Source organism: Methylophaga thalassica MP, from assembly GCF_000214595.1.
Lineage (GTDB): Bacteria > Pseudomonadota > Gammaproteobacteria > Nitrosococcales > Methylophagaceae > Methylophaga > Methylophaga thalassica.
This window is the reverse complement of the sequence record NZ_AFIG01000001.1, coordinates 1,060,687-1,176,029: the sequence shown is the minus strand read 5'-3', so window position 1 is coordinate 1,176,029 and position 115,343 is coordinate 1,060,687. Positions and strand designations below refer to the sequence as shown.

At 43.5% G+C, this 115,343-nt stretch carries 119 protein-coding genes (2 of these 119 only partly in view); 40 read left to right on the top strand and 79 right to left on the bottom strand.

The window, feature by feature from the left end:
* From MAMP_RS05630 to rapA, 16 genes are all read right to left on the bottom strand, one after another.
* A protein-coding gene (locus MAMP_RS05630) for an efflux RND transporter permease subunit (RefSeq protein ID WP_007145034.1) crosses the window boundary here: on the bottom strand, window positions 1-249 show its 5' end (the start). The gene continues 2,814 nt to the left of window position 1, outside the view; only the first 249 of its 3,063 coding nucleotides appear in the window; its start codon is at window positions 247-249; its stop codon lies beyond the left edge, outside the window.
* 2 nt (window positions 250-251) lie between these two features.
* Entirely contained in the window at window positions 252-1,346 is a 1,095-nt protein-coding gene (locus tag MAMP_RS05625; RefSeq protein WP_007145033.1) for an efflux RND transporter periplasmic adaptor subunit, read from the bottom strand.
* Window positions 1,347-1,683: 337 nt separating this feature from the next.
* Window positions 1,684-2,370 carry a hypothetical protein gene (locus tag MAMP_RS05615; RefSeq protein ID WP_007145031.1) on the bottom strand — a complete coding sequence of 229 codons (687 nt, stop codon included), beginning with the start codon at window positions 2,368-2,370 and terminating at the stop codon, window positions 1,684-1,686.
* The gene (locus MAMP_RS05610) at window positions 2,370-3,146 is read right to left on the bottom strand and encodes an FTR1 family protein (RefSeq protein ID WP_007145030.1); all 777 of its coding nucleotides are present in this window, start codon (window positions 3,144-3,146) and stop codon (window positions 2,370-2,372) included. Before MAMP_RS05610 ends, MAMP_RS05615 begins: the two co-directional genes overlap by 1 nt.
* 5 nt (window positions 3,147-3,151) lie before the next feature.
* The gene (locus MAMP_RS05605) at window positions 3,152-3,475 is read right to left on the bottom strand and encodes a cupredoxin domain-containing protein (RefSeq protein WP_007145029.1); all 324 of its coding nucleotides are present in this window, start codon (window positions 3,473-3,475) and stop codon (window positions 3,152-3,154) included.
* Entirely contained in the window at window positions 3,468-4,799 is a 1,332-nt protein-coding gene (locus tag MAMP_RS05600) for a sensor histidine kinase (protein WP_007145028.1), read from the bottom strand. Before MAMP_RS05600 ends, MAMP_RS05605 begins: the two co-directional genes overlap by 8 nt.
* Window positions 4,796-5,455, bottom strand: a complete 660-nt coding sequence (locus MAMP_RS05595) for a response regulator (RefSeq protein ID WP_007145027.1) — start codon at window positions 5,453-5,455, stop codon at window positions 4,796-4,798. Before MAMP_RS05595 ends, MAMP_RS05600 begins: the two co-directional genes overlap by 4 nt.
* Window positions 5,436-6,098 carry a tetratricopeptide repeat protein gene (locus tag MAMP_RS05590; RefSeq protein ID WP_007145026.1) on the bottom strand — a complete coding sequence of 221 codons (663 nt, stop codon included), beginning with the start codon at window positions 6,096-6,098 and terminating at the stop codon, window positions 5,436-5,438. The genes MAMP_RS05595 and MAMP_RS05590 overlap by 20 nt, the downstream gene beginning before the upstream one ends.
* 11 nt (window positions 6,099-6,109) lie before the next feature.
* Window positions 6,110-6,895 (bottom strand): SDR family oxidoreductase, encoded by a 786-nt coding sequence (locus MAMP_RS05585; RefSeq protein ID WP_007145025.1) that lies wholly within the window; start codon window positions 6,893-6,895, stop codon window positions 6,110-6,112.
* Window positions 6,883-7,551, bottom strand: a complete 669-nt coding sequence (locus tag MAMP_RS05580) for a TenA family transcriptional regulator (protein ID WP_007145024.1) — start codon at window positions 7,549-7,551, stop codon at window positions 6,883-6,885. The genes MAMP_RS05585 and MAMP_RS05580 overlap by 13 nt, the downstream gene beginning before the upstream one ends.
* Window positions 7,552-9,033 (bottom strand): AMP-binding protein, encoded by a 1,482-nt coding sequence (locus MAMP_RS05575; protein WP_007145023.1) that lies wholly within the window; start codon window positions 9,031-9,033, stop codon window positions 7,552-7,554. It abuts the gene before it with no gap.
* Entirely contained in the window at window positions 9,026-9,736 is a 711-nt protein-coding gene (locus MAMP_RS05570) for a thermostable hemolysin (protein ID WP_007145022.1), read from the bottom strand. Before MAMP_RS05570 ends, MAMP_RS05575 begins: the two co-directional genes overlap by 8 nt.
* Window positions 9,737-9,814: 78 nt before the next feature.
* Window positions 9,815-11,074 (bottom strand): TolC family protein, encoded by a 1,260-nt coding sequence (locus MAMP_RS05565; RefSeq protein WP_007145021.1) that lies wholly within the window; start codon window positions 11,072-11,074, stop codon window positions 9,815-9,817.
* Between the two features lie 80 nt (window positions 11,075-11,154).
* On the bottom strand, window positions 11,155-14,289 hold the full coding sequence (locus tag MAMP_RS05560) for an efflux RND transporter permease subunit (protein WP_007145020.1): 3,135 nt from the start codon (window positions 14,287-14,289) through the stop codon (window positions 11,155-11,157).
* The gene (locus MAMP_RS05555; RefSeq protein ID WP_007145019.1) at window positions 14,286-15,524 is read right to left on the bottom strand and encodes an efflux RND transporter periplasmic adaptor subunit; all 1,239 of its coding nucleotides are present in this window, start codon (window positions 15,522-15,524) and stop codon (window positions 14,286-14,288) included. Before MAMP_RS05555 ends, MAMP_RS05560 begins: the two co-directional genes overlap by 4 nt.
* Window positions 15,525-15,540: 16 nt before the next feature.
* Complete coding sequence (gene rapA / locus MAMP_RS05550; RefSeq protein WP_007145018.1) at window positions 15,541-18,390, bottom strand: RNA polymerase-associated protein RapA; 2,850 nt, start codon at window positions 18,388-18,390, stop codon at window positions 15,541-15,543.
* 207 nt (window positions 18,391-18,597) lie between these two features.
* Between rapA and MAMP_RS05545 the strand changes: the two genes are divergently transcribed.
* Entirely contained in the window at window positions 18,598-19,182 is a 585-nt protein-coding gene (locus tag MAMP_RS05545; RefSeq protein WP_007145017.1) for a YigZ family protein, read from the top strand.
* Here the strand turns inward: MAMP_RS05545 and MAMP_RS05540 are convergent.
* The 7 genes from MAMP_RS05540 to MAMP_RS05510 form a co-directional block, all read right to left on the bottom strand.
* Window positions 19,166-19,810, bottom strand: a complete 645-nt coding sequence (locus tag MAMP_RS05540; RefSeq protein ID WP_007145016.1) for a class I SAM-dependent methyltransferase — start codon at window positions 19,808-19,810, stop codon at window positions 19,166-19,168. The two genes, MAMP_RS05545 and MAMP_RS05540, sit on opposite strands and share 17 nt — an antisense overlap.
* On the bottom strand, window positions 19,811-20,533 hold the full coding sequence (locus MAMP_RS05535; RefSeq protein ID WP_007145015.1) for a DUF445 family protein: 723 nt from the start codon (window positions 20,531-20,533) through the stop codon (window positions 19,811-19,813). It lies immediately after the preceding gene.
* Window positions 20,526-20,810, bottom strand: coding sequence for a hypothetical protein (locus MAMP_RS05530; RefSeq protein WP_007145014.1), 285 nt, complete (start codon window positions 20,808-20,810; stop codon window positions 20,526-20,528). The genes MAMP_RS05535 and MAMP_RS05530 overlap by 8 nt, the downstream gene beginning before the upstream one ends.
* A gap of 18 nt (window positions 20,811-20,828) precedes the next feature.
* Window positions 20,829-22,121, bottom strand: a complete 1,293-nt coding sequence (locus MAMP_RS05525; RefSeq protein ID WP_040576209.1) for a M18 family aminopeptidase — start codon at window positions 22,119-22,121, stop codon at window positions 20,829-20,831.
* 75 nt (window positions 22,122-22,196) lie between these two features.
* Window positions 22,197-22,652, bottom strand: coding sequence for a hypothetical protein (locus MAMP_RS05520; protein WP_007145012.1), 456 nt, complete (start codon window positions 22,650-22,652; stop codon window positions 22,197-22,199).
* Between the two features lie 43 nt (window positions 22,653-22,695).
* On the bottom strand, window positions 22,696-23,124 hold the full coding sequence (locus tag MAMP_RS05515; protein WP_007145011.1) for a hypothetical protein: 429 nt from the start codon (window positions 23,122-23,124) through the stop codon (window positions 22,696-22,698).
* Between the two features lie 4 nt (window positions 23,125-23,128).
* A complete protein-coding gene (locus MAMP_RS05510) occupies window positions 23,129-23,590 on the bottom strand; it encodes a YcgN family cysteine cluster protein (protein ID WP_040576208.1) in 462 nt (153 codons plus the stop codon).
* Between MAMP_RS05510 and MAMP_RS05505 the strand changes: the two genes are divergently transcribed.
* The 3 genes from MAMP_RS05505 to MAMP_RS05495 all read left to right on the top strand — a co-directional run bounded on the left by MAMP_RS05505 (window position 23,589) and on the right by MAMP_RS05495 (window position 26,985).
* Window positions 23,589-24,068 carry a DUF6231 family protein gene (locus tag MAMP_RS05505; protein WP_040576207.1) on the top strand — a complete coding sequence of 160 codons (480 nt, stop codon included), beginning with the start codon at window positions 23,589-23,591 and terminating at the stop codon, window positions 24,066-24,068. The genes MAMP_RS05510 and MAMP_RS05505 overlap by 2 nt on opposite strands.
* A gap of 66 nt (window positions 24,069-24,134) precedes the next feature.
* Window positions 24,135-26,222, top strand: coding sequence for a polyphosphate kinase 1 (ppk1, locus tag MAMP_RS05500; RefSeq protein ID WP_007145008.1), 2,088 nt, complete (start codon window positions 24,135-24,137; stop codon window positions 26,220-26,222).
* A 7-nt stretch (window positions 26,223-26,229) separates the two neighbouring features.
* Window positions 26,230-26,985 (top strand): ParA family protein, encoded by a 756-nt coding sequence (locus MAMP_RS05495; RefSeq protein ID WP_007145007.1) that lies wholly within the window; start codon window positions 26,230-26,232, stop codon window positions 26,983-26,985.
* 2 nt (window positions 26,986-26,987) lie between these two features.
* Here the strand turns inward: MAMP_RS05495 and rlmKL are convergent, their stop codons facing one another.
* Window positions 26,988-29,192: a bifunctional 23S rRNA (guanine(2069)-N(7))-methyltransferase RlmK/23S rRNA (guanine(2445)-N(2))-methyltransferase RlmL gene (gene rlmKL / locus MAMP_RS05490; protein WP_007145006.1), complete on the bottom strand. Its 2,205-nt coding sequence runs from the start codon at window positions 29,190-29,192 to the stop codon at window positions 26,988-26,990.
* A 49-nt stretch (window positions 29,193-29,241) separates the two neighbouring features.
* Between rlmKL and yhbY the strand changes: the two genes are divergently transcribed.
* The 5 genes from yhbY (at window position 29,242) to hrpA (ending at window position 35,568) form a co-directional block, all read left to right on the top strand.
* A complete protein-coding gene (gene yhbY, locus MAMP_RS05485; RefSeq protein ID WP_007145005.1) occupies window positions 29,242-29,535 on the top strand; it encodes a ribosome assembly RNA-binding protein YhbY in 294 nt (97 codons plus the stop codon).
* A 4-nt stretch (window positions 29,536-29,539) separates the two neighbouring features.
* Window positions 29,540-30,130 carry a nitroreductase family protein gene (locus MAMP_RS05480; protein ID WP_007145004.1) on the top strand — a complete coding sequence of 197 codons (591 nt, stop codon included), beginning with the start codon at window positions 29,540-29,542 and terminating at the stop codon, window positions 30,128-30,130.
* A gap of 25 nt (window positions 30,131-30,155) precedes the next feature.
* The gene (locus MAMP_RS05475) at window positions 30,156-30,626 is read left to right on the top strand and encodes a pentapeptide repeat-containing protein (protein WP_007145003.1); all 471 of its coding nucleotides are present in this window, start codon (window positions 30,156-30,158) and stop codon (window positions 30,624-30,626) included.
* Between the two features lie 77 nt (window positions 30,627-30,703).
* Entirely contained in the window at window positions 30,704-31,651 is a 948-nt protein-coding gene (locus MAMP_RS05470) for a DUF481 domain-containing protein (protein ID WP_007145002.1), read from the top strand.
* A gap of 74 nt (window positions 31,652-31,725) precedes the next feature.
* On the top strand, window positions 31,726-35,568 hold the full coding sequence (hrpA, locus tag MAMP_RS05465) for an ATP-dependent RNA helicase HrpA (protein WP_007145001.1): 3,843 nt from the start codon (window positions 31,726-31,728) through the stop codon (window positions 35,566-35,568).
* A gap of 7 nt (window positions 35,569-35,575) precedes the next feature.
* Here the strand turns inward: hrpA and MAMP_RS15655 are convergent, their stop codons facing one another.
* On the bottom strand, window positions 35,576-37,915 hold the full coding sequence (locus tag MAMP_RS15655) for a putative bifunctional diguanylate cyclase/phosphodiesterase (RefSeq protein ID WP_007145000.1): 2,340 nt from the start codon (window positions 37,913-37,915) through the stop codon (window positions 35,576-35,578).
* A gap of 494 nt (window positions 37,916-38,409) precedes the next feature.
* On the opposite strand from MAMP_RS15655, the gene MAMP_RS05455 reads away from it, so the two are divergent.
* The 4 genes from MAMP_RS05455 (at window position 38,410) to MAMP_RS05440 (ending at window position 41,200) form a co-directional block, all read left to right on the top strand.
* Window positions 38,410-38,802, top strand: coding sequence for a c-type cytochrome (locus MAMP_RS05455; RefSeq protein ID WP_007144999.1), 393 nt, complete (start codon window positions 38,410-38,412; stop codon window positions 38,800-38,802).
* Window positions 38,803-38,880: 78 nt separating this feature from the next.
* Window positions 38,881-39,171 carry a PepSY domain-containing protein gene (locus tag MAMP_RS05450; protein WP_007144998.1) on the top strand — a complete coding sequence of 97 codons (291 nt, stop codon included), beginning with the start codon at window positions 38,881-38,883 and terminating at the stop codon, window positions 39,169-39,171.
* A gap of 6 nt (window positions 39,172-39,177) precedes the next feature.
* A complete protein-coding gene (locus MAMP_RS05445; protein WP_007144997.1) occupies window positions 39,178-39,861 on the top strand; it encodes a response regulator transcription factor in 684 nt (227 codons plus the stop codon).
* Complete coding sequence (locus MAMP_RS05440; RefSeq protein ID WP_237701192.1) at window positions 39,818-41,200, top strand: ATP-binding protein; 1,383 nt, start codon at window positions 39,818-39,820, stop codon at window positions 41,198-41,200. Before MAMP_RS05445 ends, MAMP_RS05440 begins: the two co-directional genes overlap by 44 nt.
* On the opposite strand, the gene yjgA is transcribed toward MAMP_RS05440, so the two are convergent.
* The 5 genes from yjgA to MAMP_RS05415 are packed head-to-tail and all read right to left on the bottom strand — an operon-like array spanning window position 41,197 to window position 46,009.
* Window positions 41,197-41,721, bottom strand: coding sequence for a ribosome biogenesis factor YjgA (gene yjgA / locus MAMP_RS05435; protein ID WP_007144995.1), 525 nt, complete (start codon window positions 41,719-41,721; stop codon window positions 41,197-41,199). The genes MAMP_RS05440 and yjgA overlap by 4 nt on opposite strands.
* A gap of 5 nt (window positions 41,722-41,726) precedes the next feature.
* Window positions 41,727-42,143 carry a secondary thiamine-phosphate synthase enzyme YjbQ gene (locus MAMP_RS05430; protein ID WP_007144994.1) on the bottom strand — a complete coding sequence of 139 codons (417 nt, stop codon included), beginning with the start codon at window positions 42,141-42,143 and terminating at the stop codon, window positions 41,727-41,729.
* The gene (locus tag MAMP_RS05425) at window positions 42,143-43,186 is read right to left on the bottom strand and encodes an anthranilate phosphoribosyltransferase (protein WP_007144993.1); all 1,044 of its coding nucleotides are present in this window, start codon (window positions 43,184-43,186) and stop codon (window positions 42,143-42,145) included. Before MAMP_RS05425 ends, MAMP_RS05430 begins: the two co-directional genes overlap by 1 nt.
* A gap of 2 nt (window positions 43,187-43,188) precedes the next feature.
* Window positions 43,189-45,207, bottom strand: a complete 2,019-nt coding sequence (ligA, locus tag MAMP_RS05420; protein WP_007144992.1) for an NAD-dependent DNA ligase LigA — start codon at window positions 45,205-45,207, stop codon at window positions 43,189-43,191.
* Window positions 45,191-46,009: a cell division protein ZipA gene (locus MAMP_RS05415; protein WP_007144991.1), complete on the bottom strand. Its 819-nt coding sequence runs from the start codon at window positions 46,007-46,009 to the stop codon at window positions 45,191-45,193. Before MAMP_RS05415 ends, ligA begins: the two co-directional genes overlap by 17 nt.
* A gap of 62 nt (window positions 46,010-46,071) precedes the next feature.
* Here MAMP_RS05415 and queF point away from each other — a divergent pair, with 62 nt between their 5' ends.
* Together queF and cysZ are read left to right on the top strand one after the other, a co-directional pair.
* On the top strand, window positions 46,072-46,461 hold the full coding sequence (gene queF / locus MAMP_RS05410; RefSeq protein ID WP_007144990.1) for a preQ(1) synthase: 390 nt from the start codon (window positions 46,072-46,074) through the stop codon (window positions 46,459-46,461).
* Between the two features lie 97 nt (window positions 46,462-46,558).
* Complete coding sequence (gene cysZ / locus MAMP_RS05405; protein ID WP_007144989.1) at window positions 46,559-47,290, top strand: sulfate transporter CysZ; 732 nt, start codon at window positions 46,559-46,561, stop codon at window positions 47,288-47,290.
* Between the two features lie 8 nt (window positions 47,291-47,298).
* Here the strand turns inward: cysZ and MAMP_RS05400 are convergent, their stop codons facing one another.
* The 5 genes from MAMP_RS05400 to MAMP_RS05385 all read right to left on the bottom strand — a co-directional run bounded on the left by MAMP_RS05400 (window position 47,299) and on the right by MAMP_RS05385 (window position 52,499).
* Entirely contained in the window at window positions 47,299-47,502 is a 204-nt protein-coding gene (locus tag MAMP_RS05400) for a (2Fe-2S)-binding protein (protein WP_007144988.1), read from the bottom strand.
* Window positions 47,503-47,517: 15 nt separating this feature from the next.
* A complete protein-coding gene (locus MAMP_RS05395) occupies window positions 47,518-48,138 on the bottom strand; it encodes a LysE family translocator (RefSeq protein ID WP_007144987.1) in 621 nt (206 codons plus the stop codon).
* A 78-nt stretch (window positions 48,139-48,216) separates the two neighbouring features.
* Window positions 48,217-48,366: a DUF3096 domain-containing protein gene (locus MAMP_RS15865; protein ID WP_007144986.1), complete on the bottom strand. Its 150-nt coding sequence runs from the start codon at window positions 48,364-48,366 to the stop codon at window positions 48,217-48,219.
* Between the two features lie 44 nt (window positions 48,367-48,410).
* The gene (locus MAMP_RS05390; protein ID WP_007144985.1) at window positions 48,411-49,016 is read right to left on the bottom strand and encodes an HD domain-containing protein; all 606 of its coding nucleotides are present in this window, start codon (window positions 49,014-49,016) and stop codon (window positions 48,411-48,413) included.
* Between the two features lie 39 nt (window positions 49,017-49,055).
* Window positions 49,056-52,499, bottom strand: a complete 3,444-nt coding sequence (locus MAMP_RS05385) for an acyl-[ACP]--phospholipid O-acyltransferase (RefSeq protein ID WP_007144984.1) — start codon at window positions 52,497-52,499, stop codon at window positions 49,056-49,058.
* 175 nt (window positions 52,500-52,674) lie between these two features.
* On the opposite strand from MAMP_RS05385, the gene MAMP_RS16515 reads away from it, so the two are divergent.
* Both MAMP_RS16515 and MAMP_RS05380 read left to right on the top strand, forming a co-directional pair.
* Window positions 52,675-52,800 (top strand): hypothetical protein, encoded by a 126-nt coding sequence (locus MAMP_RS16515; protein ID WP_007144983.1) that lies wholly within the window; start codon window positions 52,675-52,677, stop codon window positions 52,798-52,800.
* Between the two features lie 509 nt (window positions 52,801-53,309).
* Window positions 53,310-54,581 carry a cation:proton antiporter gene (locus MAMP_RS05380; RefSeq protein WP_007144980.1) on the top strand — a complete coding sequence of 424 codons (1,272 nt, stop codon included), beginning with the start codon at window positions 53,310-53,312 and terminating at the stop codon, window positions 54,579-54,581.
* Window positions 54,582-54,635: 54 nt separating this feature from the next.
* On the opposite strand, the gene MAMP_RS05375 is transcribed toward MAMP_RS05380, so the two are convergent.
* Window positions 54,636-55,523, bottom strand: a complete 888-nt coding sequence (locus MAMP_RS05375) for a LysR family transcriptional regulator (protein ID WP_007144979.1) — start codon at window positions 55,521-55,523, stop codon at window positions 54,636-54,638.
* A 102-nt stretch (window positions 55,524-55,625) separates the two neighbouring features.
* On the opposite strand from MAMP_RS05375, the gene MAMP_RS05370 reads away from it, so the two are divergent.
* On the top strand, window positions 55,626-56,555 hold the full coding sequence (locus tag MAMP_RS05370) for a DMT family transporter (protein ID WP_007144978.1): 930 nt from the start codon (window positions 55,626-55,628) through the stop codon (window positions 56,553-56,555).
* A 10-nt stretch (window positions 56,556-56,565) separates the two neighbouring features.
* Here the strand turns inward: MAMP_RS05370 and MAMP_RS05365 are convergent, their stop codons facing one another.
* From MAMP_RS05365 to MAMP_RS05345, 5 genes are all read right to left on the bottom strand, one after another.
* Window positions 56,566-56,862, bottom strand: a complete 297-nt coding sequence (locus MAMP_RS05365) for a DUF3861 family protein (protein ID WP_007144977.1) — start codon at window positions 56,860-56,862, stop codon at window positions 56,566-56,568.
* A gap of 195 nt (window positions 56,863-57,057) precedes the next feature.
* Window positions 57,058-57,522 (bottom strand): DUF2059 domain-containing protein, encoded by a 465-nt coding sequence (locus MAMP_RS05360; RefSeq protein WP_007144976.1) that lies wholly within the window; start codon window positions 57,520-57,522, stop codon window positions 57,058-57,060.
* 35 nt (window positions 57,523-57,557) lie between these two features.
* Window positions 57,558-58,187: an NUDIX hydrolase gene (locus MAMP_RS05355; protein ID WP_007144975.1), complete on the bottom strand. Its 630-nt coding sequence runs from the start codon at window positions 58,185-58,187 to the stop codon at window positions 57,558-57,560.
* A 51-nt stretch (window positions 58,188-58,238) separates the two neighbouring features.
* Complete coding sequence (locus MAMP_RS05350; protein ID WP_007144974.1) at window positions 58,239-59,450, bottom strand: hypothetical protein; 1,212 nt, start codon at window positions 59,448-59,450, stop codon at window positions 58,239-58,241.
* On the bottom strand, window positions 59,451-59,846 hold the full coding sequence (locus tag MAMP_RS05345) for a GFA family protein (RefSeq protein ID WP_007144973.1): 396 nt from the start codon (window positions 59,844-59,846) through the stop codon (window positions 59,451-59,453).
* 208 nt (window positions 59,847-60,054) lie between these two features.
* Between MAMP_RS05345 and MAMP_RS16295 the strand changes: the two genes are divergently transcribed.
* Window positions 60,055-61,743, top strand: a complete 1,689-nt coding sequence (locus MAMP_RS16295; protein WP_007144972.1) for a glycoside hydrolase family 76 protein — start codon at window positions 60,055-60,057, stop codon at window positions 61,741-61,743.
* Window positions 61,744-61,849: 106 nt separating this feature from the next.
* Here the strand turns inward: MAMP_RS16295 and MAMP_RS05335 are convergent, their stop codons facing one another.
* From MAMP_RS05335 to MAMP_RS05315, 5 genes are all read right to left on the bottom strand, one after another.
* Complete coding sequence (locus tag MAMP_RS05335; protein ID WP_040576409.1) at window positions 61,850-63,499, bottom strand: OpgD/OpgG family glucan biosynthesis protein; 1,650 nt, start codon at window positions 63,497-63,499, stop codon at window positions 61,850-61,852.
* Window positions 63,500-63,560: 61 nt separating this feature from the next.
* On the bottom strand, window positions 63,561-63,956 hold the full coding sequence (locus MAMP_RS05330) for a VOC family protein (protein ID WP_007144970.1): 396 nt from the start codon (window positions 63,954-63,956) through the stop codon (window positions 63,561-63,563).
* A gap of 77 nt (window positions 63,957-64,033) precedes the next feature.
* Window positions 64,034-64,468, bottom strand: coding sequence for an OsmC family peroxiredoxin (locus MAMP_RS05325; protein ID WP_007144969.1), 435 nt, complete (start codon window positions 64,466-64,468; stop codon window positions 64,034-64,036).
* Window positions 64,469-64,591: 123 nt separating this feature from the next.
* Window positions 64,592-66,238: a GGDEF domain-containing protein gene (locus tag MAMP_RS05320; protein WP_007144968.1), complete on the bottom strand. Its 1,647-nt coding sequence runs from the start codon at window positions 66,236-66,238 to the stop codon at window positions 64,592-64,594.
* A gap of 82 nt (window positions 66,239-66,320) precedes the next feature.
* Window positions 66,321-66,773 (bottom strand): DUF2127 domain-containing protein, encoded by a 453-nt coding sequence (locus MAMP_RS05315; protein ID WP_007144967.1) that lies wholly within the window; start codon window positions 66,771-66,773, stop codon window positions 66,321-66,323.
* Window positions 66,774-66,892: 119 nt separating this feature from the next.
* Between MAMP_RS05315 and MAMP_RS05310 the strand changes: the two genes are divergently transcribed.
* The gene (locus MAMP_RS05310; RefSeq protein ID WP_158005155.1) at window positions 66,893-67,912 is read left to right on the top strand and encodes a TIGR03790 family protein; all 1,020 of its coding nucleotides are present in this window, start codon (window positions 66,893-66,895) and stop codon (window positions 67,910-67,912) included.
* A gap of 350 nt (window positions 67,913-68,262) precedes the next feature.
* The gene (locus MAMP_RS05305) at window positions 68,263-69,321 is read left to right on the top strand and encodes a 3-deoxy-7-phosphoheptulonate synthase (RefSeq protein ID WP_007144963.1); all 1,059 of its coding nucleotides are present in this window, start codon (window positions 68,263-68,265) and stop codon (window positions 69,319-69,321) included.
* Between the two features lie 19 nt (window positions 69,322-69,340).
* On the opposite strand, the gene MAMP_RS05300 is transcribed toward MAMP_RS05305, so the two are convergent.
* Genes MAMP_RS05300 through MAMP_RS05290 form a run of 3 tightly spaced genes read right to left on the bottom strand, consistent with a single transcriptional unit; the run spans window position 69,341 to window position 71,851 of the window.
* Window positions 69,341-69,838: a GDYXXLXY domain-containing protein gene (locus tag MAMP_RS05300; RefSeq protein ID WP_007144962.1), complete on the bottom strand. Its 498-nt coding sequence runs from the start codon at window positions 69,836-69,838 to the stop codon at window positions 69,341-69,343.
* A complete protein-coding gene (locus MAMP_RS05295) occupies window positions 69,825-70,880 on the bottom strand; it encodes a DUF4401 domain-containing protein (protein ID WP_007144961.1) in 1,056 nt (351 codons plus the stop codon). The genes MAMP_RS05300 and MAMP_RS05295 overlap by 14 nt, the downstream gene beginning before the upstream one ends.
* Complete coding sequence (locus MAMP_RS05290) at window positions 70,877-71,851, bottom strand: DUF2157 domain-containing protein (RefSeq protein WP_007144960.1); 975 nt, start codon at window positions 71,849-71,851, stop codon at window positions 70,877-70,879. Before MAMP_RS05290 ends, MAMP_RS05295 begins: the two co-directional genes overlap by 4 nt.
* Window positions 71,852-72,484: 633 nt before the next feature.
* Between MAMP_RS05290 and rnk the strand changes: the two genes are divergently transcribed.
* Window positions 72,485-72,901, top strand: coding sequence for a nucleoside diphosphate kinase regulator (gene rnk, locus MAMP_RS05285; RefSeq protein ID WP_007144959.1), 417 nt, complete (start codon window positions 72,485-72,487; stop codon window positions 72,899-72,901).
* Between the two features lie 41 nt (window positions 72,902-72,942).
* Here the strand turns inward: rnk and MAMP_RS05280 are convergent, their stop codons facing one another.
* Together MAMP_RS05280 and MAMP_RS16510 are read right to left on the bottom strand one after the other, a co-directional pair.
* Window positions 72,943-73,566, bottom strand: a complete 624-nt coding sequence (locus MAMP_RS05280; RefSeq protein ID WP_007144958.1) for an esterase/lipase family protein — start codon at window positions 73,564-73,566, stop codon at window positions 72,943-72,945.
* A gap of 82 nt (window positions 73,567-73,648) precedes the next feature.
* Window positions 73,649-73,780 carry a hypothetical protein gene (locus tag MAMP_RS16510; RefSeq protein ID WP_007144957.1) on the bottom strand — a complete coding sequence of 44 codons (132 nt, stop codon included), beginning with the start codon at window positions 73,778-73,780 and terminating at the stop codon, window positions 73,649-73,651.
* 125 nt (window positions 73,781-73,905) lie between these two features.
* Between MAMP_RS16510 and MAMP_RS05275 the strand changes: the two genes are divergently transcribed.
* Window positions 73,906-75,276 (top strand): GGDEF domain-containing protein, encoded by a 1,371-nt coding sequence (locus MAMP_RS05275; protein WP_007144956.1) that lies wholly within the window; start codon window positions 73,906-73,908, stop codon window positions 75,274-75,276.
* Window positions 75,277-75,316: 40 nt separating this feature from the next.
* Here the strand turns inward: MAMP_RS05275 and MAMP_RS05270 are convergent, their stop codons facing one another.
* From MAMP_RS05270 to MAMP_RS05215, 12 genes are all read right to left on the bottom strand, one after another.
* Window positions 75,317-76,120, bottom strand: coding sequence for a potassium channel family protein (locus tag MAMP_RS05270; RefSeq protein ID WP_007144955.1), 804 nt, complete (start codon window positions 76,118-76,120; stop codon window positions 75,317-75,319).
* Window positions 76,121-76,188: 68 nt separating this feature from the next.
* A complete protein-coding gene (locus MAMP_RS05265; RefSeq protein ID WP_007144954.1) occupies window positions 76,189-77,223 on the bottom strand; it encodes a mechanosensitive ion channel family protein in 1,035 nt (344 codons plus the stop codon).
* Between the two features lie 109 nt (window positions 77,224-77,332).
* Window positions 77,333-77,800 (bottom strand): DUF2721 domain-containing protein, encoded by a 468-nt coding sequence (locus MAMP_RS05260; protein ID WP_007144953.1) that lies wholly within the window; start codon window positions 77,798-77,800, stop codon window positions 77,333-77,335.
* A 164-nt stretch (window positions 77,801-77,964) separates the two neighbouring features.
* Window positions 77,965-78,729 (bottom strand): EAL domain-containing protein, encoded by a 765-nt coding sequence (locus MAMP_RS05255; protein WP_007144952.1) that lies wholly within the window; start codon window positions 78,727-78,729, stop codon window positions 77,965-77,967.
* Between the two features lie 203 nt (window positions 78,730-78,932).
* Window positions 78,933-80,054: an ABC transporter permease gene (locus MAMP_RS05250; protein WP_007144951.1), complete on the bottom strand. Its 1,122-nt coding sequence runs from the start codon at window positions 80,052-80,054 to the stop codon at window positions 78,933-78,935.
* A gap of 1 nt (window position 80,055) precedes the next feature.
* A complete protein-coding gene (gene rbbA / locus MAMP_RS05245) occupies window positions 80,056-82,779 on the bottom strand; it encodes a ribosome-associated ATPase/putative transporter RbbA (protein WP_007144950.1) in 2,724 nt (907 codons plus the stop codon).
* A gap of 7 nt (window positions 82,780-82,786) precedes the next feature.
* Entirely contained in the window at window positions 82,787-83,767 is a 981-nt protein-coding gene (locus tag MAMP_RS05240; RefSeq protein WP_007144949.1) for an HlyD family secretion protein, read from the bottom strand.
* 88 nt (window positions 83,768-83,855) lie between these two features.
* On the bottom strand, window positions 83,856-84,542 hold the full coding sequence (locus tag MAMP_RS05235) for a phosphatase PAP2 family protein (RefSeq protein WP_007144948.1): 687 nt from the start codon (window positions 84,540-84,542) through the stop codon (window positions 83,856-83,858).
* 7 nt (window positions 84,543-84,549) lie between these two features.
* A complete protein-coding gene (locus MAMP_RS05230; RefSeq protein WP_007144947.1) occupies window positions 84,550-86,172 on the bottom strand; it encodes a phosphoethanolamine transferase in 1,623 nt (540 codons plus the stop codon).
* 115 nt (window positions 86,173-86,287) lie between these two features.
* Entirely contained in the window at window positions 86,288-87,130 is an 843-nt protein-coding gene (locus MAMP_RS05225; RefSeq protein ID WP_007144946.1) for a pirin family protein, read from the bottom strand.
* A 19-nt stretch (window positions 87,131-87,149) separates the two neighbouring features.
* On the bottom strand, window positions 87,150-87,728 hold the full coding sequence (locus tag MAMP_RS05220; protein WP_007144945.1) for an FMN-dependent NADH-azoreductase: 579 nt from the start codon (window positions 87,726-87,728) through the stop codon (window positions 87,150-87,152).
* Between the two features lie 25 nt (window positions 87,729-87,753).
* On the bottom strand, window positions 87,754-88,137 hold the full coding sequence (locus tag MAMP_RS05215; protein ID WP_007144944.1) for a DoxX family protein: 384 nt from the start codon (window positions 88,135-88,137) through the stop codon (window positions 87,754-87,756).
* A 110-nt stretch (window positions 88,138-88,247) separates the two neighbouring features.
* Here MAMP_RS05215 and MAMP_RS05210 point away from each other — a divergent pair, with 110 nt between their 5' ends.
* Window positions 88,248-89,162 carry a LysR family transcriptional regulator gene (locus MAMP_RS05210; RefSeq protein WP_007144943.1) on the top strand — a complete coding sequence of 305 codons (915 nt, stop codon included), beginning with the start codon at window positions 88,248-88,250 and terminating at the stop codon, window positions 89,160-89,162.
* Here MAMP_RS05210 and MAMP_RS05205 read toward each other — a convergent pair whose 3' ends face one another.
* A complete protein-coding gene (locus MAMP_RS05205) occupies window positions 89,163-90,095 on the bottom strand; it encodes a patatin-like phospholipase family protein (protein ID WP_007144942.1) in 933 nt (310 codons plus the stop codon).
* A gap of 56 nt (window positions 90,096-90,151) precedes the next feature.
* On the opposite strand from MAMP_RS05205, the gene MAMP_RS05200 reads away from it, so the two are divergent.
* Window positions 90,152-90,577: a gamma-glutamylcyclotransferase family protein gene (locus MAMP_RS05200; protein ID WP_007144941.1), complete on the top strand. Its 426-nt coding sequence runs from the start codon at window positions 90,152-90,154 to the stop codon at window positions 90,575-90,577.
* Between the two features lie 61 nt (window positions 90,578-90,638).
* Window positions 90,639-90,854 carry a hypothetical protein gene (locus MAMP_RS05195; RefSeq protein ID WP_237701191.1) on the top strand — a complete coding sequence of 72 codons (216 nt, stop codon included), beginning with the start codon at window positions 90,639-90,641 and terminating at the stop codon, window positions 90,852-90,854.
* A 6-nt stretch (window positions 90,855-90,860) separates the two neighbouring features.
* Here the strand turns inward: MAMP_RS05195 and MAMP_RS05190 are convergent, their stop codons facing one another.
* Window positions 90,861-91,283 carry a PilZ domain-containing protein gene (locus MAMP_RS05190; RefSeq protein ID WP_007144939.1) on the bottom strand — a complete coding sequence of 141 codons (423 nt, stop codon included), beginning with the start codon at window positions 91,281-91,283 and terminating at the stop codon, window positions 90,861-90,863.
* A gap of 34 nt (window positions 91,284-91,317) precedes the next feature.
* Window positions 91,318-92,694, bottom strand: a complete 1,377-nt coding sequence (locus MAMP_RS05185; RefSeq protein WP_007144938.1) for a ribonuclease J — start codon at window positions 92,692-92,694, stop codon at window positions 91,318-91,320.
* Between the two features lie 253 nt (window positions 92,695-92,947).
* Here MAMP_RS05185 and MAMP_RS05180 point away from each other — a divergent pair, with 253 nt between their 5' ends.
* Genes MAMP_RS05180 through MAMP_RS05170 form a run of 3 tightly spaced genes read left to right on the top strand, consistent with a single transcriptional unit; the run spans window position 92,948 to window position 96,199 of the window.
* A complete protein-coding gene (locus tag MAMP_RS05180; protein ID WP_040576204.1) occupies window positions 92,948-93,229 on the top strand; it encodes an OadG family protein in 282 nt (93 codons plus the stop codon).
* Window positions 93,230-93,277: 48 nt separating this feature from the next.
* The gene (gene oadA, locus MAMP_RS05175; protein ID WP_007144936.1) at window positions 93,278-95,053 is read left to right on the top strand and encodes a sodium-extruding oxaloacetate decarboxylase subunit alpha; all 1,776 of its coding nucleotides are present in this window, start codon (window positions 93,278-93,280) and stop codon (window positions 95,051-95,053) included.
* A gap of 12 nt (window positions 95,054-95,065) precedes the next feature.
* Window positions 95,066-96,199 (top strand): sodium ion-translocating decarboxylase subunit beta, encoded by a 1,134-nt coding sequence (locus MAMP_RS05170; RefSeq protein ID WP_007144935.1) that lies wholly within the window; start codon window positions 95,066-95,068, stop codon window positions 96,197-96,199.
* Window positions 96,200-96,236: 37 nt separating this feature from the next.
* Here the strand turns inward: MAMP_RS05170 and MAMP_RS05165 are convergent, their stop codons facing one another.
* Window positions 96,237-96,545: a hypothetical protein gene (locus MAMP_RS05165; protein WP_007144934.1), complete on the bottom strand. Its 309-nt coding sequence runs from the start codon at window positions 96,543-96,545 to the stop codon at window positions 96,237-96,239.
* A 161-nt stretch (window positions 96,546-96,706) separates the two neighbouring features.
* On the opposite strand from MAMP_RS05165, the gene MAMP_RS05160 reads away from it, so the two are divergent.
* From MAMP_RS05160 to MAMP_RS05145, 4 genes are all read left to right on the top strand, one after another.
* Window positions 96,707-96,925 carry an RNA-binding S4 domain-containing protein gene (locus tag MAMP_RS05160; protein ID WP_007144933.1) on the top strand — a complete coding sequence of 73 codons (219 nt, stop codon included), beginning with the start codon at window positions 96,707-96,709 and terminating at the stop codon, window positions 96,923-96,925.
* A 113-nt stretch (window positions 96,926-97,038) separates the two neighbouring features.
* A complete protein-coding gene (locus tag MAMP_RS05155) occupies window positions 97,039-97,785 on the top strand; it encodes a methyltransferase domain-containing protein (protein ID WP_192807082.1) in 747 nt (248 codons plus the stop codon).
* Window positions 97,751-98,437 carry a type 1 glutamine amidotransferase domain-containing protein gene (locus MAMP_RS05150; protein WP_007144931.1) on the top strand — a complete coding sequence of 229 codons (687 nt, stop codon included), beginning with the start codon at window positions 97,751-97,753 and terminating at the stop codon, window positions 98,435-98,437. Before MAMP_RS05155 ends, MAMP_RS05150 begins: the two co-directional genes overlap by 35 nt.
* Window positions 98,438-98,479: 42 nt before the next feature.
* A complete protein-coding gene (locus tag MAMP_RS05145; RefSeq protein ID WP_007144930.1) occupies window positions 98,480-98,761 on the top strand; it encodes a peptidylprolyl isomerase in 282 nt (93 codons plus the stop codon).
* Between the two features lie 56 nt (window positions 98,762-98,817).
* Here MAMP_RS05145 and MAMP_RS05140 read toward each other — a convergent pair whose 3' ends face one another.
* The 9 genes from MAMP_RS05140 to MAMP_RS15650 form a co-directional block, all read right to left on the bottom strand.
* Complete coding sequence (locus tag MAMP_RS05140) at window positions 98,818-99,108, bottom strand: hypothetical protein (protein ID WP_007144929.1); 291 nt, start codon at window positions 99,106-99,108, stop codon at window positions 98,818-98,820.
* Between the two features lie 188 nt (window positions 99,109-99,296).
* Window positions 99,297-101,384 carry an ATP-dependent DNA helicase DinG gene (gene dinG / locus MAMP_RS05135; RefSeq protein ID WP_007144928.1) on the bottom strand — a complete coding sequence of 696 codons (2,088 nt, stop codon included), beginning with the start codon at window positions 101,382-101,384 and terminating at the stop codon, window positions 99,297-99,299.
* On the bottom strand, window positions 101,381-102,379 hold the full coding sequence (locus MAMP_RS05130; RefSeq protein ID WP_007144927.1) for a 2-hydroxyacid dehydrogenase: 999 nt from the start codon (window positions 102,377-102,379) through the stop codon (window positions 101,381-101,383). The genes dinG and MAMP_RS05130 overlap by 4 nt, the downstream gene beginning before the upstream one ends.
* A 30-nt stretch (window positions 102,380-102,409) precedes the next feature.
* On the bottom strand, window positions 102,410-104,164 hold the full coding sequence (recJ, locus tag MAMP_RS05125) for a single-stranded-DNA-specific exonuclease RecJ (protein WP_007144926.1): 1,755 nt from the start codon (window positions 104,162-104,164) through the stop codon (window positions 102,410-102,412).
* Window positions 104,161-105,093, bottom strand: a complete 933-nt coding sequence (locus MAMP_RS05120; RefSeq protein WP_007144925.1) for a hypothetical protein — start codon at window positions 105,091-105,093, stop codon at window positions 104,161-104,163. The genes recJ and MAMP_RS05120 overlap by 4 nt, the downstream gene beginning before the upstream one ends.
* On the bottom strand, window positions 105,086-105,790 hold the full coding sequence (gene hda, locus MAMP_RS05115) for a DnaA regulatory inactivator Hda (protein ID WP_007144924.1): 705 nt from the start codon (window positions 105,788-105,790) through the stop codon (window positions 105,086-105,088). The genes MAMP_RS05120 and hda overlap by 8 nt, the downstream gene beginning before the upstream one ends.
* Window positions 105,791-105,805: 15 nt before the next feature.
* Window positions 105,806-106,876, bottom strand: coding sequence for an AI-2E family transporter (locus MAMP_RS05110; RefSeq protein ID WP_007144923.1), 1,071 nt, complete (start codon window positions 106,874-106,876; stop codon window positions 105,806-105,808).
* A complete protein-coding gene (locus MAMP_RS05105) occupies window positions 106,852-107,406 on the bottom strand; it encodes a CDP-alcohol phosphatidyltransferase family protein (RefSeq protein WP_007144922.1) in 555 nt (184 codons plus the stop codon). Before MAMP_RS05105 ends, MAMP_RS05110 begins: the two co-directional genes overlap by 25 nt.
* Entirely contained in the window at window positions 107,403-108,464 is a 1,062-nt protein-coding gene (locus MAMP_RS15650) for a DUF2066 domain-containing protein (RefSeq protein ID WP_007144921.1), read from the bottom strand. The genes MAMP_RS05105 and MAMP_RS15650 overlap by 4 nt, the downstream gene beginning before the upstream one ends.
* Before the next feature lie 59 nt (window positions 108,465-108,523).
* Between MAMP_RS15650 and purM the strand changes: the two genes are divergently transcribed.
* From purM to MAMP_RS05080, 4 genes are read left to right on the top strand one after another with little or no spacing between them, the layout of a single operon-like run.
* Window positions 108,524-109,579, top strand: a complete 1,056-nt coding sequence (gene purM, locus MAMP_RS05095; protein WP_007144920.1) for a phosphoribosylformylglycinamidine cyclo-ligase — start codon at window positions 108,524-108,526, stop codon at window positions 109,577-109,579.
* Window positions 109,580-109,581: 2 nt separating this feature from the next.
* Entirely contained in the window at window positions 109,582-110,175 is a 594-nt protein-coding gene (purN, locus tag MAMP_RS05090) for a phosphoribosylglycinamide formyltransferase (protein WP_007144919.1), read from the top strand.
* Window positions 110,176-110,177: 2 nt separating this feature from the next.
* On the top strand, window positions 110,178-110,942 hold the full coding sequence (locus MAMP_RS05085) for a DUF3108 domain-containing protein (protein ID WP_007144918.1): 765 nt from the start codon (window positions 110,178-110,180) through the stop codon (window positions 110,940-110,942).
* Window positions 110,935-111,540, top strand: coding sequence for an NUDIX domain-containing protein (locus tag MAMP_RS05080; RefSeq protein WP_007144917.1), 606 nt, complete (start codon window positions 110,935-110,937; stop codon window positions 111,538-111,540). Before MAMP_RS05085 ends, MAMP_RS05080 begins: the two co-directional genes overlap by 8 nt.
* 2 nt (window positions 111,541-111,542) lie before the next feature.
* On the opposite strand, the gene MAMP_RS05075 is transcribed toward MAMP_RS05080, so the two are convergent.
* The 3 genes from MAMP_RS05075 to slyD all read right to left on the bottom strand — a co-directional run bounded on the left by MAMP_RS05075 (window position 111,543) and on the right by slyD (window position 113,450).
* Entirely contained in the window at window positions 111,543-111,962 is a 420-nt protein-coding gene (locus tag MAMP_RS05075) for a PGPGW domain-containing protein (RefSeq protein WP_007144916.1), read from the bottom strand.
* A 16-nt stretch (window positions 111,963-111,978) separates the two neighbouring features.
* Entirely contained in the window at window positions 111,979-112,884 is a 906-nt protein-coding gene (locus tag MAMP_RS05070; RefSeq protein WP_007144915.1) for a D-hexose-6-phosphate mutarotase, read from the bottom strand.
* 83 nt (window positions 112,885-112,967) lie between these two features.
* Complete coding sequence (gene slyD, locus MAMP_RS05065; protein WP_007144914.1) at window positions 112,968-113,450, bottom strand: peptidylprolyl isomerase; 483 nt, start codon at window positions 113,448-113,450, stop codon at window positions 112,968-112,970.
* A 414-nt stretch (window positions 113,451-113,864) separates the two neighbouring features.
* On the opposite strand from slyD, the gene MAMP_RS05060 reads away from it, so the two are divergent.
* The 3 genes in view from MAMP_RS05060 to mnmA are tightly spaced (at most 2 nt apart) and all read left to right on the top strand, a layout consistent with a single transcriptional unit that may run on beyond the window.
* Window positions 113,865-114,578 carry a pseudouridine synthase gene (locus MAMP_RS05060; protein WP_007144913.1) on the top strand — a complete coding sequence of 238 codons (714 nt, stop codon included), beginning with the start codon at window positions 113,865-113,867 and terminating at the stop codon, window positions 114,576-114,578.
* Window positions 114,484-114,864 (top strand): NUDIX hydrolase, encoded by a 381-nt coding sequence (locus MAMP_RS05055; RefSeq protein WP_237701222.1) that lies wholly within the window; start codon window positions 114,484-114,486, stop codon window positions 114,862-114,864. Before MAMP_RS05060 ends, MAMP_RS05055 begins: the two co-directional genes overlap by 95 nt.
* 2 nt (window positions 114,865-114,866) lie before the next feature.
* Window positions 114,867-115,343 carry the 5' portion of a tRNA 2-thiouridine(34) synthase MnmA gene (gene mnmA, locus MAMP_RS05050; protein ID WP_007144911.1) on the top strand. Its footprint extends 627 nt past the window's final position, so only the first 477 of its 1,104 coding nucleotides appear in the window; its start codon is at window positions 114,867-114,869; the stop codon falls past the right edge of the window.

Here is a 115,343-nt window from a genome sequence, read left to right as displayed (position 1 = left end):
AGACCGTAACATGCGTTGTTTGGGTATCCCCAGCATCTCAACCTCGACCAGGGCGGTAATGCGGCTTTCGACTTCTTCCGGTGTCATACCCGGTGCTTTGAGGATAATTTTTACTTGTGTTGTCGAGACATCAGGAAAAGCATCGATCGGCGTATCGTTAAAGGCCTTCCAGCCAAAACCAATCAGAACAACCACCAGAATCAGCATCATCAGACGCTGCGTCAATGAAAAACGAATCAGACCATCCATGTCTATTTCCCCTCAGCTTGCCAGGCAGACTTCAGCGATGACACGCCTTCATCAATCACATATCCGTTACTTAAAAAAGCATCTGATACCGTGACACTATTCTCTGATTGAGAAACGATATGTACTGGTCGCAGGCTGATAGATTGACCATCAAAATAAAAGATATGGGTTATGCCTTCGACACGTAATATGGCTTTGTAAGGAATCTCATAAAGCATCGACTGCGTATTTTGCACAAAACAAACCTGTACAAATTCGCCGGGCGTCAATAACCCCGTATTCTCAGAAGTTTCAGCACGTACCAGCACACCCTGATCAATATTATGAACTTGCCTGCCAACCGTCATTACTGACGCTGAGACATCCCTGTCGCACACCATCACTTTTGAGCCAATATTGATGTTACTTGCGACCAGCAGTGGCACATGGATTTCAAGCCATAATGTTGATAAATCAGCCACCTCATACAACACATCAGATGCCATCACGCGTTGGCCAATCACGGCATTTTGTGCCATGACCACACCCTCACTGACCGCACGAACATGTAAATGGCTGCCCATGGTTTGTTGTTGCTTTAATGTTTTAATGGCATCTAAGGGCATTCCTGCTAACTGCAAGGTTTTTATTTGGCTATCAACCAAGGTTTTTTGCTGTTGATAACGCGTTTTAGCATCAAGATAACGGCGCTCGGCAATAATGCCCTCATTAAATAATTGCTTATCCCGTTGCATTTCAGTGAGTAATTGATTGAGCAGCCCCTCAGCCTGTAAATACTGGGTCTGCAACGATAACAAGGCCGGACTATTAACGGTGGCCAACACTTGACCTGCCTTAACAATATCGCCTTCAGCCACTAACATTTGCGTGACTACGCCTTCCTGACTGGTATGAACAATATGCCGATTCGCATTAGGAACAGACACTTTGGCGGGATAATGATGACTTTTTGTTTCGGAAACAGATACCGCCGCTTGATAGCTCACTCCAAGGTTGTCCATTTGGGTTTTATCCAATTGCAAACTTTGCGAATAAGTGGGGATGGATAAGCCGAGTGTAATAGTGATCAATAAGGGGCGTAACAGATTAGTCAACATCATGTTTTCCTAAACAAAAGAGTGGAGAAAAAAGCATAAAGACCAAAGAAAATACATCGAGAGCCAGTACTTGTAAGACGAGTATCAGATGGCAAATCAGCTTGCCAGTTTTAGGAAAAAACGCAGGTGATGTCGACAGATACGAAGTTTGCTCTGTCTTTTTCAGATGTCGCTGTTGAGGCGAATAAATTGGCTTTGCCAGCTCATTGTCTATCGTGACTGGCTTTTTTATTATCGTCCCTGTTTGCATCACTTGGTTCTACCGTCATAAAGATAGCACCATATTAGTGATGGCTTATTAACAGAGTCTTAAAGTGTTAACAAAACTTTACACAGACTAAAACTCAAACTCGGTCAGAAAACGTAAGGTGGCGTCAGGAGATTGTTTACCAACACCAAATAATATTCCGGTTTCCCAATGGAGTTTTTTACCAGCAGAAAAGCGCACATCTCCCAATGCAACCGGGCCAATGGCGCGGGTTTCATCACCGGCATAATATTCAATGGCTGGCTCAAACATAGGTGACAGTCGATAACGCGCCTGCATGCTTAGTGCTGTTTCGAGCTCTTCCTCAATATCATTACCCCATTCGTATTCAAGCCAAAGATTGGCTGCTCCGACCCAATCACCCCACTCCTTTTCCATAAGTAATGCTGTTGCTGCTTCCCACTGATCACGGATATTGGATTTTTCCAGTTCGGTGACCAGTCCCCAGTCAATGGCATACTCTCCCTGCTCAGTCAGTTGCCACTTGGCTTCGAGTTCATAACTATACAAACGAAAATTATCATTTTCTTCACTGGCGGTAAGATAACCTTCAACATAAAGGCGATCAGATAAAGACTGGCCATAACTCAGTTTTTGCAGACTATCGCCTTCAGCAGTAATCATCCGCCACTCTACTTCCTTTTCCAGCGGCTGCACATACGGATGGTAGACTTTATCGACTGCTGATCCATCCGCTTGGGCCAGGATAGGCGCAATTAATAAAGCGCCAGTAACGGTCATTACACGGTATTTCATTAATTTCGGTCTCGTTTTATAAAGCTGAACATCGCCACACAAAGCAAAGCGGCCATGCTACAAATATAGGCGATGACCTGACTTGTTTGGGGTGTTGCTTCATAACCTAATAAAGCAAACAGAAGTTGCCCGGCAACAGAGTGTTCATCAATGATATTAGAGCTATTCCAAATAGGTTCTGATGAGGTTAACAGATCCGCCTGAATCAGAAACTCAACCGCCTGCGACATTAAACTTCCTGCCACCAGTAACAATAATAAATAGCCAACCCATACACCGTGCCGGGGGATAAGGTTTACGATGAAATAATAAATAAACACACCAACACTTACACCGAGTCCAGCCCCCACAGCTCCTCCCATTAATACGGGCCCCAATAAATCCGGCACGCCAATAAAGCCAGTGATAAATAACAGGACTTCTGAACCTTCGCGCATAATCGCTAAAATAACAGTGCTCATAATAGCTATCACGGTTAGGCGACGACAGCGCTGCACATTCTGATGCGGTACAGCAGTGACAAAAATAACTAAAGCCATGAAGATAAGGATATTAATCGTTGCATTGACGATTTCCTGTCCAATCCCACCAAAGGCCATTGAGACAGTACTGATAGTGCCAGCGTAGATAAAACCACTGATTAGCCCTGAAACTAATGCGAGCAACATCCACTTTAAACTTCGGTTCAAAATCTGACTAAGTGCCAAAAACACGCTGATAATCAACGAGGCTTCCAGCACCTCACGTAAAACAATCACTACCGCATTAAGTAACACTATTTCTACTCCGCTATGACTTTGCCTTGTGCCGTTTTAGGGAAAAACTCACCAAAAAACGGATACACCCCGGCTGGCAGTGGACCAATAAAGATAAACGCCTGACTGTTTCCGGCTATTACCTTTTCACGGTTTAGTTCATAACTTTCAAATTCTTCCGCTGTCGGATCCATATTTTTCACCAACAGTTTGACTTTGGTATTGGCAGGGATTTTAACTTCATCGGGAAAGAAAAGATGATCACGAATTTCGATTTCAATCACCGGAGGGCCAGCGAACACCGGCATCACCAAAAACGATAAGAATAAAAATAACCCAACTCTACGCATAATTGACTGCTCTCAGAGGAAATATGACATCGACCTTTAATCCATGGCCCCAAGCGGATGTCCCCAATTGAATGTGGGCACGATGCAAATCAGCGATATGCTTAACAATAGTCAGTCCTAATCCACAGCCAATGACACCACTATTATGCTGATCACCATGCAGGCGATAAAAACGTTCAAACACACGCTGATATTGTTCTTCAGGTATGCCTGGGCCAGAATCTTCGACTCTCAGTAACACCCCTTCTTCATGACGCCTTACCACAACATGAATACGACCTTTCTCCGGTGTGTATTTATTCGCATTATTTAATAAATTGCTTATCAGGGTTTCCAGTGCAAACACATTACCTTCGATGATGTGTGACTCACCATCCATTTCTATTTCTTGCTGTTTAGACTCAAAAGCATGATAACTTCGTGCAATAAGTGATTGAACTAATTTAAATAAATCTACACTTTCAAACTTGACTGCCGCCTGATCAGGCGAGGTACGGTACAGCGCCAGAATCTGTTCGATAAGGTGCCCCATACGTTCGACACCATCGCGTAATAAGATAATGTCTTCATCGTCATTACCCAGTCTTGCACGTAAATTATGTAAATGTACTTTGAGCACGCTGACAGGGGTACGTAACTCATGCGCCGCATCAGCTGAGAAACGTTGCTCACGATCAAAGGCTTCAGCCAAACGTAATAACAGACTATTCGTATTATTGACTACTGTTGTGAGTTCTTTCGGCACACGGTCAAGCTCAATCGGACGGAGATCATCCGCTTTTCTCTCGCTCAACTGGCTGGCAAACGCGTTAAGTGGTTTGAGACCAATCCCGACGGCAAACCAGATAATTAACGCGGCTACAGGTATTGCCATCACAATCGGCAGTAACGATTCCATCACCACATCTTCGGCAAGCATATAGCGAATATCGATACGCTCGGCCACTACGACCCATCGCTGCAAAACCGTGTCGCGGTAAACATAATTTCGCCAGCGATAACTGCCAAAGTTAATGATATGAAAGCCCTCATCCAGTACACCCAGCACTTTATCTGGGGCATTCTCAGAACGCGTTAATAACTGACCGTTATCATCAATAATCTGAAAAAAGGTATAGGGTGTTTGCTGATTGGTTACCGTTTCCTGGCCGACCTGACGAGAGTTAGCTGAGGCGATCAATATCGCGGTGCTTTCTAAACGAGAATCAAATAAATTTTGTGCCTTTTGCATACTCGACTGATAACCATGCAATAACGACACAAAGTTCACCAGCGTTATTGTGGCTAATAACGCCAGTAATAAATAAAGGCGAATAGACTTCATTGCGCTTTAATTGTGTAACCCACACCACGCACCGTTGTGATGAAGTTCTCCGGTAGTTTCTTTCTTAAATGATGAATGTGGACTTCAATCGCATTACTGGCAATTTCTTCTCCCCAGCTGTAAAGCTTACTTTCCAGACTATCGCGGGTCTGCACGCGGCCAACATTCTCCATCAACATTTTTAATAGCATGTATTCACGACGGAAGAAATCGACATTCTCACCATTAACTTTCACCTGTTGAGCGCGCGTATCGATGGACACGTTGCCTACGGTCAGATCAGCATGTTTCAGGCTACTGAGCCGGCGTTCCAACACGCGCAGGCGCGCGAGTAACTCATCCATTTCAAACGGTTTTGCCAGATAATCATCCGCGCCACTATCAAGCCCGGCGACTTTATCCTGAATAGAGTTACGAGCTGTAAGAATCAGCACAGGCAACTCGGCATTACGCCGTCGAATTTGTTTCAGGACTTCATTACCGTCCATATCTGGCAGGCCCAGATCCAACACCACAATATCCGGCTCAGAAGAAGCAATGCTGTTAATGGCCTGCTTGCCTTCACTCAAATGATTAACGATAAAACCTTCCCTTTTCAGGCTGGTTTGTAAGCCTTTTGCGAGTGAAACATCATCTTCAATGAGTAATACCTGCATGTTGTTCATTCCCTAGTTTGTATCTGACCTGCTGTAAGGCTTTTTCGATTTCTTGCTGTCTTCCTTTATCTGCAAGGGGTCTACTTGGTCTGGCAGGTGCTTGTTGTGCTTTTAACAGATAAGTTTCTGCTTCTTTATACTGGTTATTATCTATTAAATACTGTGCATAGAAGTAATTACTATCTATGCCAGTTGGATTGATGGTCAAGGCTTTTTTCAACATCATTTCGGCTTTGTCATCATCACCAAACCCAATAGGCCAGCCGGGTACTTTGGCATATAAGGTACCTAAGCTGGTATAAGCCGAACCGTCCAGCGCGGTATCATTTATTTTCATCGCTTCTTCCAAATCGGCTTTTGCGGCTTTCGCCAGAGATAAAGCGCCAAGTCCGCCCTTGGCACCGGCATAACTTGATTCAATAATGCCACGCCAGATATGTGATTCCGCCGCCTCTGGATATTGCTTCACCACACTATTCGCTTTTTCAATCAGGCTTTCAAAGGCTTTTTCCTGTGCATCACCTGTTAGAGTGTAATTCACTTTAGCCCAGTCATGCTGCAAATCAGCGACGCTTTGCATCACATCGGCACTGACAGGTAGACTCACCAGCCCCAGAATCATCGAGAATATATACGCTTTCATCATTTTCTCCATTAAAAATAACGTTTTATGATAGGTAGTTGTTTAATAATTGATTTATCAACTATGCTTGGCAGAATACTGTTGATTCTGACAAACAGTTTTTCAGGCCAGCCAAAATAATGTCTTCGTTTATCCGTCAGCAAAAAGTCGACAATGGCATTGGCTACTTGCTCAGGGCTGTCCATCGCACTGCCTAATGCTTTATTCATATCATTGACATTGTCATTGTTGAGAGGCGTTTTGGTGGCGCGAGGTGCAAAGTAACGCACATCCACCCCACTGCCAGCCAGTTCACGATGCAGGGCTTCACTAAAACCCCGTAAGCCAAACTTGGTAGCACAATAAACGCTATAACCGGGCATGCCGATACTTCCCAGAATAGAGCCAACATTGACGATGGTTGATGGCGCATTTTTTTCCAGTAAAGGAATAAAATCGCGTGTCAGTGCAATCTGTGAACTCAGATTAATCGTTAACATCCGCTCAATATCATTATCTGAATGATCGGTGATGGCAGCAAAACGGTTAATACCCGCCAAATTAATGATCATTTGCACCGGATAAGGCAGATTTTCACAATAATCCAGCAGTGACTGGCGCTGCGTTGTCTTGCTAACGTCAGCTACAAAGTCGTAATGCTTTTCGCCTAAGCTGACGTTCAGTTCAGTTAACTTGTCTGCATTGACATCGGTCAATATCAACTTAGCGCCCTGATCGTGTAATGCCTTAGCTAACTTTTGCCCGATACCACCGGCGGCACCGGTAATCAGAATGGTGACATCTCTCAGACTTTGCATGGCATCTTCTCTTCAGTCAGGCTACGGAAGATGTTGCCGTAGAGATAATAAAAGCGTTTGGCACTATGAATAATGAGATCTTGTTCGGCGGGATCGTTGATTTGATTCATCAGACCTTCGAAGAATTTGACATGATCCTGATCCAGCGCTCCATGTGATCGCAGATAACTAAAGGCTTTAGTCGGTAAACCTAGTGCATTTTGAATACTTTCTGCGGCTTTGTCTGCAGTGGTGATACTGGTACCTTCCAGCACATGTACCATGCCAAAAAAACCTAAGGGATTGATGCGATGTACCATGTCATAAGCATAGGCGACCATCATTTCTGTCTGCAGATTTGGCTGACTGTGTCTTACCGCTTCTTTATCAGTACCACAGGCTGCGATATCGTTCAGTATCCACTCCTGATGGCCTAATTCTTCTTCGATATATTCTGCCACGGCATTACGTAGCCATTCTTTCTGTTCCGGCAAAGCGCCACCGACACTCATCAGCAATGGTACGGTATGTTTAACGTGATGATAGGCCTGCGTCAGAAAGTTAATATAAAGCTCGGTAGTGATATCGCCTGTCATCGCTTTAGCAATAATCGGTGCACTAAATAACTGCTCGCGAGCAGCGGCTGTTTCTGTTTGTAATCTGTCAAAAAAAAGCATTTATGCTTGTTCCTTGTATAAATCGTTAATCTGATGATCGTATATTTCCAGGATACGTTGTCTGACCGGACGGCCATTTGCTGTTAAGGTGCCTGCTTCAACGTTTAACGGCCATTCAAAGCGCTGCCAGTCAGCAAGCTGCGCGTAATCTGGCAGGCGTTTGTTGACCAGGGCTATCCATTGGCCGATCATCTCGTCGCTGATGTTGTCAAAACGAGGCTGAACCAAGACACTGCAATGTGATTTTGCATCTCCAATCACCGTGCAATAGGCCAGAATAGGATTAGCCAATAACTCGCTTTCCACCCACTCCGGATTGATATTTCTGCCAAAGCTGCTGATTAACAGGTTTTTACGGCGGCCGTTGATATGCAAATAATGGTTATCATCAATAAAACCTAAATCGCCGGTAGGTATCTGCGTTGGATACCAGCTATCAGGGTGGTTGATATAACCTAAAAAGCAGTTACCCCGGACGATGATTTCGCCGGACTCAATACTGACTTCCAGATGTTCAAGCGTCTGACCGACACTGCCTATTTGACGGTGTTTTGGACTATTCAGGCTGACAACCGAGCTACATTCCGATAAGCCATAACCTTCGTAAACCGGTAAGCCTAACTCATCAGCTTTACGTAATAAGTCTGCTGATACGCGACTGCCACCCACCGCAATAAACTTCAAACTGCCAGGTACTGGCCAGCCTGTTTCAGCAGCTGACACCAGGGTTAATAATAATTCGGGTAATAACACCACACTTTCTGGCTGTTGTTTGCTCAGCGTTTGTAGAAATTGCTGAACATCAAAACCTCGTCCACCATTAAAGCCGAGCTCGGCTGCTGGTAATAAGGTGACCGATCCTCTGCTAAGCAATGGTGCGTAAATGCCGGCTAGATTTTCCAGTAAGGTGGTCAGCGGTAATACACAAAGGTGTTTGATAGCTTGTAATTCTGTACGTTGAATAATGGCATCAGCCACAGCTAATTGATTATCTGTGCTCAAACACACCCCTTTAGGCTGACCAGTAGATCCCGATGTAAAGGTAATTTTTTGGGTTTTCTCTGGAATTTGACTCTGACCATTCTTGTCTAATGGAAACAAAATAAGATTGTCCGTTAACGACAGATGCAGCTGGTCAAACAGCTTGAGTGATTGAAATAATGTCGTGCCTTTCGATTCGATTAACGCTAATGCGCCACTTTCACTGATGGCATGATGTTGTTGTTCTGCCGAAAAAAAGGCAGGAATAGGCAAACTGATGACTCCGGCTTGATAACAGGCCAGATCAATACACGCCCAGTCGACACTGTTGTCGGCATATAAGGCAACGACATTCTGTGCATAAGGTAAAAGCAGTTCAGTTAGTCTATCCACTTCGTCTATCATCTGACGCCAGGTCAGCTGACGATATGGGTCCTGCAAGGCCAGTGCGTTTGGCTGTTGTGCCGCAATCCGACGTAAACGTTCGACTAACTCAGCCATGACGGAAACTCGCGACAAATTCATCTAATTGATGCTGATAGCTTTGACGCAAATACAGCATAAGCGGATTGTCAGTCAGTTTTGCCATGGTTTGTCGGATATTTCCGGCCACTACCACTGGCTTATCATCGTAATAACTACCCCAGCTTTCCCCTTTATCTGGCAACCTGGTCGGGTCTGCAACACGAATGGCAATAGTCTCAATATCTAATTTCGCCAACCACTGTGAAACGGCTGAATTAGCCGTAAACACAACCCATTCATAACCGGCTTGATAGAACAACTCAGCAAGAAGTAAAAATAGTGTTTGAGTCGCACGTTGTCGGCCGGAGGCCAGATTGCCTATTTCCACAATCGCATCACGTTGAACGACTGTTTGGGTAAGAATACTGAGCGTCGTTTGAATATCATTCTCAAGATAATACTCAAGAAAAAGGTGTGATGAATAACTGGCTGGCTGAAAACCAAGTGCTGCTGAAACTAAACCGCCTGTCCTGGCAGACAAGATAAACGGCAGAAAATGGCTGATCTCTGCACCATGTTGTTTTTCAAAGCGCTGATAAATAAATTGTTCAGCGTCCATTCGTCCTGGCTCATTCGCTTTTGCCAGCGTGAGTGGAAAAACAGGCTGAATAATTTGTCGCTCAACGACGCGTTGAGAGCGACTTTTAGTGACAGACTGTGCAAACGATCTAGCTTCCATAAAATTCCCCTTGGGAGGTGGTATGGAAGCTAGATTAAAAAAGAAAGCTTAACGAAAAATTAAGCTTAGAGGGCTTTATTAACTATTAGACAAAATCATCCCATATGATTGATTTAATTCAGAAATCTGTTGCTTTATTTGAACTTCCAACAGACGCTTTCTGCTCTCATTATCATTCGCCAGCGCCTGACTGCGCAATAAATCAATCAAATTAATTTCACCTAAATCAAAGGCACGTTTTTGTAATTGGTAATACTGCTGGGTGGTTTTATTTTGTTCCGTGATCAAGTCCAGCTGCTGTCGACTACTGTTTAATTCTTCCTGAAGGGCAACTTGTCGTGTTTTTAGCTGACGCCATAATGATTGACGTGCAACCTGAGCATCAGCTAATTCGGCTGAGGCCTGAGCGATGGCAGGTTGTCTGTATGCCTTATCATCCAGCGCCATGCTGAATCCGATGCCCATACTGTTGGTATAGTCTTCCGCCCTATCTCCCCGTTCTCGTCTTACGCCTACAGACAGGCTGGGATTTACTGCGCCGTCATATTGTGCCAGCCCCATTTGTGCCTGTAGTCTGGCTATCAACTGATCCTGTAACTGCAACTGCGGATGTTGCTGTAAGTCCTGAGTGGTGTTGCTAACGGCTTCTTCCACCTGCTGCGGCAAGGCGTTCTCACCGGTAATCAGTTGATATATTTTCAGCCGCTGTTGAAGCTGCGACTCTGCATTCACCATTTTGCTGTGCGCTTCAAGCGTGTTACTGCTCGCCAGTAAACGTTCAGTTGAGGCTAAATCCCCGGCTTTTACCCGCGACTCAACATCATTTTGTAATTTTTTTGCGTTTTCCCAGGTCAGTTTGGCTTGTTCAAGTTGGGCTTCGGCCAGTTTCACCTGCCAGATTTGTTGTCTCACTTCACCTGAAGCTTCCAGTTTCAATGCTTGCTGATAAGCAGGCAGTTCGGCTGCTATTTTGTCTGACAAGGCCTGTTGCTGTTGTTTTTGTCCTGGCAACCATAACGGTAAATCAACACCGCCTTCCCATTCTTGAAAACCGTGTCCGGTCCCCACTTCATCACTGAACAGGCTCAGATTCCCGGTCACCGGCTCGGCAAACAAGGCCTGACTGTATGTATCATTCGCCTGCAGCAATTGGCGGTATTTATCTTCAGCTAATAACCCCGGTAATCGCTGATATACCTTATCCGTTAGTGAAGCTAAATCCAGGTTAGCTGCATAAGGGACGCTGCTACTGACCGTCTCACTATCTTCTGCAAAACTCACCACAGGACTCAATGTGCCTATCAAGGCAGCTATAACATATGAGGTATAACGTCGCATGAAAAATCCTTAAATAAATGCTGATCTATCCAAACTACAACAGCATGCACAGTGATTGTTAAATCAGACTTAACACAGTATCAAATTGTCACTGACTCTGTTCGTTTCGGCAGAAATTTATCAGCAACTCGTTCGTAAACGGCCAGCATGGCGGGTATCACCAATAAGACTAAAACCGTTGAAAACATCAGTCCAAATGACATGGAAACCGCCATGGGGATTAAAAACTGTGCCTGTAATGATGTTTCAAATAATAAAGGCGTGAGTCCGGCGATAGTCGTGAGTGAGGTCAACAACACCGCGCGAAGACGTTGTGTTGAGGCTTCAATAATGGCTTGCTGTGTCGGCATTCCGGACTCGGTGAGTTGTTTGAAAAACGTCACCAGAATGATGGAATCATTCACAACAATACCTGATAAACCAAAAATACCAAACAAAGACAAAATGGTCAGATCAATACCGAGTAACCAATGTCCAATTAAGGCACCAATCAAGCCAAATGGAATCGCTGCCATGACCACCAGTGGCCAGCCATAGGATGAAAACACCCAGGCCAGCACCAAATAAATCATAATAAAGGCCAGCAATGTACCTTGTGCCATATCTGACATGGTATCAGCCTGCTCTTCTGCTCGGCCTTCATAACCAACTTTCACGCCGTATTTAGATGATATTTCAGGTAAAAAAGCCTTTTTCATATCATCTAAAATGACATTATTATTATTCACCACCGAATCAACCGTCGCGGTAATATGTATCGCTAACTGACTGTCGGTATGCCTGAGCACATCAAAACCCCGACGCGACTCAAACTCGACCACGCTGGATAAGGGCGCACTGCCTCCATTGGGCAGACGCAACATAAAGTTCTCTAATGTTGCCAAGGTGTTGCGCTCGGCGTCAGGTAACATGACACGTACTTCAACCTCATCATCGCCATCCTGAAAAATCTGAACTAATTGCCCATCAAACGCGGCCCGTAACTGACGCCCTACGTTTTCAACGGTTAACCCCAGTACTTCACCCTGGCCTTTGATCCGATAAATCAGCTGTTCCTGACCATAAGGCATATCATCTTCAATGGCACTAACACCGGTGTAATTTTTTAATTGTTCAGCCACCTCATGTGCGGCTTTTTTTAATTGCTGCGCTGAAGCGCCGCTGAGACGAATATCAATATCACTGCCAGGCGGCCCACCCCGTGCTTCACTGATGGTAAATGTTTCAATACCTGGCGGTAAGCTGATATGTTCACGCCAGTTGTTAATAAAATCTTTGTTTCTGATATCGCGTTGGTCTGGCGATATCATTTCCAGCTGAACAGAACCGAAACGCTCATCCGCTTGACCGCTACTAATATTTGAATTTGCTGATGAAGCACTGCCAAGCCGTGTAACCGCCATTTTGACAATGTTTTGCTCATAATCCGCTTCAGCTTCATCCAGTGCCAGATTGATATGTTGCAAAAACTGCTCAACATCCTGCTTCGGTGTGCCAGCGACAAATCGGGCATTCGCGGTAATTGTGGTGCCTTCCGGTGATGGGAAGAAGTTAAACAGGATTCGGCCACTGGCCAGCAAGCTGATTGAAATGATCAATAAAGCCAGTGTGAGACTGATGGTTACCGCACTGTTTTTCACAGCCATGGTCACTAAGGGTCTGAAAAACTGCTCACGAAAATGCTCAAACTTTTCATCCAACCAGCGTCTTAACCGACCTGGATCAAGATGATGCATTGTATGAAAAGTATGGCGTAAGTGGCCGGGAAGTATAAGAAAACTTTCTACAAGTGAAGCAATGATTACACAAATCACCACAAAGGGGATATCGAATAAGATATTGCCGATCACACCACTGATAAGCATCAGCGGTAAAAAGGCTGCAATGGTGGTTAAAGAAGAAGAAATCACTGGCGCCAGCATGCGCCTTGCCCCGCCCTCAGCGGCTAATAATGAGCGTTCTCCACTCTGATAGTGTGATAACGCATCTTCGCCCACTACAATCGCATCATCAACAATTATCCCCAGCGCCATGATTAAGGCAAACAGGCTGATCATATTAATGCTACCGCCCAATATATACAGCACGGTCAATGCAGCCATAAAAGAAACGGGAATACCCACGGCTACCCAAAAAGCCACTCTGCCGTGTAAGAATAAGAAAAGGATAGCCAACACCAGTAATAAGCCACTGAGACCATTACTGAGCAGCAAATTGATGCGTTCCTGTATCAGTGACCAACTGGCATCATAAACGCGGATATCTACACCTTTGGGTAAGCTGGGTTTAGCCTGTTCCAGCCAGTTTTCCATAATCCTCGCTGATTCAAGGGCATCAGCATTTTCTGTTCGTTGCAATGCAATTTCAACGGCGGGTTGTCCGTGATAAAAGACTTTCACCTGATCACGCATGGCGCGGCGTTCCACATCAGCCACATCGTCAAGCAATAAACGACGTCCCTGATAATCACTTTTTAAGGAGATATTGCCGAAGGCATCGGCATCCCTGCGTTGGTCAAGACTACGAATTTGCCGGGTCGTTTCACCATTACCAATCTCGCCTGCCGGTAAATCCTGACTCTGGTCAGCGACGCGTTGACTGACATCACCAAAACTTAAACCCAAAGACTCCAGTGTCGAGGTGCTGACTTTAATCGCCATCTCTTCATCTGGTAATCCGGTGATAGTGACTCGTGAAATACCGGCATCCAGCAGTTCGTGTTCAATTTGATGTACTAAGCCACGGAGTTCGTCTAAATGACCGTCGGTAGTGACCAATAATCGGGCAACATTGTCATAGTGTGTGGCAATGCTGATTTCGGGTGTTTCAGCATCTTTAGGCAGGTTGCGGAGCCGGGCAACATGATCTTTCACCTGATCAAGTGCCGGGCCCATCTCAGTGCCTTCATCAAACTCTAATGTCACTAAAGACGAACCATAAGATGAGGTCGAGGTCATTTTGTCGACATAATCGATGGTGCGAAGCTCTTGCTCAATACGGCTGGTTAACGAGTCTTCCACATCTTCTGCACTGGCACCGCGCCAGACCACATTGACAGTAATCACATCCAAGGCGAAGTTTGGAAAAAACTGGGTATTGAGTTTGCTCAATGACACAAAACCACCAATCAACATCATCAGCATCAACAGGTTTGCTGCAACCTTATGTTGAGCAAAAATGCCAATGATATCTGCGCGATGGGAGGTGAAACTCACAACTTGGTCTCAACCGCTAAACCGGTGATGGCATTGGGAAGCTGAGTAGTGACAATTAAATCACCGCTAGCAATCTCGTCACTTCGGATTAATAAACGATGTTGATTATCTTTGCCAACAACTTCCCCTACGCGTTCAATGGTGACGGCTTTTAAGTGGCCGTCTTCAATCAGATAGACACGGTCCAAACCATATAAAGCACTGAATGGCAGCTCGATCACGTTGTGCTGTTCTGATAGCTGTAACTGCAGCTCAACAAAGGTACCAAGCGGTAAGTTATTTGGGTGATTCACTAAGCGAAACAAGCCGTCGATACCACCACTATCAAGCCTGACTTCACCTGAAAGCCGTTTTAATTCAAGTTTAACGCGTTCATCATCAATCATCGCCGTCGCCTGAATAAGCTGATGGCGCTGCATCATTTGTCGGATTTGTTGGCTATATCGTCCAGGGATCTGCGCCCGCACTTCCAGATTATTAAGATCGTAGACATTAATCAGACTATCACCGGGTCTGACCCGATCACCCACGGCAACATTTAACTTCGCCACCCGGCTCGGGAACGGTGCTCTGATATCTGTTCGTTCTAGATTGACTTCACTTTGCTTCAGCAAGGCTTCTGCCCGTTTTTTTGATGCTTCTAGCTGGGCGATTCGTGAAGGGTGCTCAGCAATATCATTTTGTAACTGCTTTAGCGCCAGCTCTTGTTGCTGATAAGCGGCCGAAGATTCATCCAAAGCCGCTTGTGAGGTTAATTTATTTTGTTCGAGTTTTTTTGCGCGTTGCACCGCTTTATCGGCGAGGTTAACAAGTTGTTTTTGATTCTCTAATAATGCGAGGTCACGTCGATAACGGACATTTTCATTGGCAATTGAAGCGATAATTTCATCTACATCGGCCTGACGCTGCTGTTTTACTAGTTCAACATCTGTTTTATCCAATTGCAGCAGTAACTCTCCCTGAGTCACGGTTTCACCTTCTAACACCAGAACTTGCTCGACATCGGCTTCAACAGCCGCTTTTAGCGTGGCATCACGAGGCGTTTCAATACGTCCATATACGGTGACTTGTGGACTCACCGTGGTCATCTGCGCTGCAACTGCATTCACCAGCCAGGCTTTTTGCTGTGCATCCTTTGGCGTGGCTTTGGGTTTCGTCGCAACAAGCACCACAACAATCAGAATGGTCAGGCCAAAGATTAATACCGGTAATAAAAATTTTTTCAGCTTGACCATCCTGGCTTCAGTCTCTTTAGTTATTCGGTTCTGTCACTATAGCAACCCTGATGGCATCCAGTGATAATGAAGCCGATTGGATACCGCTATTCAACTTATCTTGACGTTGTTTCAGGTAATCCAGTTCTTGTGGTCGGATATTTGGATTGACCTTCGCTAGTGCGCTGAGCCGTTGATACTCTTGCTCCAATTCATTGTTCATATTGTCCAGCGCTTCTTGTTTAAGCGTTTTTTCCATATCAACAACCGCTTTTTTGGCTTGCTCCAGCAAGTTTTCCACGGGACTTCGGGCATGACGAATCAGTTCTTGTGCGGTGGCGCGCGGAATACGCCCAGCCATTTTATTAAAATCCTGCTCTTCAAACAGGGTTTGATATTGTCTGCCACGCTCATCAACCACCAGTCTGATATGGCTTTCAGAAATAAAACGCTGAATCTGTAAATCACGTTCAGACACGGTTCGCATAACAAATATCGCTTCAAGTAACAGGCTGCCAGCTTTCATCTCATCTGTTGCCAGTGTGCAGAAAGCGCTATTACCAAGCTCACTATTTAACACCATATCAATGGCGCCCAGCACCATAGGATGTTCCCAGGTCAGGAATGTCATATCTTCACGCCCTAAGGCTTTATGACGCTGATAAGTAGCCGTTAAGCCTTCATCTGGCAGCTCTGGAAACTGGGTCTGCATGTGAGTGCCAGGCTCGATAATAATGCTGTCGGTACTATGCGGCTGCTGATCCACACCAAAGGCATCAAACACATCATCCATAAATCCCGCCAGTTCAAGTGAACGTGACAGCGACTCGACTTCGCCGACCACATATTCGGCATGGGATTCATTATAAGAATGGCGTTCCAATAAACGGTGACGACCCGACTGTAATTCAGCCAGGGTTTGCTCAGTCACTTTTTGTGTTTGTTTTATTAAACTGTCTAATGCTTTGTTGTTTCCAGGTTCTGCCATTGCGGCTTGCAACTGTTGTTTGGTTTCTCCGGCAATACGTTGCCCCGCCGCCAAAACCTGTTCAAACGCATTCATACCGTCGTGATACCAATGCAATAACACAGACTGAGCTGTACCCGCATAATAAGGCACATGAATATGCACATCATGATGCTGACCGATACGGTCTAAACGGCCGATCCGCTGCTCCAGCAAGTCCGGATTTACCGGTAAATCAAATAACACCAGATGATGCGAGAACTGGAAGTTGCGCCCTTCACTGCCAATTTCAGAACAAACAAGGCATTGTGCCCCTTCTTCGTCATCAGCAAAATAGGCCGCCGCCCGGTCACGGTTCACCAGGCTTAAACCTTCGTGGAATACCGCTGAACGGATGCCTTGATTAATATTCAGGTAGTTTTCAAGCTGCTGAGCTGTGTCGGCTTGAGCACAGATAATCAAAATTTTGTCATCACGGTGCGCTTTTAAGAAATCGACCAGCCAGCTCACACGGCTATCATTTTTTAACCAGTCAGCCTCAGTAAAATGCTGCTCTGGCAGAATAATATGGCTGACATCTTCACCGACCAACGCTTGCGGAAGTGACAATTCATACTGATGAAGAATACGATTGGGGAAACCTTTCACTACATCACGCGTATTGCGATACAACACCCGACCAGTACCGTGTCTGTCGAGCAATTGTTGAATCACATCCACTTTAGCGACTGTAAACTGGTCTTCTGAGCTTAATTGTTCAAATAACAGCTCATCAATGTAGTCCTTAAGCTGCGACTGTTGTGCTGCTGATAATTGTGCCCAGGTTTCAGCCGCATCAAGCTGTTCAATTAATTCGCTGACAGGTTGATAAGCGGCTTCTTGCTTCACGAAGTCATCAAAATCAAAGAACTTGTCTGAGTCTAATAAACGCAGACGCGCAAAATGGCTTTCGATGCCTAATTGCTCCGGCGTCGCAGTTAATAACAATAAAGCAGGAATTTGTGCAGCCAGCGTTTCTATCAGTTGATAACCTTCGCTTGACTGGTCAGGTGACCACTCCAGATGATGGGCTTCATCAACAATTAGCATATCCCACTGGGCTGCCAGCATATCCACTTGCATTTGCGGATTGGCTAATAAATCGTTCAAACCACACAGAACAAATTGTGCACTGTCAAAAGGATTACCTTCATCCAGCTCTTGCAGTGCTTCATGGCGCTCATGGTCAATCAATGTGAATGTGAGATTAAAGCGGCGTAGCATTTCAACCAGCCATTGATGTAATAAGGCATCAGGCACCACAATAAGCGCGCGTCTGACCTGACCCGATAACACTTGTTTATGCAGAATCAAACCCGCTTCGATGGTTTTACCTAAGCCCACTTCATCGGCTAATAGCACCCTCGGCGCGAAACGCTGTGCCACTTGTTGAGCAATATAGAGTTGATGAGGTAAAAGCTGAACTCGTCCACCTAATAATCCATATACAGGTGACTTCACCAGTTCATGTTGATAATTGAGTGTTTTGGCACGTAATTCAAACTGACTGTTTTTATCGACCTGGCCAGCAAAAAAGCGGTCCTGCGGTTGATTAAAGTGCACACGGCTATCCAGATCCATTTCGTGGATACTGATCGGCTCACCGGCATCTGTATCACCTTGATAGATATAACAGCCATTAAAGGGCTGCACGGCACTAATCACAAAACTCACGTCTTCACGGGTGCTGACCTTGTCACCTTCAGAATAGATAACCCGACTCAATGGCGCATTATCGGCAGCATAAAAACGACTTTCTGCTGCGGCAGGAAAAAATACTTCAATACGACGTCCGCTGCTTTCCTGAATAATACCCAGACCCAGCTCTGCTTCACTGTTACTGACCCAGCGCTGGCCTACGATAAATGCACTATCTGACAATGTGGTTTGCTCCGTAATTTCATAATTTTTTATTCAACACCTTGCCGGTAAGCTGTTATGCGACGATAGAATCAAATCATCCTATCCAATCAGACTGACGCTGAGCCATACACTAAGCTCAGCAAGTCGCCTTATAGCCGCGACAAAAATGTTGTTAGGCACAGTATGGTAAATTGTTGGCTTATTTTTTCCTATAGCCGAGTGTTCATGGCCACAGAATTTTACACTGTAGAAACCACGACTGAAGTGGAATATGAAATAAAAAAATCACGATTTATTGGCGTTATCATGCCCTGCCAGAGTGAAGATGACGCTCTTCGTAAATTAGGTCAGCTAGCCCGACAACATCCTCAAGCAAATCATCTCGCTTTTGCCTGGCGTATTCGCCAACCAGAAGGTTTTTTGACCGAACGGTTCCATGATGCGGGGGAACCGTCCGGCACCGCAGGCCGTCCGATACTGGCGCCGTTAGAAGGACAGGATCTGATTAATACCGTGATTGGTGTGATCCGTTATTTTGGTGGTATCAAACTCGGTACCGGCGGTCTTACCCGAGCTTATGGTGCAGCCGCAAAACAAGCGATTGCCGAAGCAAATATTGTTAAATGGGTAGAAATGGCACAAATGACATTAGAGATTGATTACGCACAGCTTCAGTTGCTGGAATATCAACTCAAACAGCTACGCGGGGAAATCATTGAGCAGAATTTTACTGATAAAGTCGTCGTCACCCTGGTGTTACCCGCCAAACATCAGCAGGCTATCCGCCAACAATTTATAGCGAGCTATTAGCCTGGAATTGAATTAAACGACCTTCAATACCTGCTTGTTTAAAACCATATTTATCAGCAATATAGCTGATAGTGTTACGGTGATACATGAAGACATGTGTCGGATCGTTTTTATAATTCCAGCGATGAAAATCGATACCTTCATGGTAGATTTCTGTCATACAAAACAGTCGACCACCAGGCTTCAACAGATTTCTTAACTGAGAAAAGCTTTGTGCAGGATGATGAAAATGTTCAATGACTTCACAACTGCAAATATAGTCATATCGCTGCTCTAAAAGTGCATTATCATTAAAAAATAAAGGGTCATACGCGGCAATAGCAAAACCCGATTGCTGCAGTACATGAGTAATGACCGGGGCATGACCGGCACCGAAATCCAACCCCAGTTGGTGAGGTTGAAACAATTGCTGAACAAGCTCGGTAATCGGGGCAACAAATCGCTGAAAGCGGCTATCTTCCACATCATTCAAATGTTCCAGATAACGCCGTTGTTCTGCTTCACGATCCGGCCATAAAGCCGGATCCATGAAAATGCCATAACAAAACTGACATTGATGATATAAACGTTTTTTGAACTGATAAAACACACTGGCCTGATGCTGGCACAGCGGACAAATAACACTCATCTATAGTGGTAAGAAGCTGGTAATAAAACCAATCAAACCACCAAAGACCCCACCCCAGACAACTAACCAGCCTAAATGGGTACGAATCATGTCCTGAACTATGTTTTTCACCATTTGTGGTGTCAGTTCTTCCAGTCGTGATTCCACAATATGTTCAATTTGCAGATGAATATCATCAAAGACGTTGTGGCTGTTTAACTTAGACCGGACGCTTTGCTGAAATGAATCGCTATGGGCAATATCATCCAGCGAGCGTGTCATCTTTTTAATAAAAGGCTCACGCAGCGGCTCTAAAGCAGACTTGCCACCAAACATCGATAACATACTGCCAAAAGACGACTCCATAATTGTAGCGACAAGGCTATCGTAGACGGGCGCTAAGTCAGTATTTTCAATCACATCGGAGAAATCCAGCGGATGTTGAGCATTATCTGCCACTAATTCAGCCAGAAACCGATCGACATTGTCTTTACTGAAAAATTGCTGCATCACCAGCTTATGGATGCCCGCTTTAAACTCTTCAAAGCGTTCAACAATCACGCCAGAACCATATAGTCCTGGGACTTTCTCAAACAGCATATGAATGGCAATCCAGTTAGTCAGACTGCCAGCCAAAGCAAACAAACCTGTGGCCAGAATGGCCTTTGAGGCTTGAGAATCAACAAATAAACCGGTGGCAACAAAGGTGGCAGCCACCAGATGGGTAATTAAACTCTTATTCATCGGTCCATTTAGTTAATGCGTTGATAATCTGCGATGCTTGATCACGGCTGGAAATATTAAATTTCGAGCGTTGGCTGTACTCACCATTACGCTTCTGGTATCGACGAATGGTGTATTTATCTGGGCCAAATTCGCCTGTTTTGCGATCTAAATCCTGATAACGGAACATTACCGTTGCCCACGCACCTTTGGTTAAGATGACTTTATCTAACTCTTTAACCGTCATGGTCTCGCCTTCATGATATTCAACGGTTAATTCGTCTACTGTTTCAGCCATAGAATAAAAACTCCTAGATTATTTTTGATTAAAGTAGGCGGTCAGCACTTTACAGAGCATCACCGCATCCTGACTACCTGCTAGTTCGCGTATCGAATGCATGGCAAATGTGGGCAAGCCAATATCGATTGTTTTAACGCCGATATGTGAAGAAGTAATGGGGCCAATCGTGCTGCCACAGGCCATATCTGTTCTGACCACAAAATCCTGCACTGGCACATTATGCTGCTGGCATAATTGCCTGAATATGGCGCTGGTTTGACTGCTGGTGGCATAACGCTGATTAGCATTGGTCTTAATGACCGGTCCTTTGTTTAATAAGGGACCATGTTCAGCATCATGTCTGTCAGCGTAATTCGGATGTATCGCATGGGCATTGTCAGCCGATATCATCATTGATTGTTCCACCATGCGCTGATAGGCTTCATTGTTGATGGCCAGACGTTGCAGTACTGACTGCAAAAATGTGCCTTGCGCACCGGAAACAGATTGACTGCCCACTTCTTCATGGTCATTGCACACCAGTAAGGCAGGTCGTGTTTTATCGGCAGCCAGTAAGGCCTGCAAACCGATATAACAGCTCAGCAAATTATCCAATCTGGCACTACTAATAAAATCAGCAGATAAACCAATCACTGCGGCTTTTTGGGTGTCATAAAAACACATTTCATAGTCCAGCACCCGGCCAATATTGATATCTGGATACTGTTGCCGACATTGTTGTTCCAATAAAGCGCGGAAATCCAGGCTATCGCCATCATCGACTTGAGCCAGAATCGGTGGTAAATGCAATTGCGGATTAATATTACGGTTCTGATTCACTTCACGATCCAGGTGAATCGCTAAGCTTGGGATCGTTGCAATAGCCTCTTTAAAATCAATAATGACCTGTTCAATCTGCCCTTGAGCATTCTCATAACTCACTCTGCCAGCCAGTGATAAATCACGATCAAACCACGGATTTAATAAAGCACCACCGTAGACTTCAACACCAAGTTGCAATAAGGTCTGTTTCACCTTTTCCGGTTTGGGTTTCACTTTCAGGCAAGGGCTATCAGTATGTGCACCGACCATGCGTATGCCACTACTTACTAATTCTTGTCCGTTTAGCGTAAACGCAATGATAGATGCCTGACGAATAACAAAATACTGACCAGCGTCTAACTGTCCCCAGCTGTCAGCTTCATGAAGCTGAATAAAACCATTGTCTTCCAGTAATGTCTGCATGGATGCAACCGCATGATACGGTGTTGGTGAGGCATCAAGAAAATCACACAAACCGGGATTAAAATCACTTGGAGTATATTTCATAGTCAGCGTCATATTATTTGGAAGAGGTTAAAGTCGGCTTATGATACCGATTTTCAAGTTGGCTTGTTACTGATGTTAATCTTCTAAAATTTGGCCACGGTAGATTCGTAATGGCTTTTTCACTTTTTCACGTGGCTTATTTGACTCAGTTGAGGTTTCAGTCTCCTCAATTTCAACACCACGGTAAATGCGTTTTTTACTTGCTGATAGGGGTTTAGCAGCCTCGCTGCTGCGCTCTTCAAATGACACATTTAAAAACTGAAATATGTCGGTGTCATCATCAAGAAAGCTGCGTCCGGCTAATGGCATTTTGAGATTAGTTTTAAAAGAATACCGCTCAATATCCAAATTAAACCAGTGTTTTAATACTTGTTCGCCACGCAGAGATCCGTGTGATAAAGCGACGACCCGGCCATTTTCCAGCAGAATATGACAGGCTCGGTTTTCTGTTGTTGTGATAAAGACCGTTCCTGTCTTGCCAGCTTGAGACAGTGTGTAAATTTCTTTAAGAACGTCCGTATTATCTATCATCAATTATCAGGCAATGGCTCAGGCTTGTTTATTAAAGGTTAGATTACAACAGCTCGTCATCATCTTTCACTTTTTTTCTTGGTCGTTTCGATAAGCCACCATGTAAACGACAACGATCAGCCAATGCACCGATGCCCCAGCCTTCGGGTGGCCTGATAGCGACTGAGCGTTTACAACGCTTACCCCCAGTAAGACGAGCGCCGCATTCAGGGCGGTAGCGTTTCACTTTTTCCCAACCTTCCAGTGTTTGTGAGGCTTTGCGTATCACTTTCACTTCGCGGGGTGACAGTTGACTCTGGTCAACCGGATGGGTTTTTTGATCCGTTTGCCGCCACCAATAACGTACAACCGGTACAGGAAGGCCAAATCGACGAGCCAAATCATCAGGTTTACGGTAAATTTCCATCTCAAGCAGCAATATAGCGGCTTGTTCTAATCGGGCAGTAAACTCTCGGCTCTCTTGTGGTGTCATTTAACTAATTGGCCTCATAGCTCAGCGAAATAATGGCTTCAGTCAGCTCTTCTATTTCATCTTCCGGTTGAGCAATACCACGCACAGAAATACCCGCTTGATGAACACTATCCGGATCACCGCTAATCAGCGGATGCCACTCAGGCAAATCTTCACCTTCGGCTAGTAAACGATAAGCACAGGTTGCAGGCAACCAGTCAAAATAGTGCGCATTTTCGATGCTTAATTGAATACAGTCCGGAATGACGGTTTGACGATTCTCATAATCCTTGCAGCGACAGCTATGGATATCTAATAAAGAGCATGCGGCTTTTGTGTAATACATGCGTCCATCATCTTCATCTTCCAGTTTGTGAAGACAGCAACGCCCGCAGCCATCACACAGGCTTTCCCATTCATCGTGTGTCATCTGACTGAGTCGTTTGTGTTTCCAGAATTCAGTAGATGTTTTATGCTGCTTAGTCATGACAGATTCTATCGCCCTATCCAGCTTGCTTACCCCTCTCATCAGGCAGTTCAATCCTAAAACGATTTTAACGGCCGGAGAGACAGCAGCTAGTTGTCTGCAAACCGATAATGATACTAGATTGCAGCATCTGACGACACCGTTTAAACAGCAGCAACTGCATGATATTGAACCAGTAGACCTGGCCGTTATCAGTCACTTAACGGAGTCACTCGAAAAACCAGCAGCCCAAGCCTGGCTTGGTATGATCAAGAATCAATATGCGCCTCATGTTATTCTCATCAGCCATACTGAACTGGCGGCTAAAAACGACTGGCAATTCACCGACTATCTGGCAATGGGCTTTAAACATATTGCGGGTACAGAGGAAGGCTTGCGCATTTTTAGTTATGCGATAGAAAACTATCAGCCTAAACGTGATTGGCTGAATAGCCGGTTCTGGGCAAACCCCGAAATGTACGACAAATACCGATGGTAATTCATCGCATTGTCATAAAACTGCATTATTATAAAAAAATCTGTGTAAAACGATCTGAAAGGCAATATGACTGAAGAAAACGCTTTAGATTTAAATAACCCGGCTCTGTACATCAACCGTGAATTAAGTTTACTTGAATTCAACTGGCGCGTTTTGCAGCAAGCGCTTGATCCTAATGTGCCTTTGCTGGAACGTCTCAACTATTTATGTATCTCTAGTACCAATCTGGATGAGTTTTTTGAAGTGCGTGTTGCCGGCCTGATTCAGCAGATCGAAATTGGTGATCCTTACATTGAATCCGATCAGATCACTGCACAGGAATGTTTGAAATTAATTAACCAGCGCGCGCATGAACTGGTCGAAGAACAATACCGTGTTTTGAATGACGTGTTATTACCTGAGTTAGATCAGGAATCTATCCAGGTTTTACCACGTGCACAATGGACAGATGAGCACAATGCCTGGCTGAAAGACTATTTTCAGGAAGAAATTTTACCTATCCTCAGTCCAATGGGGCTGGACTCGGCACATCCCTTCCCACGTTTACTCAATAAAAGTTTGAACTTTATTGTGTCACTGGTCGGCAAAGATGCCTTTGGTCGTGACCGTGGTTACGCCATATTACAAGCGCCTCGTGCGCTTCCACGTGTTATTCAGCTTCCACCTGAAATGGTAGCCGAAGGCGAATACAAATTTGTGTTCCTGTCATCCATTATCCATGCCTTTGCTGAAGATCTATTCTTTGGCATGAAAATAAAAGGTTGTTTCCAGTTCCGGGTGACACGCAACAGCGATTTGGCCATTGATACTGAAGAAACCAGTGATTTACTTGCCACCATTGCAGACGAACTAACACAACGTAACTACGGTGATGAAGTGCGTTTGGAAATTGCACATAACTGTCCTGAAGATATGGTTGAGTTTCTGCGTAATGAATGTGCGATGGAACGTGACAACGTTTATCTGGTAAATGGTCCAGTTAACCTGAGCCGTATTCAAACGGTTTGTTCACTGGTGGATAGACCGGATTTAAAATTCAGACCATTCACTCAAGGTCGCCCGAGCGGTTTAAGTCTGGATGTCGATATTTTTGATGCTCTGCGTAAGCAAGATATGCTGTTGCACCACCCTTATCAGTCATTCACACCAATTATTGACATGATTCGTCAGGCAGCGGCTGACAGTAGTGTCCTAGCTATAAAACAAACCTTATATCGTACCGGCGCTAAATCACCGATTGTTGATGCCTTAGTTACGGCTGCTCAGGCAGGTAAAGAAGTGACCGTTGTGGTGGAGCTGCGTGCACGCTTTGATGAAGAAGCTAACGTCGCATTAGCATCACGTCTGCAGGAAGCGGGTGCCCATGTGGTATATGGTATCGTGGGTTACAAAACCCATGCGAAAATGCTGCTTATCCTCCGCCGTGAAAATGGCAAGCTACGTCGTTACGTTCACCTGGGTACAGGTAACTATCACCGCAGTACATCTCGTATTTATACCGACTACGGTCTACTGACTTCTGATAAACAGATAGGCGAAGACGTTAACAATCTGTTCATTCAGCTGACCAGCCTCGGTAAAATTCCTCAGATGCATAAATTGCTGCATGCACCATTCACTTTGCATGAAGGCTTGCTGGCAAAAATCGAAAAAGAAATTGATTCAGCAAAAGCAGGCAAACCAGCCCGAATCATCGTTAAAGTGAATGCTGTTGTTGAACAGGAAATGATTCAGGCGTTTTATCGCGCCTCAATGGCTGGCGTTAAAGTCGATCTGATTGTCCGTGGCATTTGTTGTCTGAAACCAGGAGTTGAAGGCCTGTCTGAGAATATTCAGGTCAGAAGTATTATCGGTCGTTTTCTCGAACACACTCGTGTTTTCTACTTTGAAAACCAGGGTTCACCTGAAATCTGGGCTGGTAGTGCAGACTTAATGAAACGGAATTTATTACGTCGTGTTGAAACCTGTTTCCCGATTGAATCGAAAAAATTACGCACCCGTATTATGGAAGATTTAGAACTTTATCTCACTGATAACACACAGGCATGGATTCTAAATGCTGATGGTCGTTATCACCGTGTTGACAGAGAAGAGTCAGCGCCACAAATTTCGGCACAAACTGCCTTGCTGGAACAAATGGCGAAATCGTTTTAGATTTACTATGGAAACCATTGCTTTTTTTAATTTAAAAGGCGGCGTCGGTAAAACGACGTCCGCCGTTAATATTGCCTGGCATGCCGCCAATGAGGGAATTCCGACTCTGATATGGGACTTGGATCCTCAAGGCGCGTCCAGCTGGTTATTTAATACCACTGCAAAATCAGAAACAAAACCGAAAAAATTATTAACTGGCAAAACGCCTATCGGGGATTTAGTCAGAAGCACAGAATTTGAGAATCTGGATATTATTCCAGCTGATTTTTCCTTCCGTCATTTGGATCACCAACTTAGTGAACAAAGTGATCAAGGTAAACAGAATCTGATTGCTAAGCTGGTTGAGCCATTCAGTGAAAATTATGCGTTGATGATTTTGGATTGCCCACCGAGTTTTTCCTTACTCACAGAACAAATATTCGCCACTGCCGACTCGTTATTTCTGCCATTGATTCCAACGCATCTGTCTCTGCGAACATTTGAGCAGACTCGTGACTTTTTTAAAGAACATAAATTAAAGCCAAAACGTCTGCATGCCTTTTTTAATATGGTCGACAGACGCAGAAGCATGCATCGTGTCATGCTTGCTCATCCACCAAAGATGCTGAAAAATGGTTTAAAAACAGCGATTCCTTACGCAGCAATCGTCGAAAGAATGGGTGATTATCGCCAACCTCTCCCCGCTTTTGATAAACAATCGACCGTTAGTCAGGCTTATGCCGAATTATGGCGTGAAATTAAACAGACACTGTCAGATTTTTAATATCACGATCTCGGCTTAATTCGCCAACAACGGTGAATTTTTTTATTTCTCTCAAAATCTCGCGGTATGGTGGCCGTACTGATATCTTCAATTACAAATTGATTTAAAGCGTCGCTATCTAATTCAAAATCACGACGATTTGTGGAGAAAATCAATTCTCCGTCTGATGTCAGTAACGCACCTGCTTGCTTGATCAGCGTGCTGTGATCTCGCTGAATATCAAAGACCCCTTCCATCCGGCTTGAATTAGAAAACGTTGGTGGATCAAGGAAAATTAGGCCGTAACGTTTTTCATCTTCCTGTGCCTGTTCCAGCCACTCAATACAATTAGCCCGAATATACTGGTGCAGTTCACCGACAAAACCATTTAGTTTCATATTGTCTTCAGCCCACGCCAAATAGGTATTGGACATATCGACGCTGGTTGTTGATCTTGCCTGACCTGCCGCCGCATAAACACTGGCCGATCCGGTGTATGAGAATAAATTGAGAAAGTCCTTACCTTTGGCTAATTCTCTGACAAGTTGTCTGGTATCACGGTGATCAAGAAATAAACCTGTATCTAAATAATCGGTCAGGTTTACCCAAAAGCGCAGCCCATTTTCACGCACTTCAAAGCGTTGGTTTTTGGCAGCCTGTGCTTCGTATTGTTCTTTACCACGTTGTTTCTTCCTGACTTTTAATGCTACATGGGTGACAGGTACTTCGAAGACCTCAGGAATAATCTGCATCGCTTCCTGCAGTCGTTCTACGGCTTTTTCAGGATCAATCTGCTTGGGTGGTGCATATTCCTGAACGTGGATATGGTCATCATAAAGATCAATGGCTAACGCATAATCAGGTAAATCAGCATCATAAACCCGATAACAACTCAATCCCGACTTACGCGCCCACTTCGCCAAGTGTTTTTTATTTTTCTTTAAGCGATTGGCAAACATCGCACCTTGTTCGGTCATTTCAACAGGCGCTTGTTCACGGCTTTCTTCTTCGTCATCGACAAACTGGGTTGGCGATGCTGTAAGTTCGTTTGTACGTACCGGGCGTGGTGCACGATAGAAAAGCACGTCACAGGCGATGGGGCCATTATCAAAAGGCACGGTATCAAATAGCGTCAGGCCAGTAAATTTACCTAATTGCGCATTATCTGTTATCAAAGCCGTGCGCCAGCCTGCGAATGACTCATTAATAATATTGCCGAGGCTTTCGTACAGATAATGTAATTCATCCGTACGGCCAATACGTTCACCGTAAGGGGGGTTACAGACAAATAAACCTGTTTTCGGTAGTTCTGTTGCCAGTCTTGGCCATTCAAGCAAATCACGTTGGCTAACGTGTATGCGGTCACTGAGACCTGCTTCTGCAATATTATTTTTAGCGGCTTCAACCGCGGATGCGTCAGCATCTCCCCCAACAATCACAGGGCATCGCGCTAGACCGGCTTGTCTTCTTCGCTCTGCATCTGCTTTGAGCTGTTTCCATATGTCTTTATCGTGCTGTTTCCAAAAACTAAAGCCGTAATAGTCACGTAAAATGCCAGGGGCGATATCAGCAGCAATCATCGCGGCTTCGATAAGAAATGTCCCAGATCCGCACATGGGATCGATTAATGCCCAGCCTTGTCGTGCCAGTTTAGGCCACTCTGCACTCAGTAAGATGGCTGCAGCCAGATGTTCTTTCAGCGGCGCCGCGGTATTACTGACTCGGTAACCACGCTTGTGCAAACTTTCGCCCGATAAATCAATGCTAACCGTGGCTTGATTGTGTTTCAGATAAACATTAATACGCACATCAGGCTGGTAGAGATCAACGGAGGGTCGTTGACCAAAAAGCGTACGAAAACGATCAACAATCGCGTCTTTTACGCGCTGAGCACCGTATTGAGTATGTTTTATCTTTGAACGAAAACTATTGAAGTCAACAGCAATAGTGCTATCAAGCTCATTAATATGGTCTTCCCATGGAAGTGCATTAATCCCTTCGTAAAGCTGTTCCGGCGTTTCTGCTGTTAAATGGGCAATAGGTAACAAGACTCGGATAGCGACGCGAGACCACAAACATACTGTATATGCCTCGGCCAAAGTGCCTGTAAAACGGATATTTCCCTGATCTTGCTTGGTATTTTTAATACCTAGCTGTTTTAGTTCTTCCGCAAGCAGTGGCAACATACCTCTCGCTGCTGTCACCGTAAACTTGTGTTGTTTAGCCATATTGCCTTCCTGATATAATCAAAACATTTTAATACAGGTGAGCACACTAATGGCAGTTACTGACAAACAAAGACGTTATCTCAAAGGGCTTGCCCATACCTTAAAACCGGTTGTTATGATTGGTAACAGTGGTTTAACTGATTCGGTGCTTGCCGAAATTGATAATGCACTGGAACATCACGAGCTAATCAAGGTCCGAGTAAGTGGTCAAGAACGCGCAGATAGAAAGGCCATGTTAGATAAAATTGCTGAAGAAAGTGGCGCAGATTTGGTTCAAGTGATCGGTCATATCGGTGGATTTTATCGGCCATCAAAAAAAGCTTTAATCCAACTACCAAGGTGATTATATGATTCAAAAACCAGCAGACACAGCTCAACCCATAGAAAAAGTAATGGCAGAACGTTGGAGTGGTCGTGCTTATGATCCCACCGTTATGGTGACATTGGAAGAAATCACTGCGCTTTGCGAAGCTGCCCGCTGGTCTCCCTCTTGTTTTGGTGATGAGCCATGGCGCTATCTGGTTTGTGATAAAAATACTGACGAATCTGCTTGGAAAAAAGTGCTTTCTGCACTTGTGCCTGGCAATCAGGAATGGGCAAAAAATGCACCTGTTTTAATAGTTACTGCCTCTGTCCCCAACTTTAGTCAAAATGATAAACCCAATCGTTGGTCTGGTTATGACACGGGTGCAGCCAGTATCAGTCTATGTTTACAAGCTACAGCGATGGGACTGATGAGTCACCAGATGGGGGGATTTGATGACAAAGTGCTACGTGAGTCTTTCAATATTCCTGCTGATATCCATATTTGGTCTGTTATTGCTATCGGACACCAGGCTGCATTAGATAACCTCACTGAAGAACAACTAGAGAGGGAATTGTCCCCTCGTAAACGTCGCCCAGTTGAGCAAGCATTTTTCATGAATAAATGGTCATAAAATAAAAATTACCAGGAGAGAGAAAATGATGAAAAAAATGCTTCTTTTAGTCGGCTTATCAATAATAGCGACAAATGCTTCTGCTTACGACAAAGTGTATCTCGACAGATTACTTAAAACCTTACAGTGTAACTTCTGTAACTTGAGTGAAGCTGATCTGACAGGTCATGATTTGAAAGGCGCTGATATGAGTGAAGCCAACCTCAAAGGCATTAACCTCACTGATGCTAAATTACATGGTGTTTGGTTTACCCATTCCAGAATGCAGGGAGCCATTCTAGAGGGTGCTGATGTAAGTAATGCACTGATGGATTACACAGAATTGGCTGGTGCGAACCTCAGAAAAACAAATTTATCAGGCACTCAGCTTATCTTTGCTGATTTAAGTGATGCAGATTTAACAGGTGCTAGCCTCGAAGGCGCTGAACTTCGTGGAGTCACCTTCTGTAACACCATCATGCCGGACGGTGAAATAAACAACAGTGGATGTCAATAAAATAGGATCTAAGCCATTACTTTCAAGCAGCCTGATTCAGGCTGCTTTTTTATGCAGTTATGCGGAGGAATTCGCTAGTGATATATATCAGATATCTACTCTTAGCTATTTTGTTAACACCACTAGTATCTCAAGCAACCCCCAGTAAGATTGAACTTGTTAACGGTGATACGCTGACGGCTGACATCGTCTCCGAAACCGATGACACCTTAAAGCTAAACCACCCGCTACTCGGTGTCATGATTATTCCGCGATCGCGCATTAAAAGTCTGGTCTCATCGACCAATACAGAGCCAACCACTCCGCCGCCACAAGCAAAACCAGAAGTACAGCATGTCGATGCTGATGATGGCTTATTTGGTACAGGTCTTTACACAAACTGGAAACGAAGACTGGATCTGGGACTAGGTGGTACTGCCGGAAAATCCAGTACAAATCAGCTCAATATTGGTTTTAACGCTGATTATGAGTCAAAACAAATGCGTACATCTCACAAGACGGCATTCTTCCGCGCTGAATCTGATCACGAATTGTCAGCACAAAGTTTTTTTACCTCAATGAACCGAGACTGGCTACGCCCTGATTCACCCTGGTTCCAGTTTGCCGGTGGCCGTTTTGACCTGGATAAGTTCAAAGACTGGGATTACCGTACTAACGCCAATGCCGGTTTTGGTTATGAGTTTGTCAATACCGACACATGGTTTTTTGTTGGCAGAAGTGGTTTAGGTTTTAATCGAACCTTTGGTGGCGAACAACAAGATTTCACGCCTGAGGGAATGTTAGGTATTGAAACCAAATGGGATATGAATCAATACCAACACGTAGAGTTCTCTAATACGTATTACCCCAGCCTCAATGATAGAGACTATAGGAATCTCACTTCTCTGGACTGGATTCTTGACTTAAACAGTTTCGTCGGTGTTGCATTGAAACTGGGAGTTACCAATGAATATGACTCTACTGTGCATGACGATACCGATCCCAATGACTTTAAATATACTGTCTCATTAGCCTGGAAGCTGTAGAATACCTCCCTTTTTGCAATAAAATTCTTGTGACTAATTCTGAGCAAAACTTAACGCAACTCATTCAATCCGCAATGCTGACAGACAGATACCGTCTTCAACGTCAGTGGCAGCAATTACAAAAGAATAAGGCAAATGCTGAGGCTATTGGTCAGTTTACTCAGCGAGTGCTGAAATCAGTTGAGCGAGCCCAAACCCGTCTCAAGAACATCCCGAAACCAGACTTCAGTGCTGATTTACCCGTTATTGAACGTCGTCATGAAGTGGCGAAAGCCATTCAGGATAATCAGGTGATTATTCTTTGCGGTGAAACCGGTTCAGGAAAAACAACACAACTCCCTAAAATCTGTCTGGAACTGGGCCGTGGTGTCACAGGTTTGATTGGGCATACACAACCACGTCGTATTGCTGCCAGAACTGTTGCGACACGTATTGCTGAGGAACTGGGCTCCGAGATCGGTCAAACGGTGGGTTATAAAGTCCGCTTTCATGATCAGGTCAATACAGAAAGCAGCTACATCAAATTAATGACCGATGGTATTTTGCTGGCAGAAACACAAAATGACCGCTTTCTGAATCAATACGACACCCTGATTATTGACGAAGCACATGAACGAAGCCTCAATATCGATTTTTTACTAGGTTATATCAAACAGTTGTTACCCAAGCGTCCTGACCTCAAAGTCATTATCACTTCTGCGACCATCGACACAGAGCGTTTCTCCAAACATTTTGATAATGCGCCGGTCATCGAAGTCAGTGGTCGCACCTATCCGGTAGAAGTGCGTTATCGTCCTCTTCTCACCACCGATGAAGACTCACCCGATTACGATATGGTGTCAGGCATCGTTGCTGGCGTGGACGAACTTTGTCGTGAAGGCCCTGGCGATATTCTGATTTTCCTTGCCGGTGAACGCGATATACGTGATGTGTCCGAAGCATTACGCAAGCACCATCCACCGCAAACGGAAATTCTGCCTCTGTTTGCCAGACAGTCAGCCGCTGAGCAAAATCGTGTGTTTAAAACGGGTGGTCAACGACGCATTATTTTGTCTACCAATGTCGCGGAAACATCATTGACCGTGCCCGGCATACGCTATGTGGTTGATCCGGGCAATGCCCGCATCAGTCGCTATAGTGTGCGTAACAAAGTGCAGCGACTGCCAATAGAAAAAATTTCTCAGTCCAGCGCTAATCAGCGTTCAGGTCGCTGTGGTCGAGTTGCGGCGGGTATTTGTATTCGTTTATATGACGAAGATGATTTTAATAATCGTCCGGCCTTTACCGATCCTGAAGTGTTGAGGACCAACCTCGCCTCCGTCATTTTACAGATGTCGGCCCTGAAATTAGGTAATCCGGCGAAATTCCCCTTCATTAATCCACCGCCACAAAAAATGATTAATGATGGTTACCGCCTGTTAGATGAACTCGGTGCTGTTGATAAACAACGCAATATTACTGAGGTGGGTAGACAGCTATCCAAACTTCCGATTGATCCTAAAATTGCCAGAATGTTACTGGCTGGTGCAGAGCAAAACAGTCTCACCGAAGTACTGATTATTGCCAGTGCTTTAAGTATTCAGGATCCACGTGAAAGACCGATGGATAAACAGCAGGCGGCTGATGAGGCGCATTCTAAATATAAAGATGAACGTTCTGATTTTATTGCCTTTATTAAGCTATGGAATCATTATCACGATAAGAAAAAACATCTCAGCCAGAATAAGCTGAGAAAGTACTGCAAAGAGCAGTTTCTATCATTTTTGAGGTTACGTGAATGGCATGACATTCATCAGCAGTTACATGTTCAACTCGCTGAGCTTGGTCTCAAGTTTAACCAGCAAGAAGCGAGTTACGACAGTATCCATCGCGCTCTACTTGCTGGTTTGCTCAGTCATGTGGCAACAAAAACCGATAAGTTTGAATATACCGGTGGTCGCAATTTAAAGTTACAAATATTCCCAGGTTCAGCCTTACATAAAAAAGGACCAAAATGGATTATGGCGGCTGAGTTGGTTGAAACCGGTAAGCTCTACGCCAGGATTGTGGCCAAAATAGAACCGGAATGGATTGAACCTATTGCTGGGGACTTAGTTAGACGACAATATTCAGATCCGCACTGGGAGAAAAAGCCTGCCCAAGTTGTTGCTTTCGAATCAGTCTCTCTCAATGGCCTGCCAATTGTCAGCCGTCGCCGTATTCATTACGGCCCTATCGATCCGCCTGTAGCCAATGAGATTTTTATTCGCTCGGCGCTTGTAGAGAGTGACTGGCATTGTCAGGCGAAGTTTTTCCAGCATAACCGTCGTCTGATTGAAGAAATTGAGCTGCTTGAACAAAAATCGCGACGCCGTGACGTACTGGTCGATGACGATACGTTGTTTGATTTTTATCGAAAAAAAGTACCCGATAACATTGTTAACGGTGCCAGTTTCGAGAAATGGCGGAAACAGGCAGAAAAGAAAGATCCCAATTTATTGATGCTCAGCAAAGAAGTGCTTATGCAGCATCAGGCCGAGCAAGTTACTGCGGACCAGTTCCCGGATCAAATATTAATCAACAGAGTCCCGCTGCCGCTTGAGTATCATTTTGAGCCGGGAAAAGCAGAAGACGGCATAACACAAACCATTCCATTATCACTACTGAATCAAACCAGCAGTGAACGTTATGAATGGTTAGTGCCGGGATTATTACGCGAAAAAGTCATTTTCCTGATTAAAGCTTTACCGAAATCGTTACGTCGTCATTTTATTCCAGTGCCCCAGTATGCTGATCAATGCATAAAAGCCATGTCGAGTACATCTGGGGCTTTATTACCTGCCCTGAGTGAACAATTACGAAAACTCACTGGCGTTGAAATTGATATGTCAGACTGGCGGACAGAAGAACTACCGCTTTATCTACAAATGAATTTTAAGCTGGTGGATGATCAGGGAGAGTTGCTCGATGAAAGTCGTGATCTGGATAAGCTGAAGGAAAACTGGGCTCGTGAAGCCGCAGCCAGTTTCAGACAAATTCCAGATAGTGACTATGAAAAGAGAGGACTCACGTCATGGTCATTTGATACGTTACCAGAGCAAATCACACTGGAACAGAATGGTTTAGAAGTTACAGCCTATCCCGCACTGGTCGACAAAGGGGATTGTGTTGATTTAACCTTGATGGATACGAAAGCGCAGGCTGCAGAACTAACACGTTATGGACTGCGTCGTCTGTTTATGCTGAACCAGGCTGATGCCGTTAAGTATTTACATAAAAACCTGCCCGACATCAAACAGATGTGCCTGCATTATGCCAATGTGCCGCCTTCACCCTACGCTGATAATAAGCAGACAGATATTAGCCCTTGCGAGCAGCTGAAAAGCGATCTGATTCATGTGGCGTTTGACCGCTGTTTTATTCTTGATCAGCCCACCATCACTGATAAAACAGCATTTGAAAAGCGCATCACAGAAAGAAAAAGTGATCTGATTAACCTGGCTGCCAAACTGGCTCAGAATATTGCCAAACCGCTTGCCGAATATCATGCCATTGCCAAACGTTTAACAGGCAATATTCCACTGGCAGCTATCAATTCTGTAAACGATATAAAACAACAACTGGGCTTTCTGATTTATCAAGGCTTTGTTCACGATACGCCAGATGAGGCGTTAAAACGTTTGCCAGTGTATTGCCAGGCAGCAGGTATCAGACTTGATCGTTTATTAACAGATCCTAATAAAGACAAACAACGTATGGCAGAAGTCATGCCACACTGGCAAAAGTTTATTAATAAGGTCAATAAAATCGAAACGGCTGATTTTAAAGAGTACCGCTGGATGCTTGAGGAATTTCGTATTTCCGTCTTTGCTCAGGAACTCAAAACGGCCTACCCCATTTCAGCTAAGCGTTTGGAAAAACAATGGCAACAATGCTGATGTGTGCCTAAACCACCCAGGCTTCAGGGCGACCAATGTTATATCCTTGCACAAAATCAACGCCTATATGTTGTAAGCTGATTAGTGTCACATCATCTTCAACAAACTCAGCCACGGTTTTGAGTCCCAACACCTGACCGATGCCATTGATAGAGTTAACAATTTCAAGGTTCACTGAATTTTCCACACAGTCTTTGACAAACATTCCGTCAATCTTGAGAAAGTCAATCGGCAGTTGTTTCAAATAAGCAAATGAAGACAGACCACTACCAAAATCATCCAATGCAAATAAGCAGCCGACTTTTCTCAGCTCATTAATAAAGTAAAGCGCGCTATGCATATTCGAGATGGCTGCTGTTTCAGTAATTTCGAAACAAATAACGGCACCTGAATCAACTAAATCAGCGGAAATAATTAGCTTGATGATTTTGTCGTAAAATCGGGTATCCCCAAGCGATTGACCGGATAAATTGATCCCATATACACCACTGATATCACGCCCGGCTTTTCTCGCCTCTTCCAGACGTGACAACACATGGCTAACTGTCCACATATCAATAGAAGCAGCAAGGTTATACCGCTCTGCTGCGGGCAGAAAATGACCTGGAGGAATAATTGTGCCATCTTCATCCAACATTCTTATCAGTAGTTCACAATGCGGTTTCGTACTGTTTTTCTTATGTGTAGCCACAATAGGCTGGCTGAACAAAACCAGTTTGTTATTACTCAGTGCTTGCTGAATTCTAGATACCCAACGCATTTCGCCACTGCGCTGTACAAGTTCTTCATCGCTGTCACTAAACACATGCAGTCGATCCCTGCCTGATTCTTTTGCTGCGTAACAGGCATTGTCCGCCTGTTTAAAAATCTCAGTCATCGTACTTTCTGGTCTGATATTGACCATGCCAACACTGATAGACGAGGTAAACAGTAAATCATTATCAATAAACTCGAAACGTCTGATCTTCTCCATCACACGGTTGAGTTTTTCTTTAGCCTGCTCAGAAGTAGTATCAATTAATACAGCAGCAAACTCGTCACCACTTAATCTGGCCAGAATATCCGATGGTTGTAGCTCACACTTGATAATGTTTGCTATCTGAGTAAGTAGTTTATCCCCTGCTTTATGGCCGCAGGTATCATTGATGACCTTAAACTGATCCACATCGATATAACAAAAGACATGGTTTGGCGCAGCGGTTTCCTGAAGTAATAACTGCAAGTGTTTTTCTATAGCAAAACGGTTAGGGAGCCCGGTCAGCGTATCATGTAAAGTGAGATGTTGAAGATCTTCCGAAAGTGACTTTTGCTCTGTAATATCTTGTGCGTGAATGACAAAATAATCGACTTTGTTATTCGTATTTCTAACCGCAGAAACTGTCCCTGTTAACCACAGAGGTCGTTTATCGCGACTCAAGCATTTTCTTGTAATCTGATATTGCTGCAAATCACCATCAATAAGTCTATAAAAGTCGCGACTCGCTTCACCGCATTCATCTTCATGCAATAGCAATAACATATTCATGCCTTTGAATTCTGTCTTACTGTAACCGAATAGCTTACATCCGGCTTTGTTTGCATCTAATATGACCATGTCTGCCGTCATTAAAAAGATGGGAAAACCAGCATTTTCGAAGGTTTGTGTCAGAAAAATCTCTTTCTTTTGTAATGTTTCAACTAACTTTGTTTGTGACGCATTGACACTCGTTAAATGACGCACCAAGTGCCGGTTTTCCTGACGTAATCGCAAACTTTCGGTGACTCTCTCATGCAGGTTTCTGAATAGCATCGTGCAGGCAATCATATATGTGACAAGTGTCAGTGCTTCAACCTTAAGATCGACATAGAACATCGCCAGGATAACGGAAATAAGCATTGGATAAACATAAGAAATAAAGCTTATAAAGCTGCTCAACATCGAATAAATGGCACCTGAGCATAGCCCAGCAACCACGAGTGGAATAATCAGCTGATGATTGAATTGCGTCTCAGCATCAAACGCAAAACCCAGACTGCCCCAAGCCAGACCAGATAGAAATACACCAGCGGCATAGATTTTTTCACAACGTGAAACAACGCTGGGATCATCAGGATGTTGAGAAAAATACACGTTGAGATATTTGACTATCAAAAATCGAAGCACAATAGTCAGAAAGATAGTTGCGCCCCATAGATGCAATAACTTTAAGTCATTGTAAGAATACAGTGCGATAAGGGTTAATAGCAGAATAACAATATTTGTTATGCAAGCGATAACACCTTGCTGTAACAAAATGCCTATACGCATTTTGTTTATCTCAAATTGCTGAACGCCAGGTTCTACATCACTTTGACTAACCGTTTTCAACACGATTCCTGAGTTTTAAAAGTTATTTAAATATTTGAACTACATCACACGACGGCACAGTAAAACACACTTTATGAGATATGCCTGTGAGATAGTTCACGAGAATACGAAAAATTGATATCTGAGATTAGACAATTCATTCAGGAGTAGTTCAGTTTCACTTTGCTATGGTTTATCTATTAAATAGATAGGAAGAATCAGCGCTTAGTAAAACGGCTACTTCATTAATATTAATCTCAGTAAATGAATTAAATTTTGACTATTAATGACATTAATTCTGTTTCAAAGCATTGCCGTTAGGGCATTATAAAACATCAATATAATTAAAAATGACCTAAATCATGGCATGCAAGTAAAGCTTAGTGGATCATATTGGTGCTGATGCTTAGCATATAATGAATTGAGAGAGAAATATGCAAAGAAAAATAATCAACCTTCAGGTTAGACGAACCTCTCTAGCAGTGCTGACAATGAAGTTTAGCCTAAGATATATCATGGCATCGGTCGCTGTTATATGCTCATTTACTTCTGCACTTTTTATCCCGTTGCCAGTGCTTGCCGATGGAAGACCTTATACAGTCAAACAAAATAATAAAGTAGATTCAGATACGTTTATCGGTTACAAGGTATACAGAACATGGTGCGCTCGTTGTCATGGCACTTTTGGTCAAGGGCTCGCAGCCAGTGACCTTACCAATACATTAAAAAACACGGATCGTGATGATTTCTTTAAGATCGTTGCCAGAGGGAAAAAAGGCCGTATGGGCGAAATGCCAGCCTGGCAGTCAAATGATAATGTAATGAAAAACAGAGACAGAATTTATAGCTACCTGCGAGCCAGAGCAGATGGTGCTCTAGGAGCCGTTACACCCGAGTTAATCGACTAATGCAAGTATTTAAAAAAGGACATTTCAGCCCGCTGAACCCGCTATATTCAAATATCATAGAGATAGTAAGGCACAGCCATGTATAAAGTCATGTTACTGCTATTCGTTGCCAGTTTATGCCTACCTGCCTGGGCAGATGACCACCTCCCCTACGAACAAGAACCAGGTAATAATATAAATGAAATAACGTTACCACTATCGGACCACACTGCAGCAGAACTGGCTAAAGTGGAGACTGGCGGAAAAGTACTTTCTGTAGACGAAGAACACTACGGCAATAAAATTATTTTTCGTGTTAAAGTGCTGCATAACGACGGTAAAGTGAAAATACATCGCTTTGATCGTGACTCTGGCCACTCCGTTCCATGAGGTTGCATGCGCGTACTATTAGTGGAAGATGAAAAGCATCTTCGCGAACAAATTACCCAACAATTAAAGCAGCATAATCTTACTGTCGATGCAGTAGCTGATGGTGATGAAGGTCTGTTTATGGGCTCTGAATATCCTTATGATGTCGCCATTATCGATTTAGGATTGCCTAAACTTTCAGGTATTGAACTTATTCAATCCTTGCGTAAACAAGGTTTTGATTACCCTATCCTGATATTAACCGCCCGTAGTCGTTGGCAGGACAAAGTGGAAGGGCTTGAATCTGGCGCAGATGACTACCTTGTGAAACCCTTTCATTTTGAAGAGTTGATTGCACGAATCAATGCGCTTAGTCGTCGAGCTTCCGGCTGGTCAAACCCAACACTAAGTTGTGGCCCGATTACACTGAATCCGGCCACACAAGAAGTCACTAAACATGACGAACTTGTTGAATTAACGGCTTATGAATACCGCCTGCTTCATTATTTATTACTGCACGCCGGTGAAGTGATTTCAAAAACAGAACTGACCGACCACATCTATGAACAGGATCAGGATCGTGACAGTAATGTCATTGAGGTATTTGTAAAACGCTTACGTAGTAAACTGGATCCAGACAAACAGCTAAATCCGATAGAGACACTACGTGGTCGTGGTTACAGGCTTAACCTGCCCCGTGAAAGTCATTAATTTTTCTTTATCCAACCGGGTTCTTGTTGCTGTCAGTCTTGTTTTAACTGCGTTTCTTGGACTATCTGCGATCAGTCTTAATAATGCATTTAAAAGCAGCGCGGAGCTGGAACAGAAGAAACGTTTAAAGAACTACGTTTACACGCTACTTACCGCAGCAGAAATTAATGATAAAGGTGAGTTAAAAATGACTCACGATCTGGCAGAACCTAAATTTTCTATTCCTAATTCCGGCTTGTATGCACAAATAACCAGTAATGGGAAAATTGTCTGGCAATCCCCGTCCGCCATTGGCCATTTCTTGTCTTTACCCTTTCAACCCGGACCATCCAATGAACATTACACGGTGGTAGATGTTGACGGAGGCATGAAATTGCAAAATCTGGCCTTTGGTATTGTCTGGGAAACCGAGACAGGTAAAGAACTGGACTACACGATTAATGTGGCTGAAGACATGTCGACGATAAAGGAGACAACAGCCAGTTTCCAACGTAGTTTATGGTACTGGTTAGGCGGTACAGGTCTCATGCTATTACTTGCACAATGGTTGATATTGAAGTGGAGCTTACGGCCATTACACGATGTTGCTAAGGATCTACATGCAATTGAAACCGGTGAACATCATCGTTTAAATGATGAATATCCACGTGAGCTGAAACAACTCACCAACAATATCAACGCGCTTTTAGATCACGAACAATCACGTCGTCAACGCTACAAAAATTCTCTTGCTGATTTGGCACACAGTCTTAAAACGCCTCTTTCCGTTTTTCGTGGTGAACTGGCCAATAATCATGATTTGCAGAGTCTTAAAAGCACGGGGTATGAACAACTGGACAGGATAAGTACCCTTGTCGATTACCAACTTCAACGTGCCTCTACCGAAGGTAAAAGTAGTTTACTCGCCCCTGTATCACTCGGTGAGATTATCCATAAAATTATCGGAAGTTTAGACAAAGTCTATAAAAACAAGGCTATACGTCATCAATGTGAGATTGAGCGTGATGCCTATATTCATGCTGATGAAGGTGATATGTATGAGCTTTTGGGCAATTTGCTGGAAAATGCATACAAATATTGCAAACATCAGGTGCATGTTATTGCCACAAGCTCAGGAAATATGGTCAAAATCCGTGTAGAAGATGATGGTGCTGGTATTCCGACACGTGCTGAAAGCTACATTATCAAACGCGGACACCGCATTGATACCCAAGCAGAGGGGCAAGGTATCGGCCTTGCCATCGTCAGCGATATTATTATGGCTTACGAAGGTAATATCCACCTTGAACGGGGCCGTTTAGGTGGCGCAAGTTTTATTGTGGAATTACCCCGAATTTAAGCTTGTTGCTGTGATTGTAAGTACTGGAATAATTGTCGTGCTGACTTCGGTGGTTTTTCTTGTTTCGCTTCACGTTGTGCATTTCTGACCAGCTGTCTGACATGCTGAACATCAAAGTCATCAAACTCAGCGATTAATTCAGCATAGACCTCATTTTCACCTGCCAGCAATCTATCTCGCCATTGCTCGATTTGATGAAACTGTTTTACCTGGCCCTGATGCGGCTGTTTTAACTGCTGTAACTTCTGGCTTATCGCTTCATGGTCGCTATCAGCTATCAGACCACCGATATACCCAACCTGACGTTTCAAAGCACCTTTACTCATTGATTGTGCGCTGATAATTGCATCATAAAGATCTTCAGATAAGTCTAATTTTTGCAAATCTTTAGCTGACAGCTCTATTAATGAACGACCAAGATCTTTTAACGCATTAAGCTCTTGTTTTACCTGTGTTTTACTTTTTTCAAATTCCCAATCAGCTGGCCACTCTGCATCCTGATCATATTCAAACTCTGACATAAATGTTATTCACCTATTATCGTCACAATAATGCGACGGCGTTGTTGATGGGTACGATGTTCCCACAAATAAATTCCTTGCCAAATGCCTAAATCACACTGTGCCCCACTTATCGGAACAGTTAGATCTGGATTGGTTAAAACCGTACGAATATGGGCACTCATATCATCCGGTCCCTCATCCTGATGCCTGAACATCGGATCGCCATCTGGCACCAAATGCTGCATAAAGGTTTCAAGATCGTGACGCACATCTGGATCAGCGTTTTCACAGAGCATTAATGAAGCACTGGTGTGTTGAACAAAGACATGACAAGTACCTGTAGACACACCAGACTCTGCAACAAGTTCTTGTATATCAGGGGTGATATTAGTGGTACCTCGTCCGGGACTTTTAAATGTTAATGTGCGCTGAAAAACCATTAGCCGAGACCTGCTTCAAAGTGCATTTTCGCTTTACCATTATCAATAATGCTCCTGACATAATCTGCGGCTTCACGCTGAGACACCATGACGCCACAATGCCAAAGTATGATGGCAGCGCCATAGACAAGACTATCGTATGCAGGGCCTTTTACGCCTGATAAAGCTTGCTGACCTTCATCCAGTGTGCGTTGGGCAGTGACATCATCATCCGTTTTAACACCTCGGGTATCTTGTTCAATACCAAACTCTTCAGGATCCAGTGTGCAAGCCTGTAATTTACCGTTTAACAAACGATGATTATTTGACGGCTCACGTAATGTCGGTACTAAACCACCCTCAAGGCCTCTGGCGATAAAAGCGGAATTATAACCAAATGCCTCAGCTAACCAGCCCAGAATGTTCGGATATTCTTTATGCACAAAACCAATACCCAAATGTGTCTGTTTTTTTGCTTTTAAGGGCATAATCATTTTTTCTAATGTCGCCAGACTCGGACGTTTAATCATTTGCGTGCGTAGTGTTTGTAATGCAAATAAGGCAGGACTTGCCTGAGCCTGATCTAAATAGGACCAGCCAATCTGATTATTCATCACGGCGTCAGCCGCCTCGGCCGTCGATTTTTCAATATTGTAGCTAGCCAGTGATAAGACCTGAGCATGTGTAACACCAAATTTAGGACCCATCTCAAACACACCCTGAGACATTGACGGTAACCCACAGGCAGCCAAAACAGCAGGCAAAAATGCAGTCATTGGGCAATGACGATTAAAGCCATTAAACGGGTCAGAAAAAATAAATAATTGGTCGACATCCACCGACTGGCACATAGTTATTGACTGGCATGCTCTGAGAATACCTAAGTTTTCTTCATTGGTCTCACGCTTCATTCGCATGGCAATGAAGAATATCGCGGCTCTAACAGGATCTGCATTGCCTGACAAAATCTCCATCATTACATCAAACGCTTCTTGCTCAGTCAGGTCTTTACTGAGATGAGGTCCGGTGGCGATTTTTTTAATAGCGTCTGCAAGTGCTGTCATCATTATTCCTGTATTAACCACTGTTGTAATGTTGCTTCATCAACCACTTCAATACCAAGTGATTCTGCTTTTGTCAGCTTCGAACCAGCGTCAGCGCCAGCAACCACATAATCTGTTTTTTTCGACACACTGCCAGCGACTTTTGCGCCAAGTGCCAACAACTTTTCTTTCGCTTCACTGCGGGATAAGGTCTGTAGCGTTCCGGTTAAAACAATTGTCTTACCACTTAGCGCAGTATTGGTTTGTTTTTTCTCTTCCGTTGGCCAGTGAATACCCACGCTCAACAGACGCTCAATCACCTCACGATTATGTGATTGCTGAAAAAATGTCTCAATATGATGGGCAACTACTGGCCCTACATCTTCAATCTCCATCAAACTTTCTGAAGACGCCTGCATCAGTTCTTCCAGCGAGGAGTAATGTAATGCTAGAGCGCGTGCTGTGGCTTCACCGACTTCCCGAATGCCTAATGCATAAAGAAAGCGCTGGAATCGTGTTGCTTTAGCCGCATTCAGCGCATTAACCAGGTTTTCAGCAGATTTTTGTCCCATGCGTTCCAGACTGGCGATAGTATCGACATCCAGTAAAAACAAATCTGCCACATCTTTGATATGGCCTGCATCCACAAGTTGCTCAACCAACTTATCACCCAGACCATCAATATCTAATGCTTTTCTTGAGGCAAAATGTTTAATCGCTTCTTTACGCTGTGCCGCACAAAACAAACCACCGCTACAACGAGATACCGCTTCACCCTCTTCCCGCTCCACATCCGAGCCACAAATAGGACAAGCCGTTGGCATAACAAACTCACGTGCATCATCAGGACGCTTACTGATAATTGCTTTCACGACTTCAGGAATCACATCGCCGGCTCGTCGCACAATAACGGTATCACCGATGCGGACATCTTTACGGCGTATTTCATCTTCATTGTGAAGTGTCGCATTGGACACCGTAACACCACCGACAAACACCGGTTTCAATCGGGCTACAGGCGTTAATGCACCTGTGCGACCGACCTGAATTTCAATATCTTCAACCGTGGTCATCTCTTCCTGTGCAGGAAATTTATAGGCAATAGCCCACCGTGGCGCCCGCGACACAAAACCAAGTCGTTCCTGCAATGCGGTGTCATCAACTTTAAACACCACACCATCGATATCATATTCAAGGTTATCCCGACGCAAGGCCAGGTCATCAATATATCGCTGGCAGGCTTCTAAGCCTTCTAGCACTTTTAGTTCAGGAGAAATCCGACATCCCCAACCAGCAATCAATGTCATCGCTTCAGAATGACTGTTGGGGCGAGGCATACCTTCAATCACGCCGATACCATAGAAGTAAATTTCCAGCGGTCTGGATGCGGTAATCTTGGAATCCAGTTGTCTTAATGATCCGGCAGCTGCATTGCGAGGGTTCACGAACGGTTTTTTATTATTTGCCAACTGAGACTGGTTCAACTTTTCAAAGCCGGCCTTGGGCATAAAAATCTCGCCACGAATCTCAACAACCGCTGGAATATGCTCGCCTTGCAGCTTTAATGGCACCGAATTGATGGTGCGAACATTGGCCGTCACATCCTCTCCAGTTGTGCCATCACCGCGGGTTGCCGCCTGAACTAAAATACCGTTCTCATAACGAATACTGATAGCCAGGCCATCGAGTTTAGGCTCTGCTGCGTAAGTTTGGGCTTTATCAGTATTTAACCAGTCACGAACACGTTTATCAAAAGCACTTAGCTCTTGCTGGTCAAAGACATTATCTAAAGACAACATCGGAATCGCATGCTGAACTTCATCAAACTTATCCAGTGCCTGACCACCCACGCGCTGTGTGGGCGAATCAGCAGATAATAGCTGCGGATATTCGCTCTCTATCGCTTGTAGTTCACGAAATAAACGATCATATTCAGCATCCGGTACTTCGGGATTATCTAAAACGTAATACTGATAGCTGTAATGATTAAGAAGCTCACGTAACTCAGCAGCTCGCTGGGTAATATCAATTGAAGTAGTCATTCGACAGGTGATCACTTTCGGCTTGGACGGACATTTGGTATTCAAATATTTTGGTTCGCATCGCTTCTACGGCATCTTCACTCACCGGCTGACGGGTTTCGTCACAGAGAATGCCGCCCAGTGACTGGGTCATATTTCTTGCTGTGTCCAGGAGATCATCAAATAAAGCTAAACCATTTACTGGTGCCGGTAACCGTGCAAAGATCAATAAGCCTGGTGTCGACATAGAAACAAATTTATCAGGCAAAAGTGTGCCAGGATCGATGATATTGGCGACACTGAATAAAGACTGCTTTCGTGAACCTTGAGTGAAACGGTGATAGATCTGCATATCACCAAAATGTAAGTCCTGTGCTTCCAGAGCCGCTTTTACGGCTTTGCCAGAAAACATCGTGCTTGACTCAGCCATAACCGTGAATGCAATAACCATATCCCAGTCTTGTGCTGGCGCAGGTTCTGGTTTAGCTTTCTTGGCTGGTTTTTCTTGTTGTTCAGTCTGGCTTAGTGGCTCTGATACCACATTATCTTCTTCTGTCAGCGCTAATGGCTCATCAAATAAATCAATGTCTATTTCGCTTGATTCTGTTTCACTAAACGATGACGTGGAAGATGGTGACTGCTCATGCAACTCTTGCTCAAAAAGCGCGTCAAAGCGTTCTTTGAACTCTTCATCTTCGTCGTTATGAAGATCCAGTTCACGCTCGAATTCACTGGCACGTTGCTGACTTTTATGATGGGCATACCAACTAGCAGCGGCAAACGCGATAAGGATAACAATGATCAGGATAATTATTTCAGACACTTAATATAATCTTTCAGTTAAGAGATAATAGTCGTTTTATTTTATTACTTCAGAGAGCAACCATGTCTACACAGCCAAGCAAACAATTAGAAACTTTCGATAATGCAACACCGGACCGCGATTATACCATTCACATCGAAACATCTGAATTTACCTGTCTGTGTCCTAAGACAGGACAACCTGATTTTGCCACAATCAAACTCGACTATGTTCCAGATGAAAAATGTGTTGAATTAAAGGCTTTCAAACTTTATATGTGGTCATACCGCGATCAGGGCGCATTCCACGAGAAAGTGACCAACACTATTCTGGATGATCTGGTGGCAGTATGTCAGCCCAGATTTATGCGTATAACAGGTATATTCAACGTGCGTGGTGGTGTCTATACCACAGTGGTCGCGGAGTATCGTAAAGAAGGCTGGGTAGCACCAGAGCCTGTCACCCTCCCTTAAATTATTATCCAGCGGCATCGGTATTGACTGATGCCGCTTTCTTAATCATCAAGCTATTTATGGTTAAGCCACTACTGCAACACTGAATGAGGCACTTATGCTAAAAATGATCCAAGGCGCACGTTACTTAATTCAGGGGTTCAGTTTAATTAATCAGCCCGGTATCAGACGCTTTGCTTATTTACCAATGCTGATAAATATCTTGTTATTCAGTGGCGCTATCTGGTTTGGTTTATCTCATTTCGAAGGCTGGCTTGAGGCACTGATGCCAAACTGGTTACCGGCATGGTTAGAAAGTGCGCTGACCTGGATTATCTGGCCACTTTTTGTGATCTTATTGGCCTTAATTGTGTTTTTTACGTTTTCTATTATCGCCAATATACTCGCGGCACCGTTCAACGGTATTCTGGCAGAGATGGTTGAAAAGCAGGTTTCAGGGGCAAGCCCGCCAGATATGCCATGGACACAGGTCATTAAAGACACGCCTAAAATGGTGATGAATGAACTGCGTAAAACGGCTTATTTATTGCGTTGGATGTTGCCTTTATTATTACTCTCGTGGATTCCAGGCTTGAACCTTATCGCGCCGGTTTTATGGTTTTTCTTATCAAGCTGGACATTGGCGCTTGACTATCATGATTATCCGATGGGAAATCATTTATTGGGTTTTAAAGAACAGCGTGAAAAACTTCGTCAGCATCGGAGTCTGGCACTGGGATTTGGTTTTGCCACGCTAATCGCTACTATGATTCCTATTGTTAACTTTTTAGTCATTCCCGCAGCAGTCGCTGGCGCTACAATGTTGTATATAGAAAACCTGAAAACCTGAAAACCTGATCAGGAAAGTCGCTGTACCAGTTCATCCAGCAAGGCTTCAATATCCCACTCACATGAGCCACAGCCTGAGACAGCGCCTGTTTTTCGTGAGATTGTATCGATATCGATAATACCCTGCTCAAACAAACTTTCTATCTTCGCCCTCGTGGTGCCACTGCAATCACAAATGATGTCATCCGGACGAGTTTGGCTATCATCCCCCATGTTTTACCCTTAAATTTATATAAATTTCACTATCAGATTAATCATTAACCACAACGCTGTCAGCAGCAGCATGACGGACATGATTTGATGACCTTTTTGTAATGGCAAAAAATGCTGCTGCACAAGATTGGCAAGATAAACATAAGTTAATTTTACCGAAGCTACTGCTACAGCAGTAGTAATTAACAATATCAGTGATGAAGATAATGTGATTTCATTGTCATTGATAAAAACCGGTAGAATGCCAAGATAAAAAACAATAGCCTTATAATCGACCGCGGTTAACGTAAATCCTGCAACAAAACTCGCCCATCCGCTGTGTTTATTATGTGCTGACGAGACAGTATCAAGTTTGCCTGCTCGCCAAAGCTGATAGCTGAATATCAGTAATATCAGCGCTGCCATTATTTGTACTAACGGCCAATATTGTTCTAAGCACATTGCCACCACGGCCAGTCCAAAAATAGCTAATAACAAATACAGCAAATCTGCCAGAACGATGCCAAAACTCACCATTACACCGTGTTTCGCGCCACACGATAATGTTCTGGATACAACCAACATAACACTGGCACTCGGCAAGGCTGCCATGGCAGCGAGCATTAAAAATAAGACGATAACATTAGATAAGGTCATTAGCTGATTACACTTCTATAAAAAAGCCCCGACTATTTTGTCGAGGCTTATTCATCATTCACGTTTAATTATGCTGGTTCATGGTGTGAGATTGATATGCGTACCAAACAAACCAACTAAGCCAATAATAATCAGGTAAATGGCAACAATATAATTCAGCAGACGTGGTACCAGTAGAATTAAAATGCCGGCAATCAGTGAAATCAGTGGGGTTAAAGCTAATGTCATTTGTCTCTCCTTGTCATTGGAACAATGGAGTATGCCTGTAGAGTCTATTTACTGGCAACTTCAGACTTATCATCCGCTAATAACCAGCCCTGCTCTGTTGCAAATGCAATCTTCTCACTAATCCATTGATGCAGTTCAGGAAATGTCTCTGCAATAAAGGCATGAGCAGTGTGTACTTGCGAGGCCTTTATTTGATGTAATTTCCAGGTTTTACCTTCAGCAGCAATATTCAATAAAAAAGGCAAAAGCCGATCCACCGCCTTCATCAATTTTGCTTCAGTGCTATCACCAAACTCCTGCTCATCCCAGACGGTAAGCAGGTCTTGGATACCATTACCTTGATGCTTGGCAAAGCGTTCCACACACTGTCGTTCCGCCTGATTCGCCGTATCTCTTTGCGGCGAATACAGAAACGTATCGCCGGCATCAACTTCACCTAGATCATGAACCAGCGCATATTGCAGTAATTTCGCCATATCTATATCTAACTGAAAATGCGCAGCCAAGCTCCAGCACGCCATCGCCAGATGCCAGGAATGCTCTGCAGAGTTTTCAAGACGTTCACCACCGGTAATATAACTACGACGATTAATATGCTTTAGCGCATCCAGCTCCATTAAAAAATCGGTCATCTGCTGCATATCTGTCATATCTCTCTTCCAAGCCAACACGGTTTCATTGTTCTAGACTCACTCAACAGCATGTGCAGCCAATTTTTTTGCTGCATTTAAATCAGTTTTGCCTGTACCCAGTTTGGGGATCTCCTCTACATAGAACAGTTTGCTGGGCTGCATTAACGGTGATAATTGTTCACTGATCGCCTGTTTTATCTCAGACTCCGCTTGTTCCTGGGTGTATAGCAACACGACTTTTTCACCTTTTTTATCATCGGCGACCGTGGTGGCTAGTATTTCCACCTCTTCGTTGATATATGGCTTTAGTGCTGATTCGATGGCACCAAGGCTAATCATTTCTCCACCGACCTTAGCGAAACGAGAATAACGATCCACAATCACCAGGAAACCATCTTCATCAAGATGCCCTTTATCACCAGTGTGATACCAACGTACGCCATCCTGCTCAGTAATCACTGCTTCAGTCTTTTCAGGATCATTAAGATAAGCCATCATCACTTGATTACCGCCAATCAGAATTAAACCATCTTCACCCGCTGCTAAATCTTCAAATGTATCAGGATTAACAATTCTGAATTGTGTACCAAGCAGAGGCATGCCGACGGTACCCAACTTACTGCCCACCTGTGTTGTTAGAGTATCAGGCGCCAGCTTATCTGGAATATTCACACTTGCCACGGGTGTAGTTTCCGTTGCACCGTAACCTTCGTAGATGGTTTTATTAAATTTAATTTTAAAGCTGTCACGCACATCTGGATTCAGTTTTTCAGCACCGGAGACAACAATACGTAAAGACTCCAACATTAACGGTTCCACTATACGGTTACGCACATACATACGAAGAAATGTTGATGTACCACACAGAATCGTGCCACGGAAAGTCGCGATGCCTTTGGCAATATTTCTGACATCGGTTGGGTCCGGGTGACAAATCACTGGTAGTGACTCGACCAGTGGTAATAAGGTGGTCACGGTTAAGCCAAAAGCATGAAACAGCGGCAAAACAGACATAACCACATCATCACGTTCTGTATTAAGAACATCCGCTACCTGTTTGATATTACTGATAACATTTCGGTGCGACAGTAAGACACCTTTCGGCGACCCTTCACTGCCGGATGAAAATAGAATCACCGCAGGATCTTCTGCTTTTACCGCGGTCATATAACGCGCTTTGATAACTTCCAGCGGCATTAAACGGACAAAAATCATCATGCTGATGAAGTCACGCTTTTTAATATTCTGACGTAAATCTTCCATATAGAGCAGATTTTTCGCCTTATCTATAAGGCTCGCATCAAACCCTTTATTGCTGAGTTTTTCCACAAATTTTCTGGAAGTAATAATCGTGTTGATATCAGCTTTTTGGATGGCTGCAGCCACCGCCTCAGCTGAGGCGGTAAAGTTGAGATTGACCAGCGTTTTTCCCTTCAACAAACTGGCAATATTGGCAATAATCCCTGCACTGGAGCTTGGCATTAAAATGCCGATATTTTGATGGCAGTCAGTAGGAATCTGTTTAGAAAATAAAATCGATGCGCTCAACATCCTGTGACCACTCATCGCAGAGCCTATGATGTCAGCGGCGGCCATTTCACTACCCTGACGTTTTAAACCTTTGATAATGGCTTCAGGTAATGGCTCCAAGGTTTCGGTATAACTCGTCCAGGCATCTACTGAGAGCTGCAAAACAGCTTGTTTCACCGCAACCCGATCTGAATTAATGGCGAGTGGTTCGCCAAAAGCCACAATTAAATCTGAAAAAGACTGTTTACTGCGCAGTGTTTTTAAACGATCACTTGAGCGGGAAAAACGACTTCCCCATAAACCACGCAGATAAAAAGGCACAATCACCGCATTGGCGTCTGCTGCAGCGACTTCAAAGCCACGCTGAAACTCGCCCAAATGCCCATTACGACTGATCGCGCCTTCCGGGAATAAACACACGACTTCACCGTTATTTAAGCTTTCCCGTACCGCATCAAGTGCTTGTTTACTGCCCCCTGTACCAACAGGAATAATATTAAAGAACTCAAAGATAAAACGCAGATACCAACGTTCATATATTGATTTTGCCATGACAAAGCGAAGCGGACGTGGGCTTGCCATTTGTACAATCGCCCAGTCGATCCAGCTGATATGATTCCCCAGCATCAATACACCGCCACTGGCAGGAATGCGTTCCATATTGAGTACTGTCAGTCGGTAACGTAATGAAAACACCAATGAGACAACAAGACGAGCCAGTGACTGAGGTAACTGCGTGATAGTGTAGACAGCACCAATTAGAGCCACCGCCAACAAAATGGCAAAAATGCCCAGACTGTTCATACCCGCATAAGCGGCCAGCATCGTCAGGATCAGAAATGACAACATGGCAATGTTTTGAACAAAGTTATTCCCTGCAAGGATACGGCCCATCTGACCCGCTTTGGCATGATATTGAATCAAAGCATTCAGTGGCACCAGATAAAGTCCACCAAATACCCCGAGTAAAAAGAAGTTAATAGCCTGTAAAAATGGCGTGATAGCAAAGCTGACAAAAGCGACTGTTAATGCAACGCCCATTGCGCCCACTGGAATAAGCCCGGTTTCAATATAATTTGATGAGACTTTGCCAGCCATAAATGCACCGATCACAATCCCGATACCGGCAAAAGCCATCGTGCCTTGAATAATAATGGTGTTGTCGATGCCAGCAATATCTTTAGCAAAAGCCGGAAAGGTAGCCAGCATAACCTGACATAAAGACCAGAACACAGCCAGACCAATCACTGATCGAAAGATCACCTGGTTACTGGACAACTCTTTCATAATAGTAATGGCGGAGCGACCACTAAGATAAGCTTTAGTATCGAATTCATGCTCTTTTCTGATGCTAGATTTTTGCTCGAGCTTTAATGTCGCGAACCACTCGATTGTGGATAAAAGCACTAAAATCCAACCCAGCGATGCAATCAACGGCAAAATATCCTCAGGCTGACGATAATAATGATTGCTCAATAAAGACTCGAAGCCAAAACTAAATGCCAGTGTCCCCAGCAAAATTGCTGTTGTCGTCACCGCCTGAATCACACCATTGCCTGAGGCAAGCTGTTTTACACCGACCAGTTCTTTTATATAGCCATACTTGGCTGGAGAATAAATCGCACTTTGAATCGACAATGCCAGTGTCATTAAAAAGGCAGCCCAGAACCAACCTAAATAATAAAAAATCGTAATCAAAATGGTGGCAACGACGGCGGATAAGGCGCTGTATTGCATCACTTTATTTTTAGCATATTTATCAGAAAGAAACGATGATGGTGTCATCATCAGTATAAACGGTAACAGAATTAAGGCATTGACCAGTGCAGACAGCATAATTTGCACATCACCGTCATAGGTTTTAAAAATAGTGTTTTGTATCAGTATTTTATGCCCAAGATCGACAAAGGCATTCAAAAAAGCAATCAAACTGAATAACAAGAATCCCTTGATAGCAAATAGCGCTCGCATGCATAGTCCTTTTGGTGAATCATCAATGACAGGCAACACGATACAACAGCCATTTACTATTAGGGAAGTGCAGCAGTTAGATCCTGCCACTAGATAAACGATAGTTAGCTGAGAGAGTATCGTTTATCACTTTGTTGAAAAACTGATTGAAAAAACGTAAAGCGGCAGAGAAAAAATGACCGAACTCAAGACCTTTGTTTATCGTGATAAACGCCATATCTTTTTGTTATTAATTAGCTGTTTTGCTGTCTGGGGCGTGGCTGCCCGCTGGTTAAAGTGTTCAGCAAAGTCTATGTCATGAGTCAGGAGAACCGGCTTTGGTGTTGTTTGCGTATCATGGCACCTACTTTTGTCTCGCCTTCCCCACTGGCTGTATTTTAATTGTCGCCACCTATGGTTATTTTGATCTTAAAAGTCCGCGTAAATAAAACAAACCAACTGCGTTGCTAATACTAAATTAACCATTTTCATAGCGACCGTTAAAACTGACAAAATTAGTTTTTACAGGCCGATGGAATAGCATTAAACTTGTCGCGCTTGTCTGAACGATGGCTGAAATGTTCAAAGCAGAAGTAGTAAGGTCCCACATCTCGATTTGTCTATTAGCAAATTCCAATTTTGGCATCACTTCTGTGATAACAATGCTGTCTCACAGCGATCATATTTTGTGGCTATGTGATCGGGAACAAATTGCTCGACTTTAGCTCTACACACCATTGATTCAGTCAATATTTAAGTACTGTTCTCACAGTAGCGCTAATGCGTTTGCTCTGAAAACAGATCTTAAAATTTAAAAATTTGGAGCAACCCATGAACGCTTGGTATTTCCTCTGCTTTTTATCGGCGGTGTCGGTATTTATTGCTTTTGCTAATCAATATCTACTGAGGTTGCAAACGACTATTGCTATCACCACTGGCTCAGTAGCCATGTCACTTCTGTTGATGGCATTAATTAAATTTGGTGGTAATGATCTGGCCGCTTCCATCAGCGAAGCGTTTCAGGGATTAAACTTTAATCTTTTGTTATTAAAAGGGATGTTAGGCTTTCTTCTGTTTGCTGGCGCCCTGGAAATTGACTTACATCTGCTTCGTCAGCAACGCTGGGAAATCACCATCATGGCGTTGTTCTCCACCCTACTTTCTACCGTATTGATTGGCTATGCCAGTTTCTGGGTATTAGGTCTTTTGGGCTGGAACCTGCCATTAATTTATTGCATGTTATTCGGCGCATTAATCAGCCCGACGGATCCGATAGCCGTACTCGCGATTATCAAAAAGATGAACGCACCTGAAAAAATATCTGTGCAGGTAGAAGGTGAATCGCTGTTTAACGACGGTGTCGGTCTGGTCGTTTTTACCACTATCTTTGCTTTAGCGTTCTCAGGTGCTGAACCTACCTTTTCTGGGGTAGCAGAGCTGTTTTTGGTGGATGCGGTTGGCGGTATCGTATTTGGCGCTGTGCTGGCCTTTGTAGCTCACTGGTGTATCTGTCGTAGTAATGATTCCAGTATTGAACTGCTAATTACTTTATGTATTCCAAGTGCAGGTTATGCATTAGCCAATGTGATTGATGTCTCAGGACCTCTAGCCATGGTGGTGAGTGGTATTGTTATCGGCAATATCACCCGTACCGTCGGTTTCTCGGAACATAGTCAGTTTACCTTGTCACACTTCTGGCACACGGTAGATGCATTCCTAAATGCGCTTCTTTTTCTGTTAATCGGCCTGATGTTAGTAATTCTGCCAGTTAGCTGGACAGAAATCGGCCTGGGACTGGTGATGATTCCTTTGGTTCTTCTGGCCCGTTTTGCTAGCGTCGCTGTTCCTTATATTGGTTTTAAACGCTTCAGAACCTACGACGCACACGCTATTAAAATCCTGACTTGGGGAGGCTTGCGTGGCGGTCTGGCACTGGCCATGGCAGCCTCTATTCCAAAAGAAGTTTTATTTGTAAATGGTGTCGATTACCACACCCTATTATTGATGATGACCTATGTTGTGGTGATTTTCTCAATCGTTGTTCAGGGTTCAACCATTGCACCACTGATTAAACGTAGTATTGAAGCTCAGAAATCAGCATAGAGAAATAAACGGCATGGCTAACATGTCATGTCGTTTTTTCTGACTGCAGCCATCTCATTTTTTCTGACACCATGCTTTCATATAATCAATAAATGCCCGGGCTTTGCTCGATAAATACATAGTGGGCAAATACATCGCATAGATATTTGCCCCCGGCGTTTCATACTCTTCCAGCACCGCTTCTAACTGTCCTGATGCGATAGCTTTATCGACGGTATAGGACGTCAACATAATGACCCCCATGCCACCAATAGCGGCTTCCAACATCGCATCGGTGTTATTGACATTAAACCGCCCTTTGACCTCAACCGTTTCTATTTCCGTGTTTTTTTCAAAAATCCAATGGTTATAAGTCGGATTGGGGGTATAAACAATGGCTTGATGCGCTGCCAAATCTGCCGGTACCTTTGGTTTGCCAAACTTCTGCCAATACGCGGGTGATGCACAAACAACGCGATGTGTTGTGCTAAGGAGTTTAGCCACATACAGTGGTGGCGGCTCTCGAGTTAAACGAATAGCAATATCGTAACCTTCATCGGCCAAATCAACCGTTCTGTCACTAACATCCATTTCAACAGACACTTCAGGATATTCATCAAGAAAACCTGGAATCGCTTCAGCCACCTGATGTGATCCAAAGGTAACCGGTGCTGTAATGCGTAATAAACCACGGGGTGTATCGTTTAAATACGTCACTGCCGCCTCAGCTTCATGAGCTACCGATATTACTTTACGGCAATGGTGATAAAAAATACGGCCTTCTTCAGTCAAACTTAACCGGCGTGTTGATCGGAATAACAGTCTTGCTCCGAGTTCTTTTTCCAATGCTGTAATTCTTTTGCTTACTACAGGTGTTGAAATACCTAGTTGTTTTGCTGCAGCAGTAAATCCACCTGCATCAATTACAGCGCCAAAGATCACCATATCATCCAGCGATTGCATAACCATTCCTAAATATTCAGAAACAATAATTTTCTAAAAACATCAATTATAGATTTATAGGAAAAAGTTACAATAACACCACGGTAAAAAAAGGATCGAGTGATGGATACAAAAAATATGAGCTGGGGGATTGTGATGCTGCTTGCTGCCACACTTTCATGGGGTGGAATGTTTCCTATAGCTAAGCCTGCTTTAGAGATTATTGATCCCTACTACATCACGCTGATTCGTTATGGAATTGCTGCTGTGCTTTTTGTCGTCATCTTATGGTGTGTTGAAGGCAAACAAGCATTTCGGCTTCATAACAGATTATTACCATTACTTTTTCTCGGTACATTAGGGTTTGCAGGATTCAATCTGCTGGCGTTTAGCGGACTCACACACTCTAAACCAGAACATGGCGCCGTCATTATTGCCATGATGCCGATGATAACGGTTTTACTTAGCTGGTTTCTAAAAGGCCATAAACCCCATACCTTTACCTTAGTGACAATTATGGCTGCATTTCTTGGTGTGTTTTTAGTGATAACCAGTGATCACCCACAACAAGCCTTTGCTGGGGGTAAGTTGGAATGGGATTTGTTATTCCTGAGCGGTGCTATCTGCTGGGTCGCTTATACGATGGGAGCAGAACGCTTCCCAGACTGGTCTCCACTTCGTTACACCACCATTACCTGTGTATTGGGTGCCATTGCCATCGGTATCATCACGTTTGTACTAACCATGAATCATGATATTCATACACCCACCCTGGCAACACTTGGTGAGCTTCATTGGACCATCGCTTATTTGGTCATTATGGGGGCATTAATTGCCGTCTTAAGCTGGAATGCGGGCATTAAATTACTCGGTCCCGTAAATGGTGTTTTATTTATTAATTTTGTCCCTATTACCGCATTTACCATTGGGGTAATCAATGGTCGCTCATTTAGTCATGCAGAAATACTTGGAGCAGCCATCGTGATAACGGCATTAATTTCAAACAATCTGTTTTTACGCTACAGGCAACAAATGACACTCGTTAAGAGTTAGCCATATCGAGTTAGCATCTCCTGTTGAGAAGACTGTTTGAGCAGATCCATGAAGTGTTTAAAAATGGTTGAAAATCAGAAAATATGGCTTTGTTTTTGTTTTCAGCCATCGCATCACTGAGTAACTTCAAGCCCAGTGCAAATGACGCCGCAGACTCTGTAGTAAAGTCTCCCCGCTTTTGCAGGCATTCAGCCATCATCAATAACTCATCCTGACTATCGATATGAAATGACAGCGGTGAGGCAACATAGATATTTGTTTCTTGATTCGTCACAGATTGTAATGTGACCCTCATCGGCTTTTTCATTAGCAATGACTCCTCTTGGCAAAAATGGATAACGATGAGCCAGTTACAGTCAGCATGGAAGGCGTCTCATCGTTGCCAAAGAGTATTACTGATATAAAGTTAAAGCTGAGTTAATGAGCGTGTAAAACTATGCAAAGATATGACAATGAAATTCAACCCAATAGCATACGCAGCTACCGGGTTGAATTATTAAACTTATTTTGCTTCTTTTTTAAGGCGTTCCGCTTCAGCTTTAATCATCGCCTCTAACTCACCGATATGAGCTTGTACTCGTTTAGCACCGATTTCACCGCCTTGGCGCATCAGCTGAGGCATCAATTTAATCGCTTTTTGCCCTGTTTTACTGCCATAAAAATCACGGATATCTTTTAACTCTTGTGCGGTAAACGCGTCGGCATAAATTCGAATAATGTCAGGCTTTAAGCTTTCATAACTCATATACTTTTTGAAAAACGTCAACATCACCGAACGAAATGGCGCCAATGATGGGTTATTGTTAATTTGCACATCCAGCATCTGTTCCATTGACTGCTCTAATGCTGACTTCATGCCGACCGCTTCCATCAGTTCAGCCGCTTCTTTTTCTGATGCCGTATCAGCGAGGGTTATCTGACTGGCAGCTAACAGTAATGCCAGAGCAAAAAATTGAATAAATTTCATTTCATCTCCATAGGGTATTAAAAATAAATGTTGGTCTAATCAAATAAGGTAGGTCGAGCAGGATTACACACAAACTCCCAAGCATGATGAATATCAGTGGCAATCACTCTCCCTTTGGACAAGGGTGGCAAATCATCAATCGAAAAATAGCCCACATCATCCGTTTCCATCCCAGCTTTTATTTCTTGCTCCGGCAGCGCTTCACATAAGAAAAAAAGCTTGTAAAAATCACGGATATCCGGTGTATATTCACCTTTAGCTTTATGTCTGACTGCATATAAATGTGACGCTTTGACAATAATTCCGGCCTCTTCAAACACTTCTTTTTCGGTATTCTCAGCTGCCGATAGACCTAAATCAGCATAACCACCGGGTAAACTCCACAAACCGTCAATCTTTTCTTTCACCAGTAATACACGTTTATCTTTGAATACGACGCCTCTAACATCAATTTTTGGTGTAATGTAACCGCCATCATCGACATCAGGGCGAAATAAATTTTCAATCGCGGTTAAGGGTGTATTAGCTAATGAAGCCAACAGTTGCTGAGCTAGTGTTGAAATATCCTGATAGCGTTCAAGATCATATTCGTTATGACTAAATTCACGTCCTGTCTCTGCAATAGCATGTATGCGCTTTACCGCTTGCAGCCAAATGTTTTCCATTTTTTCTTCCTCGCATCATAAGAGTTTAACGTCGATACGACTCATTTCTTTTTAGCCACCAGAAGGTATACCAAAAACAAATACGCTAAAACACATTATCGAAATCAACGCAAAAAAACGACTTTGCCAGGTCTGTTTTTGCTGATGCGCAACAATAGAAGCCACCAGACTTTGCAGAAAATAAAATAATGCAAACGCACGAGAAGCATAAGCAATGATTTCATTCACATTGGTTGCCCAGGTAAGCATGATGGTGACAACCATAATAATCAGATAAACATATCGAATAGATAGCTTGTGCTGCACAATATCCTGCACCAAACCACCGGCACCTGAGGTATCGGCAACCGCGGCGCTGAACTGACTACCCACAGCAGCAATAGAAATTAATATTGGCAAAACCACAGCAACAGGTAGCATGATGTTAGTGATAGCTGTCACATCGGCATCCAGTCCGGAGTGGAATAGCACGGTCGACAGACTGATAAACATCACATAAATCACGGCAGAGATAATTTGAGCCCTACGCATGGTTTGAATTCTTTCATCTGCTGAATGCTCATCTTGCAAATAACGTGAAGTTTCAAAGCCCTGAACCACGATCAATAAGCCCAGTAATACCCGAAAATCATGCAGATTTATCTCTGAGGACATATCAGGTAACCGCCACTCGCCGCCCAGAAGTAAATGTATGTTGTATGCACATAATGCAAACAGAAGCCCGACAATCATTCCCAGATTTAGACTCACAGCATAGGTTTCGATTTTCTCCAACTCGTCTAACCCACGCCACATGCCAATACCGCCAATCGCTACTAACAGAGCCGTGGTAATGATATTGGCATAAACATCACCACTTACACCAACAGCATTTAATACAAAAGCAGCAAGCAACTGTAAATAATAAGTCACGGAAATAAAGTAGGCGGCAGCCAGTACAATTCTCGACAAAAAAGCGACGTTTTGTGCGGTTCCCTGCTGATGTTCTATCGGTTCAAAGTGACGAATATTAAAACGAATAGCATGTCCAACGGCATAGGCTATAAGCAATAATGCCACCATACATAAGACAGCATAGTTGCCTACCGTATTTGCCAGTAGTGGTGCGCTAATAAGGAAACCACTCCCCATGATGGATGCCAGCGGCGTGACTGTTGCTTTCCATGATGAGGACTGTTTTAAGCGTTTAGAAAAAGCCAGATAAGCTGCTACAGCTGAGGCAATAACAATAATGACAGTATTCAAAACTACTGAAGACTGCATTTATGGGCGTTCAGCAAACTGAGGGACGTCATCACAAATTTGATGCCAAGATGCTTTTGAACTCACAAAGATATGGGCTTGTGGTTTGATATCGACCGCCGTATCGAGTGTGCCTAAACGTAACCGTATAATTTCAGGCATGGTGCTACGTTTACTATAAAGCTGTGAACCACAGTGCTGACAAAACACCCGGAAAACACCCGGTGAAGATTCATATTCGGCTATCGCCTTCTCGCCAGTATTAAGGTGAAACTTATTGCTCTCTACAGCCGCATTAATCGCATAAGCAGAGCCACTGGCTTTTCGACAATTTTGGCAATGACAGATCATCGTGGGTCCGAGTTCACTATCAATCTCATACTGAACAGACTGACACAAACAACTGCCTTTCAACATACCTACCTCATAACAAATGTGAATAATGGCAACTCTAATTTAGTGTTAACCATGAATGAATGTGGTCATTCTTAAGAAAGCTTACACGATCATCCCCTTTTTCTGAATGTGCGATTTTCAATAATTCTTAATTGGTATGGATATATTTCGTATTTCATCACTCCAACACACAATCCTTCTTACTTTTTGGTTTCAAAAGGAGATATGTATGATGAGATTGATTGTCACCTTATGTGTGACTGTTTTGTTTATGCCTCTGGTACAAGCCGATGTCGCAGAAACAAAGTTAGAGAACGAGGCATTACAGATAGATCATCAAACCTTCAGGCATGAAGTGGTTCGTTATGTGCGTAGCATAGCCATGGAAAATGAAGATAATTCAACCAAAACAGCACTCACTCAATTAGAAAAAGAATGGAATAACCATTATCAGCAAACGCATTGGCGTGTTCACATTGTCAGTTATCACGAAGGTAACGTGTTTGGTGAAGGAGATGCATCGGGAGCCTCACTGACAGAAACACTGCAGCAAGCCACACAAGCATCGTTAGCCGATACGGTTATCACGTCTAAAACCGATCTGAATGACTATTATTTCAAAGTGAGTTTCGACTATCACCCAGATCACGTTTATGCCATGGTAAATAATGAAGACAACGCTTATGAGGTTCAGGGTGATCGCGTCATCGTTCGTCATGTTGATAGAGAAGGTATTGAGAATCAAATAAAGCAAAGTAAAGCGTATTTATTACGTGCCATTAATAATGACTATTCCGGTATTTTCAAGTTTTATGACGCCGAGCATGATACATCTGAGAAACTGCTGCGAACGACTTACTCAGCGACAACATTAAATACACTAATACGTCTAAATCAACACCAGAAAGATATCGAGTTGCAATCCTACTTTGAAGGCATGGCACAGTTTCTACTCGACAGACAGTTAACATCAGGCCCCAATGCAGGTGGATTCGATTATGGTGTCGATCCTGAAACTAATGAAGAAACCTGTCGTATTGTTGTTGGTACCACATCTAAAACGATTTTTACCCTGTTGTTGCTCCACAATATGACACCTGATGAAGAGAAATACCTGCAATCCGCGCAATCGGCTGGCAACTGGCTACTCAAGATGATCCATGATGATGGCACTGTGACACCGGTTGCTCAATGCGAAGATGATAAGTGGAACTACAACAACAAACAGTCCATTCTTTATTCCGGTCAGGTGGTATCTGCCCTCTCTCGTCTCTATGCCATAACAAAAGATCAACGCTATTTAGAGGGTGCCAAACAAGTGGCCAGCCAGTTAATTCGTGAGGTCGGCCTGCATGGCGCACTGGTCGGTGATGAATATCGTCCGGCTAATTCCATATCATCCAGTTGGATAATGATGGCTTTAATCGATCTGGCTAAAGTTGATCCCACACCCGTTTACATAAAAACTATTTTACAAATTGGCAACGTACTATTAGAGCGACAGATCAACCAGCCTGACGATGCCTATAATCATGGTCGCTACCTCGATGCCATGACAACCAGCGGTAATGGCTGGATCAATGAAGTCATGGGAGAAATGGTACCTTTCTGTGAACAACAGAAATTAGGTGACTGTGATCAGTATCGTGATGCTATGCGTAAAACCAGTCGCTGGTTATTACAAAACACCTATAACGAAAACAATACCTACAATATTACTAATCCCAAACAGGCTATAGGTGGTTTTATCAATAACTTCAGTAGCCAGAAAGTAAGAACGGATGCCGTTTGCCATGGCTTAAACGGCTTATTAAGTATGTTGGACAATGAGCCTGATGATAAAGATGTTTTTATCGATTTACCTGAACGTCCACTAACAGAACTGTTACCGTTATTACGCGCTGGTGAATATAATTAATAGGCCAATAGCTGAGCAGGTCAATCAAATACTGGCCGCCTTTATATAACTATCCCACTATGTCACACATAAAAAAAGCAGATGTTAAACATCTGCTTTTTTATTGTTAAGGATTATGTAAATCCCGCTCATTTTGCGGTGGCGGAGTCCATTGATAAATCCAGGTTTCCGTTAGAGGTTGCCCCCCAGCTTCAAGGTAAACTCGCAGATTGATCGGATCTGTACTGTTATCGGGTGGCACCACATCAAACATGGCCCGGTATCCATCAATTGCATGCTGAGGCCGAGCTGAGGTAATTTCCACTTTACCCGCAGAAGTCGTAATGACAGGTTTCACTTGGGCATCATCAGCTAGCATTGGCAAACTGCCACCGGCAAAATCGATGACAAATCGTTTACTGTAATACTGACGGTGTTGACCTATTACGCCACCAATGCCGGTAAACGTATCTACCACTTTGGCACGTTCAGGCTCAACTGGTGGCACACCACCCCAATACATTTTATAACTATAAAGTAATTCTTCACCTGGTTTCACAGGTTTGTCTGGGTTCCAGAAAGCCACAATATTATCGAAGGTTTCATCCAGGGTCGGGATCTCAACTAACTGTACTGAACCTTTCCCCCAATTGCCTTCCGGTTCAATCCAGAGACTGGGTCTGCGGTCATAAAACACCCCATCATCCTGATAGTGATCAAATTTGCGATCACGTTGCATCAGGCCAAATCCTTGTGGATTATTGTCGGCATAGGCATTAAATCTCAGATTACGAGGATTTGTCAGCGGACGCCAAATCCACTCGCCATTGCCCATATGAACTGATAAGCCATCGGAGTCATGAATTTCAGGTCGCCAGTCCCAGTCTGTGCGTTTATCGTTCTCACCGATCATGTACATACTGGTTAACGGTGCGATACCTAAACGTTCAATTGCTTTACGCGGATACAGTGCTGCATCCACTTTCACTTTCAGTCGGTCACCTGGTTGAATATCAAAACGATAGGCCCCAGTCACACTTTCAGAATCCAGAAGTGCGTAGACAGTGGTAATATCACTGCCCGGCTTTGGCTGCTCCAACCAGAAATGGGTAAACATCGGAAATTCTTCAGGTCGAGGCATCGCCGTATCCACCGCCAATCCACGTGCAGATAAACCGTACTGCATTTCTTTACCCACGGCACGGAAGTAGCTGGCCCCCAGGAAAGCAATCACGTCCCGTTTCCAGTCAGTATGAAATTGCATTCTAAATCCGGCGTAACCTAAGTCTTCAGGTAATGTCTTACCATCAATCCCTGTTTTGCCATAATCAAACATTTTAGATGAGTACTCAATCGGCGTTGTTTTGCCATCTTTTAGCTCTGAGATATGTACTGGCGTATCAAAATACAGACCTAAATGAAAAAGCTCCGCACGAAACTCACTATCATCATTTCGCCAAAGTGCCTTATCTTTTTTAAACTGTAATTGCTGATAATCATCCCAGCTCATACCTTTAATGCTTTTGGGTAACTCGCCCTTGTGGCTGATATAGGCTTTTTCAGATAATGCTCTGGCATAGCCTTTTAACCAGGCATAGCTGAATTTCTCACCTGCCGGTGGCGACACAGGATCAGTAATGGCATAACTGAGCTGACTGGTGGCCAGGCCGATAGCGAATGCACAAGCAATAGCAATATGCCTTAGCAAGGTAGATGATGCGCTGGCCTGACTCAAACTAGGTTTATCATTTTTCTTAAGGATTAGGTTCAATTCCATAAACTCACTCTGATTAAAATACTTGCTGACAAACATGCAAATTGATTGCTGTTGACTATTTTTACCGAGCCGAAGGCTCTATATAGTTAGATAATTCAATAAGGTTGCCATCTGGATCATAAAGATAAACAGATTCAATAGCGCCCTGAGCACCTGTCCTCATCACTGGACCATCGATAATTTTTACCTGTTTATGGTTAAGTTCAGCAATAACACTGGTTAACGGTGTTTCTACGATGAAACATAAGTCAGCACTTCCAGTCCTGACATATTGTGCTTTGGGTTCGAACTCTTTACCACGCTCATGCAGATTAATTTTTTGACTACCAAATAATAACGCAACACGATTCTCTGCAAAGACGATTTTTTCCATTCCTAAAATATGACAATAGAAATCAACCGTGTCGTTAATCGAGTTAACCGTTAAAACAAGGTGGTCCAGTGACTTAATATGCATAATTGGTATCCATAAAAATGGCCTCACATAATCAAATACTATTTATTATGTGAGGCCAATAGTTCTACTGAACGCTTTTATGCGGCGTTAAGCGTATATTCCAACTCGATATCGGCATTAAATAACTTACTCACAGGGCAACCTAATTTAGTTTCATGAGCTATACGATCAAATTCTTTTTCATCGATACCTTTCACCTTCGCGGTAAGAGATAATTTTGATCGGCTAATACGAAAGCCATCACCGTCTTCATCGAGAAAGATAGATACGTCGGTTTTTAAATCACCGTCTTTGTAGCCTTCTCCTTCCAATGCAAAAGAGAGCGCCATGGTGAAGCAGGCCGCATGGGCCGCTGCAAGGAGTTCTTCGGGATTGGTGCCTTTGCCACCCTCAAATCGACTAGTAAAACCATAAGGATGATCCTTGAGTGCCGGCGTTTCAGTGCTGACGCTGGCTTCTCCTTTTTTGCCGAGGCTTTTATAGATGGCCGAACCAGTCTTCACAATACTCATACTGTCTCCTTTTTGAGTTCAAAAAATAAGGATTAACCTTAACGATATTCAAACGACTTCACATTGTCTTAATTGAATATCTGTATTAGTTGACAGTCATACTGCTGTGAATAGTTCCTGAATTTACTTTCTTTCTATCTGACAATTATTTCGACCCTGCCCTTTGGCTTCATACAAAGCTTTATCGGCACGGGTAAAAACATCCTCAATGGTGTCGCCTTTTTCAAAGGTCGCTAAACCGGCAGATGTTGTTATCGGAACAGAGATACCATTATGTTGGAATTGCGTGTTTTCGATTGTCTGACGAATTTTATTCGCCATCTCCAACCCTTGCTCTAAATTAATTTCAGGAAACAAACCAACAAATTCTTCTCCCCCAAAGCGCGCGATAAAATCCGCCTGGCGTGTGGAGTCTTTAAAAATGCGAGCGATGGTTTTTAACACGACATCCCCTGCACTATGGCCAAACTTGTCATTTACCGCTTTAAAGTAGTCAACATCCCACACCACCATGGTTAGGGGTTTTTGGTAGCGAGCCCAGCGGCTGTATTCCGTCTGTAGCACTTCAGTTAAAGCCTGACGGTTCCATATTCCGGTTAAGGGATCTTTCATTGCCAACGCACGGGCCTTACTGGTAGCCAGTCGGAGTTCGTTTGCTTCAGACTCCATTTCATGCAGACGCTGTGTTAACGCTTCAATCTGCTTTTGAGACTCAGCAAAGCGGGTATTATCGGCTTGCTGATAATTAGTAATCTGCTCATTGAGGTGATCCAGACGTTGACTAAGCACAGACTTTATTTCGACAAAATCCGCCGCACCTTCCATATCTGTCCTTAACTCAACCATGGTCTGCTCAACATCTCCGGCCAATTTGTGCCTTTGTTCAAAAGCAGAGAGGTCTTGCTTAACCACTTCATACAGATATTTATCCAGCGAGGTAATTTTCTTTGTTAAGTCTCGCAGAAATTTTTCATATTCTTTTTTTTCTGCCATGGCAGATGAGCTGAGCTCACTGACCAGATCCGCAATAGAAGATATGGTTTCAGGCACATCTTCCGTTTTGAGGCCATCATGTATTTTTAATCTTAATTGCGATGCTTTTGAACTCAACTCTGTCGGTAGTGATAGCCTCTCCAGTAATACGGTCAGTAATATCTGTGGAGTAAAGTCATCTTTTCGTGATTCATGAATAAAATCTGGCTTATCGTCATCATTGCTTTCCTGCTCTGATAAGTCAGTCTCTACAACAGTGTAAGAGGACTTTGTCTGTTTCAGCGGTAAAAACTGTGAAAAAAAACCATTTCGGTCTTTTGTTTTTTTTGCTGAAAAACTTTCTTCGATTAGATGGGCGATTTCATCAAGAATCTCTGATAATTGTTTATCAGAACTTTTTTCAGCACGTTTGCGGAGTTTATCAAACTGTTTTTTTTGCGTTTTCGGCCAACTGATTTTATCGATCAACGCTATAAGCAGTTGAGCAATATCCGATTTAGATGCTTTTTTGGCATCCATCGCCGTGATTGCAGATTCTATCTCCGCAAGAGTTTTCTCCACCTCCGTTTTATCGGTGACAGAGGCACGAAGATTTTTTCTAAGTGCATCAAGGTGCGGATCAAGACAACCATCGATGCCATTGGCAGCCAATGCTAAACGGGAAAGACCACGTTCCAATAACTGTTCGTATAACTTTTGCTGCTCAAGTTCATGGCTAAGTTCGATGAATTGCTCACGCCACTTTTCCGCTGTCTTGGGACTAGACTTATCACGCATCAAAAAGACCTTTACCTGATTCGTAGGCTATTTGCCCATACTAATCACAGCTTAACTTGTACACAAGCATAATAATGTTACTTTATGTTCTGGCTTTGTTTAGAACAGTGGCTAGATATACGACAACCAAGGTGTTGATCATCAATAACAGTGAGCTTAATAAAGTAACTTTTTGGTAGAGTTCGTAAAGCTCAAAAGGTAAATATACAACACTGCTGACTAAAGCCAGCCACTCCGTCCAGCGATACTGATGCCATAAACCATAAGCTTCAACAAAGCGGATAAAACTATAAAGCAACGCTGCGATTGTCACTATAATCAATTTCGTATTGTTTATATCCGCCAGTGCCTGTAACAGATGACCCGGATAATAACTGGCTGGGTTAAGATGAAGATGATTAATAAGCTTTTCAGCCAATTGCTGAAGATTTTGGCCCATTAACTCATGTAGTCCGAGGCTTATCAATAAGGCTATCGTCCCCTTTGATGCCTCCATTATCGCTATTAAACGTAAGCCAGCTGGTGACCTATTCATTCATTTTCCTTTCATTGATTTAGGCTTTTTACTTGCTTAGACTAACTACTCACCGCAATGAGTAATGTCACTTGTCATCAATATTAAAACTTCTCTTTCTTACAGTTTCAGTTTTTGTGATGGTTCTACCCTGTTCTGCTGACCAGGTAAAACAACTCACAGGGAAAAATGTGCTTGTTTTATTCAAACAACATGATTCTCTGTCGAAAAAGATTGCTGATTATTATCTCCAAAAGCGTGCTGTACCGAAGTCACAACTTGTCGGCATAAAACTAAGCACAGCAAACAATAGCACGATAAGTCCCAGCCAATTCGCCGATATTCAACAACAAATTAAACCGTATTTAACTGACCAGATAAAAGTGTTACTGCTGACCTGGCATGCTCCGTATCGTGTTGGCTGTATGTCTATCACCAGTGCATTTAGCTTAGGCTTTGACGAAAAATATTGCAGTCACAATAAAAGCCACATATCAGGTTGCCATATGACAGCTAACAGTCCTTTTTTTAATGCAAAGTCTCATCAACTGTGGCAAAGCGATACCATTCGATTGACTATGATGTTGACTGGTCCTCGATTTGACGAAGTTAAAGAACTGATCGACAGAGGGGTGAAAGCTGACAATAGCCAGCCACATGGAGATGCCTATTTAGTTCGAACTCAGGATGTTCAACGAAGCACGCGCTGGCGGATGTTCAAGAAACTTGCTGATATCTGGCCAGAACAAAACGGATTACAAATTCATTATGTTGATGATCATCTTCGATCACAGGGCACCAGTATTAAGAATAAAAACAATATTTTGTTTTATCTGACCGGCTACACACAGGTACCTGATATCAAAAGCAATCATTATCTCCCGGGCGCTATTGCTGATCATCTTACTTCTACCGGCGGCGCAGGCATTAGCAGTCAAGGTCAGATGAAAGCCTTTCGCTGGCTTGAGGCAGGAGCGACAGGGAGCTATGGCACCGTTATTGAACCTTGCAACTACCCACAAAAATTTCCTAATGCACAAATTCTCATCCCAAGCTATGTTGGTGGTGATAGCTTAATAGAAGCCTATTGGAAATCCGTACAGCAACCTGGAGAAGGCCTTTTTATCGGTGAACCCCTTGCCTGTCCGTGGTGTCATTAAACTCACAGTCAATAATTAATAAGGACAAGAGGTTTTCAAAATCGATTTGATAGCCTAGAATTCAACTCATGAACTCACAAACAACCTTTGCTTCAAATCAAATTCGGCAATATCTGCCTCTGGTAGATAGCGTTGTTATGTTTTGGTGGTTTGCTTATGGCTATTTTTTTAGCCAGAAGCCGGCTCACCTATAGTACTTAATTAATAGTTCAAGGTAGTCCGGCATTCGCTGACTACCATAAGAACCCCGAATGGTCAGTCAGTCCACCGGGGTTTTTTTATATGTAGAGAGTATTTGCTATGCCTATTCTGACTCAGTCCGGTCTCCACTGTTTAAGGAGCCACATCTCATGACCTCAACCATTCAGCGTCAACAACATCAGTTAGCTTCAGATGAGTTGAAATTGCCTACCCCCAGGCAACTCAGAGACACTTTGCCACTAAACACTCAGTTATCATCACAAATTCAGCAACAACGGATGCAGATCGTTAGGCTATTAAATGGTCATGATAATCGCTTCATGGTTATTGTTGGTCCATGCTCGATTGATGATGAAGCGGCTGCTTTAGATTATGGAAAACGACTGGCAAAACTTGCCAGGCAAGTGGATGATAAGTTGCTGATTGTGATGCGTTCTTACGTGGAAAAGCCACGAACAACCCATGGTTGGAAGGGACTTGCCTACGATTCGTTAAGAGACGGTCGTGGCAACATGGCTTTAGGTTTACACCGTTCAAGACAGGTATTACTGCAATTGTCAGCGTTAGGCTTACCACTGGCTAGCGAAGCACTGCATCCTCTGGTGATGAGTTACCTGGATGACCTTATCAGCTGGGCAGCAATAGGTGCACGTACATCAGAGTCTCAACCTCATCGTGAACTAGTTAGTCATCTGCCCTGCCCGGTAGGTATCAAAAACAGCACCGATGGCCGGATAAGCAGTGCGATCAATGCCATGCATGCTTCATCGCGCGGACACCATACACTTGGTATCGATGATGACGGACAAATCAGTATTATTAATACCCGAGGCAACCCTGACACCCACCTTATCTTGCGTGGAGGACAAGGGCTGACAAATTATGACGCTGACTCAATACATCATGCGCTTAGTCAACTGTCAGCCAATGACTGTCACGAAAAAGTACTGATTGACTGTAGCCATGACAACTCACTAAAACAATATGAACGCCAAATGGAAATAGCCCACCATGTGGTTGATCAACATCTTGCTGGTAACAGCGGCATATTAGGGCTAATGCTGGAAAGCTATATTGAAGCGGGTAAACAAAATGATTCAGATCAACCTATATATGGTCAATCTATCACCGATGCCTGCATGGGCTGGAACGACACCGAAGCCTTGTTAACAGCGCTGTATCAGAAATTACGTAAACGCGATGTCTAGCAAAAATGGTGGTGGTAACTTACTGCTTTAAATCAACGAGAAGCAAGTTACCATCATCCCCTACCCTGAACTCACCAAACTCGGCGTTTTCGTATTCTGATGCTTTGCCTTCCTGGAAAAAAAAGGCATTGGTAGCAAACTTAACCATGCCGTGTCTAACCCGAAAAAATAAACGCAACTCGTTTCCCACTAAGGCGTCACCATGGTCAATTCTGACAAACTCAGCCTGATTTTGCTGGTTGAGTTTTACCACCACATAGCCCTCTTGCGGTTCTAATTTATACGGCGTTTGCGAGTCAGCGTTTTGATGAAGAAGTGCTGAGCGAATCTGATTGGCTATCTCAAATTGCAGCGCCATATAATCCCCTCGCATCAATGAGCGAGGATCCACCGGAGCTAATTTCAATAAAACGGTTTTACCCTGTGCTAAAACCTGCTCCTGTTTATAAATTGACCAGTTCACAGCAAGCAATATCAGCAACAACCCCAGTACAGCGACAAGCTTAGTTAGCTTCATGTTTACCTCCAAACAGTTTAGGTAAACACCAATATAAGCCGATTAAAACGATCCCCAACACCAATAAACTGATGGATTTCATTAATAGCGTCGTATTCAAAACGTAATAATAATGGCTAATACAAAACAGCAAAAAAACAATACCAGAACCTATTAACAGGCGATGCCCACTGGCAAAGCCCAATACCATAATCATCACGGCAATATACAAACCAGCGATATTAAATGCCACCGCAGCAAATATAAGGGCCAACAGAAAAATATAAATAGAAGATGAATGTGTTAAAGACTGATGCTGTTTAATTAACATCACCGTAACGTACAGAATAACAGCGGCTGCTATCACCGAAGTCCAGGAAAAACGGATGTACTGCTCAAGCAGATGCTCATCCATCAACAACGTCATTCCAGAATCAAATATCTGCGTAGTTTGAATTACGAGCAAGGCCAGGATAGAGCCATACCCCATCGCTGTAATATGTCCATGCCAGCGCACAGAAACAAACTCATGTAACCAACACCAGGCGCACGACAGCATAACAACAGGAATAGCAAGCGAATAAAGACCCAACTCTGTCATCACTCCTGCCAGGCAGATACAGACAAAAAAAGCAGAAATAACCCGATGCACAAAGTGCGGCATTAATATCACTAGCCCAATGTTTAAACACAATGCAGCCAGCCAGCTTGTCAGGTATGTCGTGCTTTGCCACTGAATAACGGCAAAAATAAACAGTGCCTGACCTGCCAGACTCATCGCTAAACCTAAATGCTCAACAAAATCAGAATGCTGTTTTAAAAGTAAGTGGTAAGCTAAAAAGATCATCCCACTACCCAGAATAATATCTGCAACGACTGACTCTAATAATTGGTTAAACATTAAGCCAAGAAAAGACAATATAAAGAGCGATGCTAACCAGCCGGCAATCGCCAATAAGGTTTTAATGTACCAAGGTGTGCTGGGAGTCAATCCCTGAGGTTTCTCCCCAGTTACCAGCTCAGCTTGTTTCAGGGTATTCCAAACAATGCTGTGTTGATTCATGATTCAATCTCCTTGTGAACCTGTTTCAACCAGTAGGTCGCGCCGGATCCCATTGCAATAATAAGGACTGACAAAAACAGCAGAGCCCCTTCCTCACCGGTCTCCATAATTTGCATCGCCAACCGGGTTATCACCACAACAATCAACGATAAGCAGCCACCCGCCAACATAAATAAATCAGTACAGCGTCGACGATATACCCACATAAACAGGCATATCCAAACTAACCAGGTAATTGATGGGGAAAACGCATTTTCAGATTCATCCACAATGGCATAAATCACTAGTGTGGTGATTGCCCAGCCACTTATCACCGCAAGTATTCGCTGTGGCCACCGCTCTGTGAGTGCGACCATTTTCTGGCTGAACATCTCCCAAATAATTAATGCCAGTGTATTAAACCAAAACAGACACCAGAACAGACTATTGTTTGAATCAGAGAACAGGCCGAATACTGAATGAAAAATATCAAAATAGAGTACGAGTGACAGATTCAACAGTGACAACCAAACTAACCATAATGTAGAAAACTGAGAAATGACAACCCAAGGTGTGATGAATAAAGCCCAGTAAAAGAATAACTGCCAGGTATCAGCTCCGGTTTGATATGTTTGCCCGAAAAAAGCCATTAATGCGCCGACCAGCAAGCTGGCAACCAGTAAGGCTAAGCGGCCTGCTAAACCTGTTCGTGCCAATCGCCAATACAAAATAACGGAGAAAACAATGCTGCTTTCCAATAAGGTAAATTTGCTAAGACGGCTCATATCCGCCCAGTTATAGGCAATAAAAAAGATGACTGAAAATGCAATGGCACAACTACCAAAGCAAAGTAATAACATTTGAAAAATCTTTAACCAACCGTCTTTGTCTGGTTTTAACCCTAATAATGTCAATACCGCAGGCATTTTCTGGCTAGAAATCGCCCCCGCCTCAAACAAAGCAATAACTGATGATCGTTTTTGGATAGTCAATTTCTCTTCCTTGTTTAATGAACTTAATTTCAGTCGTTATATAAAATTGATGATTTAGCCTCTCGAATAAGAGCTGAATAAGCATTTTTCACCGGAAAAGGTTTAAATAGACAAAGGCACTGATGGCAGTCAATCACCCCTTTTTGTTCAATTTATACAAGACTGTTTAAAAACCATCAATTCTGGTCAATCATCCGCATAACCTAACCAACAACTCACTCTCAGTTCTCATTAATTGTCGTTGTATTAGTATTGTCCCCGTAATTACTGTTGTCGACCGCCTTTATGGCAACATTGTTTGAGAATAAAAATACTGTCAGTCATTATCGATATCAGTTTAATTATTAGTGCCGTTCTTTTCATTATTTTGTGGCAGTTTTACTTATCTAATCATTATTAACCGCTAAGCTAAACTCAGCCTAACTCATATGCAATATCCTTCATCCTTATTTACACTGGATGTCATTGTCACAAGGCAACCTGTTGAAAAAGAGAATATGACTTACCACTTTCATACCTTTATGGCATGATAGCGCTCAGAACAGTTTATGTTCCTCGCCTATTTTTATTTCCCTTTTTATCTATCGCAAGTGTTCGCAGCATAGCTACATCTTGCAATTGAGAGGTTATTAAATGAATGTGTCACAACCGAATATTATTGTTTCAGCACTGGACTTAAGCCGCTTAGAACAGATTCTGGATACTTTACCGTCCAATGAAGTAGAACGAACAAGCTATCTTGAAGCTGAACTTGAACGTGCAGATATCGTTGAACCAACTGCGATTCCACCCAATGTGGTTACGATGAATTCAACGGTCAGATTTTCAGTTTCATCATCAAATCAAACATTTTGTCTGACCTTGGTTTATCCAAAAGATATGACAGCCGATGGCAAAACCATTTCCATTCTGGCACCTGCCGGTAGCGCCATGCTAGGCCTGGTGGAAGGTGATGAAATTGATTGGCCTGGGCGTGATGGCAAAACCATTCAGGTTCGTGTTGATGAAATTCTGTATCAACCGGAACGTGCTGGCGAATACCATCGCTAAAAAGAAGATGGCTCAGGATAGTTTTACCCTGAGCCAGTCTATTAACTCAATAAGCCGAGTTTCTTTATAATCAGATTCGATACTTGCCTGCTGGATGGTAAAAAGCTATGCATCACGGGTAGCTGAATTTGCTCTGTCATCCAGTCAGCACTGACCTCCGACAAAGACACCACCCCATCATTTAACTCACTCTTAAATGGGCTGTTTTTTCCGTTTATGCCTTTAACGCCAACAATAGCCGTTGTTGGGCAATGACTAGCAGGAATCGCTTGCATCCGTTCACTCGTTGCCAATAGTTTACCGCAGTCTTTTGTTAACAAACGAAAAAGCCAATAGCGTTGAAAGAACATAGCTAATCGTGATGTTCGAACTGGCGAACCCAGTAAAAATAAACGTTCTGGCAAACGAACCTTGTCATCCATATTGGCCAATGCCGATCGAATTAACACGCCACCAAGTGAATGACCAATCAGCACATATTCACCTTGATTAGCTATATCCCGGATTCGTTTTGCCAGTCTAAACTGAATCATCTCAGACGATTGTGACGACACGAAATAGCTAAATGTCGATGTTTTAATGCCCTGTTTTCTTAGCTGTCTAAGCAGCGGCCAGGCTGACAAAGGAGATCGGCCCATACCATGTACAAATAATACTTGTATCATGAGTGGAACGACACACAACAACTTATTATTAGATCTTTAATGATAAGGGCTCTCCCCTTCTAATTACTCGCCTGTATCTCGATCAATAATTCTGAAAGCTGATGACAAACACAAAAGATTGATAATCGCCTGCTAAGGTCACACAAGCTGGCAAAAAATCACAGCTAGCATCAAGGTGATATTTTTCATTTTTATCTTCCTTAATTTTTTTCACTTGCCCTCTTCCCTGGGGCATAGACATTAAATCATGTCACTAACATAAATTAAATAAGGATTTAAAACACTGATGTATAAGCAGCATATTGCTAAACTGTACGCTTGGATTCAGGAGCAATTTTAATGTTACGTTGGGTAAACTCATCAATCAGCAGAAAGATCGGTGGACTTTCAATTATCTTATTGTCCTTTTTAATCATTATGATCATCTATTCAATGATAGGACTGCAGCAAATTCGGTCTGAGATGATTGAGCTGGCTGAGGTAGATACCCCATTAACTGAGGTCGTTTCAGAAATTGAACTGCTTCAGCTTCGGCAACATATTCTGATTGAATTATTTCGTCAAACCAATCATAAACCATCCAATAACAACATCAATCCTACTGACATACACCAACAACTGGAGAGTTATAATCAGCATCTCTCTGAGCAAATGTATAAAGCATCAGCCATTATCGAAAGTGGGATTGAAAAAGGTCGCATTCGCTTTAAACAAGAACAACATCAACTGTTGCTGACTTCAATGAACAAACTTCATCAGGTCAGACTGGCATTTGAAAAAAGTTTTATGGCTAGTATTCAAGCCATGCTCACTGGAGAATCAATTAACTGGGAGCATCTCGAACAACAAGATCAACAACTGGATGATGAGCTTGGAAAATTACTCAATCACCTGAACGCATTAACCGTCAGCACCGCTATTTATACTGAAAAGCATGAATCAAACTTCATGATTATGACCAGCATTTTAGGTGTGTGTGCATTCATTATTGGTTTGTATTTAACGCAATATACCATCCAGTATTTTCGTCAACGAATTACCCAAACACGTGACACAATACATTTATTCAGAAATGCTATTGAACATAGGGAGGTTGTCGATTTCGAGGTAGATAACAATATCGCTGACGAACGAGATGAACTTTCTCAATTTGAACATGAATTAAAACTGTTATTAAAACAATTTAGCCATGAAATAATCAGCCGCGATGAAATAGAGAAACAACTGATTGAACTCGCGACTCTGGATAAACTGACAGGCGCTTATAATCGTCACAAATGGGATGAACAGTTAAAAATGCAATTAAATTTGGCATCACGTGGCGCCAAGTTAAGCTTACTTCTGATTGATGCCGATCACTTTAAAAAGGTCAATGATCAATATGGTCATGAGGTGGGCGATGCCGTACTCATTAAGCTTGTTGAACTGTTAAAAAACCGACTTCGGGAAACCGATACTATCTTCCGTATCGGTGGAGAAGAATTTGCTGTACTGATAAAACAAACCGAACACGAGCAATCCCTGGAGATTGCAAAGCTTTTACAGACGAAAATTGATACCTATAGAGACGCATCATTGCCGCACTTCACGGTGAGTATTGGCATAACATCATATCAAGCAGGTGATACGACGACTGACTTTTTTAATCGCGCTGATAATGCCTTATATCTGGCTAAAGCGAATGGGCGTAATCGTGTGGAAGTCGTCTAGTCTTCAGCTAACTTTCTGCCCATTTATCATATCAGCAGACTTAGTACTCACCTTCTGTAGTGATATGAATCACCTCACCACAGTGTTTACAATGCACGGCATCATGGTCATGTCGGTTCAGGCCACATGACGGACATTCATAACGAATTTTCCCTGGTCGAAAAATAGTCTGAATCAAACGTAAAAATAAAGAGATGCCAAAAATCATAATCAGCACCGCCAGGATATGGCCGTCATGTCCCACCAATGTGATATCGCCGAACCCAGTAGTGGTTAAGGTGGCAATCGTGAAATACAACGCATCAATATAGTCATTGATATCATCATTGATATGCACCTGGCTGACATATACGACAGCAGTGATCACAAAGATAAACACGAACAAATTTACCACGCTGAAGATCACATCTTCATGCATTCTCACAAAACGTGACTGCTTTCTAAGATTTCTCAGCATGTGATAAGAGCGCAATAAACGAAGTGTTCTTATCACTCTCAGGAAACTGAAATTCTCTGCAAGAGAGGGTGCAAGCAAAGAAATAATGACGATAATATCAGCCAAACCAACAGGATGGAACAATTCTTGGAATTTTGATTTGCTGATATAGAGCCTGGCCATTAGCTCGAGCAAGTAAATAATCCCAATCGCCTCTTCCAGAATATGGAAATCATCTATGTGGTGATAAAAAGAGGCCAATATAAAATAAACAATGGTAATAGCATCAAATGCTAATAATCCCCAACGAAAGCGTCTGGAACTCGGAGTTGAGCCATTATAAAGATGGTCTATTTTATTATGTAATTTTTGCCAGAAACTTAGGTTTGATGGTGTTGCCTGCCCCATTGTGGGCTCCTGTTTATATTGCTTATTTGAGTCTAAAAAACCAACATCAAACTCTGCGAGGAGTTTGTTTAAATAATATTTTTGCCTTCCTCTGGATCGCGTGCATTTCTCGCTTGATCAATAATATCTTGTGTATCACTGGTAAGTTGTTGTGTGCTCACCTCAGCACTGTCATTCTGGACGGGAGGCTTATCGACCGCCTTTGCCATCATTGACTGTTGCGGATTGACTTGGACGACAGGTATGCCCTGAGGAAAAATAACCTCACGCGCATCATCGGGCATATTGATACCAGCGGATTCAAGGCGTCGAACAGTTTTATGCATCAAAACCGAAGCCACCTTATTTAGCGCATATTGGTGACCATCCACCCAAAAATTAATCACGATATTGATCGTGGATGAGCCTAATGAGTCAATAAGCACCTGTGGTTCAGGATCTTTTAACACTTCATTTTGTTCATTCAACACAGCCAAAATGGTCTGACGTGATTGTTGAATACTGGCATCATAACCAATCCCAACTATAAAACTGCCTCTTACCCAGGGATTAGCCGAAAAGTTTTTAATGACATTTTTATAAATAGTCGCGTTGGGAATTTGGATATGATTTCCATCAAAATCGACTAAGGTTGTGCCACGGGCTGTGACTTTGTTTACTACCCCTTTTAGTCCCTGCACTTCAATCACATCGCCGATCAAAAACGGACGTTGCACACTCAGCAGCAAACTCGAAATAAAGTTTTCTGCAATATCCTTAAAAGCAAAACCAATAATAATGCCTAACAGACCCGTTCCACTGACAATGGCAAGTGCAGCCTGCGTCAAGCCAACAATACTCAGAAAAATATACAAACCGATTAAAATAATAAACAGGCTAATAGCGCGCCTGACAACATTCTGTACAAGGTTACTGGTACTGATATAGCCGATGGGATGAACAAGTAAAGCAGAGAATGGCTTTGCCAGAAAAAAGAAGATAAGAAAAACCAGCAAACTAATAACAAAAGAGGGCATCACCCTGATCGTCGCTTGCCATAGTTCAAGTAACTGAGCCGACAATATGTTAAGCGTATCCATTAATCCAAGAGAGTCTGATGCCATAGTGATGCAGTTTCTCGTCAATAAAACAATATATATCGGGGCTGAGAATCAAAAGCAATAATTCTCATATTTTGGCTGAATATTATCCGTGCTTGATAAGGCGTCCTGTTCAATGCTTCTTTCTTTGCATTGACGGAATCATCTTATAACTGTTGCGTGTTGCCAGATGAACTTCTCGAAGGAAAAACGCAAGCCCGAATACCAGTGCCAATGTCGAGCCCATGAATAATGCACCTATTAGCCAGCGTAAATTGAAATCAAGCAGTGCTTCCAGAAACATCACCGACACCACAGAACAAATTAAGAGTGCAGACAGAACGCACATGGTGATCGCATTACTTGCCGCTCGACGGCGAAGTCCCAATACAGATATTTCTTGTCGACAAGGCTCAGACAGCTCAGTTACCGAAGACATTTGATCGGTCAAAACACGTGCTCTGTCTATAATCCGAGCAAGTCGGTTTGCCATTACATTAAGGATTCCCGCCATACCAGTAAGCAAGAATGCAGGCGTTAACGCCAATTGTACGGCATGGGTAACGTCACCAAGATTAGCTAACCAGGTAAACATTGTCATCTGACTCTCTTATTTTTCTGAATCTGCCTGTCGTTAACCACCTGGAGAAGTGATATCAACTGTAGATTATAGGTGATATATGCATCAATGTTTTGTTTGAACCGCATTTACCAGCACAGGAAAACAACAGCATATATCAATTATTCTATGCAAATACGCTATCACTAGCCTGCTTGTGTATATTGTCCATGATTTATGTCGGGCAAACTCTCAAACCCGGGTTTTGCAAAATAATAGCCTTGCATGAGTTCGATCCCCACATCACGTAACCAGACATATTCTTCATATGTTTCAATGCCTTCAGCCAATGTCGTGATATTTAGCTCATTAAACATGGTTAAACAATTCTTGACGATAGATTGACGTACCTTATTCGAATCAATGTTTCTGATGAGCGCCATATCCAATTTAATAATGTCTGTCTGAAAGTCGGCAAGCAGATTCAGTCCTGAATAGCCAGAGCCGAAATCATCCACTGCCGTTTTAAACCCCAGCGACTGGTAATAATCGACGATACGTTTAACATGCTCGGTATCGTCCATTTTTTCGACCTCAGTGAACTCAAACATAATTCTCTCAGAGGGGAAGTCATACTGTTTAGCTGCTTCAAAGGTAGTGCGGATACAACGCTCCGGCACATAAATCGCATTAGGTAGGAAGTTAATACTCAGCATCGAAGTAATATTCAACTTCGATGCAAGTGAAATCGCTTTCACCCGACAGAGCTGATCAAATAAATAACGATTATTATCATTAACTCTGGATATTACAGAATAGGCTGACTCGTTATTAATGCCTCGAACCAGCGCCTCGTAACCATAAACAGTCTCATTACTGCAATTAATGATGGGTTGAAAAGCCATAGTAAAGTCGAAATCCAAACTATTCTCTTCTGTACAACTCTGGCAGATTTTCTCTTCTAAATTCATGGTCTATTCCCTCCTTACCTTGGCTATTTTTCTTACTCGTCATCTGTCTGCTATGTGCGAAGCTTTGAAAATGACCAATAATGTTATAACCCTATCATTTTATGACTTAATTTTATGGACTTAATTAAAATTCAATCGGCTATCCTCAGATATACTGAAGTACGACGTAAAACTTGTCCAACAAATGATGACTTAAGCACTGTTCAAACACTTGCCAGACTTTTTCTGAATAATGCCAGAGCAAATAAAAAAAACACGCTACCAATCGCCACATTGGCTAATAAATCGGGCCAAATGATGGAGAAACCAGCACCACGATAAAGCACCGCCTGGCTAGTACTGACAAAATGCGAAGTCGGTGCAAACTGCATAATGTTTTGCACAATTTCTGGCATGCTATCGAAGGGTGTCATCCCACCAGACAACATCTGTAACGGCAATATCAATAACAGTAATAACAGGCCCAGCTGTGGCATGCTTCGGGCCAGTGTGCCCAATAAAATGCCCAATGATGTAGTAGAGAATAAAAAGCAAGCCGTCCCTAACTGAAACAGCAAAATGGAACCAGCAATCGTCATATTCAGCCAGCCCTGAATGACAACATAAAGTGAAAAAGTACTGGTCATTAACACCACCAGCCCCATCGACCAGATTTTCGCCATCATGATTTGAAAGGGTGTGATGGGCATCACCAGTAAATGTTCTAAGGTGCCGTGTTCACGCTCTCGTATCAACGCGGCTCCCGTCAGAATCACTGACAGCAATGTAATCATATTGATCAGCTCCATCACCCCGCTAAACCAGGCGCTATTAAGGTTTGGATTAAACCGCATTCTTACGATCTGTTTTACTGCCTGGCTGGAAGTCGCATTATTTGTTTCCAATAAATGCTGTACTTCTCTATCAATAATCTCACTGATATAGCCGGCACCAATAAAAGCCTGACTCATCATTGTGGCATCAATCGCTAACTGAATTTCAGGCTGGCGCCCTGCTAATAAATCCTTTTGAAAATCATCAGGGATGTCGAGTACAAAAGTATATGAACCAGTATCAAGTGATTTATTCACATCCTGAAGTGATATTTGCTGCGCCGGTTTAAAATGAGGCTCATAAAACGCTTCTGCAATATTAATGGAAATCGCCGAATGGTCTTCATCCACCACAGCTATCGGCGTGTTCTGCAGCTCTGTCGACACACTTTTGCCTGCTGAGTACACCATTAAGGTGAATGCCACCAAAATCACAATCACCATGACGGGATCTTGTACCAAAGTGCGAAGTTCTTTAATACCAAGGTTAATAATATTTTTCAGGCTGCTCATCTTATTTATCCTGCTTTTTGAGTAGCAACCAACTCAGACACATCAAAACAACAATAGCCAGTGCCATGGGCCAATAAAACGCGTTTAATTCATCAAAACCTAAGCCCTTAGTAAAGGCACCGCGACAAATCAACAGATAATAAGAAGCCGGGTAGATATGCCCCACCACATAGCCTGCCCCTTCTAATGAATTAATAGGATTAATCAGTCCGGCGTAATTCACGCAAGGCACAATACTGGTGATCATGGTTAGAAAAATGGCGGCAATCTGTGTTTTAGTAAAAGCAGAGATAAACTGTCCCATGCAGGTAGCGACAACGATATAAAGAAATGTCCCGACCAGTAATGCCCAAAAACTGCCGGTTAATGGCACATCAAAGACCATATAAACCAGCCACATCAGCATCAGAAAATTCATCATGCCAATCACAATATAGGGCAACTGTTTGCCCATCAGAAATTCAAGCCGATTAACGGGAGTGGCATAAAAGTTAGTGATGGACCCCAATTCCTTTTCACGCACAATCGATAATGCCGTCAGCATCGAAGTAATCATCAACAATAATATCGGCAAGACACCTGGCACCATTGAAATCAGACTTTCGACCTGAGGATTGTAGCGATAGCGTGAGACAAGCTGATAGCTGGGTGACACTTTTATGCCAAACTGGCGGAGACTCAATTCGGATAGATAACTGAGGTGAAAGCCCTGAATATAACCTTTTATGGTTTCAGCGCGATAAGGCATCGAACCATCCACCCAAACACTGACACTGGGTTGTTGTCCATGGCGCATATCTTTGCCATAGTCGGGTGGAATTTCTATCGCCATACTGATATCACCGCTTCGCATGCGTTCATCCATCTCAGCATCTGACAAAATAGGCGTTTTTTCGTCAAAGTAACGCGAGCCGGCAAGGCTTTGAATATAGTCCCGACTTTCAGGTGACTGATCACGATCCATCACCGCAAACGCGATATCTTCGACATCAAGACTGATGCCATAGCCGAGCACAAACATCAAAATCACTGTCCCTAAAAAGGCAAACACCAGACGAACCGGATCACGGCCAATTTCTAATGTCTCTCGCAAGCTATAAGCCAGTAGACGAGTCAACGAAAAACGGTTTTGCTTTTTTTTATGTTGTGATTCGGAAAGTGTATTTTCTGCCAGTAGCTGACTATTATCCCCATCGTCTGCTTGTTGTTCCGTGAGATAGGCAATGAAGGTTTCCTCTAAAGTCTCAAACCCTTTTGTTTTGCATAAGGCAGCTGGTGAGTCAGTAGCGAGCACTTCACCTGCATGCATTAATGAAATCCGATCACAACGCTGGGCTTCGTTCATAAAGTGAGTGGAAACAAAAATAGTGACACCTTGCTCACGGGATAAGCCAATCAATAGCTCCCAGAACCCATCACGTGCCACGGGATCAACACCCGATGTCGGTTCATCCAGAATCAGGATTTCTGGTTCATGGATAATCGCCACTGCCAGCGATAAACGCTGCCGAATCCCCAAGGGTAAATCCTTTGCTGACTGCTTCTGATAACGCTCGAGTTCAAATTCTTTTAATAACGTCTCAACACGCTGGTGTTGATAATCCTGGGCTAAATTAAATAAACGGGCGTGCAAAAATAGATTTTGACTGACAGAAAGTTCTTCATACAAAGAAAAGCTTTGTGACATAAACCCTACGCGGCGGCGAGTCGCCATATCATTGGCATCCACCTGTTCGCCAAATAAAAGCGCCTCACCAGAACTTGTCGGTAATAATCCCGTTAACATCTTCATGGTAGTGGTTTTACCGCAGCCGTTAGACCCAAGGAAACCAAAAATTTCACCGCGCTCTATTTCAAAGTTAACGTTATCAACCGCAGTAAAGTTACCAAATGTCTTGGATAAATTTCTCGCTGAAATAGCAATCTTCTCTGACTGTTGTCGTGGTGGAACAGTGACGGCCTTATGTCCCTGGCGTTTATCTTCGGGTAATAGCGCAATAAACGCTTGATCGAGATTGTCTTGTCCCGTCTGTTCAATAAGTGCTTCTGGTGTGCCTGTAGCCATGACCACACCCTCATCCATGGCAATGAGAAAATCAAAGCCAGCCGCTTCATCCATATACGCAGTTGCAATTAACACACTCATCTGTGGACGCTGAGCGCGAATCCGGTCGATGAGCGTCCAGAACTGACGCCGCGATAAGGGATCCACACCGGTGGTCGGCTCATCAAGAATCAACAGGTCGGGGTTATGAATTAAAGCACAACACAATCCGAGTTTCTGTTTCATACCGCCCGATAACTGGCCAGCTGGACGATCACGAAACTCACTCAGACCAGTACTTTTTAATAACAGCTGGATACGTTGTTCGCGCTCATCAGCAGGTAAATTAAACAAGCGAGCAAAAAATAATAGATTTTCATGTACCGACAAGGTCATATACAGGTTCTTACCTAAACCTTGCGGCATGTAAGCAATTCTTGAACACATCTCTGTTCGTTGCTTATTATTCTGGATGTCAGTGCCCATAACCAGACACTGACCACTCTGACCTTTTTTTACCCCAGCAATAAGGCCTAATAAGGTTGACTTGCCGACACCGTCAGGTCCAATAAAACCAACGCGTTGTCCGCAAGGAATCTCCAGTGACACATCATTTAATGCCTGAGTATCACCATACTGATGACTGACGTCTTTTAAGCTGACTACTGTTTCTGCAGACATTGACAGATCAGTATGTGATAAGTGGTGGCACTTTTTCTGGCCACTGCGCATTCTCATCTAACTTGATGTACGCCACACCAGGCACCCCAGTTTTAACTTGTTCTGCGTATTTTTTTAATACACTTTCTTCAATTTTCACTTTTACCCGAAACATGAGCTTTTGGCGCTCTTCTTCGGTTTCGACTGATTTAGGCGTGAACTGAGCCTGAGGCGCCACAAAAGACACATGGGCAGGAATAGAAAAATCAGGATAAGCATCAACGACAATACGAGCTTCTGCACCAACCCGCGTTTGCCCCGCCTGGTCCGTCGGTAAAAACAGATACATATAGACATCACTGACATCTATTAATGTCACCACTTTTCCACCAGCAGCTAATACCTCACCTGGCTCAGCTAAGCGGTATAAAACACGGCCATTGCGCGGCGTCGTTAACTGGCTATCCGCAATCACCACCTGTGCTTTTGTCACCTCAGCTTTGGCTGCTTCAATGGCGGCTTGAGCTTCAGCCACTTGCACTGATGCCGCTTGCATGGCTGCCTGAGCCGTCGCCTTTTGTGTTTCTTTTTGATCCATCACTTCCTGACTAAGGTGGCCTTTTTTTACCAAGGCTTGCGTGCGTTCAAGCTCTTTTTTTGCCAGGGTAACTTCACTGCGCCGCTGTGCCAGAATGGCCTGGGCATATTTTTTGGATTCATTCGCTTTATTCAGATTAGCATTGGCTACCGCCAGACTGGCCTTGGCTTGTTCGGTATCCATAACCGCCAGCACCTGACCTTGGGAGACCCAGTCGCCTTCATTCACCGTAATTTGTTCCACTTTACCTGCCGTTTTTGTCGCCACATCGACTTCAGTGGCTTCAATACGGCTGTTACCTGCAGCAAAACCACTCGGTAATGTCAGCTCTTGTTCAGATTTCCAGTAATAACTCGCCGCGGCCACGGCAATCACTATCAGTAACAAAATTAAATTTCGTAATCGCAGCATGTGTTGTCTTCTGTGTTGAGGCGTTATCGGAATGAATGCTAAACCTAATAATACACAATAGCGAAATAACTGAAATGACGTGGATCATCTATTCGTGAATAACTTCCTGTTTCAATTTTTGAATTGGCCAGAAACGCCATAATAACCAGGATACTGTCCAGCATATAAATGCTGAGGTGAGATCATGACTGATGAAGTGCGCCCCCCGTAACTGCTGAGCTACCCCGAAAATCACGCCTAATACGATGATGCCATACAACACGTTTCTGGCATGCTGAGGGAAAAGTTGCTTGCTGACAAAATACACCCCAAAAAACATATAAGCTGAACTTGCATGACCAGCTGGAAAACAATGATCTGCGCCTTCCAATGGCGACCATAAACTATGCAACCAGAACTGATAAGGCCTGTCTCCACCAAATTCGATCACAGACCAGGGACAGTCGACCTCGGTTAGTCTTTTTACCGCACTCACTGTCAGTGTCGATAGTGGAATACTCATACTTAGATAAGCTAAAACATGACGATATGGTGATAAATATCGCGTCAAAACACTGATGACATAGCTAAGTAATACAAGGATAAACAGGATGACTGCCAGGTCATGACCGCCATCATGTAACCAGGTTTGTGTCAGCCAATAATGCTTCAATTGCCATTGGCCGCCTTCAAGTTGATACCAGATGTTGGCGACTAATTTATCCAGCTCTGTGACAGCAATAAAACTGATCAGAATAAAATACAGGCCCCATAGTCTTACCAGATGATTTTGCATAGTTGATTTAGCTATGCTGACAGCTGGCAAAGATATCTAAAGCAGGGTCATATTTACCTGGCAGTAAGACATTGTTCATGCCTAACAATGAATGGAAAATATTGTCATGGCTGACAGCTTTACCGGTTTCATTTTTCATACACAGCGGATTAATGTGATAGTCACGTTCATAGTTATCTGACAGCCACACCACCATAGGTACATGGGTTTGCTGGCTAGGTGCTGCAAAATAAGGTGTGCCGTGCAGATACAGATTATGTTCACCTAAGGACTCACCATGATCAGACACATAAATCATCGCGGTATCAATCGATTGAGAAGATAAGTTATCCAGATACTGAATCAGCTGAGCGAGCACATGGTCGGTGTATAAAATCGTATTGTCATACGCATTTCTGAGTTCCTCATTAGAGCATTTTTGTAACTCTGAGGTTTGGCACACCGGTTTATACTTTTCAAAGGCTGCTGGTACACGTTTGAAATAGGCCGGACCATGGCTGCCTTTCTGATGTAACACAATCAACTGATCACCGTCAGACTTCGCGACCAGCGCTTTAAGATTAGTGAGTAACACTTCGTCATAACACTCACCATCAGGACATAACTCTGCCAGATTAACCTCTGTCACTTTCTGGTGCTCAACGCGATCACATACACCTTTACAGCCACTGTTATTATCAAGCCAGCTGACCTTCACACCGGCAGCAGAAATAGCGTCCAGAACACTTTCATAACCATGGCCTTTTTCATCATCATAATCATCACGAGAAAACTGTGAGAACATGCATGGCACTGAAGTAGCTGTCGCCGTACCGCAAGACGAAACGTTATTAAAATACAGACTATTGGTTTTCTCTAACTCTGGGGTTGTTTCACGCTCATAACCATTCAGATGAAACGATTCTGCCCTGGCAGTTTCCCCCACCACCATTACTGTTACGGTACGGTGTTTTTTCTCATGCGCGAAGCTGCCGAGCGCGGCATTTTGTGAAATAGGTATCAATGGTTTATCAGCTTCAGCAAACTGTTGTTTGGCAATTTTGGTGACCGCATAGATATAACTGGTGGGATTGATTAAATAACGTAAATCCCGGTGATTGCGGAAGGTAGAAGCGTAGTCCTGATAGAAAAAAGCAGCAACCAAGCCCATGGCTAAAATACTCATGGTGATAGAAAACGAGCTCATCAGTAATTGCTTTGTCCAACGGACATGGGCAATCCGTAGTTTAGCAATTAAAAATGCCGGCAAAATACCCCATAACAGAAAATGAATAATGAAATCTTGACTCAATAATTCTTTTGTTTCTGCGGTATCCGTCTCTAACACATTCTGAATCATCGAACTGTCAATATGCACACCATAGCTATCAATAAAATAGCTGGCGGCGGCGGAACATAACACAATGAAAATCAAAATCGGTTTTATCAAGTATCGGGATGACACCAAATTAAATATTAAATTAAACAGCGCCGTCATGAAGATGGCACATGAACCTAAAAACAACAGATTATGTTGAGTGATTAATTGATTTGCCTGAACGATGCCACCCCACAAACCATTGTTATAAGCAAGCATCAAGAGCACTGAGAACAGTAATACTAGATACTGAGAAGAAATCGCACGACGCATGATAAACCTCAACCAAATTAATTTTGGCCAAGATTAATCCCTGCAACTTAAAAAATACTTAAACAAAAAAGCCACTGACAAATCAGTGGCTTTTTCTCAGCAAAACAAACAAAACTTAAGCGAACCGACCCTGACGATAATCATCGAAGGCTTGTTCAATCTGTTCCCGCGTGTTCATCACAAACGGTCCTCCCCTGGCGACAGGTTCCTTCAAAGGCTGCCCTGATACCAGTACAAACTCAGTATCACGTTCACTGTAGACACGCACTTTTGATCCGGTCTCCAATACGGCAAGTTGACCAGCATTAAGTAGTCGCTGTTTATCGCCGATCTGTATCTGACCTTTCATAAGATACAAAAACGTGTTGTCCGTTTCCTTCACTGTCTGCTCAAACGTGACTCCCGCAGGTAAAAACACATGCAGGTATAGGGGATTAACAAACGGGTTATTAATCACACCACTCACGCCACTATCTGTCTGACCAGCAATGACCTTGATTTCGGTGCCATTATCCAATTTGGCTACCGGAATCTGCTCAGCATCAAACTCCTGATACTTAGGCTCACTCATCTTTTCTTTTGCCGGCAGGTTAACCCACAACTGGAACCCCGCTAAGCGTCCTTCTTTCTGCTCTGGCATTTCCGAATGAATAATCCCTTTGCCTGCCGTCATCCATTGCACACCACCGGTTTCAATTACCCCGGCATTGCCTGCACTGTCTTCATGACGCATACGACCTTCTAACATGTAGGTCACCGTCTCAAAGCCACGATGGGGATGTGGAGGAAAGCCAGCAATATAGTCCTGAGGCTTATCTGAACCAAAGGCATCAAACATCAGAAAAGGGTCAAGCATATTGAGATGTGGTGAGCCGATAATACGCGTCAGCTGAACACCTGCGCCATCTGAGACCCGGTCTCCGTTGATGATTTGTCTTAATTCCCTTGTCTGAGTCATCACATTCTCCCGATAGATATTAGCTGACAATATCAGCAATTTTTTGTGTGAGTGTTTCTGTTTCTTGAATCAGACTGCCTGCATCCACCACAGTGACATCCTGAATTCCAAGAAAATTCATGACCTGCTTCAGGTAAGTAGAAGCGTAATCGACTTCACTACCCAGAGGCACGCCGCCAGAAGCCATCACCAGATACGCTTTTTTCGCCTTCAATAAACCTTCTGGGCCATTTTCAGTGTAACGAAATGTGACTCTTGCTCTCGCCACCTGATCGATCCAGGCTTTTAATACGGCTGGTACGCTAAAGTTGTAGATAGGCGATGCAATGACCAATATCTCGGCCGCTTGTAACTCTTCTACCAGTTGGTCCGAGGTAGCTAAAGCCTGTCTATTTTGCTCAGTACGTTGCTCGGGATCGGTAAAATTGGCATGGATCCAATCTTCGTTAATAAACGGAATACCCTTCGCTAGATCACGAGATTTAATAGCTAGCCCAGACTGCTTTTGTAGTTGCGAGACCAGTTCAGCAGATACCTGGCGTGTCACAGAGTCCTGAATACGTTCACTACTATTGATATGTAAAATCGTGTTATTCATGTTTATTCTCCTGTTTTCGATAACATTATTTAATATTGTCGATAGCTAAATTACCCGCACCATTAGCCACCAGTAACAACAAACCACCGGCAATGGCTAAATCCTTCATAAACAAAATGCTCTGCATTTGATCAGCAAAATTATTGTGGAAGATGGCGGCTGCGATGACGGTAAACCCAGCTAATAAGAAAGCAGCGATACGCGTTTTAAAACCAAATAAAATCGCCAAACCACCTAAAATTTCTGTTGCAATCACCAAAGGCAACAGTGATGTCGGTACTCCCATCATGCTCATATAGCCTTGTGTCGCTTCGTAACCTGCTCCGAGTTTTCCAATGCCGGCTGAAATGAACATCAGACTCAATAAAAAACGACCTGTGACTGTTGATAATCCTGTTACTGCGTTCATGTTTTTTCCTTTTTGTTGTGTTGTCTTGATAGTTCACAGTTTATCGTTTCCATATTTTTATAAAACAGTGTATTAATGAACTTATTGTTACCAAATAGAGAACAATACAAATGAGTCAGTTAGAAGAAATGCAATGTTTTGTGCGGGTAGTTGAAGCTGGCAGTATCACAAAAGCCGCAGAGCAAATGAATACGGTCAAATCTGCTATCAGCAAACGTTTAACAGATTTAGAAAGACGACTGGGTATCAGCTTGCTCAAAAGAACAACGCGTAAACAAACGCTCACCGATGCCGGTCGCAGTTACTACCAGCATTGCGTCCGTATTCTTGATGATATTTATGAGGTTGAACATGCTTTAGGTAATGAGCAAACATCGCTGTCTGGACGTATCAGGCTCTCTGCACCCATTAGTTTTGGTTTAATGCATTTAAGTCCGGCTTTACGTGAATTTAATCTGATCCATCCGGAAATCATTTTTGATATCGACTTTAGCGACAGACACCAAGATTTGGTCGCTGAGGGTTTAGATTTAGCCATTCGTATATCGAACTTAACTGACTCCAGTCTAATCGCACGTAAACTGGCTTCAACACGATTACAAATCTGTGGCAGCCCAGATTACTTTGCTCGAAATGGCTTACCAGAAAAGACAGAAGATCTTCTCTACGGTCATGTGAAGCTGCACTATTCCCATGTCAGTAGCAGTTGGTCATTATTGGATTATCAGGGCCAAGCCATTTCTGTGAATTTACCAACCGTGCTTTCATCAAACAATGGCGAATACCTGCGAGATGTCTGTATAACTGGAAAAGGCTTAATCTTGACGCCGGATTTTATTTCCTACCCGGCAATCAAGTCCGGCAAACTCATTACCATACTGGATGATGCCTTGGTTCAAAAAGAGGTCGGGATTTATGCCATCTATTCTCAAACACGTTTTTTATCTCACCGAGTCAGAATATTAATCGATTTCTTACGTGACTACTTTGCCAAACTGAAAAACTGGGAGTGTCCTGCCAGGTAATCATTTATCGATTGGCAAATAATAACCCAGCTCTGTTTGCTGACGTTTGACACAGGCAATACCCTCTTCTATGGCTTCACCAGCACGATAAAACTCCAGAATCCCTATATGGGAGAGACGTGGGTTTAAAATAATTTCTGGAGGATCACCCGCCATCCGACTTCGGGTGATACGATCCTGCGTAATATTAATCGATGCCGCAATGGCGTCTAATAATGCAGGTGGTTCTTCTTTTTCTTCACGTCGTTTGGGAAATAAGTTATTGGTGTAATCCGCCACCATATGACTGACTTTGCCAGTCCAGCTGGTAGGGAGATCGAGAGTTGCTTCGGGCTCGCTATCATCAATATCCGTTCTAAAATGTTTACCCACGATGCCACTGTTGAGGTTAACAGCTATCACCACATCGGCGCCCAAAGCACGGCATAAAGAGACGGGTACAGGATTGACCAAGCCACCATCTATTAGCCAACGGTTATTGTGTTTAATCGCTGGAAATAATCCAGGTAAGGACATGGATGACCAGACCGCATCCATTATATTGCCCCGTGTGTTCCATATCTCACGACCATTGTATAAATCTGTCGCCACAGTAGCAAAACGCGTTTGTAGATCTTCGATGGCAACATCCTGTTCCACCACGTATTCATTAAGAAAACTGCGTAAACGGTTTTTATTAACGAAGCCTTGCAGTGAGCGATTAATCGCAAAATACTGAGCAGTTTTCAATTTATCCAACCGCAGTACCCAATCATTCAATTTGTCGATATTATTCGCTACGTAAGCTGCACCAACCAATGCACCTATTGAGGTACCTGTAACAATATCGGGAGTAACACCCAGTTTTTCTAACTGTCTGATAATGCCAATGTGTGCCCAGCCACGCGCTGCCCCACTACCTAATGCCAAGCCTACCTTTAATTTTTCGCTCAACTTAAAACCTATAGTTTGTTATATTTATCATGTAGATAAAAAAGATTAATAAAGTAATGACTGAACAAAATACCTATTTATTTGTGTACGGCACATTGATGAAAGACACCAATCATTCAATGGCGCAGTTACTTACCAAACATAGTGAGTTTATTTGTCGTGCCTCAATGCAGGGCCAACTCTACCTTATTGACTACTATCCGGGCGCTATTCTCTCTGAGAGCAAAGACGACATCGTCTATGGCGAACTCTATAAACTATCCAATGCCAGTTGGGTGCTCAGTCAACTGGATGATTATGAAGAATGTTCCTCATCTTTCCCTGAACCACATGAATACCAACGTCAGTTAATCACCATCCAAACACACGCTGCCGATTTCAGTCTAACGCTTGCCTGGGCCTATCTTTATCAGTACCCCTTAAACAATAAGCCCCGCATTAAAAACGGCCAGTTCGAAGTGAGATATACGGACACGAAATAATTTCTAAAGCTTAGAAAAATCAATCCGATAGCTTGTTTATATAACTCATCTTCAGCGAAAAATGAACGAGATACCTAAGCTATATCACAATACGATGATAACTATCAGCCCGCCATCACAGGTTGAACCAGCTCGCCCTGCTGCTCAAGAAGCAAAACCATCCAACAATAGTGATCGTAGACAACGCTATGATCGTAGAAAACGAAATCAAAGACCATTTATCGAACGTCGGGTCTCATCCGATCGCCGCTCACAACGCTTTGAAGCAAAAGCCTGACATGGTTTACTCGTTTAATCTCGGAAAGTCTGCCGCATATTTCTGAATCCATTCTAACGCCGCTTCATCACTGGTTAACTGACGCCCGGTGTTAGCGCTAATACGTTTTCTGTAATCTTCTATATAACAAATCTGCTCAACCATTCTGAGTGCATAAGTCATAGCTTTACTCTGAAAGTTAACCCCTACCAGATACTGATTTCCTTCAGGTTTACACCAACTGATAATACCTTTTGCCGTAAATCCCGGCTTACAGGCCAGGATATTGATCTCAACCAGCGTGCCGACAGCTATGGGCGCAGCTGAACAAAAACACAGGCCACCTTTACTCACATCTTTCAGCGAACGTTGTTGATGCTGCTCACCTAGCTTAACCTGGATAGGCACGCTACTTGGGTGGCGTATAAACCGTCTCAGTTCTTCTATCATTTTGTTAGCTTATCGCTATTTAATAACAATGTGATTAAAACAATTTTTTCAATTTATCCTGGACAAGACCCAATCGTCCTGTTTTTACTGCATCACGTCGGATGCCTTTTACAGGCGCTATGTAATATAAGTCACCATTTTTGCCTTCGAGTTGCTCAGGAATCCCGACTGATTTTGCCAGTCTGGCATTCGCTCTGAGATGTTGAAACTCACCGTGTACAGGAATAGCACAAGCTGGCTTAACCCAACGATACATGGCCTTCAGTTCTTCCATAGCCGGATGACCTGAAGCATGAATTTCCAGTCGACTGTTATCTACGGTAATTACGTTCACATTCATTGCCTTGAGCCGTTCGATTAATGCCTCAATTGGGAGTTCATTTCCAGGAATGACTTTAGAACTGAAAATAACGGTATCACCCGCTTCCAGCTCAATATCACGAAAACTGTTCTGGCTCAGCCGGTTCAGTGCTGTTCGTGGTTCGCCCTGACTGCCTGTAGCGACTAATAAAACCGTATCTCGCGGCAGAAAACCTAAATGATGAGGATCAACAAAGGTATCAATGCCATTCCACAAACCGACTCGTTTTGCCGCCGCATGGGTATTTAATAACGAGCGTCCCAACAGACCTAAATGACGTCCTGTTTCTTTAGCAATATCCGCCACCGTTCGTAATCGGGCAATATTACTGCCAAAACAGGTTATAACAACCCGTCCTTTAGCCTGCTCTACATGGTGTTTTAGGCCTTTGTATAAAGACGCCTCAGAAGTTGACCAGCCAGGCACATTAGCATTGGTCGAATCACATACCATCACATCAATCCCCAGTTCTCCCAACCGGGAATAATCTTCTTCCCTATACGCCTCACCGACCACAGGGCCTGAATCCAGCTTCCAGTCAGCGGTATGAAACACTTTGCCAACAGGGGTTGTAATCAATAAAGCAAAGGGATCGGGAATGGAGTGTGTCAGCTGAATCCACTGCACATTGAATACGCCTATTTGTCTTGATGCATGCGCTTCAACAATATGGACTTTCACTTTTTTTATTAATCCGGCCTCAGCCAGTTTTCGGCGTAAGATTTCAGCCGTATAAGCCGTTGTGTAAATCGGACAACGGAATCGTTCCCATAAATACGGCACAGCCCCGATATGATCTTCGTGGGCATGGGTGATAATAAGGCCGTCTAATTGCTCTCTGCGATCCACAATAAATTGTGGATCAGCCATTTGTACTTCTGCTCGAGCCCCTTCTATCGGTTCACCATCAATATCAGTTTTGGCTTCGAAGGTCACCCCGCAATCAACCATCAGCCATCGACCATCATGGCCATACAGATTGAGATTCATCCCTATTTCTCCGGTTCCTCCCAAAGGTAAAAACCAGAAATCAGACTCATCAGGTGTCATAGATGTCCTTTGTTATTGCTTGCTATCGTGACTATTAGTTTGGCAGGGTTTCAACAGATAGGAAAATATCATACGCACAATGAATAGATTAACGTCACTACAACAAGGGATTTTTTCTCCATTATTCTTTTAAAATTAAGGAGTTTCGGCACGGTGATTCGTTCATAGGGCAACAATGGTATAATTGCCGGCTGCTTTTTTGTAAGTCATTGATTTAATGACCTAAGAAAACCAACGGAGAGAGATTATAATAATGACTACTTCAAACTTAATGACTGAAGGTCTGAACTTGATGCTTATCGGCATGGGGTTCGTATTTATATTTTTGACATTACTGGTGTTTGTCACATCCATCATGTCACGCATTATCACCAGCTACGAAAAAAATGTAGGTGTCTTACCTGAAGAAGGCATTTCTTCACCTACCGCTGTCATCAGCCCGGCCATGAACCAGTCTCAGCATGCTAATGATGATAAAAACTTAATCACTGTGCTTTCTGCAGCAGTGCACAAATTTCGTTCCCGCCATAAATAAATCAGCGCATTAAAGACTTTTTCGAATCAATCAATTAAGGCCATGAATATGACCGAAGTTAAAAAACCACTTGGCATTACGGATGTCGTTTTACGTGATGCTCACCAATCATTATTTGCCACCCGACTCAGATTAGATGACATGTTGCCCATCGCCGATAAGCTTGACCAGATTGGCTTTTGGTCTGTCGAAAGTTGGGGCGGCGCCACTTTTGATGCCTGTATTCGTTATCTGGGCGAAGATCCATGGCATCGTATTCGCTCACTTAAAGCCGCTATGCCGAATACCCGTCAGCAAATGCTGTTACGGGGTCAGAATCTATTAGGCTATCGCCACTATGCTGATGACGTGGTCAGTAAATTTGTTGAAAGAGCGGCGATCAATGGCGTTGATGTGTTCCGTGTATTTGATGCGATGAATGATCCACGCAATCTAGAAACCGCAATCAAAGCCGTGCTGGAAAATGACCGTCACGCACAAGGCACCATCGCCTACACAATAAGTCCGGTTCATGATCTGAATTTGTGGTTAGACATGGCTAAACGTATTGAAGACATGGGTGCCCACTCTTTATGTATTAAAGATATGGCTGGTTTGCTTAAGCCTTATGTAGCTTATGAATTAGTTCAAAGCCTTAAGCAGACCATTGATATCCCGATTCACATGCAATCACACGCCACCACCGGTTTGTCGACAGCCACTATTATGAAATGCGTGGAAGCCGGTATTGATAATGTCGATTCAGCTATTTCATCAATGTCGATGACCTACGGTCACTCAGCAACAGAATCAGTTGTCTCTATCTTTGAAGATACGGATCGCGATACAGGTCTTAATATCGAACTCCTCGAAGAAGTAGCAGCCTACTTCCGCGAGGTGAGAAAAAAATATGCCCAGTTCGAAGGCTCCCTGCGTGGTGTAGATTCACGTATTTTGGTCGCTCAGGTACCGGGCGGCATGTTGACCAATATGGAAAGTCAGCTACGTGAACAAAATGCACTGGACAAGATGGATCAGGTATTAAAAGAGATTCCACGGGTTCGTGAAGACTTGGGCTTTATTCCTCTGGTCACCCCCACATCTCAAATTGTCGGCACCCAGGCCGTCATCAATGTTCTGACCGGTGAACGTTATAAAACCATCGCTGCGGAAACAGCAGGTATTCTCAAAGGAGAATACGGAGCAGCCCCTGCACTTTATAACAAAGAGCTTCAGGACCGGGTACTTGAAGGTGCTGAACCCATCACTTGCCGCCCTGCTGACCTACTTGAAGCAGAAATGGAAAAGCTCACGACCGAACTTCTCGCTATCGCTGATGAGGAAAAAATTGTTCTGGCCGAGGGTGAACAACACGTTGATGATGTTTTAACCTACGCGCTATTCCCACAAATCGGGCTTAAATTCCTCAAAAACCGTCATAATCCAGACGCATTTGAACCTGTTCCTGTTATTGATAACAGCCCATCATCCCCCTCTCGTCCTCAAAGCCAAGAACAAGAAACCTATACCATTAAAGTCAATGGTCAGAGCTATGTTGTTCAAGTGAATGAAGGTGGTGATATCAGCCATGTTGAATCCTCTTCAAGTTCAGCAACGGCCCCAATGGGTGAAGGGGATCCTGTTGAAGCCCCCTTATCCGGCAATATCTGGAAAATCGAGGTCAGCGTTGGTCAGCAAGTCAATGAAGGTGACACTATTTTGATTCTGGAAGCGATGAAAATGGAAACACAAATCGTGGCTTCTAAATCAGGTACCGTGTCGTCCATTTCTGTTAAACAAGGTGATTCCGTCAAAGTCGGTGATCAGCTGGCAACTATCGCTTAATTGGGGGAATTCATGGATAAACTACTTCATCTCTGGCAAGTAACAGGCATAAACCAAATGACACCTGGCCAAGGTGTCATGATTCTGATCGGCATGTTATTGCTGTATCTGGCTATCAAGAAAAACTTCGAACCTTTACTGTTGGTGCCCATTGGTTTTGGTGGTGTATTGGCCAATATTCCCGGTGCTGGTCTCGCCGAAGGTAATGGTATCCTGCACATTTTCTATGCGGTCGGTATTGAAAGCGGCGCCTTTCCTCTCATCATCTTTATGGGTGTAGGCGCAATGACTGACTTTGGTCCTTTGTTAGCCAATCCTAAAACACTGTTTCTGGGGGCTGCTGCCCAGTTCGGTATCTTCGCTACCTTGATGGGTGCCGTTGTGTTAGCTCACTTTGGCATTTTTGACTTTAGTCTGGCTGATGCCGCCGCCATAGGCATTATCGGCGGTGCAGATGGACCAACGTCTATTTATGTTGCCAGTAAACTTGCTCCGGATTTACTCGGCGCCATTGCGGTAGCCTCATACTCCTACATGGCTTTGGTGCCATTAATTCAGCCACCGATTATGCGTGCACTGACTACCGAATCAGAACGTAAAATCAAAATGGTGCAACAACGGCATGTTTCACAACGAGAAAAAATTGTCTTTCCGCTAGTGTTACTTATCCTTGTCGCGTTTTTATTACCTGATGCAGCACCATTACTCGGTATGTTCTGTTTTGGTAATTTAATGAAAGAGTGTGCTGTGGTAGATCGTTTAAGCAACACCACTCAGAATTCGCTGATTAATACGGTAACCATCTTTTTAGGCTTAGCCGTAGGTTCAAAGCTGAGTGCAGATAAATTCCTTGATTTGCAGACGCTAGGTATCTTGGTACTAGGTATGGCGGCATTTGCTATCGGCACGGCATCGGGTGTCATCATGGCTAAAGTGCTGAACAAATTGATCAAGGAACCGATTAACCCACTGATTGGCTCTGCGGGCGTATCTGCTGTGCCTATGGCCGCACGCGTATCCAATAAGCTTGGTTTAGAATCTGATCCACATAACTTCCTGTTAATGCATGCGATGGGACCGAATGTTGCTGGTGTTATCGGCTCAGCTGTCGCCGCAGGTATTCTGATTAATTACGTCGGCGCATAACATGATTAATAGACACTCTATCTAACAGATAGGGTGTCTATTTTTCTTCCATTATGCTGGCATGTGCCACTTTATTCGCTATTCCACCAATCTCACAGCGATAATCTGAAAACGATGATTTCGCTTTAACTTGTGCCAGCCACTTACCTTTGTCGGCCTCGTTCTCATCAAAGCCAATTAAAGTGACATGATACTCTTTAACTAATTCAATCAGTTTCTTATCAGACATTCCTGGTGTAATTTCTCTGCAAAAATTATCAATATGCTGTGTTTCCCATACATAATAAATGGGATAAACGATGACGCCGATAATCAGAATTTGTATGAAATTAACCAGTAGTTTCATCTATAAACACTCCGTGTAATTAGCACAATATAAAAGAAGATAGATTAATAGTGCGCGACCTGATTCACACTCTTGAATAGTTTTGACATGTTTTATTAAGAAATCGTTATCACACTGTCACAGATAGGCTTTATCATGAGTCTTTTTTATGAGAGTTCATCATGTCTCAAACAATCGAAGTCGAACTCACCAGTACACCGGTTGAGCTATATAAAGTACTTAAATTCGAAGGTATCGCAGCCAGCGGTGCTGAAGCCAAACTCTTTATTGAGCAAGGTCTGGTTTCTGTAAATGGCGAACTGGAAACACGGAAGCGCAGAAAAATTGTCGGTGGAGATGAAATTGGCTTTGAAGATATTACCCTGATTATCTCTGAATAAACCCCAGACTTTTAATGGATTTCCAGTTTTCTTCACCAATTAGAATGAATGCAAACCCATCTTATCAACGGCAATCTAAACGCCATACTGATTAAGTAAAAGCCCACAACAGAATGAAATTAGATAACGTCGTACCCTGGGGTCGTAATCTGCTGGAATATCAACGGATGTTTCTGCTCAGTGATGATGACTTTCAACAATCTATTTTAGGCTGTGGTGATGGACCGGCGAGTTTTAATGTCGAAGCCAGACAAAAAGGTGCAAATGTCACATCAGTAGACCCTATCTATCAATTCAATGCTGAACAGATCCGGCAGCGAATCGAACAGCTAGGGCCGGATGTGATCGCTCAGGTCCGTGAGTATCAACATCAGTTTATCTGGCAGGATTTCTCTGATACTGATGATTTATATCAACAGCGCATGAGGGCAATGCAGTTATTTTTAGCAGATTATGCGCTGCCAACCAGCGCGTCGTTTTATATTAATGCGCAACTACCTCAACTGCCCTTTGAGGATAAGCAATTTGATTTAGCTTTATGCTCACACTTTTTGTTTTTGTACAGCGAGCATTATGACCTTGAGTTTCACCTGCATGCCATGCTTGAGTTGTGTCGAGTCGCCAGACAAGTCAGAGTATATCCGTTGATTGGGTTGGACAATACCCCCTCTCCTCATCTAGGCTTGATAAGCAAAGCATTAACGCAAAGGGGTTATAATCTGCAGCAGCAGCCTGTTGATTATCAATTCCAGAAAGGTGCTAGCCATATGTTAGTGGTAGATACCCATTCATGCCCCATCAATACTGACAAAAAAAGGGAGAAACATGCGAATTTTAATGATTTTGACATCTCACGATAGTTTAGGAAATACAGGTAAAAAAACCGGCTTTTGGTTAGAAGAGTTTGCCTCGCCCTATTATGTATTCAAAGACGCTGGCGTTGATATCACTTTGGCTAGTCCTAAAGGTGGTCAACCGCCATTAGATCCAAAAAGTGACGATCCAGATTCACAAACAGAATCAACAAAACGCTTTAAACAAGACAAAGAAGCACAAGCTGAACTGGCTAATACATTGGTTCTCGATACTGTCCGTGCTGATGATTATGATGCGGTGTTTTATCCCGGTGGTCATGGCCCCTTATGGGATCTGAGTGTGTCAGAGAAGTCGATTGAATTGATTCAACAATTTATCTTCCAGGATAAACCCGTGGCAGCAGTCTGCCATGCCCCAGCCGTGTTACTCAATGTAAAAACACTCACCGACGAACCACTTGTTAAGAATCTGTCGGTAACCGGTTTCTCAAACTCAGAAGAAGACGCCGTAGGCCTTACCGATGTCGTCCCGTTTTTACTGGAAGACGAATTAAAAAATGCCGGTGGTTATTATCATAAAGCGGACGACTGGGCCCCATTCTGCTGTGAGGATGGTTTATTAATCACTGGACAAAACCCACAGTCCTCAGAAGTCACTGCTCAGGCCTTACTGAGTCGTCTGCGTAAGTTTGCCTGAAACTGATATACTGTCGCTATTTTATCAAAATAGAGAGTGAACATGGCTAAAGCAACAGCAAGACATATCCTGGTAGATAGTGAAGAAATCTGTTTAGAACTTAAACGTGAAATCGAACAAGGTGCCGATTTTGCTGACATTGCTAAAGAACACTCTTCATGCCCATCTGGCCGTTCAGGCGGTGATTTAGGCGAATTTGGCCCAGGTATGATGGTGCCTGAATTTGATAAGGTGGTTTTTTCTGCTCCCGTTAACACCGTTCAGGGTCCAGTAAAAACACAGTTTGGTTATCACTTATTAGAAGTGACTAGCCGCACTGAATAAGGCATAAAAAAAACCCGGCTTTAGCCGGGTTTTTTATTTCAACCTATTAATAAGGCTTATGACTGACGAGCATGCGTCTGTAAATAAGCATCACTGATTGGATTAAACTGTTGCTTGCGCAGTAATGTTTTTTGGCTATCTAATTGCTCTTTAAAGCTTAAAGTAACCGGTTTTTTCATCGCTTGTACTTGCAGGTAGCGATCAGAAAAGAAGTTAAACGCATGTGGACGCAGTTGTGTTTTTTGTAACTGTAATTGCTCAGAAAACGTTCTGTTTTCAATATCAGCAAATGCAGGTGCAACAACAAGACTCAATGCAGTTAACGCAGCAAACGTTGTTTTTTTCATGGTCAGATTCCTTCCTCAGGTTAAATTAAAAATCAGTAGCTCAGGGACTATTTAGCTTAGGAAATAGAATAGAGTAATGAAGACGGAATAGATGCAGCAGAACCTCCCAATCGCTGCTACATTAAATCCTTTTGATTAAGGAAGCGCTTCCTGCTGAACGAGGATGTTGTGACCTGTGGCGTTGCCGATTATGACTGCTCAAGCTGATAATCAGGTAAATGGGCAAGTAATTGTTTACCATAACCCTTTGTTAATAAACGTTTATCAAGAATAGTAATTCTTCCCGAGTCCGTTTCCTTTCTTAGCAACCTGCCACACGCTTGTATCAGTTTTACGCTAACCGCGGGCAAGGAAAGCGCAGTAAAAGGCTGGCCACCTTTACGAATAATCCACTCTTGCTTTGCCTGTTCAATCGGTCTGGTAAATACTGGAAAAGGTAATTTTGTAATCACCACATGGGTACATAAATGCCCCGGCAGATCCACACCTTCAGCGAAGCGATCCAAACCGAAAATAATACTGCCTTTGCCTGACTCAATCTGTCGAATATGACGATGCACCATATTTTTAGGAGAGAGGTTGTCACCCTGCACCATCGTTATGGCCGTAATCGCGGCGGGACATTGTCGGTATACCGCTTCCATTACCAGCTTTGAGGTAAATAACACTAAAGTGGCTTCAGTGACGTCAATAATATCGATGAGTTTTTTAACAACTTCCTGCTGCCATTGCTGCTGTTGCTCATTGGGTAGGAAACGCATATCCGGAATATGTAGTGTGGCTTGCTTTTGATAGTTAAACGGTGAAGGCACGGCTAAAAAGTGCTGTTCATCAAAGCGATGTAAACCACAATCCAATCTGAAACGATGGAATACCCCCAAACCACGAAGTGTCGCTGATGTGAGAACAACACCATAGGCTCTTGACCATAAACTGCGATCCAGGAAATACGCAGCCGTCATCGGACCGGCATGAACAACCAGTGTTTGCTGCTTTGCAAATGTTTCTACGGATAGCCAACGTACATTAGGCGGTCGATCCTCCTGGTCAGGCTCTAGAAACAAAGCCATAAAGTCGATGAGGTAGCCAAAAATATTCTGAACCGTACCCACTTGCGGTAATAAGGCTTCCCCAACTTTATTCGGAAGCTGTGTTTTTTCCAGCCCTTCCTTAATCCATTTGGCCAGTACAGAATAGTGTTTATAAATCGAATTAGCGCGCTGTAATAACCCCTGGCACGGGATTAATAGAGCATTGACTAACGGGCTATTCCAGAAAATACGTGGCTCACTGATATGCTTTTCCAATAAGTCCTGCACAACACCATCACTGTGTAAAATGGTTTCAATCTGTTGCAAGTGACTCATTACCGCCGGTAAGTCACGTCTTAGTTCCGACAGCATATAGCCAAAATCATGTTGTCTGTATGCCAATGTGGACGGTATCTTTTTCAGTACACTGTCCGCTGTTTCTGTGGTTTGGTAAAGCTGAATAAAATTTAATGCTTTAGCCGCATGATCCAGCGCTTTTCGTGGCAGGTTATGCGCTTCATCAAACACAAAAAGAATTTCTTCCGGGTTCGGTAATACCAAACCACCACCTAAGTCTGCATCACTCAGTATCAGATCATGATTGGCGACCACCACCTGCGCCGCCGTCATTTCCCGCCGTAACTTATAGTATGGACAACGTAAGTAGAAGGAACAGCTTTTCCCGGCACAGCCTTCCGAATCGGTGGAAACCTGATGCCAGAGTTCAGCGTCTATTTTGTCACGGCGACTATCGCGATCACCATCCCAGCGTTCTTCGTCCCAGTCACTCAGTAACTGCTTAGCTTGCGCCGTATGCAGCACCTGTTGATACTTTTCATCCACATCAATATTGAGCGACTGCTGTTCCGGTGTGGTAGCTACCTGATTGAGCTTACTGGGGCAGACATAACGACGACGCCCTTTTACCTGAACAAAACGGATAGGTTCTTCGAGTGTCGCTGAAAACTGAGGTAAATCCTTTTGAATAAGCTGTTGTTGTAAGTTGACCGTGGCAGTACTGATCACCAGTGTTTTCTTTTGTAGCAGGGCTGCTTGAATAGTGCCGGTCAGATAAGCCAGCGTTTTACCCACCCCAGTCGGTGCTTCGACGACAGCCACCCGTTTTTGCGGTGGTTTTGACATGGCTTGAGCAATGAACTCACTCATTTGCACCTGTTGTGGACGCGCCTTAAAATCAGGCATCGCCGCTTCGATGCGCTCAAATAATGTTGTTACTGCCGTCACATGCCCACTCTATTACTTAAACGTTCACCATTAAGATAAGCCAGCACATTTTTTACTGTGGTTTCAGCAATATGTTGAACAGCTTCCTGGGTGAAATAGGCCTGATGCCCGGTCACTAATACATTTGGAAAGGTTAACAGACGTTGAAATAAATCATCCTGAATAATATCAAGTGAATGATCTTCAAAAAACAAACTGCCTTCCTGTTCATAGACATCAATGCCGAGATAGCCGATTTGTTTGGATTTCAGTCCGTCTAATAGCGCTCGGGTATCCATTAACGCTCCGCGACTGGTGTTAATTAACATCACTCCCGGTTTCATGCTGGCAATGCTGTCATGATTAACCAGGTAACGCGTGTCACTATTTAACGGGCAATGCAGACTGATAATATCGGATTTTTGAATAAGTGTTTTTAAATCAACAACTTGGAAGTCTTTCTTTACGCAGTATTGCGAGTTAACAGGCTCATAAACAAGCACCTCACACCCAAACGCCCGCATTCTTTCCGCCACTAATAAACCAATTTTCCCACCACCGACTATCCCTACGTTTTTTTGGTAGAAATCAAAGCCGAGTAAGCCATCCAGAGAGAAATTGCCATCACGGACACGATTATAGGCACGAGGAATTTTACGACTTAATGCCAACATCAAAGCGATGGTGTGCTCAGCTACAGCATAAGGCGAATAGGCGGGAACGTTAACCACGCTGATGCCCAACGCATGCGCGGCGCTCAGATCGACCTGATTATAACCCGCACAGCGTAAGGCAATCAGTCGCGTGCCACCTTCTGCTAGTGTGCCTAATGTTTCCCGACTCAAATCATCATTAACAAAGGCACTGACAATTTCAAACCCCTCTGCCATCACCGCGGTGGATGGATTCAGTGTGACCTCATGACAAATGAATTGAATCGCAGGCACTGACGCTTGCAATAAAAAGCGTTCATCGTATGACTTAGCACTAAACATAGCAATTTGATGAGTGGGCATGACTTATCTACCTGATATAACTAATGATGGTCAGTTATGCGTATCTGTATTGGCTGGCATTAATTCATCCACCAGGAACTGTAAGGTTTTCTGACCGCGAAACTCATTTACAGATAATTTATAACGCACTAATACTAGACTGTTTTCATCTAACCAGCTCGGTTTATCCTGACCGAAAGCCATCGCATTCACCTGCCTGTTACCATTCATCTCAAGCTGTAAACGCAGGTGATTCTGTTCTTGTCCAACTAAACGAAAATGATTTACTTTAAACACCCCATGAAACCTGGGCTCCTCAAAACCCTGGCCCCAAGGCGCTGCCTCAGACAGTATTTCTGCAAATGACAACTGGCAATCGCTTGCTGCTAACTCACCATCTGAAGGTAGTTGTTGTAAGTAGGTTTCGGTTGACACCATCTCATTCAAGGCCGATTCAAATGCCCGATTAAATTCGCTTATATCGGCTTTTTTTATCGTTAAACCAGCCGCCATAGCATGACCACCAAAACGTTCTAACAATTTAGGATGTTTAGCTGCTACTCGGGCTAATACATCTCGAATATGTATGCCTGGAATAGAACGTGCCGATCCTTTGACTTCATCGTCATTACCGGGAGCAAAAGCAATAACCGGACGGTATGTTTTTTCTTTAATACGTGAGGCCAACAGCCCAATCACACCCTGATGCCAATCTTCATTAAATAAGCAATAGCCGGTTCTTAAGGTATTGTCCTCAATATCAATCTGTTCCAGCATCTTCAATGCATCCACTTGCATCGTTTGCTCTACCGCGCGTCGTTCCAAATTAATGCTATCCAGCTGTGTCGCTATACTAAGGGCCTGATCAGCATTATCTGTCAGCAGTAAGTTAATGCCGAGTCCCATATCTTCCATACGCCCAGCTGCATTCAATCTGGGGGCAATACTAAAGCCTAAGTCAGAAGAAACTAGTTTTTCTTTTTCTCTGCCCGCAATTCGAATCAGTGCTTGTATGCCGATACAGCCTTTACCGCGACGAATACGCTGCAATCCGTGATTGACCAATGTTCGATTTAATTTATCCAGTGGCACCACATCCGCTACCGTCCCTAAAGCGACGAGATCGAGCCAATCCCCCACTTTCGGTTCAGGCAAAGAGGCGCTTTCGAACCAGCCGGTTGTTCTTAAATGCTGCCTTAAGCCTAACAACACATAGAAACAGACACCGACACCAGCCAGATTTTTATAGGGAAAAGGATCGTCGGTTTGATTGGGATTCACGATGGCATCCGCTTCCGGCAATTCCTCACCAGCCAGGTGATGATCAGTCACCAACACTTTCATTCCTCGTTGATGTGCCGCTTTTACCCCTGATATTGAGGCAATGCCATTATCCACCGTCACCAGTAAATCTGGCTGTTCATGCGCTGGAATATCCTCTAATAACGAGGGAGTCAGTCCATAGCCATGAATAAAGCGATTAGGAACAATATAATGAACCTGTTTCAAGCCCATCGACTGCAAACCACGTATCGCCAAAGCACAACTGGTAGCACCGTCACTATCAAAATCAGCAACAATCGTGACTTTCCATTGTTCTTTCAAAGCAGTGGCTAATAATTCAACAGCGGCCTGCATGCCAAGGAGCTGATCTGGCCTTGGTAGGTCAGCCAGTTCAAAATACAACTGTTCCACCGCGGTAATACCGCGTGCGGCCATGATTTTTCGCAAACTGTCTGGCCATGACTCAGGGAGCTTATCCCAGCCATGGTGAGGGCGTTCAACAATATCAGGTAATACACTCATAACCAGATTTTCCAGGCCGATGTCGGTGTTAAATGGTAAGTCCCCCACTCAGGAATAACGATATGCACGGAATCCAACTGAAAACGTTTTAATGCTTTATAAATAGGCGTTAACCAGTTTTTATCAAGCACTTCCATTTGCGTTGACCAGTCTTTATCTGGATCAAAATGGGCTAAATGCAAGGCGTGTTTTGCTTGAATATCAGTAAAATGGTCAATATTCTCCAGCCATTCAGAGCCACTGTAGTGACTCAATTGCTTCAATGTTTCATCTTGACCAGAAACATGTGACCAGGTCTGCCATTCATCAGGCATTTTTTCCTTCCCCCAGAACCAGACACTATTAATCGGCACCTTACCCTGTGCTTCTCTTGCCTGATTCACCGGACAGTCGAATAACACCATCTGAATCTCATTCCATAAACGAATCCATAAGCGGGCATCAGCGCCTTTGGGTAAAAATTCAGTCACTGGGTGACGATCGACCTTATCCACACAAGTCAATTCAATATCAGGTTCGATTGGCATGCTCAGCAGCCATTGATTCGCTGTATTAATGCTTAATGAAGCGCCCAAATCATCAAACAGATATTGAATCGAAGCGATAAGTTGTTCAGCTTCGTCCATACTGATATCCAGGCCATGATGAAATAGCAGCAGTTGGTCCCGGTCAGCTTGTAAATAACAGGGCTCTACACACAGACTGAACTCCGTTCCACCTCTTAACCTCGCCATGGGGAAGTCGTCCCAATATCTTGTTTCTTCAGAAAATAATGATAATAGTTGCTGAAAAAAACGATCTTCAGACTCAATAAACGTCCCTCTTTTCATCAGTATTTTTAATGATTGAGGTAAAAAGCTCTGGTTTATTGGATTGGCAACGACGACCGAAAAAGCAGGCAGAATCAGCGTCAGTTGTTGGCTAGCCATTCGCCAAAACTTGCCGGATAAACGGTATGGTTAACTTTCGTTTAGCCTGTAAAGAAGCTTTATCTAACTGCTGTAAAACGGTCATCAGAGCAGGCATATCGCGTCCATAATGACGCAGTAAATATTGTGCCACCTCAGTTGTTATCGTTAAGCCACGCGACTGTGCCTGTAATATCAAGGCTTGCTGTTTCTGTTCATCTGTCATCATCACTAATTGATAAACCAGCCCCGTCGCCAGCCTTGACCGCAAATCCGGTAATCGAATTGAACTATTCGCTGGGGTCTGTTGTGCTGCCACCAACAGGCGCCCCTTTGCATCATGCAAGCGATTAAAACAGTGAAAAACAGCTTCTTCCCACTCGGGTAAGCCAGCAATCGCATCGATATCATCCAGGCAGAGTAAATCGGCTTGTTCAATTGCCTGAAGTGCTGCAGGCGCTGCCGTTTTCACAAGTTCTGATAACGACAAATAAATGACCCTGTAACCCATTTGCTGAACCGTTTCGGCACAAGCTATCAGCAAATGTGTTTTACCTGTGCCACTATCCCCCGCAAGGTATAGGAAATCCAATTCAGCTAACTGACAAAACGCTTGTAGAGCTTGTTTGGTTTCTTGTTTGGCAAACAAGAAATTATCGAGCCTGTATATCTCCTGAGGAGATAGTCTAAGCGTTAGTTGTGTTTCAGCTAATGACATGTGTGCGTGACTAATTTAAGAATACAAATGACTATCGAGATAACGCTGATGCGCATGGCGTAACAACACCATGACAACCGAAGCGGCAGGCAAAGCAAGTAACACACCGGTAAAGCCAAATAATTGCCCACCGGCTAATACAGAAAAAATAACGGCCACTGGATGCAAACCAATACGCTCACCAACAAAACGAGGCGTCAGCACCATCCCTTCTATAGCTTGGGCGACAGCAAATACAATGGCCACTTGCAGCACCGGTAGCCAGTCACCAAATTGAAAGAATGCGGCCAATCCAGCCAGTAAAATGCCTACGATTAAGCCAAGATATGGAACAAAACTGACAAGCCCGGCAATTACGCCCAGTAATAAGGCTAATTCCAGGCCAATCAAACTGAGCCCTAAGGTATATATCACCGCAAGTGCGAACATCACCATCAGCTGACCACGCATAAAGCCAGCTAACATGTCATCACATTCCAATGACATTTCAATGAATTTTTTCGCATATCGTCTTGGCAGTAACTCTCTGAAACGGGCAACTAAACTATCCCAGTCTCTCAATAAATAAAAAGTAAGCACCGGAATTAAAAGCAAATTCCCCAACCACTGTACTAACACCATGCCAGAACGTGTCATATAGCTGAAAACACCTCCGGCAACCTGCCCAAACTCCGACCAGTATTTACTCAACGCCTGTTTTACTGTCTGCAGGTTAAACACATCGGTTGGTAACCCCACTGAGTTCAACCACGGCTCTATCAGTTTCTGTGTCTGTGTTAAATAATCAGGCAAATTACTAAACAATTTGGCTACCTGAGCACTGAGTAAAGGCAGCATGACTAATAACATTAAAGCAACCACAATAAAAATAACGGCAAATACCACACTTACTGACATGGTTCTGGATAAATTCCAGCTTTCCAGTCTATCTACCAGGGGATCCCCCAGGTAGGCAAAAAGCGTCGCAATAAAAAATGGCATCAATACTGGTGACAGCTCAAATAATAACCAACCTGCTATAACAACGATGGCCACAAGCAAAAACTTATTGGTATCCGTCATTATGGTTGTTTTCTCTGCTTCCATGCTTTATTTCCCCAAATAATCACATATTCAAAACCACTGTATAAAACACTGGCCACAACGGCCCATATACCCATGGTCACCACAGAATGCAGAGCAGGCAGCCATTGTTGTTCAATGATCACCAGTAACACTAATAGAATTTGTAATGCTGTATTAAGTTTACTGCTCCACAACGGTAGCAGTTCAAATTCGCCAATGGTGTAATGATAGACCAATCCACCACACACAATGATGACATCCCTGGCAAGCACTAACCAAAGCAACCACATCGGAAGCAGACCAATCCAGGCCAGAGTAGCAAAACTCGCCACTAACAAGAGTTTGTCAGCTATCGGGTCAAGAATTGAGCCGAGACGTGATTGCCAGTGAAAATGTTTGGCGAGAAAACCATCAATCCCGTCTGAAATGCCTGCGATGGCGGATACGATTAGTGCTAATACATAGCGTTCGTGAACCAGTGCCCATACCACTGGAATCACCAGCAAAATACGTAACAATGAAATCAGATTGGGAATATCACGTAAACTCAATGTGTTAACCGATAATATTTTTTATCCGTTATCGTGCCCTCAGGTTCGGTTAATTCTGATAAAAGGCCACCAACAGACAAAAGACGTTGCAGAACTTGCATGTCACCACTATAGCTAATATCTAAATCGAGAATATTCATACCCAAATTATTCACCCGGATATTGTCAATACTGTCGATTTGGTTGAGATAGGCCATGACTCTGGAAAAATCAGCGTAGTCATTAACATCATCAATCTGCACAGAGAGTGTCTTATTCGTATCAGATACCTGGTTATGCTGAGCATACTCGCTAGCCAGACTATCGACTAACACACCTAAGCCTTTATTTATCGAAGCGCTGATAAAGCCTTCTGAGGTCCAGCGTTGACGCGTTTCACCCGTGCCTGACTGCCAGATAATCTGAGTGGTGTCATTATGGATTGTCATTTTGATAACAAGAATGATATCCGCCCCATAACGCTGAGAAGCGGTCTTGATGGCATCATCGTTACCTGACCACACGTCCTCAAAACTCAAAGCAGACTGATCTTGCAGGTCCATCAACGGCATAAGAATGGGCAAGCCTCGTTCATCAGCCGCTTGTTGTAACGGTTTAAAAACGTCTTGGGGAATATTTTCTAAACCTTGCAAACTTTGCTGGCCATCTATATCAGTAGCTAACCAGACCAGCACGTCCGGTCTGACTTTCCCCCATCGAGGCAGACCAAGCTGACGTATAACCGCATTGACGGCATTTTTATCAAAACTCAAACGCAATGAAAGTTGATCAGGCTGTGTTAAATCGGCAGCTTCTATATTGTTACGAATATACTCATAACGTTCGACCAGTTGCGTGGCATTGGCAAGTACCGGAGCAATATCGGCTTGACTAAGCTGATTTTCATTACCGACTAACTTAATAAGAACTTGCTTGAGCAAGTCAGGTGCCAGAGCATCGCGCTCTTTCTGCTGTTGTGTCGTGACAGGAGCTGTCGCCTGATAAAGATTATTGACCTCAGCAGCATAGCTACTAAAACTCAGAAACAGCAAAATAAGGGCATAAAATAATCGGTGCATTGTGGTATTCTAACACGCTGTTTTAAGCATGTGATGCACAACATTTTCAGGAATACATTATGACCGATAGCGTGGACTCTTCTCGCACCTCTCTTAGTTATCGTGATGCCGGCGTTGATATTGAAGCTGGCAACGCCTTAGTCGATCGCATTAAACCTCACGCAGCAAGAACCCGTCGACCAGGTGTTATGGCTGGTTTAGGTGGTTTTGGTAGTCTTTTCGAACTTCCGGTCGATAAATACAAACAGCCTGTTCTAGTCTCCGGCACCGATGGCGTGGGCACTAAATTACGTCTGGCGATCGAATCCGGTATCCACAATACCATCGGCATTGACTTGGTGGCGATGTGTGTCAACGATATCGCTGTATTGGGCGCAGAGCCTTTATTCTTCCTCGATTATTATGCAACGGGAAAACTGGATGTCGATATTGCAGAGTCTGTGGTATCTGGCATAGCTGAAGGTTGTTTGCAGGCTGGAGCCGCGTTAGTCGGTGGTGAAACAGCTGAAATGCCTAGCATGTATGAAGATGGCGATTATGATTTAGCAGGCTTTTGTGTCGGTGTGGTTGAAAAAGAAGCCGTTATCGATGGTTCAAAAGTCGCTGCTGGGGATAAACTCATTGGTCTCGCCGCTTCTGGTCCACATTCAAATGGGTATTCACTCATCCGTAAAATTCTTGAACGTAGCGGTCAATCCTTAAGCTCGGCATTTGATGGCGCCACTTTAGGTGAAAAATTATTAGCGCCAACAAAAATTTACGTGAAATCGCTATTACAGCTGAATGAAAAAGTCAGCATTCATGCGTTATCACACATTACCGGTGGCGGTCTGCTTGAAAATATTCCACGCGTTCTGCCAGAAGGTGTGAAAGCGGTCATTGATGCCAGTAGTTGGCAGCGTCCTGCTGTGTTTGACTGGCTGCAAGAAAATGGCAACGTTACAGATAAAGAAATGTATCGCACATTCAATAATGGGATAGGTATGGTTATCGTGGTTGCAGAGAATGATGTGTCTGAAGCTTTAGCGGTGTTGAACAGTGCTGGTGAACAAGCCAGTTTAATTGGTCAAATTGAAACAGCAAATGCGGCTGACGAACTAGTCGAAATTCAATAATCATGAGTGTGAATGAACCTACAACCCGGCTGGTGATTTTAATCTCCGGCCGCGGTAGCAATATGCGCTCTATTATCGAAGCGATTAATCATCAGCAACTTGATGCTAGGGTAGCTGCAGTTATCAGTAATCGTCCAGATGCAGCGGGATTGGAATACGCCAGTAGCCAATCCATTCCTACCAAGATTATTGATCACAAGGCTTTTGCAGACAGGGAGAGTTTTGACAGAGCCTTAGCTCAGCAAATTGACGAATTTAATCCCGATTACGTGATTTTAGCTGGCTTTATGCGCATTCTTACTGCTGAGTTTGTTGAGCATTATCAAAATAAACTGATTAATATTCACCCCTCTCTATTACCGAAATTCAAAGGCCTTGATACACATCAACGCGCTATTGATGCCGGTGAAAAAGAACATGGAGCCAGTGTACATTTTGTCACTGCAGAACTGGATGATGGTCCGGTCATTATGCAGGCCAAAGTCCAGGTTATGCCTGATGATTCAGCACAAACACTTGCTGCAAGAGTATTAGAACAGGAACATCAGTTGTATCCTGCTGCCATACAAAAACTGGTGAATGTTAAACAGGACTAATAATGCGACTATTGTTCAGTGTTTTTTTGCTGTTTATTTTTATAAAAGTATCTATTGCGGCAGATATACCGGACTTTTCGGCCAATTATTCAGTGAAGTTGAATGGTATTCAGGCAGGTGAGCTGAAACGTACACTTGAGACAGATGAAACAGGGATCAGACACTTCAGTTCTGTTTCACAAGCCAAGGGCGTATTTTCGTTTTTTAAACCGGATGTCATTGAAGAAACCAGTTTATGGAAAATACACGATAATACCGTACAACCCCAGTTCTATCGGTATCTTCGAACTGGCGGAAAAAAAGAAAAACGCCTGGAAATGAAGTTTGACTGGCCAGATATGACGGTACAGATTGATGATCAGGAACATCCCTGGCAGCTTCATCTTGAACCCAACACCTTGGATAAACTCGTTTATCAAATCAGCCTGATGCGGGATTTAGCCAAGCATGAAGGTGATCACATCAACTATCGTATTGCTGATGGCGGCAAATTAAAAACCTATCAGATCCGTATATTAGGCCAGGAACGCATCAAAACACCGCTGGGTGAAATTGATGCGGTTAAATTAACCCGGCACCGTGACAAAGATAATGATCGTGAAACAACACTCTGGTGTGCTCCTTCCCTTTCCTATTTACCAGTAAAACTGGAACACACCGAAGATGGCACCACCTTTACTGCAGTCCTTCGCCGACTCACCGGCATGGATTATCAGCATGCATTCATTAATAATAACGCGACAGACACTGTAAATGCCCATGACTAAAAAGTCTTTTAAAGTGCTTAATCAGAAGACCGTATACAAAGGTTTCTTCAGCGTAAAAAAATATACACTGCAACATACGCTTTATCATGGTGGCTGGAGTCAGGTAGTTGAAAGAGAAGTCTTTCATCGCGGCGACTGCGTTGGCGTTTTGCTTTATGATCCGCACCGTGATGAAGTGGTTATTATTGAACAGTTTCGTGCCGGGGCAGTATTGTCGAAACCACAAGAAGATGCCTGGTTACTTGAGATTGTTGCCGGCGCTGTTGAAGAAAATGAAACACCGGAAGAAGTTGCCATCAGAGAAGCTCAGGAAGAAGCCGGTTGTGTTATCACAGAACTGATGAAGGTCAGCGAGTTTTATACCTCACCCGGCGGCACCTCTGAATGCCTCACTTTATTCTGTGGCAAAGTCGACACCAGTGAAGTGGGTGGCGTTCATGGCCTTGCTGAAGAAGATGAGGATATCGCTGTCAGCGTTGTTACCTTTGAGGATGCTTGCAAGCTAGTTGAAACTGGGCGCATTAAATCAGCGATTCCACTTATTGCTATTCAGTGGTTACAATTAAACCGCGATAAACTTCGCCAGCAATGGCAATAAAATCACTCATAATTCAAAGGTTCACTGCCCGCTCGCTGACGTAGCCAGTCAATAGAACGTCGAATATTTTTTTGTTGGATTAACCATTTTTCCAGTCGATATTTTCCTGGAAAATTAAGGCATATAAGACCGATAAATAACGTCAATAATCCCTGTCCGGGTAATACCAGCATGGCCAGGCCCAAAATGACTAAAACAATTCCCAGGCAATTTTTCAGGGTGATAAGCACTGTTCTGATGATGATATGTTGATCAGCCCAAGGCGTTTTATGTCTCTTTTCTGCTGAGAAATAGTCGGCGGGCATCCTGACGATCAGATAGGGAATAAAAACTAAAGAAGCAACAAAACTGAGTATGGAGATGATTCCCAATGACCATAACCACGTTTCATTGCTCCATATTGTTTTGATCAGCTCTTCCATTAGATTACTTGTTCATCTAAGCAATCGAACTCACGTTGTACTTAACCTGCATTTGATGCGATGCTCCTGGCGCAATAATCACGCTGTTCGCTATGGCATTTGCCGTTTCAACACAGATAAATTGCTGGTAGTCACTGGCATCCATGTCATTCAGTAAAGAAGCTCGCGTCCAGGGATTCCATACAACGATATTTTCTGCCCCACTCTGTTCGATATTAATTTGTCGATTCAAAACTTCGTCAATAATCTGAACACGTGCAGGAGATGCCAGATAAACACGATCTGTTTCAGCAAAGGGGGTAATGTCACCGACTTGGGTGTGCTTAGAAAAGTCTAATGTTTTGTCCAGGTAATCCAGACCATCTAACCCCACCACCGTGGTTTGCGAAATATCTCCCACCTGAAAATACGTGTGTAGGGCTTTTGAAATACTAAACGGTATTTCGCCTCTGTTTTCAGTTGTCAGAGAAATATCCAGCTGCTCACCGATAACAATTTTCTTACGCAGGCGGAATTCATTCGGCCACCATTGTTTACTGGTCGCTGTCGATTCCAGACCCAGGGTAATTTCGACAATGTCATCATGTAACTGACAGTCCAGCACATTCCATAATAAATTACGGGCAAAACCATGTGCCTGACGACCTAAATTACCAGGGTCTTCGCCAAACCATGGCCAGCAAACGGGTACACCACCACGTATCGCTTTGCCTTGCTGATAAATGGCTTTTTCACTTAAGTAAAAAAGATCGTGTTCCATTCCATTTGATTTATATGACAATATTTGCCCGCCATAAAGGGCAATCGTCGCAGAAGCTTTTTTCGTGGCTACTTCAATGATGGGCATTCCTGATTGCCCTTCAACAAAGCACACTTCAGCTTCTTTACCAAACAGACGATTAAGTGTTTCTAAATCCTGCATATTCACTATTCCAAACGAAAAAACGGGCTTACGCCCGTCTCTCCATAGACAGTATAGTCATTCACTATAAGGAAAAACCCTTATTAGTGATGATGACCGCCCTCACCATGAACATGGCCGTGCTCAAGTTCTTCTGCACTGGCTTCACGAACTTCACGGACAGTTACATCAAAATTCAGGTGAACGCCTGCTAAAGGATGATTACCATCAACTGTCACTGTGTCATCTTTAATGTCGACAACAGTTACCAGAACCGGTCCCTGCTCTGTTTCAGATTGAAACTGCATGCCAACCTGAACATCATCAACACCGCTGAATAGTTCACGTGGTACGTCTTGCTTTAACTCTTCGTGTCTTTCGCCATACGCTTTGGCTGGTTCAATACTTGCTTTGACCGCATCGCCCGCTTCTTTGCCATTCAGCGCATCTTCCAGACCAGGAATAATATTACCTGCACCATGAAGGTAAGCTAACGGGCCCGCTGCTTCCGAGCTATCGATGACACTGCCATCGTTATCAGTCAGGGTATAGTCGATTACTACAACAGTATTATCTGCAACTTTCATTTAGATTCCTCACTTACATGTTTTGGATTACAGCTGCAGCATAATCACTACAACTTATTGATGTTCTCGCCATACAACTGAATCAATCTGAAGTTCAGTTTGTCTTGGTTTTAAACATCAACAGCTATTATTGTCATCAATACGACTCAAGTACGACGTTACTAATAGCTGTTCGCTAATAATTTCAGATATGAATCCATCCGCTTTTACTAGCCTGCGCTGGTATAGTATCAATACCTTGCTAACTAATAAAAGCCATCATCAGCTTAATTTTTTATCATCAAGAACAGACTTAACAGATGTTAGACAAAACTTGACGTTATGTTGTCATTACATCGCTAAGTGCATTAAACAATACATTCTACGATAAAAAAAGTTGAGTATTTTATCATTAAACTCCTTCACACACTAATTATGACGAAGCTGATCCTATTTAATAAACCCTATGATGTTCTCACCCAATTTACTGATGAGTCAGGTCGAAAGACGTTAAAAGACTATATCGACATTGACGAGGTCTACCCTGCCGGCCGGCTGGATCGGGATAGTGAAGGACTGGTTTTATTGACCAACGATGGTCAACTACAGCATCAAATAGCCAATCCCAAATTCAAATTAGAAAAAACCTATTGGGTCCAGGTGGAGAATATTCCTGATTCAGCGTCACTGCAACAGTTGGTTTCAGGCGTAAAACTGAAAGATGGGATGACGAAACCTGCGAAAGTACGCTTGATTCAACCACCTGATATTTGGGAAAGAATACCGCCTATCCGTGAACGAAAAGCCATTCCTACACAGTGGCTGGAGCTCAAAATCACTGAGGGCCGAAACCGACAGGTAAGGCGGATGACAGCTGCCATCGGCCACCCGACACTTCGGCTTATCCGCGCGGCTATTGGTCCATGGCAATTAAATGATCTAGAACCGGGGCAATGGTGCTCCGTTAATGCCAATGACGTGATAAAATGGCGGGATGATTTGGAAGCCTCGAACAACAGTCGCCGCCGTAGTCGAACAGAACGATCGATTCCTTCTGGTCGAAGAGGAGATCAACGGCAAAATGACCTTAAACCAGCCAGCCGGCCATCTCGAACCAGACGAAAGTCTTATCGACGCAGTGATTCGTGAGACAAAGGAAGAAACCGCCTGGACGTTTCATCCGCAATCACTGGTCGGGATTTATCGCTGGATTCACCCTCGTAAAGGGGAAACGTATATTCGTTACTGCTTTTCAGGAACAGTGACCGATCACGATCCAAACCAGGCGCTGGATGATGATATTTATCAAGCACTCTGGTTACCTTTTGATGAGATACGCCGCAGACAAGCGGATCTGCGTAGTACACTTGTAACCGATTGTTTCCAAGACTATATTGATGGCCACCGCTATCCTCTGGATATTTTACGTAATTAAATATGAGTAATGATAATAAAGTAGTCGTCGGACTCTCCGGCGGCGTCGATTCTTCTGTAGCCGCATTATTGCTAAAACAGCAATTTGATCATGTTGAAGGGCTGTTTATGAAGAATTGGGTTGATTTTGCAGATGAAAGCGAATGTACCGTTGAAGAAGACCGTAAAGACGCCAGCTCTGTGGCTGAGACAGTTGGTATCCCCTTTCATGAAGCCAACTTTGCCATGGAATACTGGGATTATGTTTTTAAACATTTTCTCGATGAGTATCGTGCAGGTCGTACCCCAAACCCGGATATTCTTTGTAATCGTGAAATCAAATTTAAAACCTTTCTCGATCATGCGATTGAATTGGGCGGTGACATTATTGCCACTGGCCACTATGCAAGAGTTGAAGAACGAAATGGCCAGTTCCATCTCCTCAAAGGTCAGGATCATAAAAAGGATCAAAGCTACTTTTTGTATACTTTGGGACAGGAA

Bases quoted from the DNA above. Each gene is read 5' to 3' on its own strand.
- MAMP_RS05260 (WP_007144953.1), bottom strand. From the start codon at position 77,800: ATGACAATGTTTACCTGGTTAGCTAATCTTGGTGACGTTACCCATGCC.
- MAMP_RS05150 (WP_007144931.1), top strand. From the start codon at position 97,751: ATGCGAATTTTAATGATTTTGACATCTCACGATAGTTTAGGAAATACA.
- MAMP_RS05505 (WP_040576207.1), top strand. From the start codon at position 23,589: ATGACAGATTCTATCGCCCTATCCAGCTTGCTTACCCCTCTCATCAGG.
- MAMP_RS05130 (WP_007144927.1), bottom strand. From the start codon at position 102,379: ATGCCCACTCATCAAATTGCTATGTTTAGTGCTAAGTCATACGATGAA.
- MAMP_RS05515 (WP_007145011.1), bottom strand. From the start codon at position 23,124: ATGACACCACAAGAGAGCCGAGAGTTTACTGCCCGATTAGAACAAGCC.
- MAMP_RS05120 (WP_007144925.1), bottom strand. From the start codon at position 105,093: ATGGCTAGCCAACAACTGACGCTGATTCTGCCTGCTTTTTCGGTCGTC.
- yhbY (WP_007145005.1), top strand. From the start codon at position 29,242: ATGGCAGTTACTGACAAACAAAGACGTTATCTCAAAGGGCTTGCCCAT.
- queF (WP_007144990.1), top strand. From the start codon at position 46,072: ATGTCTACACAGCCAAGCAAACAATTAGAAACTTTCGATAATGCAACA.
- MAMP_RS05315 (WP_007144967.1), bottom strand. From the start codon at position 66,773: ATGAATAGGTCACCAGCTGGCTTACGTTTAATAGCGATAATGGAGGCA.
- MAMP_RS05240 (WP_007144949.1), bottom strand. From the start codon at position 83,767: ATGCTGCGATTACGAAATTTAATTTTGTTACTGATAGTGATTGCCGTG.
- rlmKL (WP_007145006.1), bottom strand. From the start codon at position 29,192: ATGGCTAAACAACACAAGTTTACGGTGACAGCAGCGAGAGGTATGTTG.
- MAMP_RS05600 (WP_007145028.1), bottom strand. From the start codon at position 4,799: ATGAAGTCTATTCGCCTTTATTTATTACTGGCGTTATTAGCCACAATA.
- MAMP_RS05110 (WP_007144923.1), bottom strand. From the start codon at position 106,876: ATGGAAGCAGAGAAAACAACCATAATGACGGATACCAATAAGTTTTTG.
- purN (WP_007144919.1), top strand. From the start codon at position 109,582: ATGAGTGTGAATGAACCTACAACCCGGCTGGTGATTTTAATCTCCGGC.
- MAMP_RS05360 (WP_007144976.1), bottom strand. From the start codon at position 57,522: ATGAAATTTATTCAATTTTTTGCTCTGGCATTACTGTTAGCTGCCAGT.
- MAMP_RS05365 (WP_007144977.1), bottom strand. From the start codon at position 56,862: ATGAAAAAGCCGATGAGGGTCACATTACAATCTGTGACGAATCAAGAA.
- MAMP_RS05445 (WP_007144997.1), top strand. From the start codon at position 39,178: ATGCGCGTACTATTAGTGGAAGATGAAAAGCATCTTCGCGAACAAATT.
- MAMP_RS05540 (WP_007145016.1), bottom strand. From the start codon at position 19,810: ATGAGTGTTATTTGTCCGCTGTGCCAGCATCAGGCCAGTGTGTTTTAT.
- MAMP_RS05535 (WP_007145015.1), bottom strand. From the start codon at position 20,533: ATGAATAAGAGTTTAATTACCCATCTGGTGGCTGCCACCTTTGTTGCC.
- MAMP_RS05220 (WP_007144945.1), bottom strand. From the start codon at position 87,728: ATGAATAACACGATTTTACATATCAATAGTAGTGAACGTATTCAGGAC.
- MAMP_RS05300 (WP_007144962.1), bottom strand. From the start codon at position 69,838: ATGAAGCTAACTAAGCTTGTCGCTGTACTGGGGTTGTTGCTGATATTG.
- MAMP_RS05450 (WP_007144998.1), top strand. From the start codon at position 38,881: ATGTATAAAGTCATGTTACTGCTATTCGTTGCCAGTTTATGCCTACCT.
- MAMP_RS05155 (WP_192807082.1), top strand. From the start codon at position 97,039: ATGAAATTAGATAACGTCGTACCCTGGGGTCGTAATCTGCTGGAATAT.
- rnk (WP_007144959.1), top strand. From the start codon at position 72,485: ATGAATGTGTCACAACCGAATATTATTGTTTCAGCACTGGACTTAAGC.
- MAMP_RS05425 (WP_007144993.1), bottom strand. From the start codon at position 43,186: ATGACAGCACTTGCAGACGCTATTAAAAAAATCGCCACCGGACCTCAT.
- MAMP_RS05545 (WP_007145017.1), top strand. From the start codon at position 18,598: ATGGCCACAGAATTTTACACTGTAGAAACCACGACTGAAGTGGAATAT.
- MAMP_RS05350 (WP_007144974.1), bottom strand. From the start codon at position 59,450: ATGCAGTCTTCAGTAGTTTTGAATACTGTCATTATTGTTATTGCCTCA.
- MAMP_RS05575 (WP_007145023.1), bottom strand. From the start codon at position 9,033: ATGGCTGAGTTAGTCGAACGTTTACGTCGGATTGCGGCACAACAGCCA.
- hrpA (WP_007145001.1), top strand. From the start codon at position 31,726: ATGCTGACAGACAGATACCGTCTTCAACGTCAGTGGCAGCAATTACAA.
- MAMP_RS05200 (WP_007144941.1), top strand. From the start codon at position 90,152: ATGACTGAACAAAATACCTATTTATTTGTGTACGGCACATTGATGAAA.
- MAMP_RS05455 (WP_007144999.1), top strand. From the start codon at position 38,410: ATGGCATCGGTCGCTGTTATATGCTCATTTACTTCTGCACTTTTTATC.
- MAMP_RS05140 (WP_007144929.1), bottom strand. From the start codon at position 99,108: ATGAAAAAAACAACGTTTGCTGCGTTAACTGCATTGAGTCTTGTTGTT.
- cysZ (WP_007144989.1), top strand. From the start codon at position 46,559: ATGCTAAAAATGATCCAAGGCGCACGTTACTTAATTCAGGGGTTCAGT.
- MAMP_RS16515 (WP_007144983.1), top strand. From the start codon at position 52,675: ATGACCGAACTCAAGACCTTTGTTTATCGTGATAAACGCCATATCTTT.
- MAMP_RS15650 (WP_007144921.1), bottom strand. From the start codon at position 108,464: ATGCACCGATTATTTTATGCCCTTATTTTGCTGTTTCTGAGTTTTAGT.
- recJ (WP_007144926.1), bottom strand. From the start codon at position 104,164: ATGAGTGTATTACCTGATATTGTTGAACGCCCTCACCATGGCTGGGAT.
- MAMP_RS05380 (WP_007144980.1), top strand. From the start codon at position 53,310: ATGAACGCTTGGTATTTCCTCTGCTTTTTATCGGCGGTGTCGGTATTT.
- MAMP_RS05625 (WP_007145033.1), bottom strand. From the start codon at position 1,346: ATGTTGACTAATCTGTTACGCCCCTTATTGATCACTATTACACTCGGC.
- MAMP_RS05165 (WP_007144934.1), bottom strand. From the start codon at position 96,545: ATGAAACTACTGGTTAATTTCATACAAATTCTGATTATCGGCGTCATC.
- MAMP_RS16295 (WP_007144972.1), top strand. From the start codon at position 60,055: ATGATGAGATTGATTGTCACCTTATGTGTGACTGTTTTGTTTATGCCT.
- MAMP_RS05330 (WP_007144970.1), bottom strand. From the start codon at position 63,956: ATGCATATTAAGTCACTGGACCACCTTGTTTTAACGGTTAACTCGATT.
- MAMP_RS05080 (WP_007144917.1), top strand. From the start codon at position 110,935: ATGACTAAAAAGTCTTTTAAAGTGCTTAATCAGAAGACCGTATACAAA.
- hda (WP_007144924.1), bottom strand. From the start codon at position 105,790: ATGTCATTAGCTGAAACACAACTAACGCTTAGACTATCTCCTCAGGAG.
- MAMP_RS05060 (WP_007144913.1), top strand. From the start codon at position 113,865: ATGACGAAGCTGATCCTATTTAATAAACCCTATGATGTTCTCACCCAA.
- MAMP_RS05270 (WP_007144955.1), bottom strand. From the start codon at position 76,120: ATGGGGCAGGCAACACCATCAAACCTAAGTTTCTGGCAAAAATTACAT.
- MAMP_RS05475 (WP_007145003.1), top strand. From the start codon at position 30,156: ATGATGAAAAAAATGCTTCTTTTAGTCGGCTTATCAATAATAGCGACA.
- MAMP_RS05605 (WP_007145029.1), bottom strand. From the start codon at position 3,475: ATGCGTAGAGTTGGGTTATTTTTATTCTTATCGTTTTTGGTGATGCCG.
- MAMP_RS05385 (WP_007144984.1), bottom strand. From the start codon at position 52,499: ATGCGAGCGCTATTTGCTATCAAGGGATTCTTGTTATTCAGTTTGATT.
- MAMP_RS05280 (WP_007144958.1), bottom strand. From the start codon at position 73,566: ATGATACAAGTATTATTTGTACATGGTATGGGCCGATCTCCTTTGTCA.
- MAMP_RS05305 (WP_007144963.1), top strand. From the start codon at position 68,263: ATGACCTCAACCATTCAGCGTCAACAACATCAGTTAGCTTCAGATGAG.
- oadA (WP_007144936.1), top strand. From the start codon at position 93,278: ATGACCGAAGTTAAAAAACCACTTGGCATTACGGATGTCGTTTTACGT.
- MAMP_RS05160 (WP_007144933.1), top strand. From the start codon at position 96,707: ATGTCTCAAACAATCGAAGTCGAACTCACCAGTACACCGGTTGAGCTA.
- MAMP_RS05190 (WP_007144939.1), bottom strand. From the start codon at position 91,283: ATGATAGAAGAACTGAGACGGTTTATACGCCACCCAAGTAGCGTGCCT.
- MAMP_RS05345 (WP_007144973.1), bottom strand. From the start codon at position 59,846: ATGTTGAAAGGCAGTTGTTTGTGTCAGTCTGTTCAGTATGAGATTGAT.
- MAMP_RS05480 (WP_007145004.1), top strand. From the start codon at position 29,540: ATGATTCAAAAACCAGCAGACACAGCTCAACCCATAGAAAAAGTAATG.
- MAMP_RS05530 (WP_007145014.1), bottom strand. From the start codon at position 20,810: ATGGCTGAAACAGTAGACGAATTAACCGTTGAATATCATGAAGGCGAG.
- MAMP_RS05215 (WP_007144944.1), bottom strand. From the start codon at position 88,137: ATGAACGCAGTAACAGGATTATCAACAGTCACAGGTCGTTTTTTATTG.
- ligA (WP_007144992.1), bottom strand. From the start codon at position 45,207: ATGACTACTTCAATTGATATTACCCAGCGAGCTGCTGAGTTACGTGAG.
- MAMP_RS05255 (WP_007144952.1), bottom strand. From the start codon at position 78,729: ATGAATTTAGAAGAGAAAATCTGCCAGAGTTGTACAGAAGAGAATAGT.
- MAMP_RS05075 (WP_007144916.1), bottom strand. From the start codon at position 111,962: ATGGAAGAGCTGATCAAAACAATATGGAGCAATGAAACGTGGTTATGG.
- purM (WP_007144920.1), top strand. From the start codon at position 108,524: ATGACCGATAGCGTGGACTCTTCTCGCACCTCTCTTAGTTATCGTGAT.
- MAMP_RS05590 (WP_007145026.1), bottom strand. From the start codon at position 6,098: ATGAAAGCGTATATATTCTCGATGATTCTGGGGCTGGTGAGTCTACCT.
- MAMP_RS05180 (WP_040576204.1), top strand. From the start codon at position 92,948: ATGACTACTTCAAACTTAATGACTGAAGGTCTGAACTTGATGCTTATC.
- MAMP_RS05295 (WP_007144961.1), bottom strand. From the start codon at position 70,880: ATGAATCAACACAGCATTGTTTGGAATACCCTGAAACAAGCTGAGCTG.
- MAMP_RS05585 (WP_007145025.1), bottom strand. From the start codon at position 6,895: ATGCAAAGTCTGAGAGATGTCACCATTCTGATTACCGGTGCCGCCGGT.
- MAMP_RS05565 (WP_007145021.1), bottom strand. From the start codon at position 11,074: ATGCGACGTTATACCTCATATGTTATAGCTGCCTTGATAGGCACATTG.
- MAMP_RS05275 (WP_007144956.1), top strand. From the start codon at position 73,906: ATGTTACGTTGGGTAAACTCATCAATCAGCAGAAAGATCGGTGGACTT.
- MAMP_RS05170 (WP_007144935.1), top strand. From the start codon at position 95,066: ATGGATAAACTACTTCATCTCTGGCAAGTAACAGGCATAAACCAAATG.
- MAMP_RS05265 (WP_007144954.1), bottom strand. From the start codon at position 77,223: ATGGCATCAGACTCTCTTGGATTAATGGATACGCTTAACATATTGTCG.
- MAMP_RS05615 (WP_007145031.1), bottom strand. From the start codon at position 2,370: ATGAAATACCGTGTAATGACCGTTACTGGCGCTTTATTAATTGCGCCT.
- MAMP_RS05325 (WP_007144969.1), bottom strand. From the start codon at position 64,468: ATGAGTATTGTGAAGACTGGTTCGGCCATCTATAAAAGCCTCGGCAAA.
- MAMP_RS05580 (WP_007145024.1), bottom strand. From the start codon at position 7,551: ATGCTTTTTTTTGACAGATTACAAACAGAAACAGCCGCTGCTCGCGAG.
- MAMP_RS05520 (WP_007145012.1), bottom strand. From the start codon at position 22,652: ATGATAGATAATACGGACGTTCTTAAAGAAATTTACACACTGTCTCAA.
- MAMP_RS05370 (WP_007144978.1), top strand. From the start codon at position 55,626: ATGGATACAAAAAATATGAGCTGGGGGATTGTGATGCTGCTTGCTGCC.
- yjgA (WP_007144995.1), bottom strand. From the start codon at position 41,721: ATGTCAGAGTTTGAATATGATCAGGATGCAGAGTGGCCAGCTGATTGG.
- MAMP_RS05250 (WP_007144951.1), bottom strand. From the start codon at position 80,054: ATGAGCAGCCTGAAAAATATTATTAACCTTGGTATTAAAGAACTTCGC.
- MAMP_RS05335 (WP_040576409.1), bottom strand. From the start codon at position 63,499: ATGGAATTGAACCTAATCCTTAAGAAAAATGATAAACCTAGTTTGAGT.
- MAMP_RS05555 (WP_007145019.1), bottom strand. From the start codon at position 15,524: ATGGTCAAGCTGAAAAAATTTTTATTACCGGTATTAATCTTTGGCCTG.
- MAMP_RS05355 (WP_007144975.1), bottom strand. From the start codon at position 58,187: ATGGAAAACATTTGGCTGCAAGCGGTAAAGCGCATACATGCTATTGCA.
- MAMP_RS05400 (WP_007144988.1), bottom strand. From the start codon at position 47,502: ATGGGGGATGATAGCCAAACTCGTCCGGATGACATCATTTGTGATTGC.
- MAMP_RS05395 (WP_007144987.1), bottom strand. From the start codon at position 48,138: ATGACCTTATCTAATGTTATCGTCTTATTTTTAATGCTCGCTGCCATG.
- MAMP_RS05225 (WP_007144946.1), bottom strand. From the start codon at position 87,130: ATGACTCAGACAAGGGAATTAAGACAAATCATCAACGGAGACCGGGTC.
- MAMP_RS05210 (WP_007144943.1), top strand. From the start codon at position 88,248: ATGAGTCAGTTAGAAGAAATGCAATGTTTTGTGCGGGTAGTTGAAGCT.
- MAMP_RS05230 (WP_007144947.1), bottom strand. From the start codon at position 86,172: ATGCGTCGTGCGATTTCTTCTCAGTATCTAGTATTACTGTTCTCAGTG.
- MAMP_RS05430 (WP_007144994.1), bottom strand. From the start codon at position 42,143: ATGGTTTTTCAGCGCACATTAACATTTAAAAGTCCCGGACGAGGTACC.
- MAMP_RS05375 (WP_007144979.1), bottom strand. From the start codon at position 55,523: ATGCAATCGCTGGATGATATGGTGATCTTTGGCGCTGTAATTGATGCA.
- MAMP_RS05570 (WP_007145022.1), bottom strand. From the start codon at position 9,736: ATGGAAGCTAGATCGTTTGCACAGTCTGTCACTAAAAGTCGCTCTCAA.
- MAMP_RS05390 (WP_007144985.1), bottom strand. From the start codon at position 49,016: ATGACAGATATGCAGCAGATGACCGATTTTTTAATGGAGCTGGATGCG.
- MAMP_RS05145 (WP_007144930.1), top strand. From the start codon at position 98,480: ATGGCTAAAGCAACAGCAAGACATATCCTGGTAGATAGTGAAGAAATC.
- MAMP_RS05525 (WP_040576209.1), bottom strand. From the start codon at position 22,121: ATGAAATATACTCCAAGTGATTTTAATCCCGGTTTGTGTGATTTTCTT.
- MAMP_RS05085 (WP_007144918.1), top strand. From the start codon at position 110,178: ATGCGACTATTGTTCAGTGTTTTTTTGCTGTTTATTTTTATAAAAGTA.
- MAMP_RS05235 (WP_007144948.1), bottom strand. From the start codon at position 84,542: ATGCAAAATCATCTGGTAAGACTATGGGGCCTGTATTTTATTCTGATC.
- MAMP_RS05595 (WP_007145027.1), bottom strand. From the start codon at position 5,455: ATGCAGGTATTACTCATTGAAGATGATGTTTCACTCGCAAAAGGCTTA.
- rbbA (WP_007144950.1), bottom strand. From the start codon at position 82,779: ATGTCTGCAGAAACAGTAGTCAGCTTAAAAGACGTCAGTCATCAGTAT.
- MAMP_RS05320 (WP_007144968.1), bottom strand. From the start codon at position 66,238: ATGCGTGATAAGTCTAGTCCCAAGACAGCGGAAAAGTGGCGTGAGCAA.
- MAMP_RS05070 (WP_007144915.1), bottom strand. From the start codon at position 112,884: ATGCAGGATTTAGAAACACTTAATCGTCTGTTTGGTAAAGAAGCTGAA.
- MAMP_RS05310 (WP_158005155.1), top strand. From the start codon at position 66,893: ATGGTTCTACCCTGTTCTGCTGACCAGGTAAAACAACTCACAGGGAAA.
- slyD (WP_007144914.1), bottom strand. From the start codon at position 113,450: ATGAAAGTTGCAGATAATACTGTTGTAGTAATCGACTATACCCTGACT.
- MAMP_RS05195 (WP_237701191.1), top strand. From the start codon at position 90,639: ATGAACGAGATACCTAAGCTATATCACAATACGATGATAACTATCAGC.
- ppk1 (WP_007145008.1), top strand. From the start codon at position 24,135: ATGACTGAAGAAAACGCTTTAGATTTAAATAACCCGGCTCTGTACATC.
- MAMP_RS15865 (WP_007144986.1), bottom strand. From the start codon at position 48,366: ATGACATTAGCTTTAACCCCACTGATTTCACTGATTGCCGGCATTTTA.
- MAMP_RS05185 (WP_007144938.1), bottom strand. From the start codon at position 92,694: ATGACACCTGATGAGTCTGATTTCTGGTTTTTACCTTTGGGAGGAACC.
- MAMP_RS05495 (WP_007145007.1), top strand. From the start codon at position 26,230: ATGGAAACCATTGCTTTTTTTAATTTAAAAGGCGGCGTCGGTAAAACG.
- MAMP_RS05510 (WP_040576208.1), bottom strand. From the start codon at position 23,590: ATGACTAAGCAGCATAAAACATCTACTGAATTCTGGAAACACAAACGA.